This is a genomic window from Hyphobacterium sp. CCMP332 (assembly GCA_014323545.1).
Classification (GTDB): domain Bacteria; phylum Bacteroidota; class Bacteroidia; order Cytophagales; family CCMP332; genus CCMP332.
This window is the reverse complement of sequence record CP058647.1, coordinates 440,001-555,343: the sequence shown is the minus strand read 5'-3', so window position 1 is coordinate 555,343 and position 115,343 is coordinate 440,001. Positions and strand designations below refer to the sequence as shown.

The following is a 115,343-nucleotide window of genomic DNA, read 5'->3' as shown; positions in this document are numbered from 1 at the left end:
TGAATTGGTAAGAACTGTATTTTACAGAGCTAAGCAATTTTATTTGTGTAGAAAAGGATTGTATGCCTGTAAGGTTCTGTACAAGGTGACTCGACTCTATAACATTGACCCCGTTAAAATTCTGATATTCAGCGCTGATTCTAAGTTTTGAATCCGTATCCACTGCTTTCTCAGCCCAAACCGCGTGAACCCTGTTATTCGTTTTGTCAAAATAGATGAAGCCGCGGAGTTTGTTAGCTTCATTTTTCAGCTTTGGAGAAAACTGTATCACTAACAATTCAGAATTAGCTAACTGTACAGTATCGGTTGATCTAAATAAATAACGTTTCTGAGTTTCTCCGGAAAGCGGATTTGGATAATACACCGATCCGATGCGCCAGAAATTATTATAAATTGAAATCTCATATAAATAATTTGCCCCTGTAAACTCAAATGAATTTTGAATTCCAATACTCTTTCTTGAAATGGTTTTTTCCTCGAAATTGTATTTGTTTTTGTATTCAATGAGATCATGTGAACTATTATAAATCAAATAATGGTCATTCGGGTAATGATTTAATCTTTGTCCAAATAATCCCAAATAACTATTAAAATTCCTTTTAAACCTTTTAATATCATTGCTTTTTAGAATTTCATAACTATTTCGCTCAAATTGAAGGAGTTTGAATTCCCGATCGTATTTTTTGGAATTTGATGCTAAATAGTTTTTGATAATACCCAGAACACTTTCATCAGATTTCCTCAAGGGTAAGAAAACAGTATAAGCAATCAGACGAATGTTCAAATCAATCGAATCAGAAAAGACCTTGTATTCTAATTCCTTGTGAAAAGGTGCATTAAAAGTCAGTTTTGAAATTTGTGATGTTGAACTTATCTGAAACATGCCCAAACCATCGGATAATAAACTTAGACTGTCATCAACAATTATTTCACAAAATGGAACCGGATCTCCATATATTCCGTCCTGAATATTTCCTGAAATGTAAAATTGTCCTGACAAATGGCTAACTGCACCTATAAGCAAAAGCAAGGTGAAAATTATTCTCATTTTGGGCAATCTATTTAATTAATAGTTTTTGGAGTTCCAGAAGTGCATTTTGATTTACGGGAGCGTAAATGGCATTGTTGATACTTCGTTTTTCTTTGTCCGTAAGGTGCCAACTTAAAGCTGCTCTTTTCCAGGTTATATCGGGTTTTGGTTCTTTGGGAAAATAATAAACCCTGGGGTCATATTCAAAATCTATTACACTTACAGGATTATCGATCCACTGTTCGGCGTATTCAATATAATTATCATTCTTTATTTCTTGAATAGATCCCCAAATGGTATAAATAGAAGAAATTGGATTTAAAAATTTGGAAACGATACTTGGCGTTGATTTTTCTTCTGCTTGCTTATTTCGTTCTGTATCGCGGATTCTAATAAATATAATACCCGATGTATTTTCTTTAATCCATTTTCGGAACACAAAAAGAAAACGAACAGCATCGGAAGTGCCAAAATTATCAGAAATCCCCGAGTCCATTATTTCTGTTACAGGATTACTGGGCAAATCAATATTTGGAGTGATATAAGGAAAAGTGGCATTCATCCTTAAGGCGGTTAGCATAGGTAAATTTTCCGCACCGTGATTTTCAAAAAACCGCATGAACTCAACACCTTTCATCAATGGAGTCTTAGTGCCCATAAACTCAGGTGCAGCTCTGTTCATATAAGAAAGCGGTTGTGGAGAAATATATAATTTTCGTCCATCGTTTATCATAGCAGGAGACATTATGACCATAGGGATTTCAGCACTGAGCTCGGGATATTTATAATCCATTAATTTTTTATCCAGTACGTAATCTGTGTTTTGATTCAATTTATCTTCCAATGCATAACCTCTGTCTTTATAATAGTACATACCCTCAAATTCAGTTTTCTGAACTCTTAAAAATAAATCACTCACAACCATGCTAAATATGATGGGATTCAGGTTATCCAAGGAGATTTTGTCAACGAAACCATTAGACCAATAAGACTTTGAAATATCGTTATGTTGTGCCCTGTAATAAAGCTCTCTGAAATAGCTCGCTCCTATCATTCCACCAGAGGCACCAGTAATCAATTGTGTATGTTGCATTAATTTACCTTGAGTGACACTATCTGCATATTGAAGTGTTCTTAAGGTCCATACAGCAGCCCTTTGACCACCTCCGCTTGTAGCGATAAAAATCATTTTTGGTTTTTCAGGGCCTATAAATTTATTTTTCCAGTTTTCAAGTATCTTAATTGTATACAGACTATCCTGTGTATAGATGGAGTCAGTATTATATTTCTTAATGTTATCCAAATTGTATTCTACAGGTGGAATCTCATAATTAAGACCCAATGCAAAGTTTTGCTTTTGAAAAAATCCGTATTGAACAGTGTAGTTGAGAATCAGAAAAAGTATCACTAAAAAAGTGAGAGCCCAGGATCTTAGCCAATAGGTAAATGCTCCAATAAACATAATAATAATGGTGCCTAACAAAAGTGCAGATGAAGCCGCGGGAATTTGAAAAATTGGATAATCCTTAAAAAGTCCAATGACCATAAACAGGATAAATGAGATTATCTCAAAAAGAACAGCATTTAAATGATTTTGATCAAAAATATGGACTAGTGCTTCTCTGTCAAATCGCTTTGTTGGTTTAACGTTTACAAATTTGAAAGGTATTCTGATATAGGAATTAATTTTAACAACATTTCCTTTTCTGACCGCATTCAGTCTTTTTAGAATATTTTGGCGTGATAATGGTGTTTTTTTAAGATTTCTATCAACTTCATTGACAAAGTTTTTAATGTAGTCCTTGTTTGTAATTCCGAAATATAAAATGATAAGATAAAGTGTGAAAAAGTAACCGAAATAGAAACCTAAAACTTTTATTAGTATATCTATCCAGTAAACATTTTGCTCCTTTTGAAAAAAAATAACGGAAATAGTAAATGTGATGAGATAGGCTATCGGGATTATTGAATTGTTAATACAAAAGTGTGTGAATGGCCTTCTGATAAAGCCTAAAAAGTTAAAACGATAGCTATCAAGTATATAATTGGCGATGTTAAAGGCCATTGTAAAACCTGCCAGTGATAAACCTAAAAGCGCAAAACTGACAAATCCAGTATCGCCATTGTACTCAGGGTCCAGAAAAAGCGTAGGTATACCAAGACCACTTCCTATTCCCTCAACAGTTACGGCGAAAATTATTAGCCAGAAAAGAAGGAGAATTTGATTCTTTCTCAAATTCAATATAAGGAGCTGTAATGGAAAGAAATAAAATATCTTATTCCAGTTCTTAGTATTTTTCAAACTTCGCGATCTCAATTTTGCTTATAAGATAAGATTCTTTATTCAATTATTAATTCAATAATGGAAAGATATAAAATAGTACAGATTGTTTGTTTTACTAATTTTGCGCTCCATTAAAGATTTATGAAAAATATTAGAAATTTTTGCATCATCGCCCATATTGATCACGGTAAATCTACTTTGGCCGATAGATTATTAGAAAAAACCAATACCATTACGGAAAGGGAAATGCAGGCCCAGGTTCTTGATGATATGGATCTTGAGAAGGAGAGGGGAATAACCATTAAAAGCCATGCAATTCAAATGGAATATGAGCAGGATGATACAAATTACATTCTAAACCTAATTGACACACCAGGGCATGTGGATTTTTCGTATGAAGTTTCGAGAGCAATAGCTGCTTGTGAGGGCGCTCTTCTTGTAGTAGATGCAGCTCAGGGAATTGAAGCCCAAACCATTTCAAATTTATATCTGGCCATTGACCACAATCTTGAAATAATTCCTGTTCTTAATAAAATTGACCTTCCCGGAGCTATGCCTGATGAAGTGTCCGATCAAATCATCGAACTAATTGGATGTGATAAAGAGGATATTATTCATGCAAGTGCAAAAGAAGGAATCGGAATTCAGGATATCCTACATGCTATTATCAAAAGGATTCCCGCTCCTTCAGGCGATCCTGATGCACCTCTTCAGGCATTAATTTTTGATTCGGTTTTTAATTCATACAGGGGAATAGAGGTTTTCTTTAGAGTTAAAAATGGAACCATCAAAAAGGGGGACAAGGTAAAATTCGTCAATACAGGTAAAAAATATGAAGCGGATGAAATCGGCACCTTAAAACTTAAGCATTTCCCTGTTAAAGAAGTAGGCACTGGAGACGTTGGTTACCTAATAAGCGGTATCAAACAGGCCAAAGAAGTTAAAGTAGGGGATACTATAACACATCTTGATCGGCCCTGCAGCAGTGCAATAAAGGGTTTTGAAGATGTGAAACCAATGGTATTTGCGGGTATCTACCCAGTAGATACAACTGAATTTGAAGAACTTCGATCCTGTATGGAAAAGCTTCAGTTAAATGATGCATCTCTTGTTTGGGAACCGGAAACTTCAATGGCATTGGGTTTTGGATTTCGATGTGGTTTTCTTGGAATGCTGCATATGGAAATAGTACAGGAAAGGCTCGAGCGCGAATTTGATATGACGGTAATTACCACGGTGCCTTCAGTACGATATATGGTTACTAAATCCGATGGAAGTCAAATTGCGGTTTCTGCGCCTTCAGAAATGCCTGATCCCACAAATATATCCTTTGTTGAAGAGCCTTTTATTCGGGCACAGATTATAAGTAAATCTGAGTATGTAGGGAATATTATGTCTTTGTGTATTGACAAAAGAGGTGAATTGAAGAATCAGGTCTACCTAAGTTCTGACCGGGTAGAACTTACATTTAAATTACCTCTTGCTGAAATAGTCTTTGACTTTTTTGATAAACTCAAAACAATTTCAAGAGGATATGCCTCGCTTGATTATGAACTAACGGGTTATGACAAATCCAATTTGAGTAAACTGGATATTTTGTTAAATGGTGATAAAGTAGATGCACTTTCTGCTATCGTTCATAGAGATAAAGCTTATGAATGGGGGAAGAGGTTATGTGAAAAACTGAAAGAACTGCTTCCAAGGCAACAATTCGAAATAGCCATTCAGGCAGCTATAGGAACTAAAATAATCGCCAGAGAATCTGTTAGGGCATTAAGGAAAAATGTTACTGCAAAGTGTTATGGCGGTGATATTACCCGAAAAAGAAAATTACTTGAAAAACAGAAGGCAGGTAAGAAACGAATGAGACAGGTAGGCAATGTTGAAATACCACAGGAAGCTTTTATGGCTGTCTTGAAAATGGACAATTAATTCAAATTTTAGCTCCTTTAAGATATTTTTGAGTAATTGCTATTTAATAGAATTTTAGAATTAGTTAAATGAATTTATTAGACGGAAAACAAACTTCACTCAATATTCAAAAGGAACTGGCAGATAAAGTATCCCAACTTAAAAATCAGGATAAAAGAGCACCCCATTTAGCTGCAATTTTGGTAGGAGAAGATGGCGCCAGTAAAACATATGTAGGAGCTAAAGTAAAAGCTTGTGAGAGAATTGGCTATGAGTCCACATTAATAACATTGCCAAATACCATCACAGAACAAGAGCTTCTGAGAAAGATCGAGGAAATAAATTATGATTCGGAAATAGACGGACTCATCGTTCAGTTACCGCTTCCCGGACATATTTCTGAGAAACGTGTAATAGAAACAGTAAAGCCTGAAAAAGATGTGGACGGTTTCCATCCAATTAACGTTGGCAGAATGATCAAGAATTTGCCATCATTTATATCAGCAACACCTTTTGGAATACTAAAACTTTTAGAAACTTATGGTATTGAAACCGAAGGCAAGCATTGTGTGGTGGTTGGGCGAAGTCAAATTGTTGGTTCGCCTATGTCAAATCTTATGAGCCGCAATGGCAATCCGGGAAATTGTACCGTCACATTGTGTCATAGCCGAACTAAAAATTTAGAACAATACACCAAACAAGCTGACATTCTAATCGCAGCCATTGGCCGTCCTGAAACCATAACCTTTGAAATGGTAAAAGAAGGCGCAATTGTTATAGATGTGGGAACTACCAGGGTTCCGGATAACACGAAAAAATCTGGATTTAAATTAAAAGGAGATGTGAAATTTGACGAGGTTTCTCCAAAATGTAGTTATATAACGCCAGTACCCGGTGGAGTAGGGCCAATGACAATTGCAGGACTGATGTTGAATACTTATTCTGCTGCCACGGGAGAATATTACTGATTTCTATTTTCAGATATCAAAAAAAATCAAACCGAATGTCTATAATCAAATACCCCATAATGGAATCGTTTTATACCATTCAGGGAGAAGGAGACTTTTCAGGTGCTCCAGCTTACTTTATCCGTTTTGGGGGTTGCGATGTAGGATGCGTTTGGTGCGATGTAAAAGAATCATGGCCATTGGAGGGGCACCCTGAAAAAACTGCGGAGGAATTGATCAATGAAGTTGAATTATCGGGAGCAAAAATGGCTGTAATTACAGGCGGGGAACCTTTAATGTATGATCTGGGTGATTTATGTGAAACTTTAAGAGCACACAAAATTAGAAGGCATATTGAAACCTCCGGTGCTTATAAGCTTACCGGGGAATGGGAATGGATTTGTTTTTCTCCAAAAAAGTTTCTTAAACCAAAAGAAGAAATATGCCTGCAAGCTGATGAATTAAAAATCATTGTTTTTAACAAAAGTGATTTCAAATGGGCCGAAGAATATGCATCAAAGGTTAATTCAGATTGCAAGCTTTATCTTCAACCGGAATTTTCCAGAGAAAAAGAAATGTTACCATTAATAATTAACTATGTAAAAGAAAATCCAAAATGGAACATTTCCTTACAGATTCATAAAATCATGAATATCCCCTGATATGAGATTTTTAATAGTTTTTCTTTTTTTTTCACTGAGTATAAAGGCCCAGGATAAAGATGCTCTTCATACGAGTTCTGCAAAAGCCGAAAGGTATTATCTAAAAGCTCAATCTGAAGCTTCACGCAGAAACTACAAGCTGGCTCAGCAATTGCTGGATGAAGCGATAAAAAAAGACGATCAGTTTGTGGAAGCTTATTTCCTTAAAGGTATTATATACAACTCCTATGGTGAAAGGGAAACGGCATTTAAAATGTACGAAAAAGTAATTGCCTTAGAACCCGATGATCGAAAATTTCGAAAAGCACATTTTTTTGTTGGAATGGAAGAATTCGAAAATGGGAATTATGAAAATGCTAAAAATGCCTTTCAAAAATATTTATTTCTTATTCCTGGAGACAAAAGGTCAAAAGCTATTGCAGAGGAAAAAATAAAAAATTGCGATTATGCCATGGATCCGGCGCATCGCTCGGATAAAATAAAACCTCAAAGACTGGATGAAATACTCAATAAATTTCAATATCAATATTTTCCTGTATTAACAGCCGATCAGGAATATATTTTTTTTACTGCCAGAGATGATATCAGTACAGAAGACATATTCGTCAGTCGTTTTTACGATGGCAATTGGGTAAATCCACAGAGTATCTCTCCTGTTATTAATACGCCTGCTTACAATGAAGGAACATGTACAGTTTCAGGGGATGGAAGAATGATTGTTTTTACATCATGCAACTCACCGGGAGGAAGAGGTAGATGTGATTTATATATAGCTTTCAGAAATGGAAATAAATGGACCAAGCCAAATAATATGGGCCCCAATGTAAATTCAAAATACTGGGATTCACAACCATCATTATCAGCTGATGGTAGGCATCTTTATTTTTCTTCGGACAGGCCCGGTGGTAAAGGTCGCATGGATATTTGGGTTTCTTCCAGAGATCATTTAGGCCGATGGAGCCCCGCTAGAAATGTAGGGGCGCCAATTAATACCCGAGGAGAAGAATTTTCTCCCGTTTTACATCCTAGCAATAAAGCGCTCTATTACGCAACAAATGGGTACGACGGTTTTGGTGGACTTGATTTATTCTATTCATTAAAAGAAGATGGCAAATGGTCTAAACCTGAAAATTTAGGGGCTCCAATTAATACATGGAAAGATGAAGTGGCATTTTTTGTTGCAGCTGATGGCAAAACGGCTTATTATTCGACCAATGAAAAAGATGAAAAAGGTGCAAGAAGCTTTTTATATAAACTAGACCTGCCACCCCGCTTGCAATTAAAAAACAAAAGTTACTCCTTGAAAGGTACGGTTTACGATAAGGAGACTAAGAAAAAATTGCGTGCACAAATTGATTTAATTGATTTGGAAACAGATGAAACCGAACAAAGCGTAAGTTCTGATCCTAGTAATGGCGAATACTTGATTGTTTTAACGGAAGGTGCAGAGTATGGGCTTTTTGTAAGTCGTGAAGGTTATTTGTTTGAGAGTTTAAATTTTAATTTAAAAGATTCGGATGCTTCTGGTAAACTAAATATTGACATTGCTTTAACGCCCATAAATGTCAATGCCAGCACCATTATGAACAATATATTTTTTGACTTTGGAAAAGCCAGCCTTCGTTCATCCTCAATTCCTGAATTGGAAAAGCTAATTGATTTTCTTAAAATAAATGAAAACGTAAGAATTGAAATTGGAGGACATACAGATAATATTGGAAGCATTGAGGATAATCAAAAACTATCTGAAGATAGAGCAAAAGCCGTAAGAGATTTTTTGGTCGGACACAAGGTGCCTCTTGATCGCTTAAGTTTTAAGGGTTATGGAGAATCTAAACCTGTAGAAGATAATAATTCGGAAGAAAACAGACAAAGAAACCGAAGAATTGAATTCACTGTTATAACAAAGTAGAACTTTGATTGTAGAATTTCGTAAATTTGATAGACGGAATTGAATTTGAAATGAGTAACTCAATTAAGATATTATTCACTTTTTTATTCGTATTACAAGGTATATGCTCATATTCCCAAAAAGAGATAAAAACCTTAAAAACTCTCTCCAAGAATGGCCACATCGTCCAGGCTTTGGCTTTTAATTCTGATAATACAATTCTCGCTTCAGGAGGAACAGATGCCAATATAATATTGTGGGATCTTAAGACATTTCGTGAAATGAGAACATTAAAAGGTCATATAGCTCCTGTAGAGGCGCTAGAATTTGATTTTGAAACCGGTTGGCTGTATTCAACCGGAAGAGATAATCGACTCATTGCCTGGAATATCCAAAAAGGTAAAATCGAATTTGATGTAAAAGCCCATGAAATGGAAGTTTGGGATCTGCGAATCGATTATTTCAGAGGGAATGTAATCACCGCATCAGCTGATAAAACAATCAGTATTTGGGATAAAAGTACGGGAGAATTACAAAGAACAATTTATGGTCATAGTCAGGACATGACGGCCATTAGTATTTCTAGTGATTGGAATTATCTCTTTTCTACGAGTAAAGATTTGACCTTAAAAACCTGGGATTTGAATAATGGCCAGGAATTGAAATCCCTGACTATGGATAGAACCTGGGTAAATGATCTAAGTCGTAGTCCAATGAATAATGTCTATGCAAGCGGCGGACATGATAAGGTCATTAGAGTATGGAACGACAATGTTTATTCACCATTGATAGAAATAAGTGGCCAAAAAGGGCATATCACAAGTCTCGATATAAGCGGTAATGGAAAATTATTGGCATCTGGCAGTTATGATAAAACGGTCAATATATACGACGTCGAATCGGGTAATTTGCTTGCTAATACAGAAAAACATAAGGCTGCAATTAATGATTTAATATTTTCATGGGATGGAATTTATCTTGCAACCGCGGAACTAGGATCTAACATTAGATTATTCGAAATGCAACAGCTAAATGCGGGCAAATATGTTTTGGAGATTCCCGATAGAAATGGAAATCGACAGATAGCTGCTAGAAGCTCATCAAACCCAAGTTCAAATAACACTAAAAGTTCGACAAAAACTTCAAATTCTAGTTTTAGTGAAAATATTGATTTCAATCCTTTAGAAACTGGCAAGAATCATTTGTTGCTTATAGCAATTAACGATTATAAACACTGGCCAAGATTAAACAATGCCTTAAATGATGCCTCTGATGTTAAAGATATTTTAACTGAAAAGTATCAATTCCGCGATGAAAATGTTTATATGGTCGCAGAAGAAGAGGCAACATTGGAAAATATTCACAATGCATTTCAGGATTTACGTACCAAGGTGGGTGAAAAAGACAACCTATTAATATTTTATTCCGGTCATGGATTTTATGATAAAGACCTGGACGAAGGATATTGGATTCCTGTTGATGCCGAATCCGGGAAAACCACTGATTATCTACCAAATTCAAATCTTTTAAAATACATAAAAGCGCTGGATTCGAAACATATATTTCTGGTTGCAGACGCTTGTTTCAGCGGTTCCTTGTTTTCGCCTAGTACTCGTGGATATGTAGAAAATGTAGAAAAATATAAATCGAGATGGGCCTTGACATCCGGTCGCCTTGAATTTGTATCTGATGGAAATTACGGCAAAAGGAATAGTCCATTTACATCGTACTTTTTAAAGTATTTGGAGTCTAATGACAAGGAGCAAGTCCCTGTTTCTGAATTAATTCAGTATGTTAAAGTAGCAGTATCAAACAATTCGGATCAAACTCCGATAGGTAGTCCATTAAAAAATGTAGGAGATGAAGGTGGTGAATTCATATTTAGGAAAAATTAAAATATTACTGGTATTAGCCTTATTTATTGGTTATAGCTCAATTATGGCTCAGTCATATTCTGTTGTTACTACCAAGGGTTCAATCCTTTATGGAAGTGAAAAACAAGAATTGAGCAGAGGAGCAAAAGTTGATTTGAATGAATCACTGACTTTTAAAGATCCACAAGCTATGGCCGTATTGATTAGCTCAAAAGGTGAACGCTTCATTCTTAAAAGTCAAAGCAGTGCTGAAAGAGACTCTGAGTTGATGGCCACAATTAAGGATGTTCTGGTTCCAATGAAAAGGATGTCTGCATTGACTACCAGAGGCTCTGAAGATCATAAGATCATAGATTTGGAGGCGATGATTGGTGATAAAAATTTTGTTTTTATAGGGGAAGAAATGATTCTAACACTGGATCCTGCCTATTATCCAATGGATGATCAACGTTATTTTATATTTTCATATTTTCTGGGAAAAGAAGCGGTTAATAAAAAAGTATATTTTGAGGATAATCTGCTGATATTTAGACCGGATCAGCTTTTTAATTTCAATGGAGAGCCGGTTGACCATTCTCAAATTGCCGAGGCTAAACTTTTTTATAGAGATGAAATTAAAAAAGACACCCGATTGATTTCTTCATTCAAACCAATAGTACTATCTGAAGAAAGGTTAAAGGGAGAATGTGATATTTTGATATCCTTTTATAAAGATGCAGAAATGGATAAAGAGTCAATAAAGCTTGAAATTAATGATTATCTCAATTCATTTTACGGCAAAACATCCAGAGAAGCAGTAGCACATTGGATAGATAAAAGCTTTCAATTCTAATACATGAGCCGCAAAATTTTATTGTGGCTTGTTTCGGCAATACATGCTATTTTTCTCATTGTTGTAAGTTACTACTGGCATAAACAGCCATTTTTGTATGACGAAGAGCTTACTTTACTGCGGATAAGTTCATATTTCAAACGTTTAGTACTTCATATCGATGATAAACCGGATATGTCTAAATACCTTTTTATTGACATTTCGTGGGAAAAAATGCTGGTCGATAAATATGATGAATACGGGTTTCCTATTGGAAAAGAAGCGGTCACATCAAGACCTGTTCTATTAGATTTTTTCCGGAGAGTTGCAAAATTCAATGATGGTCCTAAATTTATTGTTTGCGATATCTTTTTCGATGTGCCTACTGAATATGATAGGGATCTGGAAAAAGAAATAAATAAGTTTGATAATATTTTATGCGTTTCGCTTTACGATAGTCAATACGATACAGCATATTACCCTGTTTTAGATGTGCCAACAGCTACAACATCGTTTGAAACTTCCGAAGGTGTATTTCTTAAAACAAAACTTGTATTTGCCGATACAATTAAGACACTCCCTGTACAATTGTATGAATATACTGAAGGCAAAAAACTAAGGGCTGATGATCATTTTAATTGGTCTACATTTAAAATTAATCTTAATTCTTTTGTTGTAGATCATGGTGTCAGGAATTATGACCTTTTTGAATCAGAAATCACAAGAAAAGTTTACTTGTCGGAATTACTCTTATTGGATGATGAAAGTATTGAAAAAATAGTTAAGGATAAACTAATTTTTATAGGGGATTACGAGGATAATGATTTAGTTGAAACGATTTACGGTGATCTTCCCGGGCCAATTATATTGGTAAATATTTATAACTCAATAATTAATAAAGCCAATCAAATCAATGCCTTATTTATTGTATACCTGCTATTAGGCTATTTTTTTGTGTCCTATATCTGTTTTAGCAATGATAGTATTTTTGATATTCTTACCGATAAACTATCGAGTAAATACAAGATTAATGCTGATTTATTAAGTTTTGGAGGGTATTTACTTTATTTCTTTTTAATGAGTTTTATTTCCTATCTCATTTTTGATTTTATCTTGACTATTTTACTATTTTCTCTTTATATGGAGATTTTTGAGAGGCTTAAAACCATGTTTGAGAAATATGTACTGGTTCATTTTTTCAAATTGAACTCGTAAAAAGCATTTGTTACAGAGTCGCCGCTTTCTATTTCATCAATTTTAATTGCGGCATAAACGGCTCTTTCACTTGAATGAAAAATAATTATATCATCTTCCTGGATATTTATCATTTGATCAAGTTTCTGACCTGATTCGTATGCCTCTATTAATTTGGACAAGGTTGCATTGGGATAATCAAAGCCATTAAACCGAACAAATTTGCCATTGGTATTACTTCTCCAGATTCTGGTGAGGTTTACCGTTGTGTCGGCCAATTCATAAATATCTACTGTATTTGTATCGAGAAGTGCTGTATCCGTAAATACTGCAACTCTGTTTATCAAATCAAATCCATCTGGATTTTGAGTAAGTTTCGGATAAATTCTATGACCTGTAGTTTCTGTGAGAGGAACTTCTAATGAATCATAAATTATCAGAGCCGATCGAAATTGCGTGGTTGATTTTCCATCACTGGTATATACTTTGAATTCAAAATCATATTCTCTGGACTGATCCAAAGGTCTCGGAAAGCCAAAATTGTATTCAAAAAAACTACCTGAAATTGCGCTATCGAAAACAATGCTACGATTAACTTCATTTTCTTCTCTTACAGCTATCGTAAATCTGCTTAAATTATCTGTAGAGCTTTGAGAGCGCGTAAAGAATATTACCGGTTCATCAATAGGATAAACTTTAAAAATATCCTGAGGAACAACATCAAGTATCAAAAAATCATTGTCGTCGTTACAGGATAGGGGTATAAGAAGAATGCCAATTGCAAAAAGCAAATTGGCATTCATTTTAAAAAATTGCTTAATCAATGTTAATTCTGTTTTAACTTATAAGCTTTAGCTTTAACATTAATTGTTATTTTCCTACCCAGGAACATTCTTTGAATTTCCTCATTTACCTGATAAGGAATTATAAATTCCAGGTCAGGATACTTTTCCTGAGCGTCGTAAAGCGCCCTGCTCAAAGGAGCATTTTGAATAGGAAGGAAACTTCTTCCATTAAAAGTAAGAAATGTTGTTCTGGTTAGATTATTAAACCTTGGTTCATGGTATCTTCTTGTTCCCCAAACATATTGGGTATAACTTATTGTACCATCAATTTCTCCAATGTATTCAAAATCATTCCAGAATAATCTCAGATCCACAGAAGCATTCAAAGGTGAACCTTGAATACTTTTTTTAATAAATACACCTCTACCACACGATGATATTACAATCACAAGTGCGATCAGCAGCATACTGTATTTTTGATTTTTCAAAAAATTATGCATATCAGATTCTGTTTTTTCAATTAGTTAGAAAAGAAGTAACTCAATGTTACACGCACTTGATTATCAAGATTGTAAGTTCTGGAACTTAATGATTCAAAAAGCGGCACGGTGGCACCTCCGTTAAATGCAGTAATATCACCAGGACGCACAAAAAATTCATTGCTTACGAAAGTTCCTGTACCATCGTCCTGTTCTTGAACTACTTTATATCTTTTGAAAGCATAACCCTTTCCTATTATTCCGTACTCAAGACCCAATGCCAAAGGCAAATCTGCGATAAAAAACTGCATTCCAACGAATCCGCCTGCTCCGTAAAGCAATGAGGTACCTTTCACATCATTTAAGATTGTGTTACCATCATTCCTTTCCTGAGAGTTAATTGATCGCTGAATATGCGTTCCCAATAGCGCTTCGACTCCTACATAGATGTCAATTAGGTTGGTTGGGTTAAAGTGCTTCTCAACACCCGGCTTAATTGCATAATCCCTTTCGGAATTCTTAGACTCTATCCGAACAATATCTGTCGGTTGAGGTGCAGTTCCCGTAGCAAAGAATAAGTCTCCTTTCTCAACTGATTTGTCTTTTGCAGCAACCAATCCGATTCTGTAGACAACGTCATTGGAATTATAATACTTGAAATTGACAAGTGAGAAATTTGGAACTTCCAATTCATCAGAAGGATTTTCATCACCTGCTATATCATCAAGAATACTTTGAGCATCAAAAACATCTACGGCCAAAAATATACCCATGTCACCGGCTAAAGGTCTTGTACCTGTAGAGTAATTTGAAGGATTGCTCTGACGTTGTGATAGTTGAGCAAATGTCATTTCAGACAAAAACACAACTGATACCAAAACAAGTAGTAATTTTTTCATACTGAATAAGGTTTATTTAAATGAAAGCTTAAAAATTAACTTCTACTAAAGTAGTATTTTCTTATTTCAAAGCAAATGAAAATCAAAGATTATACAATTATATATATGTTTTAGCTTAAGCAAAGTGTACGCTTTTATTTTTTCTGTTCTTAAATGAACAGTTTATATCCTCAAAATACGTTTAAATGACTCCCAATTAGCCTTTCCTTGTTTTGTATGGTCTTTGTTATAAGGAAGTGAAACAAACTATAGAATCATGAATCTTAAACGCACTTTAACATCAATTACCTTTTTATTAGTATTTACAATTGCCTATGCTCAGGGGCCACCACCAATAACTCAACCTCAGGCCAGTCCACGTGCTGAGATTAGTCAAACGATTGGAATAACTACCGTCAGCATTGATTACGGACGTCCTGCTGTAAAGGAAAGGGAAATACTAGGCAAGCTTGTTCCATTTGATCAAATATGGAGAGCAGGTGCAAATGAAAACACGAGAATATCATTTGACAAACCTGTCGTTCTGGGAGAAAAGACTATACCTGCCGGTACATACGGCTTACATATGATTCCTTCCCAAGAAGATTGGACTGTCATTATAAGTAAGGATCATGAGTCATGGGGAAGTTATTTTTATTCGGAAGACAATGACGTCACACGCTTAAAGGCAAATATGACGAAGACAGATTATTCACAGGAAAGATTAGCCTATGGTTTTGATAATATTTCAAGCAACGGAGCAGATGTTTTTTTGCATTGGTCCACTTTTAAAGTCTCGTTTCCGATAAAGATTAATACCAATGATCTTATTATCAAACATATTGAAGATGAGTACTTAAAGAATATTGCCGGATTTTTTTGGCAGGGATTTAACAATGCTGCTAATTATGCCATTGTTAACAACATTGCTTTGGATAAAGGACTAGCCTGGGCAGATCAATCAATTTCTATCAACAAGAACTTTGCAAATATGAGCACCAAAAGTTTGATTTTAAGAATGCAAGGAAAAGCCAAAGAAGCTGATGAATTTATTGAGAAAGCTATGCCAATGGCTGATGAAAACGCAATGAATACCTACGGTTATGGTCTGCTTTATAATCTTAAAGATGTGGATGCAGCAATAAAAGTATTTCAAAAGAATGTAAAGGACTATCCAGAATCATGGAATGTATATGATAGTCTTGCAGAGGCTTATCAAACCAAAGGAAATAAGAAAGAAGCGATTAAATATTATAAGAAGGCATTGTCGATGGCACCCGAGCAGCAAAGGAATCGGATTAAATCAACAATTGACTCACTCAGCAGCTAAAGCTAAATTTACAGCCCTCTTCGGAGGGCTTTTTATTGTATTGCGTTGACAAGCTTGCCCTGCTCCATAAAATTACTAGAATATAATAACCCGGCATTTCGCAATGCATCGGCGCTGTATTCAAAAGATATTTTATTTTCAGATGATTTATAGAAATTAATCATAGACCCTCTTTTGCAGGCATTCGGTGCTTCACTTACGATTAATACTGATTGATTTTGATATTGTTTAACAACTTTTGCCAACTGATAGGATTTTTGATTTGGAATATAAATCAATTGACAATCAAGTAAATGATCTGCGTCTTCAAAAAAATAATAAGCGATATTTGAGCCATTGGCATGTTCAGGTTTAATATTGCTCATAGAAATCTTATTGTAAATATTCCTTTCACCTAAAATTCCAATTTTGAATTCATGTCTCTTTGAATCCTTTGGCCATTCAATATTCTTAATGAAATTTTTTAAATAAAGAAATTTAAGCCTTTGCTCTTCTCCGGGATTGTAATTTGCCGATTTGAAACCCACAAATAGCAATAACACTAAAAGGAGATAAAATAACCTCATATGACGATAGTAATGGAATTAATAATAATCTAAGTTCAATGTTAAAAAGAAGTAGTGAAAAAGGGTAATGCTTATTAGAATAATTACTATTTAGGTAATAAAATCAATAAAATTCAACTATTTATTTTTGATTAATTTGAATTCCACTCGTCTATTGAGTTTCATTGTTTCTTCGCTTTCATTGCTGGCTATTGGTTGAGTGCCACCATATCCTTTAGTTTCAATTCGGGCGGGATTTATTCCCTTATTTATTAAATATTTTTTGATTGTATTCGCTCTTTTTTCACTTAATATATAGTTTAGATAGGCATTTCCCGAATTATCTGTATGCCCAGCGATTTGAATATTTAGGTCTTCATTTTTATTTAAAATTTGAGCCACATAGTCCAGGTCTCCGTAGGATTGATCCAGGAGTTCGGGCGTTCCTCTTTTAAATAAGACATGTTCAAATTGTATCGATTTGCCTATTTCCAAACTATCGAGGAAAATTTCTTCTTCCAGTTTAATTCCAAAATGGCGATTCTCAAAAATGATAGTTTTTGTCTGAGGTAGAAAATATTGTGATCTTACATTAATTTCCACGGTATCTAACCACTCGCAGCTAATTTCTAAAACACTATCTCTTTCAAGATAAATGCTGTCGCTTTTGATTCGATTTTTGTAAATAACCAAACTTGGAATAGCTTGATTGTTCGATCTGTTTTTGGTGCTAATTATAAGGATGTTATTCGTGCTGTCCAGTAAATGAGTATTTAATGAATCAACGGCATTTATTGTATCGGATAAATTTGCGCTGATGTTTGAATCAATAATTACATTTATTTCTCCAATTGAATCAATCGTTGTGCTTATCTTTTCAACAGGTTTTACTGCTAAGATCAAAGAATCCAATTCCGATTTGTCGAGTTTTAAACCAAAAATATCTGATTGACCATCGCTGGTTCTGGACGATACTACAAGAAATGGAATTTGACTTATACCGGTCTTCCTAAAAGACATTTCCATTCCCATGGTATTTACATTAGCCCCTAAGTTGACCGGTGAAGACCATTTGGTCCATGTACTGTCCAATCGATAAGAAACCCAAATATCCTTACTTCCAAAACCACCTGGATGCCCATTTGAAGAAAAATACAAAGTGCGATCATCATCATCCAGAAAGGGTGTAAATTCTTCATATGGCGTATTAATTGAATTGCCCAGGTTTTTCGGCTCAGTCCATGAATTGTTGTCATTTCTAAATGACACATAAATATCTTCTACACCATAGCTGAAATAACTTTGCATTGATATTAGCATAATATCCCCATGTTTGTTTAAACAAAATGATTGATCGCTGGACTTGTTATTAAAGTATTTTATGCTTTGCCTAATGGGTATGGACCATTTTCCTTCGTTGAATTCTGTGGTGAATATTCCAAAAATGGCTTGGCCTGCATTATTTAAAATAGCTTTTTGGAAATAAATGAGCCCCTTTGAATCGACATGGTAAATCTCATTATCAAATCGATTATTAATGGATAAGGATATTGGGTTATTAGACCAGCTCGTGCCATTCCATTCTGCTAAAAACGCATCTGTATCGCCAGCCTTGTTTCTTTTACTAAAGAACAGCTGTTTGGAAGTACTTTCAACAAAAGGCGAAGAATCGTCAAATTCACTATTGATGCTATCCAAAGCTATTAATGCTGTATTTTCTAATTTCTGAGATAAAACAATATTGTTAGAAAAAGCTGTGAAAAGTATTAATATCAAAATGAGTTTCTTCATTCTCATTCAAAGTTTATAAATAGTTCTTTCAATTTGTACAGTTCCGAGCATAAGTGTATCAAATCGTACATTTTAGTTGTTGTTAATTTTTATAAAATATTTATAAAACACAGATATACAGATAGTTATTAATTTGGTATAAGAATTGTCTTACAGGAAAAAGAATTTATTCAGTATGAAAAAATCATTTTTTTCTCTGGCCTTTCTTTCATTAATATTTTTTACATCGAGTAAAATTACTTATTCACAATCCTTATCCACTTTTTTTCAAATTAATATTTCTGATGAAAGAAACGATATCAGTCAGAAAGAAGAAATAGCGGTTGATGCAATTGAGGAAAATGGAAATCCCGATTCTTTTAAAAAATCCAATGATTCCCAGGCTTTAAGAACTGAAAAATCAGTCACTCAGCCAATATCCTCAAGAATTTCCATTGGTCTGGGCAAAGCATTGTTTGAAAAGTATATTAAATAGCTCATTTCTCTGCCAACCTTTCTTTAAAATGAGTAGTGTCAACATGATTTGAGATTTCATCAATTTTGACTTTAAGATCAATTAGGAATTTTTTGTAGGAATCAGCATCTCTGTTAAATGGTATATGATTTAAGGCTTTGTTTATCTTATAAACTTTATGTGCAATCTGTTTCGTTGAATCATTAAAATATGATTCGCTAAATTTTTGAAATACATAATTGACAGCAATTGAATTTGGATGGATCAGGTCTTCATTGTAAAACCTGTAATCCCGAAGATCATCTAAAACCAATTCATAAGCAGGGAAATATTCAACATTGTCAAATTCGTTTAATATCTCATGGACTGATGCAATTAACATGGCTTTGCTGATGCTATTTTGTTCAAATCCATCTGCTAAATAGCGAACAGGGCTTACTGTAATAATAACTTTAACTTCCGGCTTTATTTTACTCAATTGGCTGTGCATTGAGCGAAATGCCTGCGTAATTTCTTTTACTGTTAGAATTCGCGAATCAAATTCATTTTGAGAAACTTTGTGACAATTAGCCACTATCAAATCTGTTTTTTTATGCGTATAGATCTTTGCTGAGCCCAGTGTTAAAATTAGATAATCAGCAGACTTGATTTTTTGATTTAGAAATTTAAGCCGGTCCTTTAAAAGAGAGGTTAAGCTTGTTCTATCATTAGCTGAAATATCGGAATGAGATAAAAAGCTCATCCATTGGCCATCTCTCTCTATAAATGTATTCTCAAAATCTAATTCTGTATAATTAAGAGCTCTGAAAATTGAAATTGGATTGTAAAATGTACCGTAGGGATTATTGACAATGTCGAATTGTAATTCAGACATCCGCTCAGTTATATTTGTCGAAAAGCAAGATCCGACAGAGATTATTTTGGAATTATAATCAATGTCCCATTTTGATTTAGGATACTTTAATTCGGTACGAAACTGCATAAAAAAAGGCGCTAATGCGCCTTTAAATATCAATAATTATCTTGAGAAATTAATCTTCCGCAATAACCGAGATTTTTAGATTATGCTTAATTTCTTTATGCAAATCAATGACAGCAGTATAGTCGCCTACAAATTTAATGTCTTCATTGAATTGAATTTTCTTTCTGTCTATATCTATGCCTTTTTCTTTTAAGGCATCTGCTACCTGCAAGGTAGTGATAGCACCAAATATTTTACCTTTCTCTCCAACTTTGGCCTTCAATGTAACTACATCATCACCAATTTTATCTGATAAAGCTTCTGCTTCTTTTCTAACCTTTTCGATTTTATGAGCCGCTTGCTTTAGATTTTCTTCAAGGACTTTTTTATTCGATTCACTTGCTATGATCGCTTTACCTTGAGGGATAAGAAAGTTTCTTCCATATCCTGGTTTTACATCGATAAGGTCATTTTTATAACCTAATCCCTGAATATCTTCTTTTAAAATAATTTCCATTGCCTATTATTTTAATGAATCTCCTACATAAGGTAATAAAGCAAGTTGTCTTGCTCTTTTTATCGCAGTAGATAATTTTCTTTGATACTTAAGGCTTGTGCCTGTGATTCTCCTAGGTGTAACTTTTCCCTGCTCATTCACAAATTTCAAGAGGAAATTTGGGTCCTTGTAATCAATATATCGAATATTGTTTTTTTTGAACCAGCAGAACTTTTTTCGTTTTCTTTCCTGGTTAATAGGTTCATTGACAAGTGTCATAGTATTTCTGCTTTTTTCTGATCAAGATTTTTTTGCTTCTCTCTTCTTCTTTCGTTGTACTTAATACCGTCTATATCAAGTTTAACAGTAAGAAATCTCATTATTGCTTCATCCCGGCTAAACTCAACTTCCAAAGATTCAATCATAGAACCTTCGCATTCGAATTCTACCAATTGGTAAAAACCAGTTGATTTATGCTGAATTGGGTAAGCTAATTTTCTTAGTCCCCAGTTCTCTTCGTGAATGACTTTGGCCTTATTTTCTTTCAAAAAGGCAAGATATCTTTCCACTGTTTCTTTCATTTGTTGTTCTGAAAGAACAGGAGTCATTATAAATATTGTTTCAAATCTCGTTACGGCCATAAAATGCTGCTCAAATTTTTGGGAGTGCAAATGTAGAAATTAATTGTTTACAATCAAAAGAAACTATTAAGAACATATTGTTATTATTGATCTTTATTCTAATTCTATAAACGGGTATCAAAGATGACGCAAAAAGAAGAAATTGCCAAGAATATTCAATCAATTAAAAAAGAGAATAGAGCGTATAAATTTACCCTTGTTGCTGTTAGTAAAACAAAGCCAAATGAATTTGTTATGGAAGCATATAATTCAGGGCAAAGGGATTTTGGTGAAAATAAGGTTCAGGAATTGCTTCCTAAATTCGAGGAATTGCCCAAAGACATCCTTTGGCATTTCATCGGACATTTGCAGAGAAATAAAGTCAAATTAATAATACCTTTTGTTCATTTGATACACTCCGTAGATTCTTTGAGACTGATGAAGGAAATCAACAAACAAGCACTTAAGGAAGACAAAATAATTGATTGTTTACTACAATTGTTTATTGCAAAAGAAGAAACAAAATACGGACTCGATGAGGATGAGCTGAAAGGTATTTTAGATGATCATTTAGAAAAATTTAAAAATGTCAATGTCAAAGGCTTAATGGGCATGGCTACTTTTACTGAAGATCAATCAATCATAGATTCTGAGTTTAGATATTTAAAAGAGAAATTTGATGCAATTAAGAAAGATTATACTCTTCCTAATTTAAACATGGATATCCTATCAATGGGAATGAGCCATGACTACCAGATTGCATTAAAAAATGGCAGCAATATGTTAAGAATTGGAAGCACAATATTTGGAGCAAGAAATTGATGAAAACAAAATATATAGCAGTAACAGGAGCCATATTTTGTGCTTTAGCAGTTGTGTTTGGTGCTTTCGGTGCACATGCATTAAATAATCTCTTGACGAGTAACGGAAAACTTGAAACTTATAAAACTGCAGTTATTTATCACATTTTTCATGCGGTGTCAATTTTGATTTTATCTGTTCTAAATACTTCAATTAAAATTGAGAACATCAAATTGATTTATTGGTGCTTTGTCGCAGGCTTACTACTATTTTCAGGCTCTCTCTATGCACTTGCTATAAGCGGAATATCTAAAATTGGAATCATTACACCTTTTGGTGGTGTATTGTTTATTCTTGCGTGGTTATTACTAACTTATCAATTATTGAAGAAATGAAGAGTGCTTTATTGGCTATAGGAATTATTTTTTTCCTGTCTTGTAATGAAGGGCAGACTAATAAAGAAGGAATTATTGAAAAAAGTAAAATGACAAATATTCTTGTAGATATTCATATCGCCGAGGCCAAAGTGAATCAGGCAAAACTACCCATGGATTCAGCTCTGAGCTATTACAAATATCTGGAATCCAATATTTATGAGAAGTATGAGATTGATTCCGCACAGTTTAATTCAAGTATGCATTACTATGCTGAAAATATTAAAGAGCTTGATAAAATATATGAGACGGTCCTTGACAGTTTAAATTTAAGATCAGCGGAAAAGGACAAACATGAAAATAACTAAAACCGAAATTTTTTTCTGTACCAAATCGGTTCTCCGATTTTATTTCTGACTATTGCAATAACCAATATACTCAGTATTGCAATTGCAAAACCGGCATAAACGTCCTTAAAATAATGTTGACTTAAATAAATCCTGGAATAGCCTCCCAAAAATGCCAATACAAGCATTAAAAACTTCAGAAACTTATTTTTGACTATCAGTGCTAAAAAAAAGAAAATTAACATGGCGGAAGTTGAATGTCCTGATGGAAAGCTTCTGGCCATGTGTACATCAACGCCTTCAACTAAATGGACCAATTCAGAACCCAATTCTGACAATGGTCTTTTAGCATCCGCAAAAATCAAGCGCTTTCCCGACTGAACAAAGAGGGTAGAAACACCCGCAGAAAAAGCAAAGTCAAGCGCATAACCATACCTAATGAATAATAAAAGTATAAAAATGACCGCATAAAAAATTCCATCTCCAAGATAGGTGGCATACCTAAAAAATTGGTCAATAAACACACCCAGATCTCCATTTAAAATAAGAAAAATCTCCTTATTACTTTTTATGAACATAAGCAATGCTCCAAGGACAAAAAAAGCTATCATGCTGATAAATAATATGTTCTGGCTTTTGAAATCGAGATTAAAAGATTGTTTATCCATGTTCATGACATGCAAATATCAAAATTTGTATAGATATACTAAGGGATTGTTAATTTCACGCTATGGATTTGATTAAGCTTGGAAACTCGGATTTAGATATAAATCCAATTGCTTTCGGAGCATGGGCTATAGGTGGAGCCGCCTGGGGTGGCAATGATGAAAAGGATTCTTTTGATGCAATTTGTGCTGCCATCGATAATGAACTTGTGACCATTGATACTGCACCAATTTACGGCTATGGAAAAAGCGAAGAAATTATTGGTAAAGTAATTAAAAACAGAGGGAGACGGGATCACTTAAGAATACTAACCAAATTTGGGATCAATTGGAATATCAAAAAGGGCAAATTTTATTTTACCGGATCTCACAATGGTCAGGATCTGGATGTTTACTTGTATTCAGGCAAAGACGGTGTCATCGAAGAATGTGAGGCAAGTTTAAAAAGATTGCAAACAGATTATATTGATCTTTATCAAGTCCATAGGCCCGATCCAACTACCGATATTTCCGAGACAATGGAAGCTATGGAATTACTAAAAACTCAAGGTAAAATACGGGAAGGGGCTGTTAGTAATTATAATTTGGAGCAGCTTAAGAAAGCCGTCAATCATTTTCCTGTACTTTCAAATCAGCTTTCATACAGTATGCTTGAAAGAGACATCGAAAAAGATATGGTTCCATTTTGCATGGAACAGAATATTGGAATTCTTGCTTACAGTCCTTTGCAAAGAGGAATATTAACCGGTAAATACAGAGGAAAAATAAACTGGGATGAAGACGATCATCGAAAGGATACTAAGTGGTTTCAGCCTGAAAACCGTGAAAAAATTAATGCATTTCTCGGTAAAGTTCAGCCGATTGCAAACGATCATGGAATGTCTTTAAGTCAGCTAGTTATTAATTGGACCATTAAGCAGAAAGGTATTACATGCACCTTGTTGGGAGGAAGAAATTCTGCACAGGTTGAACAAAACATTAAATCACTTGACTTTAATTTAAGTGAAGCAGAAATTCAAATCATTGATCAGGAACTATCACAATTAAAACTGACAGATTAATAATAGTCAGGAGATTCCGAAGGATCATCATCTTCATCATCAAAATCATCTCCATCACTGTTTTTCTTTTTTTTCAGTCTTACACTTATACTATCATCATCTTCATTGTCCTCCTCCTCACCTTTCTCAGAATCTTCAAAATCAGAATCAGCGATGTTCAGTGCAAATTCCTCTTTTAAATTTCCATCCTTATCGTAATCATCATCGTCCTCGATAATTTTGTTGGCCTGTGAGATAGTCATTCTAATGAGATAGTAAATTTCTTCCGTTTCAAATGGCAATGCGCTAACCTTGTTGCCCTCTTTATTGACAAACGATACTAGATTATCAGCATAACCATAAGGATATTTTTGTTTTAGTCTGACCAATACATCCTCAGGAAGTTTGTCGTAATCTTTTACAATTCTTTTTTTGTCCATTTTAACATTATGGATTTCAATGTTGAAAAAACAAAATAAAATCTATATAAATCAAGCCTCTGAAATTAAATTTTAGATTTTTTTGTCAAAAATAAGATAGAATCAGCTTCATTAATCGATTTTGAATTTCAAAATGAAATAAATTAAAGAAATGAATATTATTTGTCACTCATTTCTATTTTTGGAAGTATGGACATCAATTTTAATAAAAACGAAGACTCATTGAAACTTTTGATTCACGATTTGAAACAAAAGCGCAAAAAAGTTCATCTGGGTGGTGGTGAAAAGAAAATTGAAAAGCAACACCAAAAAGGTAAACTTACTGCCAGGGAAAGAATAGATTATTTGATTGATGATAAAAGTGAGTTTCTTGAAATAGGTGAATTCGCCGGTGAGGGGATGTATGAAGAACATGGGGGTTGCCCAAGTGGAGGTGTTATAACGGGAATCGGTTACATTCAAGGAAAACAAAGTGTAATTGTTGCCAATGATGCTACAGTGAAAGCGGGTGCCTGGTTTCCAATTACTGCTAAAAAGAACCTGAGGGCACAGGAAATTTCCATAGAAAATAATTTACCGATTGTTTACTTAGTGGACAGTGCAGGTGTGTACTTACCAATGCAGGATGAAATATTTCCTGATAAAGAACATTTTGGAAGAATGTTTAGAAATAATGCAATAATGAGCAGCAAGGGTATTGTTCAGATTGCAGCAATTATGGGCTCATGTGTAGCGGGCGGGGCTTATTTACCGATTATGTCCGATGAAGCGATGATTGTTGAAGGTACCGGATCTATATTTCTCGCCGGTTCATATCTGGTAAAAGCTGCAATCGGTGAAGATATTGACAATGAAACACTGGGGGGTGCGAGCACGCATTGTGAAATTTCAGGAGTAACTGATTACAAACACCCTGATGATAAAACTTGCCTCGATTCAATTCGAAATATTTTTGATAAAATTGGAGAATCGGAAAATGCGGGTTTTAGCAGGAAAAAGAGCTCAGAACCTAAGAAAAAAGCAGAAGATATTTACGGTATCATGCCGGCCGACAGGGTAAAACCTTATGATATGATGGACATCATAGAACGCTTAATTGATGATTCAGAATTTGAAGAGTATAAAAAACTATATGGACAATCGATCATTTGTGGTCTGGCGCGAGTTGATGGCTGGGCTGTAGGAATAGTAGCCAATCAGCGAAAAATTGTGAAAAATAAAAAGGGCGAAATGCAGATGGGTGGAGTGATATATTCTGATTCTGCGGATAAAGCTGCTCGATTTATAATGAATTGCAACCAGAAAAAGATTCCACTTGTTTTTTTACAGGATGTTTCAGGATTTATGGTAGGAAGCAGAGCAGAACATGGGGGGATTATTAAAGACGGGGCAAAAATGGTAAGTGCCATGTCCAATTCAGTTGTTCCGAAATTCACTTTTATTTTAGGTAATTCATATGGAGCAGGAAATTATGCCATGTGTGGAAAAGCTTATGACCCCAGATTGATATATGCATGGCCAAGCGCTCAAATGGCAGTTATGAGCGGTGCAAGTGCAGCAAAAACACTGCTTCAAATCAAAGTATCATCCTTAAAAGCCAAAGGCGAAACAATAGACAAGAAAACTGAAGAAAAACTGTTAAAAGATATTCAGGACAAATATTTTGAGCAGCTATCTCCATATTATGCAGCTTCGCGGTTATGGGTGGATGGAATTATAGATCCGCTTGAAACTCGAAAAGTAATATCGATGGGTATAGAAGCTGCAAATCACAAGAAAGTCGAAAAATATAACGTTGGTGTAATTCAAACATGAAAAAAAAGGAGATAAAGGCTTTAATTTCATTGTTGGAGGATGATGACCCGGTTGTTCACACAGAAATAATGAAACAAATTCATCATTTGGGAGAAAGAGCGATCCCTTATCTTGAAGAACAATGGGAAAATACACTTGATATTTCACTTCAAACAAGAATTGAGGATGTTATACACAAATTGCAGTTCGACCAATTGGAAAAAAGACTCATTGATTGGAAGGATAATGAGCAAAATGACCTTTTAAAAGGGATGTGGCTTATAGCGACTTATCAGTACCCTGATCTAAGTTTGGAAAATGTGTCAGCAAAACTAGATCAACTGTATTATGAAGCCTGGAGTAATTTCAAAGAAGACCTCCAACCCATGGATAAGGTACGGATTTTGAATCATGTCATTTTTAACAAATTTAAATTTTCGGCAAATACCAGAAGTTTTCATTCACCGGCCAACTCAATGATTAATCAGGTTTTGGAAAGCAGAAAAGGTAATCCAATCTCTTTGTGTGTAGTATATATGTTATTAGGGCAAAGATTAAAAATGCCACTTTACGGTGTAAACCTTCCCAATCTTTTTATCCTTATCCACAAGGAAGAAGAATTTAGTTTCTATATCAATGTTTTTAATAAAGGATTGATTTTCAGCAAAGATGATATCGATCATTACCTGGATCAGTTAAAAATGGAACCGGTGGATTCATTTTACGAACCCTGTAACAATCTTGCTATTATTCAAAGAGTATTGAGAAATTTAATGGTTAGTTTTAAAAAAACAGGTGATCTCGACAAACTTGAAGAAGTTGAACAATTACTCATGGCTATCACCTAAATGGCAAAATGTGAGAAGCTCTTTTTCAAAAATCCTATAATTGACCTTAATTCCTATAATTTTATTCGGGTTTATCCTAACCCAAGTATTAAAACTGTCTTCTTCTTTGATTTCGATTATTTCACAATCGATTTGCTCCTTGAAAATTAAACCGGGAATTCCCAGCATTTTGTATACACTTTCTTTTGCTGACCAGATCAATGTGAGTGCGGGAATATTTTGGGAAAACTGTTTTTTTTCTTTTGTGGTCAAAAACTTATCCTGAATGCGAATAATCTTTTCGCGAAATAACTCCACATCGATGCCGCAGGAATAATTTGAAAACATAACTGCGGCAATATTTTTATTGTGACTTAGGCTTACATGTAAAGTAGATTCCCGCAAGTATGGTTTGCCTTCCTGATTTTTTAAAATTTCATTAACCTTCTCTTTTTTAATTTGTTTTTTACATTGTGAGGCCAGCCACCTAGCACTTAGCCATTGATTTTTGTATGTGGGATTCGTAATTAATTTTAGTTCACGCAGCTCTTCTTTATGTAGAAATAAATTTGGCGATATATTCGAAGACCTAATGACAGGTGCGATCCCTACCATATTATTGTCATCATTGAGCAGTATTTCAAATTTGTATGACAATTGTGGATCGAACTAATTAAAAATTAACATTAACTTTTGATAAGTTTGGTTAAAGAAAAGCAAATCTAATGAAAGGGATATGAGTTCCGAAAGTTCTTTTATAATATCAATGAGAAAAATCGTTGAGGATTCCCATGATCCAAAAGCTAAGATTTTTGATGTTTTTATTCAAGTAATGATTCTAATTTCGATCATTACATTTTCCTTAGAAACAGTACCTGGTCTTGCAGAAACTTATAGCACTACCTTTTACATACTTGAAATAGTATCCGTTAGCATTTTTACGGCGGAGTATATATTGCGAATTGTAATTGCAAAAAACCGGGTGAAGTTTATTTTTAGCTTTTTTGGTATAGTGGATTTACTTGCGATTCTTCCATTCTATCTGACCCTTGGAATTGACTTAAGAACAATAAGAATACTGAGATTTTTGAGATTGTTCAGAATGTTTGAATTGACCAAGTTTCACACAGCAACTGAAAGGATCACCACAGCTTTAAGATTGGCGAGGGAAGAACTGATCTTGTTTCTGATGTTAAGCGGCACATTGATTTACGTAAGTGCAGTAGGAATATACTATTTTGAGAATGAAGCTCAACCCGATTCTTTTTCATCGATTTTTCACAGTCTTTGGTGGGCAGTAATAACTTTAACAACGGTGGGATATGGAGATGTTTATCCAATTACTCTAGGAGGACGGATGTTTACATTTTTGATATTGATCATTGGTGTGGGAATAATTTCTATACCTGCCGGATTAATAGCGGCAGCACTAAATCAGGCAAGAAGGGTGGAGGAAGAAAAAAAATCCAGTAAGCGTCCTCGATCGATGTGATGGATAAGTTTGATGTAAAAAAAATAGACACGTTAAAAGGTCATAAAGACTCTGTCTTTGCCCTGGATTTTCACAAAGTGGATAATTTGATATTTTCTGCATCCTCAGATGGTATGGTGGTACTTTGGGATATTAGTCAAAAGAATTTTGGAAAGATCATAGCAAGAGTCCCTGCATCAGTTTATGCTATAAAGTATATCAGTAATAAAAATCATCTATTAATAGCTCAAAATTTTGACGGCCTTCATTTAATTGATCTTGAAACAAATAAGGAAAAAACCTCTGTTCAATTATCAAAATCCTATTTATTTGATATACAGTATAACAATCAATATATAATAGTTGCTGAAGGTCAGGGTCGATTATTTTTACTGGAACGAGAAACACTAAAAGTTCTGCATGTTTGGGATGAAACAGATAAAAGTGCGCGGAGCATTTCTCTACTTGATAATATAGCTGCCGTTGGTTACAGCGACAATACAATTCGGCTATTTGATATTGATAAAAGAAAGAAAATTGACGAATGGACGGCCCATGAAAACTCGGTTTTCAAGGTGCTCTTTTCTGAAGATGGAACCCTTATGAGTTCCTCACGCGATGCCCATTTAAAATTTTGGAAAATTGACGGTCAATTAGAAGAAGATATTATTGCCCATATGTACGCAATAAATGATATTTGCCTGAGTCCTGATTTGAATTATTTGGCCACATGCAGTATGGACAAAACAATTAAGATTTGGGATTATAAAAACAAGAAATTACTTAAGGTCATTGATAAAGCAAGACACGCCGGACATGGCACTTCAGTCAATAAACTGCTCTGGACAAATTTTAACAATTATATTGTATCTTGTAGCGATGACAGAAGCCTTAGTATTTGGGAAATAAATAAGTCTATAAAATGAAAATTACGCCCTTAGAAATAAGACAAAAAGAATTTAACAAAAACTTCCGGGGATATGATAAAGATGAGGTGAGTGCCTTCCTTCAGTCGCTGTCATCAGAATGGGAAAAACTTCAGACTGAATATCAAAATACACTTAAAAAACTCGAAGAGTCAGAAAAGGAAGTTCAAAAATTAAAAGAGGTTGAGAGTTCTCTTTTTAAAACCTTAAAAACGGCAGAAGATACCGGAGCCAATATGGTTGAACAAAGTAAGCAGGCTGCCGAATTGCATTTGAAAGAAGCAAAGATGCAGGTTGAATCGATGCTCAACGATGCCAATAACAAAGCCCGAAATATTATTGAAGAGGCAGAAGATCTTGCTGCAAGTACCTTTCAAAATTTGGTCGATGAATTAAAAGATCTGGAGGATAATTTCAAAAGCATAGAAAAGATGAGAGAAGATTTTATGCAAGACATGAAAAATTCTGCCAATGATATTCTCGATAGATTGAAAAAAATGGAATCCAGAACGAATTCCAGTGAGAATCTGGCTGCTAAAATAAAAGAGACTAAAAAAGAATTTAAAGGAAAAAAAGTTGTGAAAGACTTAATTCCCAAAGAGGCAAAACAAGAAAAAGAAGTAAAGGAATCCGAAAATAAGGAAGAAACAACAAAGGACATGGAGGAAGAAAAACTTCAGGAAAATAAGCAGGAAGAAGATCAGAAAAAATCCAAAGGCGGGTCTTTTTTTGATGAAATAAATCAATAATGGCAGAAATTCGTTTAAATGGCATTGAATTTTTTGCCTATCATGGACATCATGATGAAGAAAGAGTAACAGGAAATAAATACAGTGTGGACATGCGTATTATTACAGATTTGAGTAAAGCAGCTGAGTCCGACACCTTAAAAGACACCGTTAATTACGAAGTGATTTACAAAATCATTAAAGATGAGATGGCTAAACCGGCAAGACTGTTGGAACATTTATCCCACCGCATAAATCAGGAAGTTTTACTCGCCTACCCAAAAATAACTCTGGTTGAAACAGCAGTAAGTAAGTTTAATCCACCTTTAGGCGGGATATGTAAAAAAGCTACAGTAATTACAAAAGCAAAAAGTAATTAATTTCCGGATCGGAATACAAATCCGCGTGCCTCAGCATCATCCTGAAAATCAAGAACAAGACCAATTAAATACATTGCATCTTTTTTATCAATGTACACTTCAATCTCATTAATAATGAATTTATCATCTTTTTCTTTCATTTTATCAAATCCCAGAAACTGACGAACACCTGCACATCCGGCACCGTTTACGCCAATTCGCAAACCGTATCCTTCCGGGATATTCTTATTCTGCATTATATTTTTAATTTCGCCGAGCGCCTTTGGGCTTATATCGATATAGGGTTGTGCCATTTATACTGTAAAAGAAATAAAAGCAATTAAGTTTCAAACTAATGTCTAATCCGACTAATTTTGCCAACATATGGAAATAGCAACAGACCTCATAAAGATATTAGTTCCAGCCGGAGCTATTCTTTTTGCAATGTACCTCACAGTCAAAGCTTTTCTTGAAAAAGATTTTGAAAAGAGATTAGCAGAATTAAAATTGAAAAATACGGAGCATGTCCTTCCTGTAAGGTTGCAGGCCTATGAGAGAATAATTCTATTATTGGAAAGGATCAGTCCTCCAAACCTTATCATGCGGGTAAAAAATCAAAAATTTAATGTGGCCCAATTTCAGGAGATTTTAATAGCTTCAATACGCGAAGAGTACAATCACAATCTTTCACAACAGGTTTACATCAGCGATAAAGCGTGGAGCCTCGTAAAGCAATCTAAAGAGGAGACCATTTCTCTAATAAACCGGATAGCTCAAAACCTCGATCCGGAAGAAAAATCTAATGTTTTGGGTAAAAAAATTATTGAAGCCATGGTTGCAGCAAATGTGGATCCTTGTGCCAGGGCTATACTTTATATTAAAAAGGAAATTCAAGAAATATTTTAATTATGTCATTATTTCAAAAACATCAGGAGACTTTAAACAAAGCCATAAAAGCACTTCATGAAAGGACTTTTTTTGCTCAATATCCGGAACATCCATCACCTAAAATATATGGAGAAGAAGCAGATGCCGATGGCAGAAAAAAATTCCAGAAACAATTAAAATCGGACTTTACCGAATTAAATTCCAAGGGTTCAAATTCAAGTGTCGGATCCGAAATCTCGCCATACCTGAATATGGAACTGGGAATAAACTACCCATTTTTTGAGCCGGAAACTTTGATAGAAAAAGGCAAAAATGTATTTGAACTATGGCGCCGGACCAGTCCGGGTGACCGAGCCGGTATTCTAATAGAATCCTTAGAGCGATTTAAGAAAAGATTTTTTGAAGTAGCATATGCTACAATGCATACAACTGGTCAGGGCTATATGATGGCTTTTCAGGCTTCAGGGCCCCATGCTGCCGACAGGGCATTGGAAGCAATTGCTGCCGGCTATGAAGAACTTAACCGTTTTCCCAAAGAAGCAGTTTGGGACAAACCAATGGGTAAATACAATATTAAACTTAAGAAAAGCTGGACAGCTGTTCCCAAAGGACTTGGACTTGTAATTGGTTGTTCTACCTTTCCCACCTGGAATTCAGTTCCCGGGATTTATGCCAGCTTGATTACGGGAAATCCGGTAATAATCAAGCCACATCCCATGTCCATTTTACCAATTGCCATACTTTCAGCCGAGATACAGAATGTGCTTGCTGAAAATGGATTACCAAAGGAAATTTGTCAATTTGCTCCGGACAGTCCTGAAAATCTTATAAGTAAAAAATTAGCTGAAGACGGTAATGTTAAATTAATCGACTATACAGGAGGTAGTGAATTCGGTAATTACCTCGAGTCACTGGAAGGCAAGGTTACCTTTACAGAGAAAACAGGTATTAACAGTATAATCCTTGATTCTGTGGAAGATTTGGACAAAGTCCTTCAAAATATAGCTTTTTCAATTACACTTTATTCAGGTCAGATGTGTACAGCTCCCCAAAACATTTTTATTCCTGAAAGTGGTGTAAAAACAAAAGAAGGACATGTCAGCTTTGATGATGTTGCTAATAAACTAAGTGAAGCTGTAAATTCATTGGTAAATAATCCAAAAGCCGGACCTTTTGTATTGGGCGCTATTCAGAATCCTGCCACAATCGAGCGAATGAAAAACTTAAATTTTGGGAACAATATTCTTGCTGAAAATAAGATTGAAAACCCAATGTTTAAAGAAGCCCGTGTAATGACTCCAAAGTTATCTGTAGTGGATAAAAAAGATAGAGAGCATTTTAAAAAAGAAATATTTGGACCTTATGCAATGTTGATAAAAACGAGTAATACTGAGGAATCCATTGAATTGGCAAGCTCTTTGGCCAAAGAATATGGTGCTATTTCCTGTGGAGCATATAGTATTGACAACGATGTGCAAGAAAAGATCAAAAGTGCAATGGAATTGAGCTATACAAGTGTTTCTTTTAATCTGACAGGAGGTATTTATGTCAATCAAAATGCTGCCTTTTCTGACTTTCATGTAACGGGAGGCAACCCTGCAGGCAATGCTTCGTTTACTAACCCGGAATACGTTATAAAAAGATTTGTGTGGGTAGGAACGCGTATACCAATTTAATTAATGAGATATATTTGTATATATTTAATTTGAAATTAACCTTAACTCTTTGTCTTAATATTCAGCAATCCTGAATTAGGCACACAAACAAAAGATCTTTTTAATGTTAAAAAGAATTACTTCCCTGAATATTCTGCCTCGATGGATTATTATCTGCATTGATGCTGGAATAATTCTTTTCAGTGTAATGTTTGCTTACCTGCTTCGATTCAATTTAAATCTTGATAATATTGAAGTTGATCAGTTTGTTACAGGAGTTTCACTTTTCTTTGTCTGTAACCTGGGGGCTGTTTTATTGAATAAAACCTATTCTGGAATTATTCGATATACGAGTTTAGAGGACGGAACACGAATATTGTTTACAAGCACGTCCGGTTCGGCCATCGTTGGATTGATCAATTACCTCAATTTCTATTTATCAGGCATTGCTTTTATTCCTGTATCAGTATTGATTATTGCCTATTTAAATACAACATTTTTTCTTTTCAGTTATCGAATTGCCGTCAAATTTATTTTCAGCAAGGCAAGTAATTTAAAATACAGCAGAAAATCTGCCGTCATATATGGCGTAGGACAACTCGGTTTAATTACTAAACATATTATAGATAATGACCCAATTTCTGATATGCGGGTTGTGGCCTACCTGGATGATGATGAAAGGAAAGTGGGTAAAAATTTTAATGGCGTGAAAATCTTTCATTCCGAAAGAGATTTACAGTATTTATTAAGAACTCAAAGAATTCATAAACTTGTAATTGCGATACAAGATCTCAGCTTAGAGCGAAAAAATGAAATTGTAGATTTTTGCTTAAGGTATGATATCGAGGTTCAGCACGTACCACCGGCCTACAGGTGGGTAAATGGTGAGCTGAGCTTCAATCAAATCAAGAATGTAAAAATCGAAGACCTGCTTGGCAGAGAGTCAATCAAAATTGAAAATACACTTGTAAAGAATGAATTACAGGGCAAAACAATTTTAATAACAGGAGCGGCCGGGTCTATAGGAAGTGAAATTGTAAGGCAGGTTATACAAAATAATCCCAGGAAAGTGATCTTATTCGATCAGGCTGAAACTCCATTATTTGATATGGAGATGGAAGCAGCTGACTTAAATCCTGCTGTGGAAAAAATTGTAATTCTGGGAGCAGTGAATAACTATAACAGAGTACATGCTACATTTAAAGAACACAAACCAAATGTTGTGTTTCACGCTGCTGCATATAAGCATGTACCAATGCTTGAAGAAAATCCAATCGAAGCTATCCAAACTAATATTTTAGGCACTAAAAATCTGGCTGATCTCGCTGTAAAATTTAATGTATCCAAATTTGTATTGGTATCAACCGACAAAGCGGTAAACCCAACCAACGTCATGGGAGCATCAAAGCGATTGGCTGAAATGTATGTTCAATCCCTGAACTATGCTTTGGAAAGAGGAGATTATTTTGATAATTCGGCATTTAATACACGTTTTATAACAACGCGATTTGGAAACGTGCTTGGATCCAACGGTTCTGTGATACCACTATTTAGAAAACAAATTGCTCAGGGTGGACCGGTCACTGTTACACATCCGGAAATCACAAGATTTTTCATGACCATACCAGAAGCCTGTCAACTGGTATTAGAGGCCGGTGTTATGGGTAAAGGAGGTGAAATCTTTATTTTTGATATGGGTAAAGCCATAAAAATACTTGATCTTGCCAAAAAGATGATTCAATTGTCAGGTTTAAAACTCGGCAAGGATATTGAAGTTGAGTTTAGTGGATTAAGACCAGGTGAAAAACTTTATGAAGAGCTTCTAAGCAATAAAGAAAACACAAAACCAACGCATAATCCTAAAATTTTAATAGCTGAAACAGATAATGCAGATTTCCAAAAGATTAATTCTGAAATTGTAGAATTGCTTGATATCACGGCAATGGATGATGAAATGCTAATCGTAAAGAAAATGAAAAAATTAGTGCCTTCTTTCATTAGCAATCATTCGAAATTTGAGAGACTGGATCCGAAAAAGGATATCCCAATGCGCGTAATACGCAATGCTTAATCAAACATTAAAACGGAAGTGCATTATATCTCCGTCTTCCACAATATAATCTTTTCCTTGTATTGCAATTTTACCGGCTTCCTTACAAGCTTGCTCAGTCTTGTATTGTTGATAGTCTTTGAGCTTAATGACCTCAGCTTTAATAAATCCCTTTTCAAAATCGGTGTGAATAACTCCTGCAGCTTTTGGAGCTTTCCAATTCTTTTTAATGGTCCAGGCTCTTACTTCCTGTTTTCCTGCAGTGAAATAGGTAATCAGGTTCAAAATTGAATAGGCCGCTTTTATTAATTTGTTTAGACCCGACTCCTCCAATTCATATTCTTCAAGTAACATTGTTTTTTCTTCGGGATCGTCAAATTCTGCTATTTGTGATTCTATAGCTGCACATACTTTAATTACCTGAGCATTTTCGCCTTTGACATTATCCTTTAATTCATTGTAGAAATGATTGTTCTCTTTCAATCCTGATTCATCCACATTTGCTACATAAATGACAGGTTTAGTTGTTAAAAGTTGTGCTTCTTCCACAATTTCATTCTCCATATCATTCACCTCGACAACTCGTGCATTCAATCCTTTAGATAGGGCATCTTTTATTTTATTATATACCTCTATTTTTTGCCTGGCCACTTTGTCTCCGGACTTTGCTACTTTCTCTTCTTTGTCTATTCGCTTTTGAATTGTCTCAAGATCTTTGAGTTGTAATTCGGTGTCTATTACTTCTTTATCATTAATAGGGTTTATTCGCCCTTCAACATGAGCGATATTATCATCTTGAAAACAGCGAACAACATGGACAATTGCATCGACCTCTCTAATGTTTGCTAGAAATTTATTTCCCAGTCCTTCACCCTTGCTTGCTCCTTTAACCAATCCGGCAATATCTACAAATTCGATAATTGCGGGAATTACTTTTTCTGGGTCAACTAATTGTTCCAGAATATTAAGTCTTTCATCGGGAACCTTAATAATTCCAATATTCGGTTCAATTGTACAAAAAGGATAGTTTGCAGCTTCTGCTTTTGCATTTGATAAAGCATTGAATAATGTTGATTTTCCCACATTTGGCAAACCTACAATTCCACATCTTAAACCCATTTAATTGTTTTGATTTATATTAAATATTCTGTATTCCTGATAGCCCAAATAAAACTCAATAACCGATACTCTAAGAATTGTATATGTAGGTATGGCAAAGATCATTCCTATTGGGCCCGCTAAAGTAGCTCCAACAAAAACAATTACAAAAATTTCAAGTGGATGGGCTTTAACACTTCTCGAAAATATTATTGGCTGGAAAATTAAATTATCAGCTAACTGAACAATACCAAATGAAATAAGGACTTTTATAATTATTATAATATAATGCTGAAATTCCATTCCAAAGCCCGAAGTTGTTAGAGCTACAATAATGCCAAAGCTAGCGCCCAGAACCGGTCCAAGGTAAGGTATAAGATTGGCCGCTGCAGCAAAAAAAGCTATGGTAAATGCATACTTGATTCCGGCAATTGTAAGCAGGATCGAAACCAAAGTAAAAAATGCTATCATTTGAAATAGTAGACCTATGAGGTAATTTGATAGTAACCTTTCAATCTTGTAAAAAGCCGTAACTGTAAGCTCAAAATAGGCATTAGGAATTAATTTCAAGAAGAGTCCCCTTAAAATTCCCTTTTCATAGAGGAAGAAAAATGTAATAAAAAATATAGCCAGAAGACCAACTAAAAAGGAGCCAATAACTGAAAAAGTATTATTTATTAAAGTGCTGAATTCAGTATTCTGTATATACTCAAAAAAGTATATTTTACTTTTTTCAAGTATGAAACCACGTTTTTCATTGACGATATTATTACTGATTAAAAAATTTTCAATTCCAGTTAAACTTCCGGCCAGATTGGTCAGTATTGTATCAAAATCTAATTTATACAGCTTTGAAATTTCATTGCTTAAAAGTGGCACGAATAGCTCTAAAAGAAGATAAATCACAAATCCTAAAAAGATAAATGAAATGAGTATTGCCCCAACTCTGGGAAATTTAACCTTATAAATTTGTAGTGAAGACAGTCTATCTACCAATGGGCGGAGGATGGTGGCGAGGATAATCGAAACTATAAAATAAGCGAGGATATTGGAAAAGACATATCCGAGACTTACAACTAACAATAAAACTGCCAGAATAAGTAATAGATAGAATAAAATTCTGTATCTGCTAAACATTCACTTTTCCGATTCAAAAGTGAAAAAAAGAAAAAGCCCAATTAAAAACTAATCCCAGTTGAGATCAGTATCTAATTTTGTATCGCTTTTCTCCTTCTGATTTGAACCTTCAATATTACTGTCTTCATCCAATGGAGGTTCATAACCATTTAACAATTCATCGGTTATGTGAGAAACAGATTCGTTCAAAGCATCTCTAAACTTATAGAAATCTTCTTTGTATAAAAAGATCTTGTGCTTTTCATAGAAAAAACCGTCGTCTTTCTGTTTTCTTTTGCTTTCAGTAATTGTTAAATAAAAATCGTTTGAACGTGTAGACTTGACGTCGAAAAAATAAGTTCTCTTACCAGCCCTAACTTTTTTAGAAAAAATCTCGTTCCGCTCGTTGCCGCTATTTTCTTCCACTACCTTTAAATTTTGCGATTGTGTAAAACTAAATACTTTATAATTTCATTCAAAAATAAATTAATGAATGAACAATAATTGATGATATTTGGGCTTTAACATTGAAATGCGGAAAGTTTTAAGAATATCGTTTTTTTATTTTTTAGGTTTCACTACTCTGTTTGCGCAGAATAAATACTCTGAAAAAGGAATTGCTTCCTACTATGCCGATAAGTTTGATGGACGAACTACTGCAAGTGGGGAGGTATTTCGCAACTCCGACTTAACGGCTGCGCATCGAACTTTGGCATTTGGGACAATTGTAAAAGTTACTAATCTTAGCAATGGTAAATCAGTGCTTGTTCGAATTAACGACCGTGGTCCATATGCGCATGGAAGAACAATTGATCTTTCAAAAAAGGCGGCTGCCGAGCTCAATATGTTGGAAAATGGTCTTGCGGAAGTTCAAATAACTGAAGTAATACAGAAAGAGAGCCGGGTTGCTGAAAGTATAATATCGGAGATTCCGGAAGAAAACTCTTATGTTATGAGTATTTGGGGAACCAAGAGAAAAGCACCTCTTTATGGAATTCAACTGGCTTCATTTGAGTCGGAAGAGGCGGCTTTAAAATTTGGAAAAGAAGCTTATGAAAATGGAATAAAATTGCCTTTGATTAAAGTATTTGATCAAGACGGAAAAACATTTTATCGTATCATGGCAGGTGATTTCAACAATATTGATGAGGCCTCACGTTATTTAAGAAAGCTTGAGAAAATGAATTATTCGGGATTTGTAAAAACCTATTGATGCAATTAGATTTTGAAAGAATCAGGACCTATGAAAACATTGAGTTGTTGGCCAGACAGCTAGTTGAAGGATTCATCACCGGATTACACAAATCACCTTATCATGGATTTTCTGTCGAATTTGCAGAACATAGATTATATAATTCCGGTGAAAGCACTCGATTCATAGATTGGCGCGTTTATTCAAGAACAGACAAGTTATATGTTAAAAAGTTTGAAGAGGAAACAAACCTGAGATGTCAAATTTTAATTGACAATTCCAGTTCCATGTACTTTCCTGTGGAAAATCTCGGTAAAATTACCTTTTCTACTACCGCTGCCGCTGCACTTACTATTCTTTTGAACAGACAAAGAGATGCTGTTGGATTAACGTTATTTAGTGATTTTATTGAAGAAGAAACCGATTCTAAGGCCAATAGACGACATCAACATGAAATATTGGTTATGCTTCAGAGGTTGCTAAAACAGGAAAAAAGCAATAAAAAAACCAATATTTCTGAAGTGCTTCACCACACTGCGGAGAAGGCAAAACCCCGATCACTTATTATAATTTTTAGTGATTTTCTTGCAGAATTTGATAATATGAGCGAATTGTTTAATGCTTTAAGTCACCTCCGTTATAAGCAACATGAGGTGATTGTATTTGACGTGTTTGACAAGGAAAAAGAACTTGAACTAGATTACAATAAAGGATTTTACAATTTCACAGATTTGGAAAGTGGTGTCAAATTAAAATTGAACCCGATTGAATTGCGGAAATCTTATATCAACAGAATTACAGAAATCAAGGCTAATTTGAAAGACAATTGCGCCAGAAATAAGATTGATTATTTTGAATGTAATATAAATGAAGATATGTACAAAATTCTCAATTCTTTTTTAATAAAACGGGCAAAAATGATTTGAAGTACAGCCTCTTTCATAAGTATTAAAATAATTGAGTTTATAATTTCATATTAAATTTTAACTTTACCCTCCATAGTTGTTAACTTAGAGTGCTCAGGTATTAACTTTATGAAGATATTTTACAAGATTCTTGTCTCTATTCTCCTCCTGTCTTTTATTTCAGATTTGGGATTTGCTCAGTCCAGTAGAATAAAAAGATCAAGATTGTATGCAGGATACAATTCTTTTGGTATTGTAAAATTAACTGTTGGAGCAGGGACTTCATGGTATTATGGTGACCTATGTGATAATTGCATCAAACCTAAAGCAAACCTGAATCTTGGAGCACATTTAAGATTTACTGAAAGGATTAGTGTCAAGGCTGAGTTAAACTGGTATCAACTTGAGGCTCAGGATCACTATGAGCCACGAAATTTATCATTTAAGTCAAATAATATTGAATTCATTGCAGCCGGTGTTGTCGATTTATATCAACATTCAACCAATTTTTATTCTAGAAAACGCTTCACACCATTTGCATATGGTGGTTTGGGTTTTACTTACTTTAATCCAAAGGCTGAATTGGATGGGGTAACCTATTCCTTGAGACCTTTGCAAACTGAAGGAGTGGCCTATTCACCTGTAACAATAGTTGTTCCTGGCGGCATTGGAGTGAGAATTAAAATTAACCAATTTATTGACCTTTCGGTAGAAGGGGGATACCGCTTGACATTTACGGATTATCTCGACGATGTTAGTACAGTTTACACAGCACAAGATGATCCAATTGCTGCTGCACTTTCCAATCGAAGTTTGGAAATTAAAAATGGGAATGCCGAAATTGGAGATGTAAGAGGAAATCCAGATTCACGGGATGGATACTTTGTAGCCGGTGTTAAGGCTGAAATTACGATTCCTTCAATCAGGTCAGGTGTTAAAGGACAAAGAGATTCGGGAGCTCACATTTCTAAACTCACTAAGAGAAATAGAAAGAGAATGCTCAAAAATCGTCGCTAATTTATTACCTATCAAAAAAGGGCCTGAATAAATAACCCACAATTCGATCAAATCGTGATCCGATGGCCGTATGGTAAATAATTATTTCGTAATCATTTTGAGTTGAAAAAAAGGAACCCTCCATAATGTATGGTTCTTCCTCTATTGAATTGGATTCATAGTGCACCAGGTAATCATAATAACCTTGTTTTAGCATTATATTGCATTCATATTTTTTATATTCAGGATTATAAATGAATTTATTCTTCTCCATAAATTCCCAATTACTCAATTTTCCCACGATGTAAAAATCACCGCCCTTCTTGTCAGAAAAAAATTCAAAATGAGTATTGAAATAATCGGAAGATAGTTGCGGATCACCACGATTATTTTCAATTATATAATTACCGTTTAATTCAAGATAATTAACGTAGGATTTCTCCGCTCTACTTCTCAAAGGGCTTAACAATACCTCTTGATTCTTTATATCCAGCTCTTTTACATTAATATCATCAAATTGAGCGCTGCGAAAAGCAAAATTTCTAAACTCGTTCCATGCAATGAAATTTGTACTTTCATCAAAATATCTAAAATCCAATTGTTCTCTTCCTATGTCAAAATACAATGGAGTTAATTCCATTCTTGCATTATCCCATCTCTGATTTTGTCGTATTGTAGCTTTAATTTCTTTTTGTGGCATCACAATTTCAAATTGATCATAATATACTTCAAAACCCACTTGTTGGTGTGACTCTCTTTTGCCGACCAATTCTGAAACTCTGAAATGGGGAACTATATTTACCAGACTTTCATATACCATAAATCTTTTAGAAATAATTATATCATCCGGCTTATCTGATTGATAAACTTTTAAAAGATAATTACCACTTACCTTAACTTTTGGAACAACAAATCGATAATGAGTGAACTCGACTTTAGTATTAAAGGAGAAATTGTAATCTTCGATTAGGAACTCATTGTACTCGGACATAAATTCTGCACTTGATAAAGATGACTCCGACCAGTCAGCATTACAGTGCAGCACTTTTGCATAATAATATTTTGCCTGATCCCCCAATTCATCAAATTCTAAGATAATTCTATGCCTTTGATTTAAATTGGTTACGGGAGGATTGATAATTGTTTGAGGACTAAGATCATTTCTGTAAAACTGAACTGTATGGATGTTTTTGCCATTAACTCTATCCGGATTGTTGGTCTGAGCAATACAATTGTTAAAAAAAAGAATTGATAATATTATTAGCTTAAATACTTTTCCCATTCATTCATTTTACGCTCCAATTCTTCACTTTCAAATTGATGTTGCTTTAAGAGTTCATTAAATTTATCTTTTTCTTCAATGATTTCCGGCAAAGAAAGTTTCTGTTCAATTTCTGAAATTGCTTTTTCATGTTCTTCAATCGATGTTTCCAGTTTTTTAATATACGCGGAATTATCGTTTTTATTTTCTTTTACTGGTTTCTGTTTATTGGTTTTGGGTTTGGATTTGACACTGGCAGATAACGGTTTCTCCTTTTTTAAACTGTAATTTTGATATTCTTTGTAATCTCCGGGATAAGTTTTAATGACTTTATCTTCGATGTACCAGATCTCATTGGCAACCTCTGAAATAAAGTGTCTATTATGTGAAACAATGATAAATGTGCCTTTATATTTTTTTAATGCATTTATTAGAATTTCTGTCGAATCAAGGTCTAAGTGATTAGTAGGTTCATCCAACAAAAGAAAATTAGCTTCGCCCAGAAGCGTTTTTGCCAAAGCGACTCTGGATTTTTCTCCTCCTGATAAGACTTTAATTTTCTTATAGATATCATCACCGGTAAATAAAAATGCACCCAGCAACGTTCTTATTTCAAGATCTGTTTTTTGAAGCCCTGCCTGCTGCATTTCAGAAATAATGTCATTTTTCAAATTAAGCGCTTCCAACTGATGTTGGGCATAGAATTCCATTTTTACATTATGACCTAATTTTCTTGTTCCCTCAAAACTTTCAGTGCCCATTAATATTCTAAGCAAGGTCGATTTACCTTTCCCATTGGCGCCTATTAGTGCAATTTTTTGACCTCTTGCCACATTTAGATGAGTATTAGCTATAACCAGATTATCTCCATAACTTTTTTCTTTCAAGTTGAGATTGAGAATATCTTTTCCGGGCTGGACTTTTACAGGGAATTCTATGGAAATTTTTTTGGTATCTTCTTCCGGTGCATCTACAATTTCCATTTTTTCCAAAGCTTTCACCCGTGATTGCACTTGTTTGGCTTTAGTTGCTTTAGCTCTAAATCTGTTAATGAATTTTTCGGTATCCTTTATTTTTTTTTGCTGATTTTGAAAGGCGTTCTGTTGTACTTCGGCCCGCTCATTTTTTTGAACCAGATAGCTGTCATAATTGCCCGGATATCGATTTAATTTTTGAAAAGCTACTTCAACTATTATTTCTGCGATGTTATTTATAAAATCCTGATCATGAGAAACTACAATAACACTTCCCGGATATGAGCTTAAATATTCTTCCAGCCATTGAATTGAAGGTAAATCGAGGTGGTTAGTAGGCTCATCAAGCATTAAAAGGTTAGGTTTTTGAAGCAACATTTTTGCCAGTAAAACCCTCATTCGCCAGCCTCCGGAAAAGGTTTCAATTTTTTGATCCATTTCACTATTGCTAAATCCCAACCCAGCTAAAACTTCTTCCACACTTGACTCCATTGAATAGCCGCCCATTGTATTAAAATGGTCCTGCAGTTCATTGAGACGAATTAATAAATCTTCAGAATAATCACTTTCCAGCTTATGAAGTATAGTGTCAATTTCCTTTTGTTGATCTAAGAGTTTTCCAAAGGCATCGAGCACAACATTTTTGATGCTTTTATTTTCGGTTTGAGAAAGTAAGTCCTGATGGAAATAGCCAATACTTGTTTCTTTACTCATTTCAATCGCACCGGATTCACATTGGTATTCACCTTGCAAAATCTTTAAAAGGGTGGATTTACCTGTTCCGTTTTTTCCTATTAAACCGATTTTTTCTCCATCGGAAATATGCAGTGAGGCATCTTTGTAAATAGGACGGCTACCAAAGAAAAATGATATTCCATTAATGGAAATCATAAGAGAGGGGTACTCTTAATTTTAGACATAATTGCTCAACATGACAGGCATAACGAGCATCAACAAATCTTCTTCCTTATCTTTTTCAACTGGAATAAGTAATCCTGCCTTATTGGGTGCTGAAAGATTGAGCTTGATTTGTTTTGAATTCATGTTGTTCAACATTTCTATTAGAAATCTGGCATTAAAACCTATTTCCATATCTTCTCCGCTATACTCACAGGCAAGTCTTTCATTGGCTTCATTTGAAAAATCTAAATCTTCAGCAGATACTTGCAATTCGCTACCGCTCAACTTCAATACCACTTGATTTGTGGTTTTATTGGCGTATATAGAAATTCTTTTTAGTGTGCCTAAAAACTCATTTCTATCAATGATTAGTTCATAGGGATTATCTGCAGGTATAACAGATTCATAATCGGGAAATCTTTCATCGATTAGTCTGCAAATCATTTTAATATCTCCAAAAGTGAAAAAAGCATTAGAAGTATTAAATTCCATGGTGCAATCATTGTTTTCTTGAGGCAGTGATTTGTGCAAGAGATTCATAGCCTTTTTTGGAATTAATATTGATGTATCAGAATCCGAAACTACATCTACCCTTCGATATCGAACCAGCCGATGGCCGTCAGTTGCAACAAATGTTGTATTGCTATCACTGAATTGCAGGTAAATTCCTGTCATTGCAGGACGGAGTTCATCACTTGAAGCCGCAAATATGGTATTTGATATAGCCCTGTGTAGTGCTTCGGTAGAAATTGTTATGCCATGACCATCTGATACATCGGGGATTCTGGGAAAGTCTGTGGCGTTTTCTCCGGCTAACTTATATCGCCCATTATCAGAACTTAATTCAATGCTGTATGAGTCTTCGTCAATCGTAAATGTAATAGGTTGCTCAGCCAGATTTTTTAAAGTATCAATTAAAATTCTTGCAGGAACTGCGATTTGGCCTGATTCTTTCGCTTCCACTTCCATTTCGGTAATTATTGAAGTCTGCAAATCAGAGGCAGTGATGGTTAACTTGCCATCCTGAATATCAAACAGGAAGTTTTCAAGAATTGGAACAATGGCATTACTTGGAATTACGCCACTAATTCTGTTTAAATGATTAAGCAAATTTGAAGAGGAAACGATAAATTTCATATCAAGATCATTTGAGGTGCCCAAATTAATAAAATGTTGGTCTTAAACATAGTATTGTAAGAAGTGCTTTGCAATTAGTTTGCTCTAAATCTACTTGCGGGTATTATCAATTTGTCAAACACATAATTTTGAATCAAAACGTATTTCTTATCTCCTTCAATAGTTGCTATTCCCAGCATCCCATCCGGATCCTTTTCATTGAGATAAATGTCAATCGAATTACTAAATTCACTGACTTTGTCTTGAACCGAAATACTAACATTTGGTGGGTATTGACTTAATGAGTCTATTTTATTAATGAAATCATTGTCCTCAATAAATCTAGTTATGAAAATTCGATTATACGAAGATATATAATTGTTTAGCACAGTTTTATTTACATTTTCAATTCCCAAAATCTTTGCTCTATTGTCTTCGTTTACAATTACAAAGCTTTCCGATGGGTTTGCCGGATAATCAACTTTTATTTGAATAAATGAATTGAGATTGCTTTTGAAAATTTGTGAATTTCGATAGTTCTCTTCTTTGACCACATATCTTGGACTCAAAAATCCCGTGTGATTTGGCATATAAACTACAAATGGATTTTCTGAACCTTCCATAATAAAATAGGTTCCTTTTGCATCGTTGGCATCTCCACCAACATAAAAAACTTTGGTTTTTTTACCATTTTGATAGATTTCCACTTTACTTCCTTTAGTGGCAATGTTTTTAATGACCATTTCACGCTCACCCTTGTGTACAGGCCTTTTAATTCTTTGCCAATAAAGTGTTTTAAGTAATATAGATAATTGGCCTTTATTGACTTTATATTGATTATTTAAGAACCAATCACCATTGTTTCTTTTTTCCAGCAGAGCAGACCATCCAAATTTGGAAGCTATAAATATTTTGTCAACTGATGCAGTATCTTTTATGCTGAAAGCACTTTCATTAATATTAAGTGTGCTTTTACTTTTTTTCTGATCAATCGCATAAAATGCCAGAAGTGCGAGAAATATTAATGTAAGAATTCCAAGAATAAGTTTATTTCTATTCATTCAACTTTTTTTGATTTCCGTATTTTTTAGATCTGATGTAATTTTTAACAACACCAAATAAAATCAATAAAACTACCGGTAGGCCTATATTTATTACTTGCCATTTCAATCTTTCTTTATTGGCTTTTGTAATATTGAGTGGCCGAATAACTACCTGTTTATTCCTGGCTTCAATAATGCCTGAGTCGTCGAGCATATAATCGATGCAATTCAATATCAGGTCTTTGTTGGCAAAAGTATTTTTAGTGAATTTGTCATAACCCAGGGGGTATGCGGTATTGCTTTTGCTGTTTATGTCATTTTCAATGATATCTGCATCGGAAAAAACAACGATCTTTGAAGCCTTATCAATAGTTTTATAATTAAATTTTTCTGCAGTTTTTTCAGTTACCCGACCCTCAAAGGTGGAGCGGTACTTACCTTCCAAGAGATATGCGACTGCTAATTTGCCTTTGTTGAACAATTGAGGATTTGGTGGCATTCTTACATCATTAAAATCAAGTCTTACCGGCGAAGACAATACCCGGGTTTCAGGTGAGGTAAATACCAAGGGTGTTTTTTTAATTCCCGGAGATTTAACCGTGTCAATAGAACTTATAAATTTTGAATAAACACCATTTATATTTCTTGAAATTGGGTGTTTTGCAAAATTATTCAGGATAGGAAAATACCACCATTTCATCATTTTATATTGAGGTCTGTCTCCAACATAACCCACGATTAATGGAATATAGGCACATAATTGATCCTGGATCAGATCAGGATTAAGACGCAATCCCATTTTAAAAAAGATATCATCCAATTTTAAATCATTAGAAATTGCAACGCTCCCTGAATTACCAATGCTATCTATACTTGCTTTCATGGCATCGATTAAAAACAAAGCATTTCCTCCTTTAACCAAATATTGATCAATTTTGAATTTATCAATCTCGTTAAATGCCGAATCGGGAGAGGCCATTATAATGGCATCGAAGGCGTCTAAATTCTCTGTTCCTTCAAAATCACCATTGGTAGCACTTTGTAGTCTGACTCTTCGCACATCGTAATATTCTGAAAGACTTCTTAAGATGTCTTCAGCTTGTATTGGATCCAATTCACCATGACCTTGTAAGAAAGCTATCTTTTTCTTTTTGGGTTTACTTAATTTTTTAATTGTAGAAATAAGCTCGTATTCCAATCCTTCAATACTCTGATTGAGCTGGGCCCGAGTTCCTGCATTATAATTGTATTTCAAAAAATTTACAGGCATTTCCATATTGAGATAATTAATGATGGCTCCCGGGAAAATGATTCTTTCAGTGCGTTCATCACCTTGGTTAACATAAAGTGTTGTGGGGTTTATACCGCGATCGTAAATTTGTTTAAAGATTTCCTGTCGGGATTTGTTATCTGCTTCAGGTGGTGAGGGGTTTCGAAATTCGTATTGAAGATTGTAACCTGCATATACTTTAAACTCATCGAGAATTTCCTTAATTGATTGTTGAAGTCTTTGAAAATCTGCCGGCATTTCTCCTTCCAGAAATATTTCAATATAAACCACATTTTCAAGATCTGACAATAATGTTTTTGTGCTTTCGGCCAAGGAGTACCTTTTTTCCTCAGTAAGATCCAACCTAAAAAAGAATTGTCCAGAAATAATATTTACAAGTATCAGACTTATAAGGATTACTGAAAATGTAAATAAGCTGTTATATCGTATTGACCTTTTCATATTACCACTTTCTGGAATCAAGAATTAATTTTGTACCTGATAGCATGAGTATAATAACGCTTATAAAATACAGCAGATCACGTGAATCAATAAGTCCTTTACTTATTGAGTTATAATGATGCGCTATCCCAAGTTTGGAAATGATCACCGATGCTTTTCCCCAAACGTTGATCTCAGACAATGATTGAAAACCTTCAAAAATTATAAACGATAAAAATACAGCCAAAACAAAGGCAGTAATCTGATTTTGAGTGAGCGAGGAGGCGAATAAACCGATGGAAGTAAAAACGGCACAAAGAAAAATCAATCCGATATAAGAACCTGCAATTCCAGCGGAATCGATATTACCTACCGGGTTTCCCAATTGATAAACCGAATAGTAATAGATCAGGGTTGGGGCAATGGAAAACAATACCAAAGTTAAATTTGCTAAATATTTGGCAATTATTATTTGATAATCGCTAACCGGTTTGGTAAGCAGAAATTCTATGGTGCCGCTTTTTTTCTCCTCCGCAAAAGCTCTCATTGTAATTGCAGGAATCAGGAATAAAAAGACATAGGGCGCAATCAAAAACAGGGAGTCCATATTGCTAAACCCGGTATTCAGAATGCTGCTTTGCGGGAAAACCCATAAAAACAAGCCGGTTATTAAAAGAAAAACTCCTATTACCAGATAAGCAATAAGCGAGCTTAAAAAGCTGTTTATTTCACGCAAATAGATTGCTATCATTTTAGTTTTGCGTTAGTTGGTGAAAAATACTTTCAAGGTTGGACTCCAGAGTTCTAATCTCCAGAATTATCCAATCATTTTGCTTAGACAAATCAAATAAATCACTTCTCGGGTCTGTATTGCTTTTAGATGTGACTTCAAAAACAAATTGTGACACTGCTTTGACCGAGCTTATGGTATTGATTTCCTTAATTTTATCAGTGTCAACGGCTTGCGCAAATTCTATGTGAAAAGTAATTGAGCCTTGAATTTTTTTCTTGAGATTTTCCACTTTGTCATCGGCTACTAATCGACCCCTGTTAATGATGATAGCGCGATTACACACAGCCTCTACCTCCTGCATTATATGGCTCGAAAGTACAACAGTTTTTTCTTTTCCTAAATCACTAATCAGTTTTCGAATATCCACAATTTGATTAGGATCGAGTCCTGAAGTAGGTTCATCCAGAAAAAGCACTTTTGGATCGTGAATCAACGCTTGAGCAAGACCAATTCGCTGGCGATAACCCTTCGACAATTCTTCTATTTTTTTATGTCTTTCTCTTCCAAGGCCTACCATTTCAATTAACTGATCAATTCTGGTTTTCTGGCATGATTTTTTTAAGCCGTGCAATTTTGCCACAAACTTGAGATACTCATAAACATACATGTCAAGGTAAAGCGGATTGTTTTCAGGTAGATAGCCTACAATTTTTTTTACTTCAATTGTGTTTTCCTGTATGTCCAGACCTTCAATATTTACAGAACCATTATTTGGGGGTATAAAGCCTGTCGCTATTTTCATGGTAGTACTTTTACCAGCACCATTTGGTCCCAAAAAACCAACCACTTCACCGCTATCTATGGAAAAGGAGATGTCATCCACTGCTTTTTGCTCACCGTAAGTTTTGGTCAAATGCGATACAATTACTGACATTATCCTTTTGGTTTTAATGGTCTGAGTTCAATATCTACCACGTGGTAATTGGGGTGGGAGTCAATACTTTCATAAATAGTCTTTGCAATATCTTCAGCTCTCATCATGTTATCATTGGCTTTTACCGAATCAATTTCATCAAAAAAATTAGTATTAACCGAACCAGGATAAATGCAAGTCACTTTTATGCCGTGATTTCTTACTTCTTTATAAAGAGAATGAGAAATACCTCGAACTGCATGCTTAGTGCCGCAATAACCGGCCATGGTTTCTACTCCAGTAGTTCCTGCGATGGAGGAAATGTTTACAACATGTCCTTGGCCTCTTTCAATCATTTTGGGTAAAACGGCCCGAGTGCAGTAAAATAGCCCATGAACATTGACATCAAACATTTTTAACCATTTTTCATCGCTCATCTCATGCAAAACTGAAGAATAGCCCAAACCTGCATTGTTAATAAGGATGTCGATGGAGCGACCAAAATTGTTTTGTATTTCTTCAATCATTTTGCTCACCGAAGAAGAATCTGAAACATCAATGGAATAATGTTTGAAATTATTATTATTAAAAGTTGTCTCTGATCTGCTAGCTCCTGCCACCAGGAATCCTTTATTCAAAAACAGTTTACAGGTTTCATAACCTATTCCCTTACTGCTTCCGGTGACTAAAACTAATTTTTGACTATCAGACATTCACTTATACTTAAAATACTATAAATCAGTATTTTATAATTTATTAGGATTAACAAGGGCCAATATTAAAGCCAAACAAAGAGAAAATCAATAATTTATTTGAAGAGCTTTTTCAAAAAAGACTTTTTTGGTTTGAGTTGAAAGCCTGCATCTTTTACCCAATCCACAATGGTGCTTTCTTCAATTTCAGAACTCGTTTTAATTTCTACTTCTCTTTCCAAATCATCAAGGTTAACATTAAAGGAAATAATTTCATCCTTGGTATTCAGTAGCTCGCGAACCTGAGCTTCGCAATTGCTGCATTTAATATTTGATTTGAATTTATACTTTGGCATTGAAAATTATTTTAAATACATAACATTGCACAAATTGAAATATTAAAAAGTTCAGATATTGAGTCTTAATAATTTAAATACAAATATAAGCCTGATTGATTACAATACATTTGGTATTGACGTTTACGCAAAGGAGTTTATTGTAGTAAAGGAAATATCTCAGCTTATTGAGCTTTACCATGAAGGATATTTTCAAAAGAAGCATTTAATACTCGGAGGGGGAAGCAATATTCTTCTTACAGATAATTTTGAAGGGATTGTAATCAAAATCGATTTCAAAGGAAAATTAATTATTAGTGAAGATGAAGATTCTGTCCTGATAGAAATAGGGGCGGGAGAAAATTGGCATGATCTTGTATTACATGCAATTCAAAATCAATGGGCCGGAATTGAAAATTTATCTTTAATTCCAGGAACTGTAGGGGCTGCACCTATGCAAAATATAGGTGCTTATGGTGTTGAAATTAAAAATGTATTTGAATACCTCTTTGCATTTGAAAAGGAGAGCGGCCAGGTGGTGAAATTTGATCTTGAGGCTTGCGACTTTGGATACAGATCCAGTGTATTTAAAACCGTCCACAAGAATAAATACATTATTACAAGGGTTTGTTTAAGGCTTAAGAAAAATCCAAAACTAAATACCAATTATGGCGCAATTGCAGAGACATTAAAAGCCATGGGAATTGATAATCCTGGAATACAGGATATTAGTGATGCTGTGATTAAAATCCGGAGCTCCAAATTACCCGATCCAAATGAAATAGGAAATGCAGGAAGTTTTTTCAAAAATCCGGTGATTTCAATTCAAGAGTTTCAAAAACTTAAAGAAAAACATCCGGAAATACCTTCTTATGCAATTGATCAAAATTCAGTAAAAATTCCCGCTGGCTGGCTAATCGAAAATGCAGGTTGGAAAGGCAAAATATATAAAAACTCAGGGGTTCATGAAAAGCAGGCACTGGTGCTTGTAAATAAAGGAAATGCATCAGGAAATGATGTTCTTGAGCTTTCTCAATTAATTTTGAATGATATTAAAAGCAAATTCGGAATACAACTCGAACGCGAAGTCAATATTATATAATATTTAGTACGATTTTTGAGGTTAGCATTCAATCTATGAAAAAAATTGGGCTTGGCTTATTTTTTATTTTCGTAATTGCCACAAATTCGGCAATATCACAGGAATACCCGGGGTATAGGGACAGTCCTATTGCCATCGCTCAATACAAGTTAAACAATACCTATATTAAGGTTACCTATGGAAAACCTTTCAAAAGAGGCCGCAAAGTTTTTGGCGGTTTTGTCCCATATGGCAGAGTTTGGCGCACAGGAGCAAATGAAGCTACTGAAATTACTTTTACCAAAGACATTTACTTTGGGCCAAAATTCTTAAAAGCAGGGACATACTCACTTTTTACTGTACCCGGTGAAAATTCATGGATTATTATTCTCAACAAAAAACTAGGGCAGTTTGGAGCTTTTGAATACGACAGAAAGCAGGATTTGTTAAGAATTACTGTCCCGATAATAAAATCTGCAGAAAGGGAAGACTTTTTAATAGAATTTAGGCAAGCGGAAAAAGAAAATGTTGTAAATATGATCCTGTGGTGGGATAATATTCAAGTTCACATTCCCTTAAAAATTTTGTAATGAAAGGAAAATCATATTTGCAATCTGCATTTCAGCGTGCATACAAGTCTAAATTTCATTTGTTTTTACTCAATCTTGGAATTTCGCGATTCGTACCTTTCAATAAGCCCCATAGATTTAAAATAATAGAAATAAGTCCAAATTCAGTCAGAATCGAGTTGCCTTATATTAAAAGGAATTTAAATCATATCAAAGGGATTCACGCTTGTGCACTTGCAACACTCAATGAACTTGCCTCAGGTATTCTAATTATTTCAAGACTTGATCCGTCTGAATTTCGGATAATCATGAAAAGCATCCATCTTGACTACGTTTATCAGGCAAAAGCAAAGGTTTATGTGAGCTTTAAATTGAGCGAAGCAGAAATTCAAGAATTAAAAGATAAGGCTAAAATCTCTCCAGTTGATTTTCCCGTTAAACTAATTACCTTCGATCAGAACAATAATGAAATCTGCAGTTCCAATATTGTTTGGCAGTTAAAATCCTGGGAACAGGTCAGAACTAAATCTTAAATCAGACCTCTGATTATTGATCAATTTTTCTAAGATTGATTAAATTGCTATACTTTTTATGAAATGAGAACAATTGATAGACTTCTTGAAGAGTACGGGTCTAGTCATCAAAACCCTACCAATAAATTAATTCACTGGATTTGTGTTCCCGCCATCACATTTAGTTTACTTGGTCTGCTTTGGTCAATTCCGAGTGATTTTATACAAGGATTTTTTCCATCAGCTTTTCAGAAGTATGTAAATTTTGCAAGCCTGTTTATCATTTTTGCCTTGCTTTATTACTTCCGATTATCCATTGCATTGGCCATAGGTATGATAATCATCTCTTATGCTTTACTATGGTCTTGTTATGCGATTGATAAATATCTAGAATTACCACTCTGGCAGTTTTCTATAATTGTATTTGTATTGGCCTGGGTAGGTCAATTTTTTGGACATAATATTGAAGGCAAAAAACCATCCTTTTTAAAAGATGTACAATTTTTACTAATAGGTCCAATTTGGTTATTGCATTTCATATATAAAAAAACCGGAATTCCATATTAAGAATTGAATTGAAAATAAGTTTCTCCTTTTCTTCATTTTTCTATTGTGTTTTTCTTAGTTGTGGTCATATACTCGCCCAGGAGGCTGAATTAATTGTTCCAAAGGGTCATACTACGCCTGTTGTTTTAATTGATTATCACAATAATGAGCGATGGCTGGCGAGTAGTCAGGGAAATAATTCATACACCATTTGGAATTTTGATGCTGAAAAGGAGATACGCCAATCCAATTTCCATAATGACCCAATTTCGGCATTGGCATTTCACCCGGATTTTGCACAATTGCTTAGTGCTGATGGCTCGGGAAGAGTGCTTTCTTATGATATAAGAAAAAACAGAAAACGCTCTGACCGTCAAATTCACAAAGGGAAAGTGAACGGATTGGTTTTTGGCAAAAATGCTGAGACCTTTTATACTTATTCAGACGACAGCACAGTAAAAGAAGTCAATTATGCGTATTTTAAAATTGTTCAGGATATATCATTTGAAGGCAAAATATCAAGCATTGCTGCAATAGATGAGGGAAAGCTATTATTGGTAGCGCTCAAAAACGGTCATTTTATTTCTATAGATGAGAAGGGTAAAAAAACTGCTTTTAAAAATGATCAAAATTGGGTGATCAACGAAATATTGATAGAGGATAAAACACATTTAGGGATTTGTCAGAATGGAGTGATAATAAAAATTGATCTTCTGAATAAATCACTTACATACTTAAAAAAAATTCCTTTCAAGGTAAAGAAAGCGGTTGTTGTTGATTCTATTTTGATAATAGCAGGCAGAGGTCCAACGGATATTACATTCTTAAATGCTGAAACTTTAGACCCTTTAATAGATTCTTATGAATTTCAATTAAGAAAAGACTTAGATCCATATAACCTATCAATTCAAACCATTGAATTTGACCCGGATTCGAATGTTCTCTTTATTCCGGATTACGATTATTCCATAGGAGCGTACAGTTTTGATAAAAAAAGATTTGTTCGAAGATTTCAGGGATTCACTGAAAGGATTAAAGATTTTGATATTGCTCCAAATGCACAGATTCTGAGCCTGGCTAGCAGCAAAAATGGAATTCGATTATATGATTTAAGAGAGATTCAGGAAACACGTGTTTTATCAAATTCCAACCCGGCTTTCAGAGTTGATTTTTCAAATAGTGGTTTAAATATGGCCTTGGTTAAAGCAGATTCACTTGTTATCTACAATACGGTAAATTATGAGCCAAGACTTAAATTTCCACTAACAGGTATTTACCCCAATGGAAATACGTGCTTTGTCAATGACAGGCTGTTACTAAAGAAAGATGAAAACAATGGGATTAGCCTATTTAATATTGAAAATAAAACTAAATCTATTATAAATATTAAGGAAGCCTTTGAAGTAAAGGCAGATGAAAAAGGAAATCTCTTCTGCATTAAAAGTGGCAACAGCAAAATCTATCTTTACGATGCACAATCGCAGAAGAGAATTTCTAAAATTAAAGCTAAAGACATCATTGATTTTGATTTTTTTCAAAATGGAGAAAGGGTATTGCTTATTTCAAATGATGATGGAATCAAAATCAAAGTATTTTCCAATAATGGGAAACTATTAAGCAAATGTGAATTGCCTGAAAATTATAAGGGAGAAAGAATTAAAGTAATTGAATCAGGAAATAAATTTCTGTCATGGAAGATCAGCGTGGATAAAAAAGGGGAAGAGGCAGATTACAGCATCAATTTATGGAGTGTCGATTCACTTCAGATCATGCAAAAACTCGAAGGTCTTCAATCAACAATTACTGAGGTTCAGTACGATGCCAAACGCGATTATGTGATTGCTTCTTCAGAAGATGGTAGTCTGAAAATCTGGTCGCTTAATAAGCTTTATTCAGATCATAAATACTACCCAGCCTCCATATACCCTTTGGAAGGGGAGGAATTAGTTACAATGTTAAACAATGGTGTATATGATGCGAGCAGATCCGCAATGGAAGATATGCATTATGTGCAGGGTTCTGAATACATTTCACTTGATCAAATTAAGGAGAAGTATTACGAACCTAAACTCCTTTCTAAAATATTTGGCTATAACATTCAACCCATACAGCCTCGATCAGCTATAGAGCATTTTGAATTATACCCTGAAATTAGAATACTGCATCCTGCAGTAAATGGTGGAATTCTCGGTGTTGATTTGCAAGAAAGGGGAGGGGGAATAGGAAAAGTTGATGTCTTCATTAATAATAAAAAAGCAAAAGAATTTAGTCCTTCGGAAGATTTGATTGAAAATCAAATTCAATACAAGGTTGAGTCTCATCCCTTTTTAATTCCCAACGAAATAAATGAAATAAGCGTAAAGGTCAGCAATGCTGCCGGTGACCTTAAATCATCACCGGAAAGAATAAAATACATTTGGAACACAAATACCAAGCATGAAACTCAAAAATTTTATGCTCTAATCATCGGGGTTTCAGATTATACCGGAACTAAGCTCGATTTGAATTTCTCATCGAAAGATGCCAAAAGTATTTCTGAAGCAATTCAAAATGGGGCAAGTAATTATTTTGGACAAGCTAATGTCGAAATAGTCGACCTAAATTCAATTAATTCAGAAAGTAATTTACAACCGACCAAGGAAAATACTTTAAAAGCACTCTATGAGATATCAAAAAAAATAAATCCGCAGGATGTATTCTTATTTTATTTTGCAGGACATGGGGCTCAGGGAAAAGAAGATGATAAGAATTACTATTTATTGACCAAGGAGGCGTCTTATCAGGAGAGTAAAAGTTTGAACAATCCTTCATCTTATTCAATTTCAGATAAAGAATTGGGCGAATCTTTGAGCAAAATTTCTTCGCTGAATATGGTGATGATTTTAGATGCCTGCCATTCCGGTGAAATGATCGATAAATTCAATAATCAGATCGGACATTTAAGTACCAAAGAAGAAAAAGCGCTTGAAAAACTCATTTCTGAAACAGGGTTACATATTTTAGCCGGTTCAGAATCTGATAATGTTTCTTATGAGACCAGTTTGTATGGCCAGGGTTTATTGACCTACAGCCTACTTTTTGGTATGAAAGGAGACGCACTCCGAGATGGACAATATCTGGATGTCAATCGTTTATTTCAGTATGCCTCAGCGAAAGTACCCGAATTAGCAAGTAATGTTGGAAGCGTTCAAAAACCTGTAGTGAAAGTACCTGAAAAGGCGGGGAAGGTAGATATTGGAGAATACGGGAATCGTGAAAAGGCTCAAATTAAACTAATTTCTCCCAGACCGATAATATTAAAATCTTCATTTCAGGAAGAACACATGTTTCTGGATTATAGTAAGTTAGGCCTGCAACTCGATGATGAACTCAAATATCAAGTAGACAATAAAGAGAATGATTTTATTTTTATCAACTCGGATAACTTTACTGGAGCTTATAAATTTAATGGTAGGTACAGCTACAATTCAGGAGAAATAAAGATTCAGGTTAAACTTTTTAAAGACACGACCTTATTAGAAATAATTGAAGTTAATGAAATAGACTTCAAAACTGCGATTGAAAAAATTGCATTGAGAGGACTCGGAATTATTGAAAAAGACTTTAGTAAATAGATTAGTTGCAGATAATACAGGTGCCTCCTTCAGCCGACTCACAAGCAGCTTTAGTTGCATAGCAATTTTCGATATCATTTTTTGACCAGGGCGATGATGCCGGGCAATTACACGGGTCGACTTCATCATCTTCATTACAGGCATTAAATATGAAAATTGCCCCAATTACAAGGGCTAGTATCATAAATATTTTTTTCATAAGGTCTTAGGGCTTATGAACAAATTTCACAAGGTTGGCCTTCAGATGCTTCACAATCAAGAGGATCATCATAACAATTTTCGCTTCCCGGTACTGACCATGGTGCATTATCTGGACAATTGCAGGGCCCCGGTTCGTTAGGAGAACAACTGCTAAAAATAATCGAGCTAAACATCGCTAGAAACACTAAAGAAAGTAGCCTTTTAAACATATCTATCTATTTGAATACTATATTAGAAAAAATATTTGTCAAAACCACTAAAAATTTTCTTTAATCGATTCTTTGTATTTCTGCCCCAAGATTTTGCAAACGCCTATCAATATTCTGATAACCCCTATCAATTTGCTCTATATTGAGGATTGTGCTCTTTCCTTTTGCAGATAATGCTGCAATAAGAAGGGATACACCAGCACGAATATCAGGAGAAGTCATTGTAATGCCCCTGAGTTTTATTTTTTTATCAAGACCAATTACAGTAGCACGATGAGGGTCGCATAATATGATTTGAGCACCCATATCAATAAGTTTGTCGACAAAAAACAAACGACTCTCAAACATTTTTTGGTGAATAAGAACTGTACCTTTGGCTTGTGTGGCCACCACCAAAACAATACTTAAAAGGTCAGGCGTAAATCCTGGCCATGGCGCATCAGCCACCGTTAGTATTGATCCATCTATAAATGTTTCAATTTCATAATGATCCTGCTCAGGGATAAAAATGCTATCTTCCTGCTTTTCGAGTTTGATTCCAAGTCGTTTAAAAACATCGGGTATCATTCCCAACTGCTTCCAATTGACATCATTGATTGTAATGGAAGAACTCGTCATGGCAGCCATTCCAATAAAACTACCCACTTCAATCATGTCCGGTAAAAGTCGGTGCTCGGTGCCATTAAGCACTTCCACACCTTCAATTTCAAGTAAATTAGAACCGATACCACTGATTTTTGCTCCCATGCGGTTTAGCATATTACACAACTGCTGAAGATAGGGTTCACAGGCGGCATTATAAATGCTGGTTTTTCCTTTAGCAAATACTGCGGCCATTAATATATTAGCCGTTCCTGTAACAGAAGCTTCATCCAGAAGCATATAGGTACCCTTTAATTTTGAAGCATCAATTTCAAAAAGCTTGTCATCAGCATCGTAATTAAATTTTGCACCTAATTTTTCGAATCCTATAAAGTGCGTGTCCAATCTCCGTCTGCCTATTTTATCACCGCCGGGTTTTGGAATTTTACCTTTTTTAAATCGACCCAGAAGTGGGCCAAGAATCATGATTGAGCCCCGTAAAGAGGCCCCCTGTTTTCTGAATTCCTTGGTATTGAGATAATCTAGATCAATATTTTTGGCTTCAAATAGAAAAGAGCCATTCCCCTTGTTATCAACATTAACACCCAGACTCTTCAATAAATCAATTAACTTATTGACATCGAGAATATTTGGGATATTTTCAATTAAAACGGGTTTTTCAGTAGCAAGAACTGCACAAATAACCTGTAAGGCCTCGTTCTTTGCACCTTGTGGTGTGATGGATCCACTGAGTTTTTTGCCGCCTGTTATTTCAAATGATGGCATATTTAATTCCTTCTTCTTCGTCCCCCCCCACCTTTGCGTCTGTTATTGCTTCGCGCACTTGTATTACTTCTGTTTGGATTGCTGGCCCTGGTTTGAACCTCAAGTAACCGATTTTCCCGAACCTCATCTATATTAAGTTTGATTTGATAGTTCGACATTTGACCCAAATGCTCAATAATAACTTCATCGTCTACATTTTCCTTGTTCCAGGTGATATAAAATGACTTCATTAATCTCGCCAAATAAATCTCAGCCGATTTTCTTTCTTCGGCATCTTTTATCTCAAGTGTTTCATTGATTAAGGACTCAACATTTTTTCCATAATGCCGAAATTTTATTCTCTGGCTAGGATAGCGAAGTCTTTTAGGTTTGGCCTGAACTACTTCGCGTTCCGGTTTTGGAAAGGGACCTTCCACATCCAGTTGATAATCCGACATCATATACAAATGATCCCATACAACCTGGTTGTTATCCGAACTATCGGTCATGTTCGGGTTTATTTGTTTCATTAATTCAACGGCCAATTCGGCTAGTCTTTTCTTCTCATCTTTATCTTTGACCTGATCAATATGAGCAACTATATTTTGAAGATTTCGCCCGTATTCTCTTAAATACAAAGGGCCTCTACTCTCTCTCATTAAATGTTTGGAATTAAAATCTAGGAATGAATTTTAAGCTTAGCAAAGCTAAGTAATAAAGTTTTTTCACCAAAATTATCGAAGTATATCATTGCTTTTCGCTGATTTTGATAAGATTCGACCTTTTTAACCTTTCCAAAGCCAAATTTTGGATGTTCTACTTTCATACCTTCGGCCAGATTTTCAGTATTACTGGGTTCAAAATCATTTGGAACTTTGTAATTGGATACCACTTTTTTGGCCAATGGTCTTAGATTTCGAGCAGCTGTTTTAGGCAGTTCGCCGGGTTTGTTTGTTTTTCTGAATTTTGGTGGAATGTTAAAATCCGGTGGACCCTTTGGAATCGACCTTTCCGTTACTTTTAAGAATCTCGGATCCACTTCATCTAAAAATCTGGATGGTTCGCAGCTATGTAGCGTGCCATACCTGTATCTGCTCAACGCATAAGATAGCGTTAATTTTTTTTCTGCACGGGTTATGGCCACATAAAATAGGCGTCTTTCTTCCTCCAGATCTGCGCGACTGCTTAGCATCATGGCAGATGGAAATAAATCTTCTTCTAATCCAACAATATGAACATGTTTAAATTCCAGACCTTTTGCCGAATGGATTGTCATAAGTGTGACCCTGTCGCTGCTGCCATCGTCATTATCCTGATCAGTCAATAAAGCTATTTGTTGGAGGTATGAACCAAGTGATTTGTCTTCGGTTTCGGGATTGTCCACAAATTCTTTTATACCATTGAGCAATTCCTGGATATTTTCATACCTGGCAATGCCTTCCATGGTTTTGTCTTCATAATATTCTTTCATAAGGCCAGAGCGCTTCACTATAATTTCAGCTGCCTCGTGTGCATCTCGTTTATCCATATCAATGGACATGCTTTCGATCAGCGTAACAAAGTTTGATAATGCTGTAGCAGTCCTTTGAGGGAATATTTTATTTGCCATTTTACAGGCTTCCCAAATACTTGTATTATTTTCATTAGCGGCTACAATCAGTTTTGCAATTGAGGTGTTGCCGATGCCTCGTTTAGGCCAATTTATAATTCTTTTAAAGGCCTCTTCATCATTGTGATTGACAACGAACCTGATATAAGCAATTACATCTTTTATTTCTTTTCTCTGATAAAATGACAAACCTCCATAAATGCGGTATGGAATATTTATTTTTCTCAGAGCCTCCTCCATGCTTCTTGATTGTGCATTCGTTCGATATAAAATGGCGAAATCGCTGTTGTTAAGCTGTTCATTCATTTTATTTTGAAAGATTTGACTCGCAATAATTCTGGCTTCTTCATTGTCTGAAGTAGCTCGAATCAGTTCTATGTAATCACCATCATCATTGCTTGTCCATACTTTTTTAGGTAGTTGGGCTGTATTGTTTTTGATAACAGCATTGGCGGCCTCTACTATTATTTTGGTGGATCGATAGTTTTGTTCGAGCTTGAAAACCTTTAAATCGTCATAATCTTTTTCAAAATTCAGAATATTCGTAATGTCAGCACCCCTAAAAGCATATATGCTTTGGGCATCATCACCGACAACACAAATGTTTTGATATCTTGAGGCAAGTTTTCGGGTAATTAAATATTGCGAATAATTTGTGTCCTGAAACTCATCTACCAATACGTATTTAAAGCGATCCTGATACTTGTTCAGAACATCAATATGATTGTGGAAAAGAACGTGCGTATTGAAAAGAAGATCATCAAAATCCATCGCAGATGACTTAAAACACCGCTCCGCATATGCTTTGTAAATTCTTCCAATTTCTGGTCTTTGCATTTCTGTGTCTTCCGATAAATAAATAGGGTCATCGATGTATTGCTGGGAAGAAATCAACCTTGATTTAGCGGCTGAAATTCTATTTAATACAACATTCGCCTTGTACAACTTGTCGTCAAGGTTAAATTCCTTTACAATACTTTTGATTAGAGATTTTGAATCATCGGTGTCGTAAATAGTGAAGTTACTAGGATATCCCAGTTTTGCTCCTTCAGCTCTGAGTATCCTTGCAAATACAGAATGGAAAGTGCCCATCCAAAGGTTTCTGGCTTCATTGCCCACTTCAGTTTCAATTCGATTGCGCATTTCCCTGGCCGCTTTATTGGTAAAGGTGAGTGCCAGAATATTAAAACTATCCACACCCTGATCCATTAGATGTGCTATCCTAAATGTCAGGACTCTAGTCTTTCCTGAACCGGCTCCGGCGATGATCATCATCGGGCCCTCTTTTTGTAAAACTGCTGCTTTTTGTGCTTCGTTAAGTACGTCTAAATTCAAACCCATTATCTATCTGCAATCGAGACAAATCTATGGAAATTTTATTGCTAGTTTTGTAAAAAAATAGATTTCTGTTGTACATCGTTGGAGATATTTATGTGAGCGATGAAATCGCTGAAGAATGCTTCATTTGTGACCTTGAAAAATGCAAAGGGGCATGTTGTGTTGAAGGAGAATTAGGTGCTCCATTAAAGAAGGAAGAGCTCAGTATTCTTGAAGGTGAGAAAAATAACATAAGACCTTATTTATCAGAAGAAGGAAAAGCTGAATTGGATCGACAAGGTTTATTTGTACTTGATCCCGATGGGGAATATTCGACACCTACAATAGGTGGTAAAGAATGTGCATATGCCATTTATGAAGAGGACGGAAAATTGGCCTGTGGAATTGAAAAGGCATGGAAAGATGGTAAATCGAATTTTCGAAAACCTGTTTCTTGTCATCTATATCCGATCAGGGAAGTCCAGTATCCCAAATTCCTGGCACTCAATTATCACAAATGGGGCATATGTGCTCCGGCATGTGAATTGGGTAAAAAAATGAATCAACCTCTTTATTTTTTTCTAAAAGAAGCACTCATTAGGAGATTTGGAGAGGCTTGGTTTGAGGATTTAAAAAGTCAGATAAAAGAAAGAGAAAATAAAAAATAAAAGACCGCCCATTTAATGCGGAGATAGTTACATTTTTTTGGTGCTAGACTGTCTCAGGCAGGGTATGCTCCCTTCCATGATTTACCTCTTTCAAATAATCCATCAGAGGAGCAAAATAATTTAGCATTGCTTTGGCATTGATGTCTTCTCCGGTGGTTTGTTTTAATAAATCTCTCCAGTCTCTGGTGGCGCCTGGGGATAAAACTTCATGAAGGAAATTTCCTACTTCCGTATTTCCATAGTAATTCGTAGCTCTTGGATCTTGCTTGAGGATGTTTTCAGCTATGTGATTATGGAACTGGAACAGAAGTACATAAGACAATGCATAATCATAATATTGAGCGGCGTCGTTGTTTATATGCGTTTTTGAGGCTGCATCGCAATAGTCCTCGCCTCTTTCATTTGGAGCTGTAATCCCCTGAAAGGTATTCACATATTCCCACCATCTTTCATTAAATTCGGTTTCCGGAATGCTGTCCACATATAAATCGTGTTCAAAATGAGTCATTGTTCCCGCCGAAAAAGGTATAAATACAATATAATTAAGGGCCTCTTTTAATAGTGTTTTTGTTTCATCCGTTTCTACACCTTCCGGAACCAGATCCAGATTTTCTAAAAAAGGCTTTTGCATAGCTGCCAGACCTAACATACTTCCTATGGCTTCGTGATAAGCGCGATTGGCGCCTTCTCTAAGTAAAATCGGGACGTTCGGATTACTGTATTCCATGTAGTAATAGATATGCCCCAATTCGTGATGCGTGGTTTCATACCATTCAGCGTTGGGTTCTACAGACATCAGTGATCTCACATCATTTTTCAAATCCATATGCCAGGCCGAAGCGTGGTTGTTCTTTTTGTGATTAGCGTCAGCAGCCAGAGGGTAGAGGTCTGATAATTCGTAAAAACTCTGAGGTAGTGAATCAAAACCCATGCTCACATAAAATCTTTCTGATTGTTCTACCAACCATTGTGAACCTTTCTCTTCCAGTATTCCATCCAGATCAATGCCATCCACTTCTACTTCTGCAGACCAATCCTGTCCCCAACGGTTTGGTAGCCAGTGTGCAGGCAACATTACCGGCACATCCCTTCCAAATTTATCTGCAAGCTCATATCGCATATAAGTATGTAATTCCCTGTATAGTGGCCAAACATCACTTATAAGCTGCTTATTCATTTGCATCATTTCTTTAACTGTCATTCCATAATCTGAAACCTGATAAGTGAAATAATCATCATAACCCAGAGCCTGTACTGTCTGATTTCGGAGATTTCTCAATTCTTTCAGACCTATTTTTAACTCTTTGCCAACTTCCTTTGAACATTCCCATGCTTTCAAACGCTTTTCTACAGAATTTTCGGTTTTAAGAATATTATCAATTTCATTGGTGCTCAGGGAACGCCCGTCAATCTGAAAGTCAAAACCAAATAGTTTTTCATTTTGGGCGTTTTCTGCCGCAATTCGTTTTTTAACTAAATCTGAAACAGTTGCTGGGTTATTGGCTGCCATGTACAGTATTGACTCAAATTGTTTGACTTGTAGTGGCTCGAGTTGATCTTGAATTTCCAGGTATTTTCTCGCTTTTTCAATATTCTCTTTTTTACCTGTGAATTCTGCAAGTGCTTCATCGGCAGCATTTACAGCTTTTTGTATTTCAGTATCGCCTTCGATGATCATCGTATTCGCTTTCCACTGTGCTTCACTTGAAGCATAATAAAGATCAACAAACTCGGCAGTATAGGCATCGAGGAAGGCCTGGGCTTCTTCTTTTACATTATTTTGTTCTTCTTTCTGAAATTCACATGAAAAAAGAAATACTGCAATAAAAATTATGACTAGGTTTCTCATTGAGGGATATTTAGTGTTAGCCGATTCGCCGGATGTAGGTGTTTTTACTGTAATCAGGAAAATCAAATGACCATATTTTCTGCAATTATTCCAAAACCGCGTGCCATTTGGTTTTCCCCAATAGATGTAATTTTCACTTTTTGAATTTCATTGATAAGAAGCGGATCAAATTCTGTTTCAAATCTTATATAATTATCAGTGAAACCCGAAATTTTTCCATCTTCAATATCTGCTTCGTAAAGTACTTCGGAAATATAATTTATATGTCTTTCGTAAAAAGCTCTTTTCTTTTTTTGTGAAAGGTTTCGAAGCATTTTTGAACGTCGCTGTCTATCCTTAACTGGTATTACCCCATCCATTTTGATTGCATCCGTATTGTCACGTTCTGAAAATGTAAAGACATGAAGGTAAGATACATCCAGTTCATTCAAAAAATGATAGGTCTTCAAAAACTCTTCTTCGTTTTCTCCAGGGAAACCGGTAATTACATCAACCCCAATTCCGGCATGCGGCATAAGTTCTCTTATTTTGCTCACGCGTTGTCTGTAGAGATCGGTTTTATACCGTCTGCGCATTTTTTCTAAAATCGCATCTGAACCTGACTGCAAAGGGATATGAAAATGAGGCATGAATTTATCCGAATCGGCAACAAACTCAATTATTTCATTACTCAACAAATTGGGTTCGATTGATGAAATCCTGAATCTGTCAATTCCATCAACTTTATCCAGTTCTTGTATTAATTCAATAAATCGTTCTTTTCGTTTTCCATTCTGAATTCCAAAATCACCTATATTGACTCCTGTGAGTACAATTTCTCTGGTTTCTCCTTCCGCTATATTTTCAGCTGCATTTACAATATTTTCAATGCTGTCACTTCTGCTTTTACCTCTTGCCAATGGAATGGTGCAAAAGGCGCATTTATAATTACAGCCATCCTGTACTTTGAGAAATGTTCTGGTTCTGTCATGAATGGAGTAGGAGTGGTTGAATTTTTTAGCCTCTTTTATATCACTAGCAAAAACTTTTGTTGCTTCACTTTTTTCAAATTCTCCCAATAAATCAAAAAGTTGAAATTTTTCAGATGCCCCCAAAACGGCATCTACACCGGGAATGTCAGCAATTTCCTGCGGTTTAAGCTGAGCATAACACCCAATTATTGCAATAAATGGATTGTTGGAATGATTTAAAGCTTCCCGAACAACTTTCCGGCATTTTTTATCCGCATTATCTGTGACTGAACAAGTATTAATAATATAAACATCGGCAGCATTATGAAAAGCAACTTTTTCATAACCTTTTTCTTCAAACATTGAAGAAATGGTAGAGGTTTCTGAGAAATTCAACTTGCAGCCTAATGTGTAAAAAGCAACCTTTTTCATTGGGCCGGCAAAATTAAAAATAAAATACGAATGGGGTAAATTGGCTTATTTGTTCAATTGGAATAATTAAAATTAATAAAATGTTGAAATGTGGATAAAAAAATACCCTAATAGAGAAGAATAATTGTAAAACAATGTATTTTTGGTTTAAAAATTACCCATAGCACAAAAAAAAGATTAAAAAATGTCACAATTTAGGATCACAGCACTACAATTAGCCCAAAACAGACCGGAAAAACTTGTGGAAACTCCATCGGACAGAGCTTCGGAATATTTCGCGATGGAAGTTTTCGATCTGGAAAAAATGAAAATTAAACTGTCTTCGGATGTTTTTGACAAAGTTGAACAGGCCATCAACAAAGGCACAAAAATCGACAAAGATACAGCCGATGTGGTTGCTTCAGCTGCAAGAAACTGGGCGGTAGGAAAAGCCGCTACTCATTATACTCATTGGTTTCAACCCCTGACCGGCGCTACGGCTGAGAAACACGATTCATTTTTTGATTCAGGCGATAAAATTGAAAAATTCAAGGGATCAGCGCTTGTTCAACAAGAACCCGATGCCTCATCTTTTCCGAGTGGAGGCATTAGAAGTACTTTTGAGGCCAGGGGATATACGGCATGGGATCCGAGCTCTCCAATGTTCATTATGAATCACACCCTTTGCATCCCAACCGTATTCGTTTCTTATACCGGAGAAGCCCTGGATTATAAAGCCCCACTGCTGAAAGCCGTTGAAGCCATTGATAAGGCCGCCACAGAAACCTGTAAGATATTTGACCGAAATGTTTCACGTGTTACGGCATCTTTGGGTGTCGAACAGGAATATTTTGTAATTGATAAGGCTTTATATGCCGCACGTCCTGATCTTGTAATGGCCGGAAGAACAGTTTTTGGCCATAATCCCGCCAGAGGCCAGCAATTGGATGATCATTATTTTGGATCCATTCCTCCTCGTATTCACCGGTTTATGCGACATTTTGAAATAGAAGCATTGAAACTGGGAATACCTGTAAGTACCCGTCATAATGAAGTAGCGCCAAGTCAGTTTGAAGTAGCACCCAGATTTGAAGAGATTAACAAAGCTACAGATCACAATCAGCTATTAATGGATGTGATGAACAAAGTTGCTGAAAAGCATGACCTAAAAGTATTATTTCATGAAAAACCATTTGCCGGATTAAATGGAAATGGAAAACACAATAACTGGTCTTTAATTACCAATTCCGGTGTCAATTTATTTCAACCCAGCAGCAGTGCAAGAGAAAACCTGCAATTCTTGGTATTCTTTGTCTGTACGCTAAAAGCTGTAGACCAATACGCCGACCTCTTAAGAGCGAGTATCGCATCGGCGGGAAATGATTTCAGGCTTGGGGCTAACGAAGCACCTCCGGCAATAATTTCTGCCTTTATTGGAGAGCAGCTTACAGCCGTATTGGATGAGCTTGAGGACAATGGCAATGTAAAAATTGAAAAAGGAGACAATCTTTACATGAAATTGGGAATTGATAAAATTCCTGAAATTATTTTGGATAATACAGATAGGAACAGAACATCGCCTTTTGCATTTACCGGAAACAAATTTGAATTCAGAGCCGTTGGATCCGATGCCAATGTAGCACAGCCCATGACAGCTCTTAACCTCGTCGTTGCCGAACAGCTAAGTCAGTTTAACGAAGATTACAAAAAAGCAACTGAAAAAGGCAAGGAAAAAAGATTAGCTATAGTAGAAATACTCAGGAAATATATAAAAGACTCTAAGAAACGCCGATTTGAAGGTGATGGATATTCTGAAGAATGGGTAAAAGAAGCGGCTAAAAGAGGTCTTGAAAATATAAAAGACACCCCTAGAGCTTTGGATGCTTATGTGTCTGAAAAGATCGTCAAGCTTTATAAAAAGCACGGTGTCTGTCATGAAAAAGAGTTGGAAGCAAGGCATGAAATCATGCTTGAAAACTATATCATGAAGGTTCAGATTGAAAGCCGTGTAATGGCTGACCTCGCTATGAACCATGTCATACCTACAGCCGTAAATTATCAGAACATCTTAATTCAAAATGCCAATGGCTTAAAAGGTTTGGGGATAGATAATAAGGATGCCTTGGAAACAATTAAGGAAATTTCAGGATATATCAATAGCATCCAGACTTACTGTAAGGAAATGACAGAAGCAAGGAAAAAACTGAATAAACTTGTAGATTCAAGAAAGAGAGCCATAGGCTATTGTGATGAAGTAAAAGGCAAATACTTTGAAAAGATTAGATATGCAGTTGATAAACTTGAATTGCTAGTAAACGATGAAGATTGGCCCCTGGTTAAGTATCGTGAAATGTTATTCATTCGATAAAATGCTAGCCCTGAGAAATCAGGGCTTTTTTTTACCCATGAGAATCTAAACTTCACTATCGAAATATTAAAGTACACCATAGGGATTCTCAAAAAAAACCATAATTAAGTGGAATTTTGAAAGCTTGATTTAATCATAATTCCATGACGCAGTCCTATTCTCTAAATGCGTTTTCTGCTCCAAATATTCGTATTTTCAGGCCGGAGATGAACAATACTTATTATCCACAGACACATCCAATTTTGAGAATCCTGAAGATTCCGTCAATTTTCACGATTGGTATAATAATTAAAATTACCATTGACGTCATTTTAAACCTGAAGTTTAGAAACTACCCACTTTTTGAAAACGGTTTGGTGTACCTGGGAGCAGGATTTATTGCCTGGTTGATTTATCAAAGTCTTAAAACCATAAATGACCAATTGAATTATTCATTTCCCTGGGACAGAAACCCTGTTCGTCGGTTTTTTATCCAGGCTCTTGTGGATGTCACACTATCAATAGTATTAATTGCACTTTTTCGGGTGATGATTGCATATTTTAATTGGGAAAACACTTATGTCAATGTTATAGAAGAATTTGTAAATCTGATTGTAGTGGGTGTATTTACCTTGCTTTTTGTAGTAGGAGATTTAAGTTATTTTTTAGTTAATCGCTGGAGGGTTTCCCTTGCTGAGTTAGAGTCATTTAAGAAAGAGAACCTGGCTTTTGAGTTTGGTATGTTAAAGACTCAGATTAATCCGCATTTTTTATTTAATAGTTTAAATACACTTTCCGGACTTGTTCATACCAATGCCGACATGGCTAGCGAATTTATCAGGCAGCTATCCAGGCTTTACAGAAACTTACTTAAGGAAAAAGAAAATATTCATTCTCTTGAAAAAGAATTGGAATTGCTTAATTCCTATACTTATCTGGTAGGACTTCGGTTTTCAAATAACCTTCATATTAGTATCAACATCGTAGAGAAATACAAATCCTTAAACATAGCCCCACTGAGTTTGCAGATGCTTATTGAAAATGCCATTAAACACAATGTAATATCGGCTAAAAAACCACTCTATATTGAAATTAAAAGTATAGACGACAATAAAATTGAAGTTATGAATAATCTCCAGCCAAAACTGGAAAAAGAAGAGTCGACTGAAATAGGATTAAAAAATATTCAAAAACGTTATGAGTTTTTAACCGATAGGAAAGTTGAAATCCAAAGCGCTGAGGATAAATTTAAAGTTATAATTCCCTTAATATGAAAGTCTTAATCGTTGAAGATGAACCGGTAGCACAAATTGAACTGGAACGTCTTTTAAAAAATATTGAACCTGACATTGAGATCATCGATAAAATTGATTCTGTGGAAGACGGTATTGAGTGGTTCTCATCAAATACCTCACCGGATCTTGTGTTTCTCGATATACAATTATCTGATGGACTTTCTTTTGAAATTTTCAGGAAGGTAAAAATAACATCACCGGTGATTTTCACTACAGCCTTTAATGAGTATGCCCTTGAGGCTTTCAAGTTGAACAGTATAGATTACCTTTTAAAACCAATAGAGCCTAAAGACCTTCAGGCAGCGCTTGAGAAATACAAGGGAATAAAAGCGCAGTTTTCATCCAATGAACTTGATGAAAGCATTAAAAAAGTAAGGGAAATGCTCAATTATTCGGGCAAGGAGTTTAAAAAACGCTTTGTTTCTAAAGTAGGTGATCAATACATAAAAATTGACTCAAGTGATGTCGCCTATTTCAAAGCTGATAATAACATTGTTTACCTCATCGATAAACATGGGAAAAAGCACATCATTGAATACACTTTAGAGGAATTAACAGAAATGCTTGATCCAAAAGAGTTTTTTAGATTAAACAGGACCTATGTTTCAAATATTGAGAGCATCGCCAAGGTCCATAAATATTTCAACAGCCGTTTAAAAGTTGATTTAAATCCGGATTCAGGGGATAAAGTGCTGGTAAGTCGAGTGAAAGTAAGTGATTTTCTAAAGTGGATGGACAATTAATGAATTTTTCATTTAATACCATATTGTTATTGTTTTCAGTATTATTTTCTCTATTCTCATGTAGAGAAGTGACGATTCGTGTTACCGAAATACCTCCTAATACACCACCTGGCTCAAGACTTTATGTAATGGGCAATTTCAATTATTGGGATCCCGGAGATCCCAGCTATCAATTAAAAATGGATGAAGACAGCAATTATTATATAAGTATTCCCAGAGGATTTGGAACCATAGAATACAAAATCAGTAGGGGAGAGTTATCATCCATTGAAACGGATATTTGTGGCTACCACATGAACAATAGGGTAATTAAGGAAAACGAGAAATCTGTTAATGCCGAAATCAAAAGTTGGAAGGACGTTGAGCCTCTAATGTGCGGGCATATCACCTTCAAATTAGAAGTTCCGGAAAATACCCCACAAGATGAGCCATTGACTCTGGCGGGGAATTACAATTTGTGGAACCCGGGGGATAGTTCGAGCTATTTTAAAAAAGACAGCGGAACCGGTGAGTATATACTTACGATTCCCAAACCCAAAAACACAAAACTGTTAAGTGTAAAGGTTACCAGAGGAGATTTGAGCAAATCCGAAGCAGATGTTTATGGAAATGAAGCTCCCATTCGAAATATCGCATATTCTCCCGGCGATACAATAAAATTGAAAGTTGATAGCTGGGAAGACATGGTCAAGCCAGTGAATAACAACGTTACCATTGTTATAAATTCAGTTCCGGAAAACACACCTCCTTATGCAGACATATATATTGCCGGTGATTTTAATGGTTGGTATCCCAGAGATAAGAACTTCCTCATGAAAAATTTCAAAGGCAAATACTTCTTTAGTTTACCGAGAAAGGGAGATAAAATTGAATTTAAATTTACTCGGGGTTCCTGGAAAACTGAAGAAGTAGATAAAAACGGGGGCACCAAAAACAATTACGTCCATGAATTTTCTGACATCGATACTATTCGATTTAATGTTGTTGGCTGGAAGGACCTTTATAACACTAAGCGTTCAAAATACATCACTTTTGAAGTGGTAAAATTTCCTGTAAATACTCCAATCGGTGATGATATATACATCACAGGAAGTTTCAATAATTGGAATCCTGGTGAATTTCAATACCGTTTAAAACCCAATTCAAATGGAAATTTATCTGTAAGTATTCCAAGAAAATCAAGAACGGTAGAGTACAAATTTACCAGGGGGAAATGGGAGACAGAAGAAGTGGATTTATACGGAAGAAAAATAAAGAATCGATTTTTTAAATTCGACGGAGAAGAACTTGTTGAAGTGCGGATTGAGAATTGGCTTGACCTGTATCGAAAAAATTACAAAGCAATAAGAGTGGTTATTGATAAATATCCGGAAAATACTCCTGCGGGTGCCGACATTTATTTTGCTTCAAATCTTAATGACTGGGATCCCCGTGCTTCCAGATTTAGATTAAAAATGAGTCCTGATGGAAAGTACTATATTGATTTGCCTGTTTATAAGGGGACGGCATATTTTAAATTTACGCGCGGCAACTGGCAAACAGTAGAGGCCAATTCAAAAGGTGATGATATTGAGAACAGAGCCCTTGATTTTTCCGGTCGTGCCGAACAGCATTTTAAAATAGAATCCTGGCTCGATCTGCCGGTTCAATAAAGCGTCATTAAAATTTTCAATATTTAAAATTGTAATATCTTTATTTTCAATAATACTTGAATATGGAGAAATACGATCTCATCGTAATTGGAGGAGGGCCTTCGGGTTTTGCAGCCGCAATGCGAGGTGTAGACTTTAACAAAAAAGTCCTTTTAATTGAGAAAGACAGGATAGGAGGTGCCGGAATATACAATGGTGCTCTTACTTCAAAAACATTTTGGGAGCTCTCAAGGCAGGCTTTGGCCTATCATGAAAATCTTAAAACCTTTAATGTAACAGCTCCGGATGTTCCATTCAAAAGAATAAAAGCCAGCGTGGATCGTGCTGCTAAAGAGCGAAATAATATTCTTGAAGAACAAATAGCCTGGCTCAGAAATTTAAACAATTCAGCTTTTACCAGTATTAAAGGAACTGCAAGTCTGCAGACAAAAAATGAGGTATCCATTTTAACCGAAAATGAAGAATTTGTTGTTTGGGGTGAAAACATTGTATTGGCTACAGGTTCAAGGCCTCGTTATATAAAGGACATACCAATAGATGAAAAAATTATTGTAACAAGTGATGGTATTAATTCATTCGAAAACTACCCGAAAAGCCTATTAATTGTAGGGGCCGGAGTGATAGGTTGCGAATTCGCAACAATCTTTAGCAATTTTGGCGAAACCGAAGTTCACATCATAGCAAGAGATAAAAGAATTCTACCTTTTGAAGACTCGGATATTACAAGCATTATAGAAGAAAATCTTGAGAAAAAAGGAGTTATTATTCACAGAAATACCGATCTCAACTCCATGAAAATAGTGGATGGGGAGGTAGAATACGAAACCATTTCTCGCATCAACGGTAAGATCAACAAATTCAGAGTGGAGAAAGCTCTTATTTCGATTGGAAGAGTTCCGAATATTGAGGGATTGGGCTTGGGGCGTGTAGGAATCAAAATGAGTGATCGGGGACACATCATTGATGGAGACACGCAAACAAGTATAAAAAATATCTATGCCGTCGGTGATTTAACCGCGGACATTGCGCTTGTAAATGTTGGAGAGTTGGAAGGCCGATATGCAGTTGAAAAAATATACGGGAAGCCCAAAAAGAGCATGATGTATGATAATATTTCTACAATAATGTTTTTAAATCCTGAAACTGCAGGGGTGGGAATGAATGAACAAATGGCTCAAAAACAGGGGATAAATTATAAGGTAGTGAGTTTGGGTTTTGAATGCATTGCGAGGGCCATAGCAATGAGAAACACCCAGGGATTTTTTAAAATCCTGGTAACTGATGATGATGAGATGAAAATATTGGGCATGCGCGCACTTGGAGAACATGCATCTAGTGCTATTCAAGCTGTTGCTTTGCTTATTGCTACAGGAAAAGGCATAGAAGAACTGGCCGAACTAATTCACCCGCATCCATCAATTATTGAAGGTATTCAGGAATGTGTCAGAATGTTTTTAGGAAATAGCATTATCAAACCGGGAGTCATGCATCATAAAATCTCTTGTAAAAGATACTGTGAGGGTCATTATTCCGATTGGAAAGTCCTGGCTTAATATTCGGCGATTGAATTAAATAAAAACCCACATATCGCTTTGGGATAGAAATAGGTACTTTTCTGTGGCATTGTAAATCCAGAATGACAAACATCAAGAATTTCATGCATTTTAATATCGTTGGTGATTAATGCTATTTGCGCTTCCCCTTTCTGAACTTTTGACAAACAGGTTGAAAAATTTCGTTCAAACTCCAAATGCGTATCCGTGCGCTGGTCCTTTCCCTTAATTTCCAGTACTTTTTCAATAAAGAAATAGTGTAATACGGTCAAATCCAGATTCTTAATTACATCAGGAAATTTCCAGCTAATGGTTTTTTCCAATCCTTCTTTGAGTCTGATTTTATAGGTCGCATTATTGAAAATCAGACCAAAGGCAAACTTCTTACCTGCAATAATCTGGTTCACATCATAAGGATCTTCCAGTTCTCTAATGGTAAAATAGTTTTCAAGTTTTCTAAGAATGTCATTTTCATCAATAGTCGGAAGGTTTTTAACTAATCTGTGGGTAGGTAATATTCTTAAATGATCAGAACTGGAATTAGTTAAATATATCAAGTGATAATTGTATGGTTCATTTCCTTTTGAATCAGGATATTGATTCTCCATTTTTTTCCGATAGACAAGTGAACTTTCATAGCGATGGTGGCCATCGGCGAGTATAATTTGTCTTCCTTTTATGGTTTTTTGAAAATGTTCAATTATTTCCTGATCGTGAATAACGCTTAAAACATCTCTTACTCCCTGATAATCTTCTGTTTCATAAAGAGGGGCTTTCATACTTTCATCCATAAATTTTTCAAGGATAAAATCATCATCTTTATAAAGACCGTGTGTTGGGCTAACATTGAGCTGTGTTTTTTCAAGGAGTTGAATCCGGTCGTTGACAGCTTCCGGAATGGTATTTTCATGTCGCAGAATTCTATTTTCATGCCAATAATGTGCTTTGATATTGCAAACAAAGCCCTTGCGGCAAAATTCCTCTTCACTCCCCGGGAAAGAAAAATATTGATAATATACATAAATAGCAGGAATAGGGTCCTTTAATAAAATGCCCTTTTCTTTCCATTCCTTAAAGGTATCATAGGCAGTTTGAAAAGGATCATCTCCCTTGGGTACTGAAAGATGAATGCTGTTTAAAGGATTCTGATATAGTTTTTCCCTTTGTTTTTGTGAAACAACATCAAAAAGCGGGGAAGTGAGTTCATCGATTTTTTCAGATAACTCCTTATTGTATCTCCAAGCCTTGATAGGCTGTATTTCAGGCATTTAAATTTAGTTTAATCTGTTTTTCCAGGTTTTTCCCTGCGCAGTACCGGCGATTTTACCTACGCCTGTTTTTTGCGGTCTTTTTTCGTCAAATATGGTTTGTGTTAATGCAGCTGCAATTTTATGACATTTAGAATTGTTGGAATACACTTTTTGCTCATTGGGTTTAAAATATTTATTCACAAAATTAGTATCAAAATGTCCGGATAAAAAGGCTTCGTGGTCCATGACGAATTTTCCAAAAGAAAGAGTGGTACTCAAGCCGGTGATTTTATATTCATCAATTGCCCTTCGCATTTTATCAATGGCTTCAGCGCGATCGTGGCCATAACTCACTAATTTCGCAATCATTGGATCATAAAATATTGGAATGGCCTGACCTTCTCTAAATCCATCGTCCAGACGAACCCCATTCCCCTGAGGGCGAATATAGGTTTCCAATGTTCCGGTATCAGGTAAAAAATTATTTTCCGGGTCTTCAGCATATACTCTTACTTCAACAGAATGGCCGTACATTTTTACCTCATCCTGTGAAAAACTCAATTTTTCTCCTTCTGCAATTTTGATCTGTTCCTTTACGAGATCAAGCCTGGTGATCATTTCTGTAACCGGATGTTCAACCTGGAGTCTTGTGTTCATTTCAAGGAAATAAAAATTCAAATCTGCATCCATTACAAATTCTACAGTTCCAGCATTATAATAATTGCAGGCCTTGGCCACATTTTTAGCCGCTTCACCCATTTTAGCACGTATTTCAGGTGTCAGTACTGCTGATGGTGCTTCTTCTACCACTTTTTGATGTCTTCTTTGTATTGAGCACTCCCTCTCAAATAAATGCACCACGTTTCCGTGTTTATCTCCCATTATTTGAAATTCTATATGACGAGGCTTGCTAACATATTTTTCGATAAAAACGGAACCGTCGCCAAATGCAGATTTGGCTTCGCTAATAGCTCTTTGCATCTGTTCATCCAGATCGGCTTCTTTTTCGACAATTCTCATTCCTTTTCCACCTCCGCCGGCACTTGCTTTAATCAAAATTGGAAAGCCAATATCTTTAGCGATCTTTTTTGCCTCATTTACATCAGAAATCGCCCCCTTTGAACCTGGGATGAGTGGGATATCATATTTAGCGACAGCTTCTTTTGCTGCTAATTTACTTCCCATTATTTCAATGGAATGGGCAGAAGGGCCTATGAATATCATTCCCGCATCTTCAATAGCGATTGCAAATTTTGCATTCTCAGAAAGAAAGCCATAACCGGGATGAATGGCATCAACATTTCGGCTTTTAGCGGCATTAATAATTTTATCTATATTGAGATATGACTCGCTTGAAGGAGAGGCCCCGATGTGAACTGCCTCGTCGGCGTGAAAAACATGTAGAGATTCCCGGTCGACATCGCTGTAAACGGCAACGGTTTTTATTCCCATCTCTTTCGCTGTTCTAATCACTCTGAGCGCGATTTCACCCCTGTTTGCAATTAATATCTTTTTAATCTTTGTCATATAAAGTGAAAAATAAATAAGATTTACTATTTCTGAAGCTTAAAATTAAATATATTTCAGAATGCGCTAATTTGAGAATCTTAGTTTTCATCTTAGCTTTGCAGCCTAGAGAAGACGAAATTAAATTTTTTATCGTGGATTTATTTGAAAAATTACAACAAGACAGAGGGCCCCTTGGAAAGTACTCCAATTTTGCTCATGGTTATTTTGCATTCCCTAAACTAGAAGGAGAAATAGCTCCTCGAATGGTATTTAGAGGAAAAGAAGTATTGACATGGAGTTTGAATAATTATTTGGGCCTTGCCAATCACCCTGAAATTAGAAAAGCAGACTCTCAAGCAAGTGAGGACTGGGGTTTGGCTTATCCGATGGGTGCAAGAATGATGTCGGGTAATTCTACAATTCACGAACAGTTGGAATCTGAATTGGCAAGTTTTGTCGGCAAAGAAGATTCAATTCTATTGAATTACGGTTATCAGGGAATCATGTCTATAATTGACGCATTACTTGACAGACGCGATGTGGTGGTTTATGACAGTGAAGCACATGCCTGTATTATCGATGGATTGAGAATGCATCCGGGCAAACGATTTGTATATGCACATAATGATATTGAAGCTTGCGAAAAGCAATTGAAAAGAGCAGAGCGAATAGCCTCAGAATCAGGTGGTGGTATATTGGTCATCACCGAAGGTGTTTTTGGGATGTCCGGAAATCAGGGAAAACTTAAAGAGATAGTTGATTTAAAGAAAAAATACGATTTCCGCTTATTGGTGGATGATGCTCACGGATTTGGAACGCTTGGAAAAACCGGTGCCGGTGCAGGTGAACATCAGGGCTGTCAGGATGGAATTGACATCTATTTTTCAACTTTTGCAAAATCCATGGCAAGCATAGGTGCATTTGCTGCCAGCAATGAAAATGTTATTGATTATTTAAGATACAATACCAGATCACAGATTTTCGCAAAATCCTTGCCAATGCCTATCGTGATTGGAAATTTGAAAAGACTTGAATTGCTTAAATCAAAACCCGAACTAAAGGAAAACCTTTGGAAGGTTGTAAATGCACTACAAACAGGACTAAAAGAAAGAGGATTTAATATTGGCCAAACGAATTCTCCGGTAACTCCTGTCATATTAAGTGGAGGCCCTCAGGAAGCCGCTCAACTGACAATGGATTTAAGGGAGAACTTCAATATCTTTTGTTCTATAGTAATATATCCGGTGGTACCAAAGGATGTGATCATGTTGAGATTGATACCAACCGCTGTTCATTCCATTTCAGATGTTGATGAAACAATTGCTGCCTTTGAGAAAATAGCGGTTAAATTGAAAGAAGGAGACTACAAAGAGGTCAATCATCAACTAGAAAAGAGCTAAATATTGATAAAAATTAATATTTTGCTGTGTTTTGTTTGAACGCTATCATTAAATTTCTATTTTTAGCGAGGATTAAGTTTATCACGATAATTAAAATAAAGTAAAATGAAAAGATTTGATCAAATAAGAGATTTAGTTATGTCACTTGAGGCTGACTTCCAAAAGTTCTATGATAAAGAAAACCAGGCCGCAGGTACCCGAGTAAGAAAGGGTATGCAAGAACTTAAGAACCTAGCGCAGGAAATCAGAAAGGAAGTACAGGATATCAAAAACAGTAAGTAAATTATCTTTCGTTTGGATATAAAATAGAGGAGTCAAGAAATTGGCTCCTTTATTTTTTTAATACCATTTTTATTTCTTTCTGTAAGTTTTCTGAAGCTTCAAATAATGGTGGCCTGCAATAGCCTTCACAAATACCCATTGATTTAAGGACTTGCTTGATTCCCACCGGATTTGATTCTTTATAGAGTAAAGGATTGATCCTGTTTAAAATTCTGTAATTAGGCCGTTCCGACTTAAAATCTCCCTCCAGGGCTTTTCTTACCAAATCTCCGAATTCCATCGGGAATGCATTAGATATAACAGATATTACCCCAGCAGCTCCAAGACTGATCATAGGCACTGTAAGCATATCATCACCGGATATTAATAAAAAGGAATCTTCTTTGTTCAATGCGATCTCTGTAATCTGATCCATATTTCCTGAGGCCTCTTTAATTCCGATTATATTATTGTGCTTTGATAATTCAAGCGTTGTGCCGGCGTTTAAATTGCCGCCTGTTCTCCCGGGAACATTGTACAATATTACTGGAACCGGAGATACATCAGCTATCATGGTATAATGGCGTATTAGCGCAGATTGAGATGGCTTATTGTAATAAGGGCTTACGGATAAAATGGCTTCAACACCGGACAGGTCAGTTGAATTAATTTGACTTATCACTTCATTGGTATTGTTCCCACCAATTCCATAAACTATTGGAAGCTTGTCGTCATTATTATCTTTTACAAATTTTAATATCTCTTGCTTTTCTTTAAGACTCAAAGTCGGCGACTCACCTGTTGTGCCCTGAACTACAAGATATTCAACACCCTTACTTACAAAATCCAGTAATCCTTGTAAGGCGGAGTAATCGATACTCAAATTTTTATCGAAAGGAGTAACAAGTGCTACACCGGTACCTTTTAAGACCATTTATTTTAATTTTTTAGAGTATTCAAAAATATGAACAGCCAGTTCAGATAAATTTTTATCGTTTCCTTTTTGTACCATCAGATCGACATGTTCCGGCTTATGCACTCCCGCGTTTCCTATTCTCAAAAGAGCCGGTGATTTTTTTAACATATATTCCAAAACAATATCCATTTCATCCGATATGCTAATTAGATAATCATATTTTGTTTCAATTAGTTTTTTAAAGTGACTGTTTTCAATTTCGCCATTCCATTTGAGTTCTTTTTTGCTAAAACTAAAGAAAGGGAAATTGTATTTTGAATTAACAATATTGATCTGATAACAAAGCACCTCGACCATTTTGCCTTCATTGATATAATTTCTTACCATCTTCTCAATCCCTTCATTGTATTTGGGATTGTCGTTTTTGATAATTATTCCAATTTTTTTTGCCTGGGAATAGGCTTTACTTTCTCTTTTAAGATAGGAGAAATGCTTGTTCCATTTTAATTTCCATTTTAAAAATCTTTCTCCGATCATTTCTCTTCTATCATTTTAAGATATTCTTCTTCATTTATAATTTTTATACCCAGATCTTCGGCTTTCTTGAGCTTGGCCGGCCCCATATTCTCACCTGCCAATATAAAATCGGTTTGCGAAGAAATGCTGCTGACTAATTTTCCACCATTAATTTTTACCGATTTTTTAATTCCGTCTCTTGAAAAATTTTCAAAAACGCCTGAAACTACAATTTTTGCGCCATTCAATGCATTACTACCTGTATTATCCTCTTTAATTTCAAAATTTAAACCTGCATTTTTTAATCGCTTTACGAGGTCCAAATGCATTTTATCATTGAAATAGGCCCTAAGCGATTCTGCAATCCTTGTTCCAATATCCTGTACTTCAATTAATTCTTCGGTGCTGGCATTTGATAACTTTTCTATATTTTGAAAATGATTGGATAGATTTTCAGCTACCGTTTGACCTACAAATCGAATTCCCAAACCGAAAAGTACACGTTCGAACGGTTGTTTTTTTGATGCCTCAATACCATTGATAAGGTTTCGAGCTGATTTTTCCAAAAGCCTTCTTTTAATGACTTCACCTTTTTTTTCTGAATATGCTTCAAATTCAAGATTTTCTAAGTCTTCATATTTAAGATAATACAAATCAGCAATGTCCTTTATTAATTCCTTATCGAGCAATCCTGTTATTGTTTCCGAACCCAAGGAATCAATATCCATGGCATTCTTTGATACAAAATGTTCGATTCTGCCTCTTTTTTGAGGAGGACAATAGATATCGTTCGGACAATAATGCTGGGCCTCACCTTCGTTTCTTACAAGCGCTGTACCGCATTCCGGGCATTTGCTGATGTAATTTATTTTTTTAGCTGTTTTTGATCGTTTGCTCTTATCAACACCCGTGATTTTTGGGATTATTTCGCCGCCTTTTTCAACATGAACAAAGTCGCCTTCATGAAGATCAAGTCTTTTAATTTCGTTGGCATTGTGCAATGAGGCTCTTTTTACCGTTGTGCCTGCCAGCAAAACAGGATATAAATTTGCCACAGGCGTAATGGCTCCGGTTCTTCCCACCTGATAGGTCACTTTTAATAATTCTGTAATCGAAGATTCTGCTTTGTATTTATAAGCTATGGCCCACCTTGGGCTTTTTGCGGTTGTTCCGAGTTTATTTTGAAGCTTGATTGAGTTTACTTTTATTACAATCCCATCGGTCTCAACCGGCAATTCAAAACGCTTGTGTTCCCATTCGTTTATATAGTTACGTATGGCTTCAATGCCATTGCATAGTCTATAGCTGTCAGAAACATTAAAACCCCATTTTTCGAGATTTTTAATGCCATCTTCATGTTTTTCTATATTTAGATCTTCTCCTAGTAAATAGTATAAATAGCATTGCAGGTTTCTTGAAGCTACAATTGTTGAATCCTGCATTTTTAATGTACCCGATGCCGTATTTCTTGGATTGGCATATAAATCTTCACCCTGATCCTCACGTGATTTATTCAATTTTTCAAATTCCGACTTGGTAAAAAACACTTCTCCACGAACTTCAAATTTTTTGGGAAAATCGCTAATTTGAATCTTTAAAGGTAAAGATTTGATGGTTTTGACATTGGCCGTGATTTCGTCACCCTGAACGCCATCCCCGCGCGTAATGGCACGTGTTAATATTCCATTCTCGTATATAACACTAATCGCAACTCCGTCAAATTTTAATTCACAGAAATAATCGACCTGTTCGAGGCCCAGGTCCTTTTTTACTCTTTTATCAAATTCTTCAAGCTCTTCAAATGTATAAGTATTGGCAAGTGAGAGCATCGGGTATTCATGTTTAACAACCGCAAATTTTTTGGTTATATCACCGCCGACACGGCTGGTAGGAGAATGCGGAAGTTTGTATTGAGGAAATTCTATTTCAAGATTGTTGAGCTCATTAAGCAATTGATCAAATTCATAATCAGATATTTCTGATTTATCGTAGATGTAATATTGCTCGTTGTAGTAATTGACTTTATCGCTTAATTCTTCTATCCGGCGTTTGGCGTGTTCAGGATTCATTGACTTGAATTAAAGTACGAATATCAAGCTTAAAGCTGATTAATAAAAGTACTTTTCGTTGCTGAAAAAAAGAAAAGCACCGCTTTCGACGGTGCTTAAAAAAATAAATTGCAATAAATCCTTAGCTGATAATTACATTTCGAATTTCAACAACTTTGTTAGTGATCATTTCCAATTGTTCCTTATTCAAAACAGGCTCAACCATCATACCGGCATCTGCATTCACATCCTCACTTTCGGGGACCTGAGCTTTGTTTTCTTTTATTCCTGAATAAACATCATTTAATTCAGCGAGTCTTGATTCCATTTGATCTATGGCTTCATTATCTTCAAAATTGCTCATGATATCAAGAAGCAATGCCAATGTCTCTTCTTGCTCATCTATTTCTGTGATGATTGGGTTAAGAATTTGAAACCTGAATTCATCAGGAAGGTCATTGGGATAATTTTTAACAATCGATGTAGAAATATGCAATCCTTCGATAAAACTACCCGCCAGAATCAAGGCAGTCATATCTAATTTGTCATTTTCAATAAGAATATCGTCGGTTAGATAAATATTTTCAGTAACGACTTTAATAAGGGAATCTTTGTTTGGAAGGCTTTGCTCAAATTTTGCAATTTTTTCCTGTCCAAATGCTCCGGAAACACCCAGTTGATCGGATACTACTTTAACTGCGTTTACATACTGAATAATATCTTCCTGCACATAATAAGCACATGAATAACCCAAGTCAGCTACATAAATTCCGAGATTCAATGCTTTTTTCTGATTGGTGGTCATGTATTTATCCACATCCTCATATGGGTTTAATATTTCTCTATTATAAGCCGCTCCGGTACTGTTTATAAACTGTGAAATCTCCAATGGAGATGGCAACTTTTTAATTGCCGCTTTAAATTCTTCTTTGAATTCGGGATCTACCTGATCCACAACTACATCTTCAAGGTCCTTTTCTTTTTCTTGGCTCGAATCTCCCGATCCACATGAAATCATGTAAAAAGACAATAAAACGGAAAATGAGACACGGATTAATTTTTTCATACCAGAACGATTTATGGAGCTAAAAATAAGAAAATTTTGACTTTGACAAATATACCTTTATATACTTGAATCAATCAATTATTAAACAACATTTTCTTTCGAAACCTTACTTCATCTTCATTTAACTCAGGAATTTGACTGATTTCGAGTGTATTTTTTGTGGCTTCAGGGGTCATTAAAGATATTTTTTTAAGGATATCATCGCGAATTACTACAAAATCCAAACTATAATTGTCTGGATAATACTCGGCGAAAAAGGCCAATTTACGCATATCAAAGGCAAAACTGTCGATTGCGATTATTTCATCGTCAACATTTAGCCCAGCTTTATGAGCCGGTGTTCCCGAAATAATCCTATTAATTTTATAATGCTCGTCTTCATTTTTAACCCTGAATCCCCATTCTGAATTTGAGGATGTTTCAAATTTAACCTCATAACCAAATGGTCGCATAATACTGTCTAAAGGTGGTATTTGAGTGTCATAAATGTATTTTTTGAAGAACCCCGAATAATCCTTGTCGCATAAATCATTAATCTCTTTAATGAATTCTTTCATAGTAAAGCCTCTGGAATTGGATATATGGTATTTTTCATATAGTCTTTTCATCAATTCATCAAGACTATATTCTGCATTGCTTTCCCGAACAATTAACATTTCCAGCATCGCTGCCATTAAAAATCCACGGCCATAATAGGAGACTGTGGCGTTATAATCATTTTCATCATCTCTGTAAAATTTTATCCATGCATCCAGACTCGATTCCGCAATACTCTGAATTTTTGCTCCCGGTCTTAGATATTCTCTTTCCCATGAATTTGCAATTCGTCTGAAGAATGAATTTTCTTCACTTTCTCCAATTCTGATAAGGGTTTTTGTACCGTAATATGAAGTGAAGCCCTCCATTACCCATAAAAGATCGGTATAGTTTTCTTTTTCATAGTCAAATGGCCCCAACTCCAATGGCCGCAGGCGTTTAACATTCCATAAATGGAAATACTCATGCGCCACTAAACCTAAAAATTGTCTGTAAGAGGATTCTTTGGCCAGATTGAATCTGTCAATAATTAAAGTAGTGCTGTTTTTGTGTTCCAGGCCGCCTCCATCGTATTTTCGGGCAATAACAATAAATAGATATTCCTTATTGGGATTATCATTAAATATTTCAGTCTGCGCCTCTACAATTTTGCTTATGTCCTCTTTTAGTATTTCCGGATCGTAAAAAGTGGTAGAATTTATTGCCATCCGGTGTTTTACCCCTTTGGCCTCAAAAGCAAATTCATTGTGTTTTCCCAATAAAACGGGACAATCAAACAACTGGTCGTAATTGATTGACTTATAAATGTTTTCCTTTTCATCAATAAGAGGCAGAGTTGTTGAAATATTCCATGATTTCGGCAGGATAAATTGAACGTCCGCATTTTTATCCAAAACATTATCAGGATAAATGTACAAAGCTGTGCCATTAATCAATCCTAAATCCCCATTGAGAAAAGTAGTGCGAACGCTTAGTTCATGGGCATAGACCGAATAGTTAAAAACAATGATTTTTTGTCCATCGTTATGTACGACCCATGTGTTTTTGTCTTTTTTGTAGGAATGAAGTTTTTCGCCTTTTCTATTGCTGGCAGAATAACTATTTACATGTTTGGCGAATTCTCTTATCAAATAAGATCCGGGTGTCCATGTGGCCATTTTTAAAACCACAGTATCAGGAGCATTTTTGTAGTCTAACTCAAGGCTGACCCGGTAAGTGTTTTTATGAGGCTCTCTTAAATCTACCGTATAGCTAATTTTCTGAGCCTTTAAATCAAAAAGGCAAAGACAATATACAATTAGGAGTAAATGAAATTTACCCATTTAGAATTAATTATTTAGGAATAAAGAAAAGACCTGATTTAGATCTTTTCCTTGATTTTTACACCGACGGCTTCAAATGCCAGTTTGATTTCGGGTTCGGTAATGGCATCGATTTCATCTTGAGTCTTTCCGGCATCTTCAGCATAATGCTTTAATATATCAACTTCAACCGTATCTAATTTTGCTACACCTTCCATAACTACTGAATTTCCTGCTGAATTAAGAGGAACAAAAAAACCGTAATCCTTGAAAGTGACCCTTATCGGATCTTCCATACCTTCAACTTTTACTTTCATCCAGCACCCTTTTTTTTGACAGGCTTCCTCAATTGTACCTTCTAATTTAGCTGTAGCCATCCCGCTTTCATCGACCATCACCATCATTTCTTCAGCAGTCATAACATTTTCCGTATCTATGGTATCTCCATATGAAGCCCATCCATCATTAGCTGATATTTCCGAAGACTCAACCTCTGCCGTTTCTGATTCGTTTGTCTTTGTATCGCAAGCCAAAACTGCTATTGCCAATAAAGCGATTAAAGTATATTTCATGGTTTTAAATTTTTGTGCAAATATAATTAATTCCGATTGACAGCGCGTAGAATTCTGTCATTCATTGCAATGCCAATCCCTTGATTTGGAAAAGTTTCTGTGAGAATGATTTCATAGCGACTTTGATCCATTTCTCGCATAGCAGAGTAGAGTTTTTGTGCCGCAATCTCAATTTTTCCTTCTGGGCTGAGTACAATTTGATTTTCAAAAGGAAAATCTTCCGAGAAGGAATTGAATCGGATCAATCCAATTTGAGAATTATCCCTTGAGGAATTAAAGTTCTTTTGAAAGCGAAAGTCTTTTTTTGGAGCATAATGTTTGTCGAGCATTCCCGGTGCATTGGGTTTTGATGATGATGTCCTAATCTCCAAATTTGAGTCAAATTCCTTTAATTCTTCTATGGCAACTCCACCGGCACGCAATACAATAAGATGATTCCCTTTTACTTCCACAATGGTAGACTCAAGTCCGATTTTGGCCGGGCCGCCATCCAGGATCATTGCAATTTGCCCACCGAGTTGATCATTTACATGTTTTGCTGTTGTGGGACTTATGTAACCAAATGGATTGGCGCTGGGCGCCGCCAGGGGCATATTCAACTTTGAAATTAATGAAAGCAATAAATCATGACCGGGAATTCTCAAGGCAACAGTTTCCAGACCTGCCGTAATGATTGGGTCAATAGTCTCATTTTTTGGCAAAACCATGGAAAGGGGGCCGGGCCAGAATTTTTCGGCTAGTTTTTCGGCAAGCGGAGGAAATTCGTTTACAATCAGCGCTTTAATCATGGATAAGTTAGAAGCATGTAGGATCAGTGGGTCATAAGCTGGTCGGTTTTTGACACTGAAAATATTCTGAATGGCAGATTTATTATTGTAGCATGCTGCCAGGCCGTATACTGTTTCAGTAGGTACCGCAACCAAATCACCTTGTTTAAGAAAGGTTTTGGCTTTTTTAAGGTCAGTGCTAATAAGTGTTTCCAAAGTATATTTAAAGTTTAAAATTATTTAGATTTATGAATAAATCATTGGCCTTTTTATGAAGTATCTGAGTTTTGTTATTTCCCTTATTATTAGTGTTGGTTTAGTTTACCTGTCAAATACCCAATTTGGCAGTACACCTCCAATGGGAAAATTATTCAATCCACATTCAGGATTTTGGCAAAATGCCGAAGCAGTTGGAATAACCTTTACATTAGAAAAGGATATAAAATCTGTTTCAGAGGAAGTTAAAATTGTATTCGATGATAATATGGTGCCACATATTTTCGCATACAACGATCGCGACCTATATTTCGCTCAAGGCTATGTTACCGCAAAATTACGACTATGGCAAATGGAATTTCAAGCACTTTACGCTGCCGGCAGATTATCCGAAATCGTAGGGGAAAGAGCCTTAGACCTCGATCGCTTTCAAAGAAAAATAGGCATGAACTGGTCGGCAAAACGAACATTGCAATACATAGAACGCGATGATAAAATGTTTGCTGTTTTAAACGCCTATACCGACGGCATTAATTACTATTTGGACAATTTGAGTCCACGAAACAAACCCCTGGAATATAAAATCCTTGACTATGAACCTGAAAAATGGTCTAATATTAAAACGGTATTGTTGCTTAACTATATGTCTTGGGATCTTTCTGGATATAATACTGACCTGCGTTTGACCAATGTTCTCAAAAAGTACGGTTCTGATGTAGTAAAAAAACTTTACATCTCTGATGAACCTTACATGGATCCGATAATTCCACCAGGTACAAAACCCGACTTTGAACCGCTGGTAATTCCAAATGTTCCTGAAGATGCAGAAAAGGCCCTAGTAGAAAATTCAGGATCATCTTATTTATCCTATTTAGAACCGGATAAAGACAATGGAAGCAATAATTGGGCAATTTCCGGTTCGCGATCGGCAACGAATAAACCCATTTTGTCAAATGATCCACATTTAAGTCTAACGCTTCCCTCTATCTGGATGCAGATGCATTTGGTTACACCCGAAATGAATACATATGGTGTCTGTTTACAAGGCGCTCCGGGAGTGATTATCGGGTTTAATAAAGATATCGCCTGGGGATTTACCAATGTAGATTCTGATGTTCTGGATTGGTACAAAATAAAATTTAAGGACTCCACACTTTCGGAGTATTATCACGAAGGTAGATGGAAAAATACGAGCAAAAGAAATTCTACTATTAAAGTCAGAGGTGCTGATGATTATTTTCAGGAAGTTGTACATACACACCATGGTCCGGTTGTATTTAATCCCGGTGAAAAGTCATTAAGGCCAACGCTTCCTAGTGGCTGTGCCATGCGATGGATGGCCCATGAACCAAGCAATGAGATAAAAACATTCTATTTGCTCAATCGCGCTAAAAACTATGAGGATTATACCTCAGCATTAAAATACTGGAGCTGCCCCGCACAGAATTTCATATATGCCGATAAACTAAACAATATAGCCATCTGGCCAAATGGGCGTTTTCCGCTAAAATGGGAAGGACAGGGGAAATACATACTCGATGGTTCCAATCCACTTCACGACTGGCAGGGCTGGGTGCCTCAGGAGCACAATCCGCATGTAAAAAATCCTGAAAGAGGCTTTGTTAGTTCCGCGAATCAAGACGTTACTGATAGCCTTTATCCCTATTATCTGAATTGGGAATTTACCACTTTTGAAAGAGGGGCGAGGATCAATGATTTACTTGAAAATCTTGAAAATGCACGCGCTGATGATTTAAGGACCATACAGAATGATAATTTTAATCTTCAGGCCGAAATAGCAGTTCCTCATTTTCTGAAAATTCTCGAATCAAAAAAGAACAAGTCAGAACTAGAGAAAAAGTCAATATCTATATTGAAGAACTGGGATTATAAAATGGATGCAGAATCCATTGCCGCGTCAATTTATGATGCATTATGGGAATTCTATGACAAAGCACTATGGGATGATGAATTCAATGAAAAAGAGCCAGTAATGCTGAGACCCGATAATACCAGGTCTTTGCTATTATTAAAGGATTCCATGGAAGCCATATGGTTTGATGATATAAACAGTCCTGAGAAAGAGAGCAGGGCAGATATTGTTCATGAAAGTTTTGCCAGTTCCATAAAATATCTCGAACGGAAATTTGGAGATGAAATAAAAACCTGGCAGTGGGGAACGGTAAAAGGAACTTTTGTTGGCCATCTGGCACGAATACCGGGAATGGGAACGGATGAATTATGGATTGGCGGTGGCCATAACATGGTCAATGCCACCAAAAAGACCAAGGGCCCAAGCTGGAGAATGGTTGTAGAACTTGGAGATGAACCCAATGGATTTGGAATTTATCCCGGAGGGCAATCGGGAAATCCCGGAAGTCCTTTTTATGCCAATATGGTTGAAGATTGGGCAAGTGGAGAGCTATGGCCATTAAATTATATTCAAAGTGCCGATGATTTAGGTGAAAATGAAATTGGCAGAATCATATTTACATCATCAAAATGAAGCAAATAGCAAGTTTATTAGTCTTATCGGTAGTTTTGGGATACATGTTTCCCTGGTGGATCATTGGCCTTGTTGCTTTTGCATGTGCTTATGCTTTTGAAAGCAATGCCTTGAAATCATTTCTTATATCTTTTCTGACGGTATTTTTATACTGGGGGGGGCTTGCTTTTTATATCGATATGCAGAATGACAGTATTCTTTCAAATCGCATGTCAAATATGATTTTGAGTTCTGACGGTTCCTTTCTTATGATTCTGATTACGGCTTTGATTGGTGGTTTGGTTGCCGGTCTTTTCGGCTTGAGTGGAACTTTGCTAAAGAAGGCAAGAGGTTAAAAATTCAATTGGAAATTTCAGAACGCGAAATTTTTAATCACTAATTTTCTTAAATCAAAAAGCTTCATTTTATCGCTTAAGTAGCAAGCGAGGACAAGTGTGAGAGAAAATTTTCTAAAAGTGAATACAATTAAATGGGCAGAACTTTTAATCGGGCTCCGGTTTTAGTAGAAATCCATTTTCCAATATAAAAAGCAATAAAAGCTGCTGTTACTCCAATCAATCCACCCACAATCACATCTCCCGGATAATGGACTCCTAAGTAAACTCTTGAATAGGCGATCAGTGCTGCCCAGGGAAGGAATAACCATACCCATTTGGAACAGTTTCTACCCATCAAAATTAGCAATACAGCAATACCGAAGTGATTCGATGCATGCGAACTTGTGAAACCATACAATCCACCGCAACCACCAGGAGTTCTTACCATTTCACCAATTTCGGGATCCTTACAGGGCCGGTGTCTTTCTACGGTTGGTTTGAGAAAACCACTTGAAGTCTGGTCGGCTATTAATATGGTAAGCCCAATCATAATTGCGGGGAGCCAGATATGCTTTTTGTAGGAATAAATCAGAAATGCTATGATTATGGCATAAAGAATATACCAGGAGCCCTTATCGCTCATGAATTTCATAAAAGCATCCCAAAAAGGACTATTATGACTATTTATAAAGAAAAACAGCTGCTTATCCCATTCTATGAGTATTTCAAGCATATCAGTAGGAGAGTAGCTCTTTAATTTTCTTTTTCAGCTTATCAACTGATGGCAAATAGGTGCTTTCCAATGTGCTGTTAAGCGGAATCGCAGGGGTATTCTCAGCACCAATAACCATCACAGGAGCATCCAGATATTCAAAGCAATTCTCCTGAATTAATCCGGCAATATTTCTGGCAAAAGAGTTAAAAACAGGCTCTTCCGTAAGCACTATACATTTATTGTTTCTTATGACACTTTCAAATATTGCCTTCTCATCAACAGGATTTAGTGTTCTTAAATCCACGATCTCGATTTGTCCGGGAAAATCCTTTCTGGCATTCAAAGCCCAGTGAACGCCCATTCCATAGGTAATTATACTCAGAGATTCTCCGGAACTTACCTTCTCATCGTCGGCCGGCAAGGTATTCGCTTGTCCAAATGGTAAAATATAGTCTTCAGCCGGTTCAATGGTTTTAGCAGCATCAGTACCTTTTACCTTTGACCAGTACAATCCTTTGTGCTCAAACATCACGACAGGATTAGGATCGTAGTAGGCGGCTTTCAAAAGACCTTTAAGATCTGCGCCATTGCTCGGGTAGGCTACTTTAATGCCCCTAATATTGGAAATAATCGTCTCTACTGAAGAAGAATGATAAGGCCCTCCGGAACCATAGGCTCCAATCGGTACTCTTAAAATCATGTCTGCCGTGTATTTCCCATTAGTCAGATAGTGCGCTCTGCTCAGTTCGGTAAATAGCTGATTTATTCCCGGGAAAATATAATCAGCAAACTGGACTTCCACAATGGGTTTTAATCCAACTGCAGCCATTCCTACTGTAGAACCAACTATGAATGCTTCCTGAATGGGAGTGTTGAAAACGCGTTCATCACCAAATTTTTGAGCCAATGTTGCTGCTTCTCTGAAAACACCACCCAGTCTCGCTCCAACATCCTGGCCGTAAAGCATACATTCTTTATGCTTATTCATTAACTCCTCAACAGCGTGAAGAGCAGCATCTACCATTACTTCAGGAACCGCTCCGATTGGTCTTCTTATACCATTTTCCTTTGTGACTTTTGTAGGCGCAATTGTATGCTTAAAAAGATCTTCAGGTTTAGGATCTTCAGCTTTTTTGGCTTTCTGGAAATCTGTATCTACCTTTTTGGCCGCTTTCTTTTCAATATCTTTTAATTCCTTTTCTGTAAATCCATTTTCGAGCATTTGCTTTTTGAATAGAGGATAGGGATCTCTTTTTTGATGTTCCTTCAGATCGTCGCGATACCATTCCATTCTTACTCCCGAGGTGTGATGATTCAGAAGTGGAACACGTGCATGCACAAGAAATGGTCGTTGCTCTTTGCGCATGGTGGAGATCACTTTTCCTATTTCCTCATAACAAGTCATAAAATCGGATCCGTTGAGATCGACTGATTCTATTCCATGAAAGCCTTTAATATATTCTGTCGCGTCCTGTGCTCTGGTTTCTTTGGCGTTGGCTGAAATATCCCATTCGTTATCCTGAATCAAATAAAGTATTGGCAGTTTTCTCAACGCGGCCATTTGAAATGCTTCAGAAACTTCTCCTTCGGTAATAGAGGCATCACCTAAACTGCAAACCACGATTGCTTCTTTTTCAGCTTTGGACTTGTTCAGCTTCATTTGATTTTTGTAGAGCTGGCCCATGGCTGCACCTGTGGCTGGAATGGCCTGCATACCGGTAGCACTAGATTGATGAGGTATTTTTACCTTGTCCTTGTCTTTCAAACTGGGATGAGAATAATAGGTTCTCCCACCTGAAAATGGATCGTCTCTTTTAGCCATCAATTGAAGCATCAGCTCGTATGGCTTCATTCCAATTCCTAAAAGAAAGGATTCATCGCGATAATAAGGGTAAGCGTAATCTTCGGGATTTAAATGAAGGGCTGTAGCCAGTTGTACCGCTTCATGTCCTCTTGAAGTGGCATGTACATATTTGGAAACGAATTTAAAATTTGCTTCATATATGTTGGTCATTGCGACAGCCTGAGCAAATAATTCAAATGCTTTTTTTAGCGTGGTTTTATTGATTTTTTCTTTACTCAGCGTTTTTGGCATGCGCTTATCGTATTTTTTAAGGCTTTACAAATTAACTAAAAGGGATACCCAATACCAATATTCCAGAGCGTCTTATTTGGGTTAAACGGATCAATATCCGCAATGCTGTTAAGAGAAAAGCGTTGATTGAGTTTTCTTCCGGGATCGAACACTTTAAATCCCGCATCGAGACGGAGTATCAGGAAGGAAAAATCAAATCTAATTCCATAGCCCGAACCAATTCCAATTTCTTTATAAAAACGATTTAACTCGAATTGGCCACCTGGAAGTGTAGGAACAGGATTTAAACGCCAAACATTTCCGGCATCAATGAAAAAGGCACCTTCAATAAACGAAATAAGGTCAAATCGCCATTCTGCACTGGCTTCGAGTAAAATCTCACCGGGTTGTTCAAAACTGTAATTTATGCTTCCATCGGAATTGATTAATGCATAGGAACCGGGGCCAAGTCTTCGTGGTCGCCATGCTCTCATGCTGTTATTTCCTCCGATAAAGAAATACTTTTCATACGGCAATACTTCGTTTATTCCATAGGGATAGGCGATACCGGTTTTAAACTTAACAGCAATGGTGTTTTCCCTATTTGTAGGGAAGTATTTTCTAAAATCGAAACTGGTTTTTGAATACCTGAAATACTGTAGACCAAGAATTGTATCATTGGATTCCAAAAATGAATTGCTCAGTAAATTCCAAACTGTTCCGCCCGACTCCAGATAGATATTAAAATATTTCGACTGCCGAGATTTGAACAAACTGAAGTCATTGTAAGTGTATTCGGCATTTATACTGGTGTTTATAGATTGACCAAAGGAATAAATCAGATTGTTTCCCCGATCAAATAGATCGTTTAAATAAGTGCTGAAAGCAGGATCGAGAATTTGTGTGTATAAAAGTGAGTTGTCAAGCAATTGAAGGTTTATTACAGAATTGTTTGATGGAGAAATAGAATAGCGCAAATTGGAATTGATATTCGTTCTGGCATATTCCGGTCGACGAATATATCCGATTCCCAAATTCAATCGTGTTTTGGGATTAAAATCCGTAAATCGAAATCTCAGCCTGGAAGGAAGTGCCAAGCTAGGAAAGGTGACGGCCATATTAGCGCCTAATTCAGAACTTCTATAGACCTGATTTTCCTGACTAAAGCTTGTTTGCGCCTCTATGCCCCCTCTCAGTCCAATATCCAATATTTCAGCACCATTAAACACATTTCTGTTTCTAAAATTTACCGTTCCAAAAGGACCCGGAAGCCACTGTGTCACTGCAACGCCTGATTCTACAGATGTTGAATATTTTGGCAGTGGACTAGTATAGATATTCGCCGTAAATCCGTTTTTAGTACTGTCGTATCGAATATTGGCAAAACGATACATGTTTAAATTGCTCAGGTTCCTTTGACTCTTAACTGTAAAATCATAATTGTAAAATGTTCCGGGTCGAATTTTAATCTTTCTTGTAAGTAGTTTCTTTTTAACCTTTTCCCTGTATTGCAGAAAGCGGATATCATCGGCTATTAAAGTATCCCTTTTCATCTGAGGAGGGTTATAATTGGACTCTGCAATGAACTGTACTCTTTCTACTTTAAATCGTTTAAATCCATTGTCGGGATTGGGATTTATTATCCGAAATTTAAGATCTACCTCAAAATCCGAGAATGTGTCATTGACTTGTACAAATACGTATTGTTTTCGAAAAGCAAAAAATCCATGGTTTTTATAAAAGGTTTCCAGACTTGTAATCTCTTTGTTAATTTTTTCTTCATTGTAAATCATTCCAACTTTCAAATTTGAATTGAATTCCTCAGAAAGCGGGTTGACTAAGGAATTGATTAGGGAGTCATCACTCAGATATTCTATATTTCTCACCTTGACCGGTTTTCCCTCTTTAATGAGATACTCAGAATTTACAATTTGCTTATTTTCAAAGGTGTCAATATTCAGGTTTACTTCATTGTAAAAATAACCGTGTTTTAAGAGGTATAAACTCAATTGTTTTCGGGTTTCCTCGGCGAGCTGATAGTCAAAAATGGTAGGTGGCTCACCTACTTCCCGCTTTAGAAAAGGCCCTTCTTTTTGGTAATCGTCTATCTTTTTAATTTGTTTTTCAAACTTGCGACTGAGTTTTAGGGAGTCTTCAGGATTCTTAGCCAATTTTTTTTCATACTTTCTTCTGGTTTGTTCCCTTCGCTTTCCCGCTTTCTTTTCAAAAGTTTTATCACCGTATAAATTATAGATGTAGAGATAAGGCATTATAGGAAGCTCGAGAATTTTTCGATTTGTTTTTTGTCTCAGGAGCTCCTCTAATTCATAATAACTAAAATTCTTATTTCCTTTAATGCTTTGTTTGTACAGAAAATACTCATAGTCTTTTAAACCTTTTTGAGTGCTCAAACAGGAGGACAGCAAAATTGCCAGGGCGGCAATTAAAACATATTTATATTTAAGAATTCTGATTATCAAGCAAATGGATTATAAAAATGACCTCAAAAAGATTCAATCTTTAAAAAATAAGAAATTTCGAAAGGAATTTAAGCAGTTTATCGTAGAAGGTGATAAAATCATAAATGAAGCGATAGATTCGGATTTTAAAATTGAAGCCATTTGGTTAAATCAGGATGCCGACTACAAAATAAGCGAAAAAGCCAAGCAAAAAGGAATAGATGTCAAATTAGTCGGGCAGAAATGGCTGGAAAGAGCCGGTACTTTGATGTCTAATAAATTTGGGATTGCCCTGCTCCAAATTCCGGAAGAAAAGAAAATTGAATATAATAGAGGATGGGTTTTAGCGCTTGACTCTATAAATGATCCGGGTAATTTCGGAACCATTATCCGATCAGCTGAATGGTTTGGTATCAATACAATCATCTGCAGTCATAATTCAGTGGAATTGTATAATCCCAAAGTGATCATGGCCAGTAAAGGGTCTTTTTTGCGTTTAAATATTCTGTTCAAAGATCTCAAAGAGGTACTCAGTGGTTATCAAGGAATGGTTTTGGCAGCAGACATGGAAGGTCAAAATATCCACGAAATGAAATTAGAAACCAAAAATGGTATAATTCTAATGGGAAGCGAATCACATGGCATTTCAGGAGAACTGGAAAAACATATAAATCATAAAATACATATTCCGGGAAACGGGCAGGCAGAGAGTTTGAACCTGGCCATTGCCACTTCAATCATATTGGATAATCTGAACAGATTGGAATTAATTTAAAGCACCTTCTTGGTCGAGTCGGAGGCATCCTGAATCATTTTCTCAGCCAACTCTTTGCCAAGATAATTATCTATTATTCCGTGAGCAAGATACAAAAGAGGAGTAAGCACTACGGCTACGGTAAACTTATAGATGTAATTAATAATCCCGACCGAAACGACCTGTGTCACCGACCATTCGCCAAAAATGTAAAACGCGATTGTAAGTACAACAAAACTATCAATCAGTTGGGAAACCAAAGTAGAACCTGTAGCCCTCACCCATATCTTCTTACTTCCTGTAAATCGTCTTAAGAAATGAAAAACGTATACATCCAAAAACTGACTAATTAGAAAGGCAAAAATTGAACCCAGAATTATTCCGAGGCCCTGAAGAAAGATTTTTGAAAAAGCATAATTAATATCAAAGGGTGTTCCGTCCGGCATTTTACCATTTATTTCCATCCAAAAATCTGCGGGGGGGAGGGAAGTAACAAAATAGATAGCAACAAAAATATAGGCAATAAGAAAGGCCGTGAGCGTACTTAGACGCTTTACGCCGTCGCGTCCAAAATATTCATTTATAATATCTGTAGTGATAAATACAACAGGCCAGATGACAACACCCGCAGTGAGGTTAAAATCCAGTACAAAACCAAGAATATCCATTTGTGCCGGAGCCAGGCCCACAAAGGCCTCTGCAGAAAATATTTTAACGCCAATAAGCTCTGCAAGAATAGCATTGGTCAGGAATATACTTGCCAATACAATGAAAAGTGTAGTTTTCTTAGATTCAGAAAAGCTGTTCGAAGGGCTTATTTGCTTATTTTCCTCCACAGTTTAGGGTTTGGTTACAGCTATAGTTTGTCCTTCGATTGCCAAAATAGTTTTCTCAAACTCCTCTTTCGCCTCTTCCAGTAATAAGTCCGGATCTTTGTAGCGCGTAGAAAAGTGCCCAATCATTAATTTACCAACTTCTGCTAAATTGGCCATTTTACCGGCCTCTTTTGCAGTTGTATGAAAAGTATGTTCTGCTCTATTAATTAATTCATGAAGAAATGTTGCTTCATGATATAACAAATCTACATTTTTTATTTCATTTAAAATGCTTTTATCAAAACGAGTATCAGAACAATAGGCATAAGAAAGTGCTTCACCTTTGTGATAAGTATAATCACGATGAAAAAACTTCACAGTTCCATCTTTTTTTAAAATATCTTGACCTTGTTTCATGCTTCTTATATTTTCGGCACTTATTTCAGGATTCAGTTTTTCTTTTATGATATTCAATTGACTTTGTTTTTCATCAAATCGAAATCCGAAACAGGCAATTCTGTGATTTAGTGGGAAGCTATAAATATTTAAGGTTTTTGTACTAAGTATTAATTCTTTTTTGCCTTCAGACAAAGGTTGAAAATTAATATAATAGTTTAAAACGGAATTGGAATATTTAAGTTGCAGACGAATTAATTCGGCTAAACCCGGAGGGCCGTATATGTTTAATTCTTTTTTCCTTCCCTGTAAATGCATGCTGGAAAGCAAACCTATCAATCCAAAGAAATGATCTCCGTGTAAATGACTGATAAGGATATGATTAATTTTATGGCTTTTTATTTTTAATTCCTGCAATTTAAACTGGGTGCCCTCGCCACAATCTATTAGTATCAATTCATTATCGTGATGCATAATTTGAGCCGAAGGATACCTTCCGTGCGCGGCCATTGCTGAACTTGATCCTAAAACTGTTATTTTAATCAAATCGTTTAAGGAATTTTTTGGGCGCTACTCTTCGCCCAAATCATTTTCAACTTCATGTAGAAATACTCTGTCAATGGCTTCTTCATTGGTTGGAATTAGTTCAATGACGCGATGCAATTGTGTAATTTCCAGTAATTTTTGGACTTGTTCGGAAACATTGCTCAGAATTAGTATTCCATTTTGTTCCTTACATACACGGTTGGCAGTTAAAATTGCGCTCAATCCGGATGAATCTGCGTATTTAACTTCCTGAAGGTCAATAATGATATTTCTTATCCCCTCCGATTTAAATATAATCATGTGGGATTTCACTTCCGGTGATACAACAGCATCTAGCCTGTCTTCTTCTATTTTGAAAATAGTGTATTTCTCGCCTTTTGTTATGTTGTATTTCATACTGGTTTATTAAATCATTACGATTTTACGAATAAAAATCATTAGCCGAAAGTTTTCTCTATATTTCTTTTGATTCTTAGCAATGGGTTTTCATCAAGATCTGGTTCAAAATTCTCTCCTGTGAGTTTTTCAAACAGTTCAATATATCGGTCAGAAATCATTTTAAGGACATCCTCTGTCATCGCCGGAATGATTTGCCCTTCCTTCCCCTGAAAGTTATTTTCCATTAGCCATTCACGTACAAATTCTTTAGAGAGCTGTTTTTGTTTTTGGCCTTTTTTTTGACTTTCGGAATAATTATCAGCATAAAAATAGCGCGAGCTATCAGGAGTGTGGATTTCATCAATCAGGTATATTTGATCTTCGTAAATGCCAAATTCATATTTTGTATCTACCAAAATCAGGCCTTGTTTGGAAGCTAATTCTGTGCCTCTTTCAAAGAGCTTTCTGGTGATATCTTCAAGTTTTTGATAAGTATTTTCATCAATAATGTTTCGCCTGATGATATCCTCTCGTGAAATGTCTTCATCATGGCCTTCTTCAGCTTTGGTTGCCGGCGTAATGATTGGCTTATCAAATTTATCGTTTTCTTTCATTCCCTTAGGGAAAGGAACGCCACAAATATGTGTTTTCCCGGATTTGTATTCCCTCCAGGCATGCCCGGATAAATAGCCCCGAATTACCATTTCTATGGGTATGGGATTGCATTTTTTACCGATGCTAACATTTGGATCTGGATTGGATTCCAGCCAATTGGGAATAATATCTCTGCTTGCCTCCAGATTTCTTTTGGCTATCTGATTTAAAATCTGACCTTTAAAAGGGATTGCTTTAGGAAGAATTACATCAAAGGCTGAAATGCGATCCGTGACAACTATTGCCATTTTCTGATCAAAAAAATAAACATCTCTTACCTTTCCTCTGTAAAAGCCTGTCTGATTTTTAAATTGAAAATTGGTTTCTTTAATGGCCTGCATTTATTTGACGGTTTTTTCACTCGTCAATTTATTTCTTTTATACGACTCTTCCTTGATTAGATTGCCATTTTCATCAAAGTATTGCCATAATCCGTTTTTCATACCAAGAATGTATTGCCCCTTGACGGCCTTCTTGCCATCGTCATGAAATGCGATATACTCTCCGTGTATTTTCCCTCTTCTGTTTAAGTATTTTTCCTTTACCTCCCCATTGGCATGATATACGGTGGCTTCACCATTCGCATTACCGTGAACAAAGGTCTCGACTTTCTTAGTTGCACCGTGATCATAATAGCTGATAACCTCGCCGTATAGTTTTCCCTTTTTGTAGGGTTCTTTTTTAACAAGAATGGCCTGTTCATTGAAATATTGCCAGGTCCCAGAATTGATTTTATCCTTTACTTGTTTTTTGTATTTGATGGTTCCGTCATTCCAGTAGCCAGTGATTTTCACATCAGCTTCGTCGTTTTTATAAACTGCCAATTCCATATTTGAACCATCATCATAATATTTATAGCACTTGCCAATTTTAGAACCATCCTTGTAATTTAACTGGTATTTTAAATTGCCGTTTCTATACCAACCTTTTGCCTGGCCGTTCATTAAGCCATTGGAATAATGACTTTCTAATAGCTTTTGTCCTGATTCAGCATAAGTTGTAAATACGCCGTTCTTTTCTCCGTCATCGTGAACTCCTTCGGTTTCGAGTTTACCTGATGGAAAATAGGTCTTGAAATTACCAGAAAGCACCCCTTTGTTATAGGTCTGTTCCACCATTAGGACGCCATTTGGATAATAAAGCTTAGCCGGTCCATGCTGATGGGTGTTTTCATAAAAAATTTCACTTCTCAGATTTCCATTGCTGTAATATTCATTGATAAGGCCTTCGGGCTTACCGTCTTTGAATTTGCCAATAATTCGCACATTGCCATTTTCATAATATCCGGAAATTTCATCCTGAAGTTTATCTTCTTTGAAATATGCTTTCTGAAGAATACGACCGTCCATATCATAAATCTCCAGGGGCCCTTCTTTCTTGCCATCTTTATATGTAGCGATTATTTTTGTATTTCCGTTGGGGTAAAACTCCAGGAAGGTCGTATCCTTTAAACCATCGCGGAAAAAGCCTTTTGCAGCAAGATCTCCATCTTCATAATACCTCTTATATTCACCGTGAAGAGTGTTCATGTCTTCGAGTTTAACATAATACTCTTCCTTTAATACCCTTTTCGCCTCATCATAGTATTCTCTTTTTTGCATTTGCGCAAAAGACAATTGAGAGGAAAGCGCAATAAAAATTGCGGTGAAAAATAATGGAAAGCTGTTTTGAAACTTCATTGGAATTGAAACGAAATTGGAAGACAAAATTGCCTTCCAATATTTCAGTCTACATTAATTCGAGTACCAAAGCAGAAGCACCTCCGCCTCCGTTGCAAATTCCAGCGGCCCCAATCTTTCCACCGTGCTGTTGTAAAACACCTATCAGGGTGATCAAAATTCTGCTTCCGGAATTTCCCAAAGGATGACCAAGAGAAACGGCACCTCCGTGGACATTTACTTTTGCCGGATTAAGTTTCATTTCCTGATTATTGGCAATGGCCACAACTGAAAATGCCTCATTGATTTCATAAAAGTCTATATCAGAAAATTTTAAACCTGCTTTATCTATTGCCTTTGGAAGCGCTTTGGAAGGCGCAGTAGTGAACCATTCGGGCGCTTGAGCCGCATCGGCAAATGATCTGATTTTAGCGATGGGTTTAATTCCTAATTCTTTGGCTTTGTCAGCACTCATCAAAATGATTGCTGAAGCCCCGTCATTTAATGTTGATGCGTTGGCTGCGGTTACTGTGCCTTCCTTTTGAAATACAGGTCTGAGTTTTTGTACCTTATCCATTATAATGTTTTTGTACTCCTCATCTTCCTCAAATACGATTGGATCACCTTTTCTTTGTGGAACTTCAACGGGAATAACTTCATTCTTAAACCAGCCGTTTTCCCAGGCCAATGCCGATCTTTTATATGACTCAATGGCATATTTGTCCTGATCATCCCGGCTAATATTGCATTCTTTAGCACAAAGTTCTGCTGCATTCCCCATGTGATAAGAATTGTATACATCGGTTAGGCCATCGTAAAGGAGCCCGTCGGTCAGTTTCAAATCACCGAGTTTTTGCCCATTTCTTCCGTTGAGTAAATAATGTGGAACCGCAGACATATTTTCCATACCACCTGCTACGACCACATCATTATCGCCGCACATAATGGATTGAGCGCCAAGCATAACTGCTTTCATTCCTGATGCACAAACCTTATTAATCGTTGTGCAGGGAACCTGATCTGAAATTCCGGCGTACATGGATGCCTGACGAGCCGGTGCTTGACCAAGGCCGGCCTGTAATACATTCCCCATGAATACTTCATTTACTTCTTTGGAATCGAGTCCTGCCTTTTCTAGAGCGGCTTTAATGGAAACTGCACCCAGGCGAGTAGCTGGAATACTTGATAAAGTTCCTCCAAAACTACCAATGGGCGTTCTTACTGCAGATACTATAACTACTTCTTTCATAATTCTTTTTTTATGGATTACCAATCCGGTTTATCCTTGTTCACAGGTTTTTGTGGTTTGCGCTTTATCTGTTGCAAATATTGCAATTCTTTATTTCTCATGGCCTGAAGAATCATTTCTGCCATTTCTTTTGATATTTCTTTTTCCTCAAAATTGGGTTCTCCCGGCTGAGCTTGATTTTTCATCTCCTCGGGATTTTGCTCTTCTCCTTCTTTGGGCTCAGGTTTCTGCTCATCTTCTTTGTCCTTTTGACCCTGTTCCTTTTGTTCCTCTTTATTTTCTTGCTCTTCTTTCTTTTTGTCCTCTTCAGATTTTTGCTCCTGCTCCTTTTGCTCCTGCTCTTTATTTTGCTGCTGGTTTTTTTGATCTTTCTGATCCTGATTTTGGTCCTGATCTTTTTGATCCTGATTTTGGTCCTGATCTTGCTTTTTATCCTGATCCTGATTCTCTTGGTTTTGCTCTTCCTCCAATTTTTTCTTTACGAGCTCATAATTATACCTGGCATCTTCATTACTGGGATTGGCCATTAATGATTTTTTGAAAAAGTCGAGCGATTTTTGGAGATTTTTGCCTCTACTTTCAAATACCCCCAATTGCTGATTGGCAATGGATTTTATTTCCTTGTCTTTTGAGTTTGATATATCAGAATAAATGGTTTTAGCTTTATCTATTTCATCCATTTGATAAAGGGAATGAGCCAAATTCAATTTGGCAGCATCATTCTGATAATTTAAAGAATCAATCAGATAGCTGTATTTTTCAACTGCTAAATGATAATTCTCATCATTGTAGGCAAATTCAGCTTCTCTCTTTACTTTGTTGAATTCACTGATGTTATCGGTGTAATTGTTATTACCCGAAATTAAAATCAATATGGTCAAAATCAAGCTCATATTCTGAATGTCCTTGATGTAAACAATAGGTCTACACAAATTAGCATCAATGCAATAAAAAGGAAATAGTAATATTTATTGGCCGAAGCATCGATGTTTCTTGTATCGCGAAGTTCGCCTTCGATGACGCTGATATCGTTAATCATTTTTTCCACTTCATTGACTTCATCGTTGAGAACGAAATAGTTGCCATTTGTTTCTGCTGCTAATTTTTTAAGTGACTCTTCATTCAATTTACTGACGACTATATTGCCATTACGGTCAGTTTTAAATGAATTGGCATATGGAATTTTTCCACCGTCCAAAGTACCAACGCCCAGAGTAAATACTTTAATTCCATTTTCACTAATTTTTTCTGAAATTTCATCGATATCTCCTTCAAAATCCTCACCGTCGGAAATAACCATAATAACTTTGGCCTGTTTACTTGTGGTGGTATTGTTTGGATCCAAATGTTTATCAAGGGCCAAATGTAATGGCGCTTCGAGGTTGGTGCCTGCATTTGGAACCAATTCTGAATTTAATGTTTCAATAAATAAACTCAGGGCATTTTGATCATAGGTAAGCGGACATTGCACAAAGGCTTCAGAGGAAAATATGATTAAGCCAATTCTATCGGACTTAAACGCATTTAAGATATTTTTTAATTCAAATTTTATTTTTTCCAATCGACTTGGAGGTATGTCATTGCTATTCATTGAAAGCGAGAGATCGACAGCAATATAAATATCCTTACCCACAGCCTTGATTTCTTTTTTTACTTCCCCAAAAGATGGGCCGAGAAGTGCTATAATTATCAAAACAAAGTAGGCCGTTCTCAAAAACAACTTTTTAAGTAAATTGAATGTGTTCGTATTAAAACGACTCGCTTTTTTCGAGGTGTTAATTATATACAATATATAGAACAGCGCGAAAGCAGCGATTGATATTATCTCAAACCATCCTAATGTTTTATAAAATGTCATATCAACAAATTCTGTTGCTTTCTATATTGAATTTTTGAGCTTAAATACCTTCCAAGGGTGTTTAATGAATACACGGTCGCGAAAATAAAAAAGCCTGGAAAGAAGACCAACCACCAGGAAGATAAGTGATTTTTGGCTAGGGCCAACATTCTTCCCCATGTTTGAACATCCGGTGGCATTCCCAAACCTAAAAACGATAAAGAGGATTCTATAAGTATAATCGAACCGGCAAAAAAAGTTAGATACACGCTAATTGGAGCAATAATATTGGGTAAAATATGAATAAATATCAATCTGCTGTTTTTAAAGCCCAAAGCCTTTCCTGCTTCGATATAGTTTTTATTTTTTTCTGAGAGTGTTTCTGCCCTTACAATTTTACTGATGCCCGGCCAGCTTATGAGGGCGATAAGAATTATGACTCTTTCCAAAGAAGGACTAAAACCAGCGAAAATGGCAATGAGAAGTAAAATTTTAGGAATAGAATCAAATATTTCCAAAATGCGCCATATCAACAGATCCAATGGCAGGTTTTTTTTAGAATTAAAAAACTTATAAGGAATAGACTTGAGAAGGAAGTACAAGATGAAACAGAGCAGCAACCAGATAATAAATGATAGGGATATTAAGCCCGATCCGGAGGAATGAAAAATCAAAGTAAGGATTAAGCTGAATATGAGAATTAGAATTGGGAAACGCACTTTTAATCCGTGATCGCCAAAATAACCTGTTATCAATCCGATCAGAATTCCAAACATTGCCGAAAGTAATAGGGAATAAAAAACAATTTTAAGAGAAACATTCGCACCGGCAATCAAACCTGCGGCAACATCTCTGCCTAAATGATCCGTTCCCAATAAATGTTTAAAATTTCCACTTTTTCGATTTTCCTTGACACCGGGAGCTTTGGAACCGGTATTTTGCATGTCCATGCTTGAAAAAGAGAAAGGAATTGGGGGCCATAAGACTGCTTCGAATTTTTGCGATTTGTAGTTTCGAAGAGATTCCTTTTCAAATATTGGAAAATAAGATTTACCATCCTCGCTGTAATAAAGAGGTTTTTCGGAGGAAATCAATTCGGAAAAAAGACCCAATACAATCCATATAACAAGAAATATGATTGAGATAATAATGCCTATGTTAAACTTTCTCATTTTAGAATTGGACTCTTGGGTCAAGTTTTGAATAAATATAATCTGCAAGAATCCAATTGAGCCATGTTAAGACAGTGGCCATTAAGGTTATCGCATATATAATTTGATAATCCTTTGTAAAGAATGCCTGAAATGCCATTCTGCCCATTCCGGGAATGTTAAATATACTTTCAATGATTACTGAACCACTAATTAAGCCGGGAATTAAATCTGTTGAAACCGCTACCACCGGAATAAGGGCGATCCTAAAAACATGCTTTCGCAAAATGTATTTTCTGCTAAACCCTCGAGACAAGAGCGCTTTGAAATAAGATTTCTTTGTCTCTTCTTTCATTTTTTGTTGGAAAATACTTGCGATATAAATCACAGAACCCAATGAAAGACAAATTACGGGCAAGACTAAAGACCATGATAAATTCAATATGGCATATATAATACCATGATTCGTGTTCCAAACCCATCCATTGGTTGGAAATAAATAAAAATTCTGAGAATTGGCAAGAAGCCATAATAATAGAATAGCTAACCAAAATGAAGGAATGGCATAAAAAACCTGTCCGATCACATTGAAAGATTTACCAATTATGCTGTTATGCTTGAGGACCTGATAAAAACCCAAATATAAGCCTGCAGAATAGACGAATATCAATACGATTATATTGATTATGACTGTTCTTAAAATGGGCAATTTTATAACATCCCAAACATTGGATTTATAAAAGTTGGAGTAGCCTAAATTTCCTAGTATAAAATTGGACAAATATCTGTGAAAACGATTTTTTGAACCGTTCCATTTGAAATGAGGATAGTAAAAATACTTATCGCCTTTTTTGTTTATTGAAATGTAAAAAAAGGCCTCATTTAATCCGCTTTTCTCTTTGTATTGTTCGACTTGCTCCTCGGAATAGACTCTTTTAGTATCATCTTCCAGTAAATAAGGAGGTATTTCACCCGCATAGTGTCCTAGAATCATTGTTAAAAGCAAGACAATCCCAAGGACGGGTAGAATCATTAATAGTCTTTTCAGAAAATAAGAATTCATCTTTTAAAGGTGAATGCAGGTAACCAGGGCCGGAGTGCGTCGGCGCTTAAAGTGAAATTATTATACCTGTTATTTATAATTACATTCGAAATCGGTGAATAAAGAAATACATAGCTAAATTCATTATATATCAATTCCTGCAGCAAATGGATCATTTGTCTTTTTGTCTCAGGATTAGATTCAATTTCTATTTTTCCAATAAGTGAATCAATTTCAGGACTATTCATTCTGGGATAGTTTCTTTGTCCAATAGATGAACTGTGAAATAATGCGCGGTGATTATCAAACATGGGACTCACACTTGTTCCCAACCTTGCCAGAGTGTATTTGCCATCCCTTATTCTGGAAATGAATTCGGAAAATTCCAATGGGATCAAATTTACCTTCAATCCAATTTTTGACGCCTTGTTTTTAAAATATATACCAAAGTCCTCTGAATTTTTATTGCCTGACTGAATGAGAAAATCAAGTGAGATTTCCTGATTATTCTTATACCAGGAACTGTTCCTTTTCACCCAACCCGCTTTTTCAAGTAGTAAAGATGCCCCTTCAGGATCAAACTCCATCGCTTGTAAATTAGAATTGTACAGTCTTTTATTATTTGGTGATACCGGGCTGGAAATAGAAACAGCCTGATCCATGAGAATATCTTGGATGAATGAATTAGGGTCGGATAAAATGGCCATGGCCTTTCTGGCAGACACATTTTGAAAAAGTGAATTTGAGCTATTTACAGATAAATAAACAAATGCATTTACATTAAATTTTATCAATCTTGAATTGTCCATTATATTCTGATTGTCAAGGACTGACTTAAGCGATTCGTGATTCAGACCAAACAATACATCCAGATTGGAATTATTGAATTCCATAATGGCCGAAAGGGGTTCGAGGTAAATTTTGAAATTTATATTGTCGGGATTGGATTTAAAAAAATAGGATTGATCTGAATATTTCTGTCCCCACCAGTTTTTCTTTTTTGTAAGAGTGATGTTATTGTTAATGTTATAATCACTTATTTTATAAGCACCGGTACCGGAAATTTCAGCCTCAGGATCTAATATTTTAATATTAATTACGTCTTCACCAAGTTTTAATAAAGCTGAATCTATTTTATCATCTGGATTATAATTTTTCAAGTTCTGAATACTGTAAGCATCCAGTACATTGTCCTGATCAAAAATATACTTTGGTAAGATCTCAAAATCTCCACTATTGAAATAGGCGTTATTTGCTTCTGAGTTTATGTACATATAAAATTCCAATTCGTTTAGTGCAATTATAGAGTCAATAAAATCATAATAATTAACAAGGTATGGGAGCTCGCTATGGGGATTGAAAATTATTTTAAAACTTGTAATAACATCTTCAGAATTGACTGAAGTGCCATTACCCCATTTAGCTTCGGGTTTTAGTGAATAATGAATTGCCGTTTTATCATTTACTGATTTTACTTCCGGTAATTTTTCGGCGAGGATCGGTACATAATCATTAAAACTATCATTTATAGAAAGCAGGGGTTGGAAAAGATGTCTGCAAATAAAAATATCCGTAGAGCTGCTGTAATAAAGCGGATTTATAGTTTGAGGGTTGGTTGAAATATTCATGCTTATTGAAAATTCATTTTCATTCTCTTCTACTTTTGGAGAATTGCACGAAGAGAAAAGGCATAGAGCGAGTGTGAAAAAGACTAATAAATAGACATGAATTCTTTTCATTCTGTCAAAGATAGAGAAATGGATTTTTCGATTGATATTTTTTTTAGTGTGCCATAGAAATTTGATAATTCTATTTCATGTTTTAATTAAAATAATCATACATTTGCATCCTGATTTTGGAGAGGGCATTAATTTTCTTCTCACAATTAGTTTGGAGAGGTGGGTGAGTGGCTGAAACCAGCAGTTTGCTAAACTGCCGTACCCTATTCGGGTACCGGGGGTTCGAATCCCCCTCTCTCCGCAAAGCAAAGGTTCTTACAAGAAGGACTTGAAAATATTGAAATGGTTCCATAGCTCAACTGGATACCTGCCTGCCGGCAGGCAGGGAGCAACTGAGATTATACAAATGTATTTTGTATACATATTGCAAAGTGAAGAAGAAGGTCGATTCTATGTTGGAATGACAGGAGATGTAGAAAGGAGATTAAAGGAACACAATAGATGGAAATCAAAATCGACAAAAGGTTATAGACCTTGGAAATTGATGAAAGTAGAAGAGTTCGACAAAAGGTCGGATGCCCGAATTCGTGAAAAGTATTTAAAAGGTGGTTCTGGAAAAGAACTCATAAAATATTGGTTCCATAGCTCAACTGGATAGAGCAACTGCCTTCTAAGCAGTAGGTTCCAGGTTCGAGTCCTGGTGGAATCACAAAAATTCTCGGGGCGTAGCGCCTGCCTGCGTTACACTTCGGCAGACAAGCAGCCCGGTTTACCGGGCGAAGCTATTAAAAGGCAGATAAAGTCGATCAATTAGATATAATATTAATTGATTGAGTTATTACAATTTCTCGGGGCGTAGCGCAGCCCGGTTAGCGCACCTGGTTTGGGACCAGGGGGTCGCAGGTTCGAATCCTGCCGCCCCGACAAGAGACAAAACCCCTGACGGAAACGTCAGGGGTTTTCTTGTTTTATGGCGTCAGCACTTTAGTGCTGAATGCCAATAAAACAAGAAAACATTCTGCGCAGCAGAAGGGGTTTTCGTCTCGGAATTTTCCGGGTGAGCAGGAAAGGCGAATGGAATGAGCCAATCCTTGTTGCTGAATGCCAATAAAACAAGAAAACATTCTGCGCAGCAGAAGGGGTTTTCGTCTCGGAATTTTCCGGGTGAGCAGGAAAGGCGAATGGAATGAGCCAATCCTTGTTGCTGAATGCCAATAAAACAAGAAAACATTCTGCGCAGCAGAAGGGGTTTTCGTCTCGGAATTTTCCGGGTGAGCAGGAAAGGCGATTAAAAAGAACCAAATCTTAAATGCGTACGGAGAGCCAAAGAATACATACGCTCCTTTTAGTGGCTAATTATTAGATTGAGCGCGCAGGGCCGCAATTAATTCTTCCCTAGACATTGATTCTATACCTTTTATACTTCGCAAATGAGCCAATTCCATAATATTTTCATATGACAATTGTTCAAAATGGTTTTCTCCAATCTTCTGCTTTTCCAGATTAGAGGCCAGTACTATTTTTTCAGCACATTCTTTGCTCAGACCCTGTCTTCTTAATGCTTTATAGTCGGCCCCATGTTGTATTAATGGATCTTTCATGATTTTTTAATTATGCGTTCAATTTTAGCTAAGAGCTAAGCAATTCACTGCTATTTTCAAAATATAATTATAATTTATTGTAGAAATAATACTCAAAAAATAAAATTGATTGTAGAAGTAATTCTACAAACTTTTATTTTTTAAAGCTCTCTAACTTATATAGACAAGGCATGTATTTTGAACTTTAATAGATAAGTCAAAAAAAATTAAGATTATGAATGCTAAGAATATATTAATACCGATAGATTTTTCCGATGAAGCAATGCATGGACTGGCAAGCGGATTAAAAATAGCCAGAGACATTGATGCAAAAATTACTTTGTTTCACGCTCTTCCCAAAGCCGAGGCTGATAATTTCAGTCCAAGTGCAGATATTCAATTGCGACAGGAAGAAGCCAAAGAAAATGACCATTACATGGCAGAATTAATTGCCAGGAAAAAATCTGATTTGGATAAAATCATCCGAAAATATGGAAATGAACAAAACCAAATTACAGGAGTCATTAGAATTGGTGATTTTGAAGATACATTGAAAGATTATTTAAATGATCACAAAGCAGACCTGATTGTAATGGGTACGAGCGGTGAAACATCATTCTGGGAATGGTTTTCCGGAAACCATGCCGCTGTGACCATGAGGATTGCTGATGTCCCTGTTTTGATTGTAAAAGAAGAGACATGGATTAAGAAAAATGGTCATTTGATGCTCTTAACAGATATGAAAGCATATAAGGAAGAAAACGTCACTTCCATACGTGATTTCGCCGAGTTAATGAATATGAAAGTACATCTAACACATATTTTACAAAACAAAGATGCAACTGTTGAGAATATTCAAGGTTTACTGGAAGATTTTGCAAAAGATTATGAGTTTAAAAATTATACAATTGAAATCATCTCCAAGGGCGATTTAAGTCAAATGGTCAAATCTTATGTGCAGAAACACGATATGGATATAATTGCCAGTATTTCTGAAGGAAATTCAGGATTGATCCGATTATTTTTTGGAAGTAACACTGAAAAAATGATTAACGAGTTGGATTTACCTTATTTGGCGGTAAGTGAATAATTATAAAATCAACCTTAAGAAAAGCAGAACTTCGGTTCTGCTTTTTTTATGTTTATTTTGATATCCATTTAGAAAGAATCAAATAATGATTTACGGAAATAATTCATTCAGGTGTACTTTATTCTTCCTGACATTTAACTTGTTCATATCAATAAGCCATTCTGTAAATGCTCAGGAAAAAATAAGATGGAATGACAGCATCAATTTGTCCTGGAAAGATTTTAAAGCAAGAGCTGTAAAAAGCAGTCCGATGGCTGCTGAAACTTACACAAGAACAGAATTTGGAATGTCATTCCAGGAGGGTGAATTTAGCTGGAAAGTTGATTGCTATTTTTCTCCTCAAAATTCCTGGGTGAAAGCTGAATTAAAGTCTGATGATTTATTAAGTCATGAGCAATTACATTTCGCAATTGCGGAATTAAATGCAAGAAAGATTCGCAAAAAAATGGCTGAATTGGAATTAAACAGTATGAAAGACAGTAAAAAATTACAAAAAACCTTTGAAGAAGGATTAAAAGAATTGGCTGAAACTCAAAAGCTATATGATAAAGAAACGGATCATGGTTTGAACGATATTCCGCAAAAAGATTGGGAGCAAAAAGTTATGTCCACTCTGGAAAAATATAAATCTTTTAGCAGTTCCAAATACAACTTTGACAAATGAATTTTGACTGGTCCCTGGGTGAAAGAAATTTAATTTTCAAGTTTGATGCCGGCACTTCCCGTGGCATTATAAAAAATAAATATTCTGCTTTTCTAAAACTACATAATGAAAAATCCAATGCCGTTGGGCTGGGTGAGGCGGGACCATTGAAAGGATTGAGTGAGGAATTTGACGAGGATTTAAAATCGCTAATTCATTTCAAACTTAAAGAACTAAACGGCGATGCTCAGTTAATAGAAGAATTTATACAACGGGATTACCAGGTTTTTTCATCCATAAAATTTGCAATAGAAAGCGCATTTTATGATGTGCGTTTAGAAAGTCCTTTTCAGATTTACAAGACCGGTTTTTTTAATGGTCAACAACATATTCCAATAAATGGCCTCATTTGGATGGGTGAATATGAATTTATGAAAGAGCAAATTGCTCAAAAGCTCAACGATGGATTTGAATGTATCAAAATAAAAATTGGTGCCCTGGACATAGATCGTGAGATGAGTTTGATTCATGATTTGAGAAAAAAATTCAGAAAAGATAAAATTGAAATACGCGTGGATGCCAATGGTGCTTTTCAATACGATGAAGCTAGGGAAATAATGAATGAGTTGTACAAACTGGATATCCATTCTATAGAACAGCCCATTGCTGTTAAAAATTTTGAAGATATGTCTCGGTTAGCCAGGGATTCAAAATTAGCCATTGCGTTAGACGAGGAGCTTATTGGTGTTAGGGAACCAAATGATAAACTGGCTTTGCTAAAATTAATTAGGCCACAATTTATTGTACTTAAACCCAGCTTACATGGGGGACTCTATGAGACTTCACAATGGATAGATTTTGCAGAATCACAAGGCATAGGCTGGTGGATTACTTCTGCATTGGAATCAAATATAGGATTGAATGCTATTTCTCAATTTGTATCTCAATACAAACCGGACTTATATCAGGGCTTAGGCACAGGTAAGCTATTTGAGAATAATATCAAATCTCCATTAACAATTTCTACAGGGAAAATATCCTATAACAATTCCCTGGATTGGGATTTAAAAGACTTGGAATTTAAGCCGCTTTAAGAGAACTCAGTTTAGATTTTTCAAATTTACTTTGCGCATAGCGCTTGGTCACCTTCAGATTTTTTGATTGTTCATCCGATGGACCTTCGTACATGGCATCGATCATTATTGCTTCACATATTGATCTTAAACCCCTTGCTCCTAATTTATACTCCTGTGCTTTTTTGACTATATATTTTAAAGCTTCTTCATCAAATGATAATTCAATTCCTTCCATCTTAAACAATTTCTTGTATTGTTTGGTAATGGCATTTTTAGGTTCCTTAAGTATTTGAATTAATGCTTTGTCATCGAGAGGGTTAAGGAAAGTAACTACGGGTAATCTTCCGATTAATTCAGGAATCAAACCAAATGACCTAAGATCCTGAGAGGTTACGTATTGAAGTAAATTATTTTCGTCAACCCTTGAATCACTATCTTTTTTAGCATTTCCTGCAAATCCAAGTGGCCTGGTATTTAGCCTTTTGGCAATATCTCTATCGATTCCGTCGAAAGCTCCGCCACATATAAACAGGATATTTTCTGTATTTACAGAAATCATTTTTTGATCGGGGTGTTTTCTTCCTCCTTGCGGTGGTACATTGACCGTTGTTCCTTCGAGCAATTTCAGAAGTGCTTGCTGCACTCCTTCGCCACTAACATCTCTTGTAATACTTGGGTTGTCTCCCTTTCTTGCAATCTTATCTATTTCATCGATATATACAATACCTCTTTGGGCTGATTCAAGATCGTAATTGGCCGCTTGCAACAAACGGGTTAAGATGCTTTCAACGTCTTCCCCTACATAACCGGCCTCGGTTAATACAGTGGCATCGGCAATGCAAAATGGAACCTGAAGCATTCTTGCAAGGGTCCTGGCTAAATAAGTTTTTCCCGTGCCGGTTTCGCCAACCATTATAATATTTGATTTCTCAATATTTATATCATCGTCTATTTCTTTTCCCTGCAACAGTCGCTTATAGTGATTATAAACGGCAACGGACATTACTTTTTTAGCCTCATCCTGACCAATTACAAATTGGTCTATGAATTCTTTAATTTCTTTAGGCTTGTTCAGTTTTAATTTAGGCGTTTGAACAGAATCCTGATTTTTAGTCTCCTCTTCAAGAATAACATTCGCTTGTTCGATACACTTATCGCAAATATGGGCATGTATACCCGATATCATCAGACGAACATCTTTCTTACTTCTTCCACAAAATGAACAATTTACCTGAGCCATAATTAATTTTTTCTTTCTAGTACTTCATCAATTAAACCATATTTCAAAGCTTCAGGTGCCCTCATCCAATAATCTCTGTCTGAATCTTTTTCTATTTGTTTGATATCCTTTCCGGAATGATCAGCCAGAATTTGATACAATTCTGTTTTTATTTTCTTTATCTCGTTTGCGGTGATTTGAATATCCGAAGCCTGGCCTCCAATACCACCCATGGGTTGATGAATCATTACTCTGGAGTGCGGAAGCGCAGTTCTTTTGCCGCTAGCACCTGAACATAGAAGAATGGCGCCCATTGAAGCAGCCATACCTGTACAAATTGTTGCCACATCGGGCCTTACGTATTGCATGGTATCGTACATACCCAGTCCGGCATAAACAGAACCTCCCGGGCTATTGATGTACATTAAAATGTCTTTTTGCGAATCTGTGGACTCCAGAAATAATAATTGAGCAGTAACAATATTAGCTACGTAATCATCAATAGGTACACCGAGAAAAATAATTCGATCCATCATTAGTCTTGAAAACACGTCCATCGCCACAGCGTTCATTCTTCTCTCTTCGATGATATTTGGCGTGAGGTTTTCTATGGTGTGTATATATTGATCAGTTGCCATACCATTTAAGTTTAAATGTTTGACAGCATAATCTCTGAAATCCTGTTTAATATTCATTTATATGCAATTATTTAGATATTTATTCAAAAAAAAAGCCCTTAATTTTAAGGACTTTTCAAGACTTTAGAAAACTTATTTTAAGACTATTTTCTCAAATTCTTCCCAAGTAACTTTTTTATCCTTTACTGTAATGAGGTTTCTGGTCCATTCCATGACCTTTTGGTCCAATAGTCGTCGGTGAATATTCATGTAATTCTGACCCTTATTTTCTTTAAGGTAATTTTGAACAAATTGTTCTAAAAATTCTCCCATTTGGTTAGGATCAAAGCCACCTCCAAACTGATTTATAACCATATTCCTGGTTTCTTCGAGGATGTCTTCGTGTTTGATCTCAATTTTTTGCTCCTGTTGGATTTTACTGATGATCAAATTCCATTTTAATTCTTTGACATAGAGGTCGAATTCCTTTTCGATTTGCTCTTCAGTTACTTTTCCGTCATTACTCACTAATAACCAACGCTTCAGAAATTCTTTGGGAAGTTCCATTTTGGTTTTGTCCACCAAATAATCCTGTATTTCCCGCTGAAGAAAACCTTCGGATTCGCGATCGTTATTTTTGGCAATGATTTTTTCTACCTCATTTTTAAATTCACTTTCGTCTTTAGCTTTATCAGGACCAATTGCACGGTCGTAAAGATCTTTGTTAAGTTCAGGTAATTTTAACGTTTCAATTTTTTCTATGGTAAAGTGAAACTTCCCCTTCATTTTTTTGGTCTCAATAAGTGCTTTTCCTGTAATTCTGGAAAGCTCATCTGGCTCTTTATCAAATGCTTTTACAAGATTGATTTCAACTGTATCACCTACTTTTTTACCAATAAATGACTTTTTTTCTTTTGCCGAACTAATGAGTGACAAATCAATTTCCGATTGTTTTTCAAGTTCCGCCTCTTTGTTTTCAAGTTTACCGGTGAGAACACTATCATCAGCAACTTCTTTCATTTCATTTCTTTCGGCACTTTGTTTACGAATGTTTAAAATCGTCTTATCCAGCGTTTTTTGATCCGGTTTTATTTCGTACTTGGTAAATTTTGATTTTTCCGAAAGGGGAATTTCAAAATTGGGTACAAGCCCAACTTCGTATTTAAATTCGAAATCCTTTTGTTCAGCCCAGTCTATTCCTTCCAGGCTATCCTTAGCAGGAAGAGGATCACCAATAAGTTTCAGATCTTTTTCCTTGATATAAGACTCCACTGATTCGGAAACCATTTTGTTGATTTCATCAATTTTAATGCTTTTGCCGTACATTTTATTGATCAGTCCGGGAGGTACTTTTCCCGGTCTAAAACCTTTAAGGCTGGCGGTTTTGCCGTATTCTTTTAGTTTTTGTTCAATCTTTTCCTTGTAGTCTTTTTCATCGAATTTAATTTCGATGTGACCGTGGTTAGATTCCTTTTTGTTAAGTGTAATTTCCAATTTTCTAAGTTTTAAATAAAAAAAGCCCCGAAACGCCTTAAGAATCAGGGCTTGATGTGCGGATGGAGGGACTCGAACCCCCATGCCTCGCGGCGCTAGATCCTAAGTCTAGTGCGTCTACCAATTTCGCCACATCCGCATCTAACAATCAGATGATTTTAATTGATATTTTACCTTGCATTCAAACAGCACTAGACATCTAGTGCGCCTGCCTGTCGGCAGGCAGGTCTACCAATTTCGCCACATCCGCAATTGTTTATGACTTAATACCAATAAATAAACCGAACTTACCCGGTTTTTACAAAGAGGCTGCAAAAGTAATATAAAAATTGAAATCTCGAATATTTTTAACATTATTTTGTTACATAAATGTAAGCTAAATCAAATGAAATTTATTCATTCAAATTCTTATTTTTGGTTTTATGCTTGTAGCGGAAAATGAAGTAGAAAAGAAAGAAATTCTGAGGAGGTACAGGCGTCTTTTGAGAAAGGCCAAGCCCATGCTCAAAGATGGAGATGCGAAGATTATTAAAAAGGCCTTTAATCTTTCCCTGGATGCGCATAAGGATATGCGAAGAAAATCCGGAGAGCCTTATATATACCACCCTTTGGCCGTTGCAGAGATTTGTATTGATGAAATAGGTCTTGGCACCACTTCCATTGTATCAGCATTACTCCACGATGTAGTTGAAGATACAGATTATGAATTGCACGACATCGAAAGAATGTTTGGCCAGAAAGTGGCAAAAATCATCGATGGCCTGACCAAAATATCCGGCAGCTTTGAATACGGCACATCTCAACAGGCTGAAAATTTTAGAAAAATGCTCCTTACATTATCAGAAGATGTAAGGGTAATCTTGATCAAAATTGCCGACCGACTGCATAACATGCGAACACTGGATAGTATGATGCGGGAAAAGCAGTTGAAAATTTCAGCAGAGACCATTTACCTCTATGCACCATTAGCGCATCGTCTTGGGCTGTATTCCATTAAATCAGAACTGGAGGATCTTTATTTAAAATACAATGACAGCGATTCCTATTGGGGAATCACCAGAAAAATTGCTTTAACCAAAGATGTTCGAAGTAAATTTATTAGGGATTTTATAAAACCTATCAAAGCAGTTCTCAACAAAGAAAACATTGAATTCGAAATTAAAGGCCGGCCCAAATCTATACATTCCATTTACAATAAAATGAAAAAGCAGAACATACCTTTTGAGGAAGTGTATGATCTGTTTGCTGTAAGAATAATTATTGACGTGCCTGAAGATAAGGAAAAGGCCGCTTGCTGGCATGTTTACTCTTTGGTAACTGATTTCTACAAACCCAATCCAGATCGCTTAAGAGATTGGATCAGCACCTCCAAAGCCAATGGTTATGAATCCTTGCATACCACGGTAATGAGCAATACCGGGCAATGGGTTGAAGTGCAAATAAGATCACGAAGAATGGATGAAATTGCAGAAATGGGATACGCTGCACATTGGAAATACAAAAGCGGAGATTCTAAAAAATCTGCACCTGCACTGGACGGTTGGTTGAACAGGGTTCGAGATTTATTAGAACAGAATGAAACTTCGGCTTTGGAATTTCTTGATGATTTCAGATCAAATTTATTTAATGAGGAGGTATTTGTTTTTACACCTCAGGGTGATTTAAAAACACTGGCAGCCGGTGCCACTGCTTTGGACTTTGCATTTGAAATACACACACAAATTGGAGCCAATTGCATAGGAGCAAAAGTGAATCATAAACTAGTTCCACTTAGCTATAAATTGAGCAATGGCGATCAGGTTGAAATTCTGACCAGCCAAAAACAAAAGCCCTCGGAAGATTGGTTGAATTTTGTGGTAACCTCCAAAGCCAAAGCCAAAATCAAAAGTGTCTTAAAAGAAGGTAAGAAGGAAATAATAGAGATAGGACGCGATCTGTTTTTCAAAAAAATGAAACAGTTAGGGATAGAACCCAGCCCTGATATAATGGTTAAAATGCGTTCCTATTTTAGCCTGAGAGGTGATAAGGAGATTTACTATCGCTTTGGAAATGGGAATCTTGAACTCAAGGATCTCAAAAGTTTCAAGAAATTTCTCGATAAGCAAAAGTCCAGCGCGCTAAAAAGATTCAGAGATGCGCTTGGCTTCAAAAAAGAAGTTAAAAAAATTCGTAATGACAATTCAGATTACCTCTTGATAGGAGAGGACATGGATAAGGTAGATTACGTATTAGCGAAATGTTGTAACCCCATTCCGGGCGATGATGTTTT

106 protein-coding genes and 4 tRNA genes (2 of these 110 cut by a window edge) are annotated in these 115,343 nt (G+C 35.8%); 49 read left to right on the top strand and 61 right to left on the bottom strand.

Annotated elements, in window-relative coordinates:
• Together HZR84_02375 and HZR84_02370 are read right to left on the bottom strand one after the other, a co-directional pair.
• Positions 1-1,048: the start of a hypothetical protein gene (locus HZR84_02375; GenBank protein ID QNL20835.1), read on the bottom strand. It extends 1,325 nt beyond the left edge of the window; 1,048 of the gene's 2,373 nt are visible here — the first part of the coding sequence; it begins with the start codon at positions 1,046-1,048; its stop codon lies beyond the left edge, outside the window.
• 10 nt (positions 1,049-1,058) lie between these two features.
• A complete protein-coding gene (locus HZR84_02370; protein ID QNL20834.1) occupies positions 1,059-3,266 on the bottom strand; it encodes a patatin-like phospholipase family protein in 2,208 nt (735 codons plus the stop codon).
• A 189-nt stretch (positions 3,267-3,455) separates the two neighbouring features.
• Here HZR84_02370 and lepA point away from each other — a divergent pair, with 189 nt between their 5' ends.
• The 7 genes from lepA to HZR84_02335 all read left to right on the top strand — a co-directional run bounded on the left by lepA (position 3,456) and on the right by HZR84_02335 (position 12,625).
• Positions 3,456-5,246, top strand: coding sequence for an elongation factor 4 (lepA, locus tag HZR84_02365; GenBank protein ID QNL20833.1), 1,791 nt, complete (start codon positions 3,456-3,458; stop codon positions 5,244-5,246).
• A 68-nt stretch (positions 5,247-5,314) separates the two neighbouring features.
• Positions 5,315-6,193, top strand: coding sequence for a bifunctional 5,10-methylene-tetrahydrofolate dehydrogenase/5,10-methylene-tetrahydrofolate cyclohydrolase (locus tag HZR84_02360; GenBank protein ID QNL20832.1), 879 nt, complete (start codon positions 5,315-5,317; stop codon positions 6,191-6,193).
• A 59-nt stretch (positions 6,194-6,252) separates the two neighbouring features.
• Positions 6,253-6,834, top strand: coding sequence for a 7-carboxy-7-deazaguanine synthase QueE (locus HZR84_02355; protein ID QNL23163.1), 582 nt, complete (start codon positions 6,253-6,255; stop codon positions 6,832-6,834).
• Between the two features lies 1 nt (position 6,835).
• A complete protein-coding gene (locus HZR84_02350) occupies positions 6,836-8,746 on the top strand; it encodes a PD40 domain-containing protein (GenBank protein QNL20831.1) in 1,911 nt (636 codons plus the stop codon).
• A gap of 50 nt (positions 8,747-8,796) precedes the next feature.
• On the top strand, positions 8,797-10,620 hold the full coding sequence (locus HZR84_02345; protein QNL20830.1) for a caspase family protein: 1,824 nt from the start codon (positions 8,797-8,799) through the stop codon (positions 10,618-10,620).
• A 43-nt stretch (positions 10,621-10,663) separates the two neighbouring features.
• On the top strand, positions 10,664-11,431 hold the full coding sequence (locus HZR84_02340; GenBank protein QNL20829.1) for a hypothetical protein: 768 nt from the start codon (positions 10,664-10,666) through the stop codon (positions 11,429-11,431).
• A gap of 3 nt (positions 11,432-11,434) precedes the next feature.
• On the top strand, positions 11,435-12,625 hold the full coding sequence (locus HZR84_02335) for a CHASE2 domain-containing protein (GenBank protein ID QNL20828.1): 1,191 nt from the start codon (positions 11,435-11,437) through the stop codon (positions 12,623-12,625).
• Here HZR84_02335 and HZR84_02330 read toward each other — a convergent pair.
• The 3 genes from HZR84_02330 to HZR84_02320 are packed head-to-tail and all read right to left on the bottom strand — an operon-like array spanning position 12,601 to position 14,767.
• Positions 12,601-13,407: a hypothetical protein gene (locus HZR84_02330; GenBank protein ID QNL20827.1), complete on the bottom strand. Its 807-nt coding sequence runs from the start codon at positions 13,405-13,407 to the stop codon at positions 12,601-12,603. The two genes, HZR84_02335 and HZR84_02330, sit on opposite strands and share 25 nt — an antisense overlap.
• A gap of 23 nt (positions 13,408-13,430) precedes the next feature.
• The gene (locus HZR84_02325) at positions 13,431-13,889 is read right to left on the bottom strand and encodes a hypothetical protein (GenBank protein QNL20826.1); all 459 of its coding nucleotides are present in this window, start codon (positions 13,887-13,889) and stop codon (positions 13,431-13,433) included.
• A 20-nt stretch (positions 13,890-13,909) separates the two neighbouring features.
• A complete protein-coding gene (locus HZR84_02320; protein ID QNL20825.1) occupies positions 13,910-14,767 on the bottom strand; it encodes a hypothetical protein in 858 nt (285 codons plus the stop codon).
• Positions 14,768-15,023: 256 nt separating this feature from the next.
• On the opposite strand from HZR84_02320, the gene HZR84_02315 reads away from it, so the two are divergent.
• Positions 15,024-16,076 (top strand): DUF2911 domain-containing protein, encoded by a 1,053-nt coding sequence (locus HZR84_02315; protein ID QNL20824.1) that lies wholly within the window; start codon positions 15,024-15,026, stop codon positions 16,074-16,076.
• A gap of 32 nt (positions 16,077-16,108) precedes the next feature.
• Here the strand turns inward: HZR84_02315 and HZR84_02310 are convergent, their stop codons facing one another.
• Positions 16,109-16,642, bottom strand: a complete 534-nt coding sequence (locus HZR84_02310; GenBank protein QNL20823.1) for a YfiR family protein — start codon at positions 16,640-16,642, stop codon at positions 16,109-16,111.
• Positions 16,643-16,759: 117 nt separating this feature from the next.
• Entirely contained in the window at positions 16,760-18,412 is a 1,653-nt protein-coding gene (locus tag HZR84_02305; protein ID QNL20822.1) for an OmpA family protein, read from the bottom strand.
• Between the two features lie 175 nt (positions 18,413-18,587).
• Here HZR84_02305 and HZR84_02300 point away from each other — a divergent pair, with 175 nt between their 5' ends.
• Positions 18,588-18,887, top strand: coding sequence for a hypothetical protein (locus tag HZR84_02300; protein ID QNL20821.1), 300 nt, complete (start codon positions 18,588-18,590; stop codon positions 18,885-18,887).
• 1 nt (position 18,888) lies between these two features.
• Here the strand turns inward: HZR84_02300 and HZR84_02295 are convergent, their stop codons facing one another.
• The 4 genes from HZR84_02295 to HZR84_02280 are packed head-to-tail and all read right to left on the bottom strand — an operon-like array spanning position 18,889 to position 20,964.
• Positions 18,889-19,848, bottom strand: a complete 960-nt coding sequence (locus tag HZR84_02295) for a GSCFA domain-containing protein (protein QNL20820.1) — start codon at positions 19,846-19,848, stop codon at positions 18,889-18,891.
• A 49-nt stretch (positions 19,849-19,897) separates the two neighbouring features.
• Positions 19,898-20,344 carry a 50S ribosomal protein L9 gene (locus HZR84_02290; GenBank protein ID QNL20819.1) on the bottom strand — a complete coding sequence of 149 codons (447 nt, stop codon included), beginning with the start codon at positions 20,342-20,344 and terminating at the stop codon, positions 19,898-19,900.
• A gap of 6 nt (positions 20,345-20,350) precedes the next feature.
• The gene (locus HZR84_02285) at positions 20,351-20,602 is read right to left on the bottom strand and encodes a 30S ribosomal protein S18 (GenBank protein QNL20818.1); all 252 of its coding nucleotides are present in this window, start codon (positions 20,600-20,602) and stop codon (positions 20,351-20,353) included.
• Entirely contained in the window at positions 20,599-20,964 is a 366-nt protein-coding gene (locus tag HZR84_02280; GenBank protein ID QNL20817.1) for a 30S ribosomal protein S6, read from the bottom strand. The genes HZR84_02285 and HZR84_02280 overlap by 4 nt, the downstream gene beginning before the upstream one ends.
• Before the next feature lie 123 nt (positions 20,965-21,087).
• Between HZR84_02280 and HZR84_02275 the strand changes: the two genes are divergently transcribed.
• From HZR84_02275 to HZR84_02265, 3 genes are read left to right on the top strand one after another with little or no spacing between them, the layout of a single operon-like run.
• The gene (locus HZR84_02275) at positions 21,088-21,765 is read left to right on the top strand and encodes a YggS family pyridoxal phosphate-dependent enzyme (GenBank protein QNL20816.1); all 678 of its coding nucleotides are present in this window, start codon (positions 21,088-21,090) and stop codon (positions 21,763-21,765) included.
• Positions 21,765-22,139, top strand: coding sequence for a DUF423 domain-containing protein (locus HZR84_02270; protein ID QNL20815.1), 375 nt, complete (start codon positions 21,765-21,767; stop codon positions 22,137-22,139). Before HZR84_02275 ends, HZR84_02270 begins: the two co-directional genes overlap by 1 nt.
• Positions 22,136-22,486: a DUF4296 domain-containing protein gene (locus tag HZR84_02265; protein ID QNL20814.1), complete on the top strand. Its 351-nt coding sequence runs from the start codon at positions 22,136-22,138 to the stop codon at positions 22,484-22,486. The genes HZR84_02270 and HZR84_02265 overlap by 4 nt, the downstream gene beginning before the upstream one ends.
• Here HZR84_02265 and HZR84_02260 read toward each other — a convergent pair.
• Positions 22,483-23,139 (bottom strand): phosphatase PAP2 family protein, encoded by a 657-nt coding sequence (locus HZR84_02260; GenBank protein QNL20813.1) that lies wholly within the window; start codon positions 23,137-23,139, stop codon positions 22,483-22,485. The two genes, HZR84_02265 and HZR84_02260, sit on opposite strands and share 4 nt — an antisense overlap.
• Positions 23,140-23,195: 56 nt before the next feature.
• Here HZR84_02260 and HZR84_02255 point away from each other — a divergent pair, with 56 nt between their 5' ends.
• Positions 23,196-24,191 (top strand): aldo/keto reductase, encoded by a 996-nt coding sequence (locus tag HZR84_02255; protein QNL20812.1) that lies wholly within the window; start codon positions 23,196-23,198, stop codon positions 24,189-24,191.
• On the opposite strand, the gene HZR84_02250 is transcribed toward HZR84_02255, so the two are convergent.
• Positions 24,188-24,610, bottom strand: a complete 423-nt coding sequence (locus HZR84_02250; GenBank protein QNL20811.1) for a hypothetical protein — start codon at positions 24,608-24,610, stop codon at positions 24,188-24,190. The genes HZR84_02255 and HZR84_02250 overlap by 4 nt on opposite strands.
• A 189-nt stretch (positions 24,611-24,799) precedes the next feature.
• Here HZR84_02250 and HZR84_02245 point away from each other — a divergent pair, with 189 nt between their 5' ends.
• Both HZR84_02245 and HZR84_02240 read left to right on the top strand, forming a co-directional pair.
• Entirely contained in the window at positions 24,800-26,425 is a 1,626-nt protein-coding gene (locus HZR84_02245; protein ID QNL23162.1) for an acyl-CoA carboxylase subunit beta, read from the top strand.
• Positions 26,422-27,252, top strand: a complete 831-nt coding sequence (locus HZR84_02240) for a hypothetical protein (protein ID QNL20810.1) — start codon at positions 26,422-26,424, stop codon at positions 27,250-27,252. The genes HZR84_02245 and HZR84_02240 overlap by 4 nt, the downstream gene beginning before the upstream one ends.
• Here the strand turns inward: HZR84_02240 and HZR84_02235 are convergent.
• Entirely contained in the window at positions 27,232-27,888 is a 657-nt protein-coding gene (locus tag HZR84_02235) for a 4'-phosphopantetheinyl transferase superfamily protein (GenBank protein ID QNL20809.1), read from the bottom strand. The genes HZR84_02240 and HZR84_02235 overlap by 21 nt on opposite strands.
• A 79-nt stretch (positions 27,889-27,967) precedes the next feature.
• Here HZR84_02235 and HZR84_02230 point away from each other — a divergent pair, with 79 nt between their 5' ends.
• From HZR84_02230 to folB, 4 genes are read left to right on the top strand one after another with little or no spacing between them, the layout of a single operon-like run.
• On the top strand, positions 27,968-28,723 hold the full coding sequence (locus HZR84_02230; protein QNL20808.1) for an ion transporter: 756 nt from the start codon (positions 27,968-27,970) through the stop codon (positions 28,721-28,723).
• The gene (locus HZR84_02225; protein QNL20807.1) at positions 28,723-29,628 is read left to right on the top strand and encodes a WD40 repeat domain-containing protein; all 906 of its coding nucleotides are present in this window, start codon (positions 28,723-28,725) and stop codon (positions 29,626-29,628) included. The genes HZR84_02230 and HZR84_02225 overlap by 1 nt, the downstream gene beginning before the upstream one ends.
• Positions 29,625-30,377, top strand: a complete 753-nt coding sequence (locus tag HZR84_02220) for a DivIVA domain-containing protein (GenBank protein ID QNL20806.1) — start codon at positions 29,625-29,627, stop codon at positions 30,375-30,377. Before HZR84_02225 ends, HZR84_02220 begins: the two co-directional genes overlap by 4 nt.
• Positions 30,377-30,736, top strand: a complete 360-nt coding sequence (folB, locus tag HZR84_02215) for a dihydroneopterin aldolase (GenBank protein QNL20805.1) — start codon at positions 30,377-30,379, stop codon at positions 30,734-30,736. Before HZR84_02220 ends, folB begins: the two co-directional genes overlap by 1 nt.
• On the opposite strand, the gene HZR84_02210 is transcribed toward folB, so the two are convergent.
• Positions 30,733-31,029 carry an iron-sulfur cluster assembly accessory protein gene (locus HZR84_02210; GenBank protein QNL20804.1) on the bottom strand — a complete coding sequence of 99 codons (297 nt, stop codon included), beginning with the start codon at positions 31,027-31,029 and terminating at the stop codon, positions 30,733-30,735. The two genes, folB and HZR84_02210, sit on opposite strands and share 4 nt — an antisense overlap.
• Positions 31,030-31,099: 70 nt before the next feature.
• Between HZR84_02210 and HZR84_02205 the strand changes: the two genes are divergently transcribed.
• The 3 genes from HZR84_02205 to HZR84_02195 all read left to right on the top strand — a co-directional run bounded on the left by HZR84_02205 (position 31,100) and on the right by HZR84_02195 (position 35,329).
• Positions 31,100-31,621, top strand: a complete 522-nt coding sequence (locus HZR84_02205; protein ID QNL20803.1) for a hypothetical protein — start codon at positions 31,100-31,102, stop codon at positions 31,619-31,621.
• A gap of 2 nt (positions 31,622-31,623) precedes the next feature.
• Positions 31,624-33,279: a phenylacetic acid degradation protein PaaN gene (gene paaN, locus HZR84_02200; protein QNL20802.1), complete on the top strand. Its 1,656-nt coding sequence runs from the start codon at positions 31,624-31,626 to the stop codon at positions 33,277-33,279.
• A gap of 103 nt (positions 33,280-33,382) precedes the next feature.
• Positions 33,383-35,329, top strand: coding sequence for a polysaccharide biosynthesis protein (locus tag HZR84_02195; protein ID QNL20801.1), 1,947 nt, complete (start codon positions 33,383-33,385; stop codon positions 35,327-35,329).
• Here HZR84_02195 and ychF read toward each other — a convergent pair whose 3' ends face one another.
• The 3 genes from ychF to HZR84_02180 are packed head-to-tail and all read right to left on the bottom strand — an operon-like array spanning position 35,330 to position 37,948.
• Positions 35,330-36,427, bottom strand: coding sequence for a redox-regulated ATPase YchF (gene ychF / locus HZR84_02190; protein ID QNL20800.1), 1,098 nt, complete (start codon positions 36,425-36,427; stop codon positions 35,330-35,332).
• On the bottom strand, positions 36,428-37,543 hold the full coding sequence (locus HZR84_02185) for an AI-2E family transporter (GenBank protein QNL20799.1): 1,116 nt from the start codon (positions 37,541-37,543) through the stop codon (positions 36,428-36,430).
• Positions 37,544-37,591: 48 nt separating this feature from the next.
• On the bottom strand, positions 37,592-37,948 hold the full coding sequence (locus HZR84_02180; protein ID QNL20798.1) for a DUF3276 family protein: 357 nt from the start codon (positions 37,946-37,948) through the stop codon (positions 37,592-37,594).
• Between the two features lie 88 nt (positions 37,949-38,036).
• On the opposite strand from HZR84_02180, the gene HZR84_02175 reads away from it, so the two are divergent.
• The 3 genes from HZR84_02175 (at position 38,037) to HZR84_02165 (ending at position 40,636) form a co-directional block, all read left to right on the top strand.
• Positions 38,037-38,735: a septal ring lytic transglycosylase RlpA family protein gene (locus HZR84_02175; GenBank protein QNL20797.1), complete on the top strand. Its 699-nt coding sequence runs from the start codon at positions 38,037-38,039 to the stop codon at positions 38,733-38,735.
• A complete protein-coding gene (locus tag HZR84_02170; protein QNL20796.1) occupies positions 38,735-39,640 on the top strand; it encodes a DUF58 domain-containing protein in 906 nt (301 codons plus the stop codon). Before HZR84_02175 ends, HZR84_02170 begins: the two co-directional genes overlap by 1 nt.
• 108 nt (positions 39,641-39,748) lie before the next feature.
• The gene (locus HZR84_02165; GenBank protein ID QNL20795.1) at positions 39,749-40,636 is read left to right on the top strand and encodes an outer membrane beta-barrel protein; all 888 of its coding nucleotides are present in this window, start codon (positions 39,749-39,751) and stop codon (positions 40,634-40,636) included.
• 4 nt (positions 40,637-40,640) lie between these two features.
• Here HZR84_02165 and HZR84_02160 read toward each other — a convergent pair whose 3' ends face one another.
• The 9 genes from HZR84_02160 to HZR84_02120 form a co-directional block, all read right to left on the bottom strand.
• Positions 40,641-41,897, bottom strand: coding sequence for a DUF5103 domain-containing protein (locus tag HZR84_02160; protein QNL20794.1), 1,257 nt, complete (start codon positions 41,895-41,897; stop codon positions 40,641-40,643).
• On the bottom strand, positions 41,876-43,741 hold the full coding sequence (locus tag HZR84_02155; protein ID QNL20793.1) for an ABC-F family ATP-binding cassette domain-containing protein: 1,866 nt from the start codon (positions 43,739-43,741) through the stop codon (positions 41,876-41,878). The genes HZR84_02160 and HZR84_02155 overlap by 22 nt, the downstream gene beginning before the upstream one ends.
• Positions 43,742-43,762: 21 nt before the next feature.
• The gene (gene dnaN / locus HZR84_02150) at positions 43,763-44,887 is read right to left on the bottom strand and encodes a DNA polymerase III subunit beta (protein QNL20792.1); all 1,125 of its coding nucleotides are present in this window, start codon (positions 44,885-44,887) and stop codon (positions 43,763-43,765) included.
• A gap of 74 nt (positions 44,888-44,961) precedes the next feature.
• Positions 44,962-45,927: a hypothetical protein gene (locus tag HZR84_02145; GenBank protein ID QNL20791.1), complete on the bottom strand. Its 966-nt coding sequence runs from the start codon at positions 45,925-45,927 to the stop codon at positions 44,962-44,964.
• The gene (gene gldG / locus HZR84_02140) at positions 45,920-47,641 is read right to left on the bottom strand and encodes a gliding motility-associated ABC transporter substrate-binding protein GldG (protein ID QNL20790.1); all 1,722 of its coding nucleotides are present in this window, start codon (positions 47,639-47,641) and stop codon (positions 45,920-45,922) included. Before gldG ends, HZR84_02145 begins: the two co-directional genes overlap by 8 nt.
• Before the next feature lies 1 nt (position 47,642).
• A complete protein-coding gene (gene gldF / locus HZR84_02135; protein ID QNL20789.1) occupies positions 47,643-48,371 on the bottom strand; it encodes a gliding motility-associated ABC transporter permease subunit GldF in 729 nt (242 codons plus the stop codon).
• A 1-nt stretch (position 48,372) separates the two neighbouring features.
• Positions 48,373-49,287: a gliding motility-associated ABC transporter ATP-binding subunit GldA gene (gene gldA / locus HZR84_02130; GenBank protein QNL20788.1), complete on the bottom strand. Its 915-nt coding sequence runs from the start codon at positions 49,285-49,287 to the stop codon at positions 48,373-48,375.
• A complete protein-coding gene (locus HZR84_02125; protein ID QNL20787.1) occupies positions 49,287-49,979 on the bottom strand; it encodes an SDR family oxidoreductase in 693 nt (230 codons plus the stop codon). The genes gldA and HZR84_02125 overlap by 1 nt, the downstream gene beginning before the upstream one ends.
• Before the next feature lie 95 nt (positions 49,980-50,074).
• The gene (locus HZR84_02120) at positions 50,075-50,314 is read right to left on the bottom strand and encodes a heavy-metal-associated domain-containing protein (protein ID QNL20786.1); all 240 of its coding nucleotides are present in this window, start codon (positions 50,312-50,314) and stop codon (positions 50,075-50,077) included.
• Between the two features lie 58 nt (positions 50,315-50,372).
• On the opposite strand from HZR84_02120, the gene murB reads away from it, so the two are divergent.
• The 5 genes from murB (at position 50,373) to HZR84_02095 (ending at position 56,615) form a co-directional block, all read left to right on the top strand.
• Positions 50,373-51,395: a UDP-N-acetylmuramate dehydrogenase gene (gene murB, locus HZR84_02115; protein ID QNL20785.1), complete on the top strand. Its 1,023-nt coding sequence runs from the start codon at positions 50,373-50,375 to the stop codon at positions 51,393-51,395.
• A gap of 35 nt (positions 51,396-51,430) precedes the next feature.
• On the top strand, positions 51,431-51,964 hold the full coding sequence (locus HZR84_02110) for a DUF2911 domain-containing protein (protein ID QNL20784.1): 534 nt from the start codon (positions 51,431-51,433) through the stop codon (positions 51,962-51,964).
• Positions 51,964-52,476 (top strand): DUF4442 domain-containing protein, encoded by a 513-nt coding sequence (locus HZR84_02105; protein ID QNL20783.1) that lies wholly within the window; start codon positions 51,964-51,966, stop codon positions 52,474-52,476. The genes HZR84_02110 and HZR84_02105 overlap by 1 nt, the downstream gene beginning before the upstream one ends.
• 63 nt (positions 52,477-52,539) lie before the next feature.
• On the top strand, positions 52,540-53,022 hold the full coding sequence (locus HZR84_02100; GenBank protein QNL20782.1) for a DUF962 domain-containing protein: 483 nt from the start codon (positions 52,540-52,542) through the stop codon (positions 53,020-53,022).
• 8 nt (positions 53,023-53,030) lie between these two features.
• Positions 53,031-56,615: a caspase family protein gene (locus HZR84_02095; protein ID QNL20781.1), complete on the top strand. Its 3,585-nt coding sequence runs from the start codon at positions 53,031-53,033 to the stop codon at positions 56,613-56,615.
• A 212-nt stretch (positions 56,616-56,827) separates the two neighbouring features.
• Here the strand turns inward: HZR84_02095 and HZR84_02090 are convergent, their stop codons facing one another.
• Genes HZR84_02090 through HZR84_02075 form a run of 4 tightly spaced genes read right to left on the bottom strand, consistent with a single transcriptional unit; the run spans position 56,828 to position 61,322 of the window.
• Complete coding sequence (locus HZR84_02090) at positions 56,828-57,025, bottom strand: hypothetical protein (GenBank protein QNL20780.1); 198 nt, start codon at positions 57,023-57,025, stop codon at positions 56,828-56,830.
• A gap of 60 nt (positions 57,026-57,085) precedes the next feature.
• Positions 57,086-58,393 carry a UDP-N-acetylglucosamine 1-carboxyvinyltransferase gene (murA, locus tag HZR84_02085; GenBank protein ID QNL20779.1) on the bottom strand — a complete coding sequence of 436 codons (1,308 nt, stop codon included), beginning with the start codon at positions 58,391-58,393 and terminating at the stop codon, positions 57,086-57,088.
• A gap of 2 nt (positions 58,394-58,395) precedes the next feature.
• A complete protein-coding gene (locus HZR84_02080; protein ID QNL20778.1) occupies positions 58,396-59,031 on the bottom strand; it encodes a DUF4290 domain-containing protein in 636 nt (211 codons plus the stop codon).
• A gap of 20 nt (positions 59,032-59,051) precedes the next feature.
• A complete protein-coding gene (locus HZR84_02075; GenBank protein ID QNL20777.1) occupies positions 59,052-61,322 on the bottom strand; it encodes a UvrD-helicase domain-containing protein in 2,271 nt (756 codons plus the stop codon).
• Between the two features lie 68 nt (positions 61,323-61,390).
• On the opposite strand from HZR84_02075, the gene HZR84_02070 reads away from it, so the two are divergent.
• Entirely contained in the window at positions 61,391-61,966 is a 576-nt protein-coding gene (locus HZR84_02070) for a DUF3109 family protein (GenBank protein QNL20776.1), read from the top strand.
• Positions 61,967-62,009: 43 nt separating this feature from the next.
• Here HZR84_02070 and HZR84_02065 read toward each other — a convergent pair whose 3' ends face one another.
• The gene (locus HZR84_02065; GenBank protein QNL20775.1) at positions 62,010-63,815 is read right to left on the bottom strand and encodes a M2 family metallopeptidase; all 1,806 of its coding nucleotides are present in this window, start codon (positions 63,813-63,815) and stop codon (positions 62,010-62,012) included.
• Positions 63,816-63,877: 62 nt separating this feature from the next.
• Entirely contained in the window at positions 63,878-65,197 is a 1,320-nt protein-coding gene (mtaB, locus tag HZR84_02060) for a tRNA (N(6)-L-threonylcarbamoyladenosine(37)-C(2))-methylthiotransferase MtaB (GenBank protein ID QNL20774.1), read from the bottom strand.
• Positions 65,198-65,381: 184 nt separating this feature from the next.
• Between mtaB and HZR84_02055 the strand changes: the two genes are divergently transcribed.
• From HZR84_02055 to HZR84_02035, 5 genes are all read left to right on the top strand, one after another.
• Complete coding sequence (locus HZR84_02055) at positions 65,382-67,544, top strand: glutamine synthetase III (protein QNL20773.1); 2,163 nt, start codon at positions 65,382-65,384, stop codon at positions 67,542-67,544.
• A 143-nt stretch (positions 67,545-67,687) separates the two neighbouring features.
• The gene (locus tag HZR84_02050) at positions 67,688-68,797 is read left to right on the top strand and encodes a histidine kinase (GenBank protein ID QNL20772.1); all 1,110 of its coding nucleotides are present in this window, start codon (positions 67,688-67,690) and stop codon (positions 68,795-68,797) included.
• The gene (locus HZR84_02045; GenBank protein ID QNL20771.1) at positions 68,794-69,561 is read left to right on the top strand and encodes a response regulator transcription factor; all 768 of its coding nucleotides are present in this window, start codon (positions 68,794-68,796) and stop codon (positions 69,559-69,561) included. Before HZR84_02050 ends, HZR84_02045 begins: the two co-directional genes overlap by 4 nt.
• Entirely contained in the window at positions 69,561-71,213 is a 1,653-nt protein-coding gene (locus HZR84_02040) for a hypothetical protein (GenBank protein ID QNL20770.1), read from the top strand. The genes HZR84_02045 and HZR84_02040 overlap by 1 nt, the downstream gene beginning before the upstream one ends.
• A gap of 62 nt (positions 71,214-71,275) precedes the next feature.
• Positions 71,276-72,766 (top strand): NAD(P)/FAD-dependent oxidoreductase, encoded by a 1,491-nt coding sequence (locus tag HZR84_02035; protein ID QNL20769.1) that lies wholly within the window; start codon positions 71,276-71,278, stop codon positions 72,764-72,766.
• Here the strand turns inward: HZR84_02035 and HZR84_02030 are convergent.
• Together HZR84_02030 and accC are read right to left on the bottom strand one after the other, a co-directional pair.
• The gene (locus tag HZR84_02030) at positions 72,763-74,034 is read right to left on the bottom strand and encodes a DUF1015 domain-containing protein (GenBank protein QNL20768.1); all 1,272 of its coding nucleotides are present in this window, start codon (positions 74,032-74,034) and stop codon (positions 72,763-72,765) included. The genes HZR84_02035 and HZR84_02030 overlap by 4 nt on opposite strands.
• 6 nt (positions 74,035-74,040) lie before the next feature.
• Positions 74,041-75,543, bottom strand: a complete 1,503-nt coding sequence (gene accC, locus HZR84_02025; GenBank protein ID QNL20767.1) for an acetyl-CoA carboxylase biotin carboxylase subunit — start codon at positions 75,541-75,543, stop codon at positions 74,041-74,043.
• Between the two features lie 134 nt (positions 75,544-75,677).
• Between accC and HZR84_02020 the strand changes: the two genes are divergently transcribed.
• Together HZR84_02020 and HZR84_02015 are read left to right on the top strand one after the other, a co-directional pair.
• Positions 75,678-76,925, top strand: a complete 1,248-nt coding sequence (locus HZR84_02020; protein ID QNL20766.1) for an aminotransferase class I/II-fold pyridoxal phosphate-dependent enzyme — start codon at positions 75,678-75,680, stop codon at positions 76,923-76,925.
• Between the two features lie 105 nt (positions 76,926-77,030).
• Entirely contained in the window at positions 77,031-77,207 is a 177-nt protein-coding gene (locus HZR84_02015; protein QNL20765.1) for a histone H1, read from the top strand.
• Between the two features lie 49 nt (positions 77,208-77,256).
• Here the strand turns inward: HZR84_02015 and HZR84_02010 are convergent, their stop codons facing one another.
• The 7 genes from HZR84_02010 to HZR84_01980 form a co-directional block, all read right to left on the bottom strand.
• A complete protein-coding gene (locus tag HZR84_02010; protein QNL20764.1) occupies positions 77,257-78,120 on the bottom strand; it encodes a 4-hydroxy-tetrahydrodipicolinate synthase in 864 nt (287 codons plus the stop codon).
• Positions 78,121-78,639 carry a hypothetical protein gene (locus HZR84_02005; protein ID QNL20763.1) on the bottom strand — a complete coding sequence of 173 codons (519 nt, stop codon included), beginning with the start codon at positions 78,637-78,639 and terminating at the stop codon, positions 78,121-78,123.
• Positions 78,636-80,687 carry an NAD-dependent DNA ligase LigA gene (ligA, locus tag HZR84_02000; protein ID QNL20762.1) on the bottom strand — a complete coding sequence of 684 codons (2,052 nt, stop codon included), beginning with the start codon at positions 80,685-80,687 and terminating at the stop codon, positions 78,636-78,638. The genes HZR84_02005 and ligA overlap by 4 nt, the downstream gene beginning before the upstream one ends.
• 121 nt (positions 80,688-80,808) lie before the next feature.
• Positions 80,809-81,732: a hypothetical protein gene (locus tag HZR84_01995; protein ID QNL20761.1), complete on the bottom strand. Its 924-nt coding sequence runs from the start codon at positions 81,730-81,732 to the stop codon at positions 80,809-80,811.
• Positions 81,733-81,806: 74 nt separating this feature from the next.
• Positions 81,807-83,591, bottom strand: a complete 1,785-nt coding sequence (locus HZR84_01990) for a M61 family metallopeptidase (protein QNL20760.1) — start codon at positions 83,589-83,591, stop codon at positions 81,807-81,809.
• 38 nt (positions 83,592-83,629) lie between these two features.
• Entirely contained in the window at positions 83,630-84,142 is a 513-nt protein-coding gene (locus HZR84_01985; GenBank protein ID QNL20759.1) for a DUF4920 domain-containing protein, read from the bottom strand.
• Between the two features lie 26 nt (positions 84,143-84,168).
• Positions 84,169-85,113 (bottom strand): threonylcarbamoyl-AMP synthase, encoded by a 945-nt coding sequence (locus tag HZR84_01980; protein ID QNL23161.1) that lies wholly within the window; start codon positions 85,111-85,113, stop codon positions 84,169-84,171.
• 67 nt (positions 85,114-85,180) lie between these two features.
• Here HZR84_01980 and HZR84_01975 point away from each other — a divergent pair, with 67 nt between their 5' ends.
• Both HZR84_01975 and HZR84_01970 read left to right on the top strand, forming a co-directional pair.
• Positions 85,181-87,631, top strand: coding sequence for a penicillin acylase family protein (locus tag HZR84_01975; protein ID QNL20758.1), 2,451 nt, complete (start codon positions 85,181-85,183; stop codon positions 87,629-87,631).
• On the top strand, positions 87,628-87,966 hold the full coding sequence (locus tag HZR84_01970; GenBank protein QNL20757.1) for a hypothetical protein: 339 nt from the start codon (positions 87,628-87,630) through the stop codon (positions 87,964-87,966). The genes HZR84_01975 and HZR84_01970 overlap by 4 nt, the downstream gene beginning before the upstream one ends.
• A gap of 130 nt (positions 87,967-88,096) precedes the next feature.
• Here HZR84_01970 and HZR84_01965 read toward each other — a convergent pair whose 3' ends face one another.
• Genes HZR84_01965 through HZR84_01955 form a run of 3 tightly spaced genes read right to left on the bottom strand, consistent with a single transcriptional unit; the run spans position 88,097 to position 93,148 of the window.
• Positions 88,097-88,681, bottom strand: coding sequence for a phosphatase PAP2 family protein (locus HZR84_01965; protein QNL20756.1), 585 nt, complete (start codon positions 88,679-88,681; stop codon positions 88,097-88,099).
• Between the two features lies 1 nt (position 88,682).
• Positions 88,683-90,758, bottom strand: coding sequence for a tungsten formylmethanofuran dehydrogenase (locus HZR84_01960; protein ID QNL20755.1), 2,076 nt, complete (start codon positions 90,756-90,758; stop codon positions 88,683-88,685).
• A 35-nt stretch (positions 90,759-90,793) separates the two neighbouring features.
• Positions 90,794-93,148 carry a BamA/TamA family outer membrane protein gene (locus HZR84_01955; protein QNL20754.1) on the bottom strand — a complete coding sequence of 785 codons (2,355 nt, stop codon included), beginning with the start codon at positions 93,146-93,148 and terminating at the stop codon, positions 90,794-90,796.
• Here HZR84_01955 and HZR84_01950 point away from each other — a divergent pair.
• Entirely contained in the window at positions 93,141-93,971 is an 831-nt protein-coding gene (locus tag HZR84_01950; protein QNL20753.1) for an RNA methyltransferase, read from the top strand. The genes HZR84_01955 and HZR84_01950 overlap by 8 nt on opposite strands.
• On the opposite strand, the gene HZR84_01945 is transcribed toward HZR84_01950, so the two are convergent.
• From HZR84_01945 to HZR84_01895, 11 genes are read right to left on the bottom strand one after another with little or no spacing between them, the layout of a single operon-like run.
• Complete coding sequence (locus HZR84_01945) at positions 93,968-94,768, bottom strand: queuosine precursor transporter (GenBank protein ID QNL23160.1); 801 nt, start codon at positions 94,766-94,768, stop codon at positions 93,968-93,970. The genes HZR84_01950 and HZR84_01945 overlap by 4 nt on opposite strands.
• A 21-nt stretch (positions 94,769-94,789) precedes the next feature.
• A complete protein-coding gene (locus HZR84_01940; GenBank protein QNL20752.1) occupies positions 94,790-95,707 on the bottom strand; it encodes a ribonuclease Z in 918 nt (305 codons plus the stop codon).
• 24 nt (positions 95,708-95,731) lie between these two features.
• A complete protein-coding gene (locus tag HZR84_01935) occupies positions 95,732-96,103 on the bottom strand; it encodes an STAS domain-containing protein (GenBank protein ID QNL20751.1) in 372 nt (123 codons plus the stop codon).
• 41 nt (positions 96,104-96,144) lie between these two features.
• Positions 96,145-97,080, bottom strand: coding sequence for a phosphoribosylaminoimidazolesuccinocarboxamide synthase (locus tag HZR84_01930; GenBank protein ID QNL20750.1), 936 nt, complete (start codon positions 97,078-97,080; stop codon positions 96,145-96,147).
• Positions 97,081-98,418, bottom strand: coding sequence for a toxin-antitoxin system YwqK family antitoxin (locus HZR84_01925; GenBank protein ID QNL20749.1), 1,338 nt, complete (start codon positions 98,416-98,418; stop codon positions 97,081-97,083).
• A 49-nt stretch (positions 98,419-98,467) separates the two neighbouring features.
• Positions 98,468-99,646 carry an acetyl-CoA C-acyltransferase gene (locus tag HZR84_01920; GenBank protein ID QNL20748.1) on the bottom strand — a complete coding sequence of 393 codons (1,179 nt, stop codon included), beginning with the start codon at positions 99,644-99,646 and terminating at the stop codon, positions 98,468-98,470.
• 17 nt (positions 99,647-99,663) lie between these two features.
• Complete coding sequence (locus HZR84_01915; protein QNL20747.1) at positions 99,664-100,539, bottom strand: hypothetical protein; 876 nt, start codon at positions 100,537-100,539, stop codon at positions 99,664-99,666.
• Positions 100,536-101,504 (bottom strand): VWA domain-containing protein, encoded by a 969-nt coding sequence (locus tag HZR84_01910; protein QNL20746.1) that lies wholly within the window; start codon positions 101,502-101,504, stop codon positions 100,536-100,538. The genes HZR84_01915 and HZR84_01910 overlap by 4 nt, the downstream gene beginning before the upstream one ends.
• On the bottom strand, positions 101,501-102,655 hold the full coding sequence (locus tag HZR84_01905) for an ABC transporter permease (protein QNL20745.1): 1,155 nt from the start codon (positions 102,653-102,655) through the stop codon (positions 101,501-101,503). Before HZR84_01905 ends, HZR84_01910 begins: the two co-directional genes overlap by 4 nt.
• 1 nt (position 102,656) lies before the next feature.
• Positions 102,657-103,667: an ABC transporter permease gene (locus HZR84_01900; protein ID QNL20744.1), complete on the bottom strand. Its 1,011-nt coding sequence runs from the start codon at positions 103,665-103,667 to the stop codon at positions 102,657-102,659.
• Positions 103,668-103,693: 26 nt separating this feature from the next.
• Positions 103,694-105,415, bottom strand: a complete 1,722-nt coding sequence (locus HZR84_01895) for an ABC transporter substrate-binding protein (protein ID QNL20743.1) — start codon at positions 105,413-105,415, stop codon at positions 103,694-103,696.
• Between the two features lie 153 nt (positions 105,416-105,568).
• Between HZR84_01895 and HZR84_01890 the strand changes: the two genes are divergently transcribed.
• From HZR84_01890 to HZR84_01875, 4 genes are all read left to right on the top strand, one after another.
• Positions 105,569-105,656, top strand: a tRNA-Ser gene (locus HZR84_01890).
• Between the two features lie 105 nt (positions 105,657-105,761).
• Complete coding sequence (locus HZR84_01885; GenBank protein QNL20742.1) at positions 105,762-106,013, top strand: GIY-YIG nuclease family protein; 252 nt, start codon at positions 105,762-105,764, stop codon at positions 106,011-106,013.
• A tRNA-Arg gene (locus HZR84_01880) sits at positions 105,991-106,064 on the top strand. The genes HZR84_01885 and HZR84_01880 overlap by 23 nt, the downstream gene beginning before the upstream one ends.
• 140 nt (positions 106,065-106,204) lie before the next feature.
• Positions 106,205-106,279, top strand: a tRNA-Pro gene (locus tag HZR84_01875).
• 428 nt (positions 106,280-106,707) lie between these two features.
• Here the strand turns inward: HZR84_01875 and HZR84_01870 are convergent.
• On the bottom strand, positions 106,708-106,956 hold the full coding sequence (locus HZR84_01870) for a hypothetical protein (protein ID QNL20741.1): 249 nt from the start codon (positions 106,954-106,956) through the stop codon (positions 106,708-106,710).
• 214 nt (positions 106,957-107,170) lie between these two features.
• Between HZR84_01870 and HZR84_01865 the strand changes: the two genes are divergently transcribed.
• The 3 genes from HZR84_01865 (at position 107,171) to HZR84_01855 (ending at position 109,762) form a co-directional block, all read left to right on the top strand.
• Entirely contained in the window at positions 107,171-108,025 is an 855-nt protein-coding gene (locus tag HZR84_01865) for a universal stress protein (protein QNL20740.1), read from the top strand.
• Positions 108,026-108,164: 139 nt separating this feature from the next.
• Positions 108,165-108,689 (top strand): DUF922 domain-containing protein, encoded by a 525-nt coding sequence (locus HZR84_01860; protein QNL20739.1) that lies wholly within the window; start codon positions 108,165-108,167, stop codon positions 108,687-108,689.
• Positions 108,686-109,762, top strand: a complete 1,077-nt coding sequence (locus HZR84_01855; protein QNL20738.1) for an o-succinylbenzoate synthase — start codon at positions 108,686-108,688, stop codon at positions 109,760-109,762. The genes HZR84_01860 and HZR84_01855 overlap by 4 nt, the downstream gene beginning before the upstream one ends.
• Here HZR84_01855 and clpX read toward each other — a convergent pair.
• The 4 genes from clpX to HZR84_01835 all read right to left on the bottom strand — a co-directional run bounded on the left by clpX (position 109,749) and on the right by HZR84_01835 (position 113,213).
• Positions 109,749-110,984, bottom strand: coding sequence for an ATP-dependent Clp protease ATP-binding subunit ClpX (clpX, locus tag HZR84_01850; protein QNL20737.1), 1,236 nt, complete (start codon positions 110,982-110,984; stop codon positions 109,749-109,751). The two genes, HZR84_01855 and clpX, sit on opposite strands and share 14 nt — an antisense overlap.
• A gap of 2 nt (positions 110,985-110,986) precedes the next feature.
• Positions 110,987-111,658 carry an ATP-dependent Clp protease proteolytic subunit gene (locus HZR84_01845; GenBank protein QNL20736.1) on the bottom strand — a complete coding sequence of 224 codons (672 nt, stop codon included), beginning with the start codon at positions 111,656-111,658 and terminating at the stop codon, positions 110,987-110,989.
• Between the two features lie 75 nt (positions 111,659-111,733).
• Complete coding sequence (tig, locus tag HZR84_01840) at positions 111,734-113,074, bottom strand: trigger factor (protein ID QNL20735.1); 1,341 nt, start codon at positions 113,072-113,074, stop codon at positions 111,734-111,736.
• Between the two features lie 57 nt (positions 113,075-113,131).
• A tRNA-Leu gene (locus HZR84_01835) sits at positions 113,132-113,213 on the bottom strand.
• Between the two features lie 283 nt (positions 113,214-113,496).
• On the opposite strand from HZR84_01835, the gene HZR84_01830 reads away from it, so the two are divergent.
• Positions 113,497-115,343: the 5' portion of a bifunctional (p)ppGpp synthetase/guanosine-3',5'-bis(diphosphate) 3'-pyrophosphohydrolase gene (locus HZR84_01830; GenBank protein ID QNL20734.1), read on the top strand. Its footprint extends 361 nt past the window's final position; only the first 1,847 of its 2,208 coding nucleotides appear in the window; its start codon is at positions 113,497-113,499; the stop codon falls past the right edge of the window.

What these genes read in the sequence shown, in the direction of transcription:
- HZR84_02260 (QNL20813.1), bottom strand. Translation starts at nt 23,139, where the DNA reads ATGAACATGGATAAACAATCTTTTAATCTCGATTTCAAAAGCCAGAAC.
- HZR84_02270 (QNL20815.1), top strand. Translation starts at nt 21,765, where the DNA reads ATGAAAACAAAATATATAGCAGTAACAGGAGCCATATTTTGTGCTTTA.
- HZR84_02325 (QNL20826.1), bottom strand. Translation starts at nt 13,889, where the DNA reads ATGCATAATTTTTTGAAAAATCAAAAATACAGTATGCTGCTGATCGCA.
- HZR84_02100 (QNL20782.1), top strand. Translation starts at nt 52,540, where the DNA reads ATGAGAACAATTGATAGACTTCTTGAAGAGTACGGGTCTAGTCATCAA.
- HZR84_02125 (QNL20787.1), bottom strand. Translation starts at nt 49,979, where the DNA reads ATGTCTGATAGTCAAAAATTAGTTTTAGTCACCGGAAGCAGTAAGGGA.
- HZR84_02290 (QNL20819.1), bottom strand. Translation starts at nt 20,344, where the DNA reads ATGGAAATTATTTTAAAAGAAGATATTCAGGGATTAGGTTATAAAAAT.
- HZR84_02110 (QNL20784.1), top strand. Translation starts at nt 51,431, where the DNA reads ATGAAAAAAATTGGGCTTGGCTTATTTTTTATTTTCGTAATTGCCACA.
- HZR84_01920 (QNL20748.1), bottom strand. Translation starts at nt 99,646, where the DNA reads ATGAAAGAAGTAGTTATAGTATCTGCAGTAAGAACGCCCATTGGTAGT.
- HZR84_02165 (QNL20795.1), top strand. Translation starts at nt 39,749, where the DNA reads ATGAAGATATTTTACAAGATTCTTGTCTCTATTCTCCTCCTGTCTTTT.
- HZR84_01900 (QNL20744.1), bottom strand. Translation starts at nt 103,667, where the DNA reads ATGATTCTACCCGTCCTTGGGATTGTCTTGCTTTTAACAATGATTCTA.
- HZR84_02080 (QNL20778.1), bottom strand. Translation starts at nt 59,031, where the DNA reads ATGAGAGAGAGTAGAGGCCCTTTGTATTTAAGAGAATACGGGCGAAAT.
- HZR84_01935 (QNL20751.1), bottom strand. Translation starts at nt 96,103, where the DNA reads ATGAAATACAACATAACAAAAGGCGAGAAATACACTATTTTCAAAATA.
- HZR84_02305 (QNL20822.1), bottom strand. Translation starts at nt 18,412, where the DNA reads ATGAAGAAACTCATTTTGATATTAATACTTTTCACAGCTTTTTCTAAC.
- HZR84_02230 (QNL20808.1), top strand. Translation starts at nt 27,968, where the DNA reads ATGAGTTCCGAAAGTTCTTTTATAATATCAATGAGAAAAATCGTTGAG.
- HZR84_02330 (QNL20827.1), bottom strand. Translation starts at nt 13,407, where the DNA reads ATGAATGCCAATTTGCTTTTTGCAATTGGCATTCTTCTTATACCCCTA.
- HZR84_02035 (QNL20769.1), top strand. Translation starts at nt 71,276, where the DNA reads ATGGAGAAATACGATCTCATCGTAATTGGAGGAGGGCCTTCGGGTTTT.
- HZR84_01865 (QNL20740.1), top strand. Translation starts at nt 107,171, where the DNA reads ATGAATGCTAAGAATATATTAATACCGATAGATTTTTCCGATGAAGCA.
- HZR84_02225 (QNL20807.1), top strand. Translation starts at nt 28,723, where the DNA reads ATGGATAAGTTTGATGTAAAAAAAATAGACACGTTAAAAGGTCATAAA.
- paaN (QNL20802.1), top strand. Translation starts at nt 31,624, where the DNA reads ATGTCATTATTTCAAAAACATCAGGAGACTTTAAACAAAGCCATAAAA.
- HZR84_01905 (QNL20745.1), bottom strand. Translation starts at nt 102,655, where the DNA reads ATGAGAAAGTTTAACATAGGCATTATTATCTCAATCATATTTCTTGTT.
- HZR84_02335 (QNL20828.1), top strand. Translation starts at nt 11,435, where the DNA reads ATGAGCCGCAAAATTTTATTGTGGCTTGTTTCGGCAATACATGCTATT.
- HZR84_02280 (QNL20817.1), bottom strand. Translation starts at nt 20,964, where the DNA reads ATGGCCGTAACGAGATTTGAAACAATATTTATAATGACTCCTGTTCTT.
- HZR84_02040 (QNL20770.1), top strand. Translation starts at nt 69,561, where the DNA reads ATGAATTTTTCATTTAATACCATATTGTTATTGTTTTCAGTATTATTT.
- HZR84_02055 (QNL20773.1), top strand. Translation starts at nt 65,382, where the DNA reads ATGTCACAATTTAGGATCACAGCACTACAATTAGCCCAAAACAGACCG.
- HZR84_02160 (QNL20794.1), bottom strand. Translation starts at nt 41,897, where the DNA reads ATGGGAAAAGTATTTAAGCTAATAATATTATCAATTCTTTTTTTTAAC.
- HZR84_01870 (QNL20741.1), bottom strand. Translation starts at nt 106,956, where the DNA reads ATGAAAGATCCATTAATACAACATGGGGCCGACTATAAAGCATTAAGA.
- HZR84_02340 (QNL20829.1), top strand. Translation starts at nt 10,664, where the DNA reads ATGGCTCAGTCATATTCTGTTGTTACTACCAAGGGTTCAATCCTTTAT.
- HZR84_02195 (QNL20801.1), top strand. Translation starts at nt 33,383, where the DNA reads ATGTTAAAAAGAATTACTTCCCTGAATATTCTGCCTCGATGGATTATT.
- HZR84_02015 (QNL20765.1), top strand. Translation starts at nt 77,031, where the DNA reads ATGAAAAGATTTGATCAAATAAGAGATTTAGTTATGTCACTTGAGGCT.
- HZR84_01960 (QNL20755.1), bottom strand. Translation starts at nt 90,758, where the DNA reads ATGCCAAAAACGCTGAGTAAAGAAAAAATCAATAAAACCACGCTAAAA.
- HZR84_01915 (QNL20747.1), bottom strand. Translation starts at nt 100,539, where the DNA reads ATGAGCTTGATTTTGACCATATTGATTTTAATTTCGGGTAATAACAAT.
- HZR84_02285 (QNL20818.1), bottom strand. Translation starts at nt 20,602, where the DNA reads ATGACACTTGTCAATGAACCTATTAACCAGGAAAGAAAACGAAAAAAG.
- HZR84_02155 (QNL20793.1), bottom strand. Translation starts at nt 43,741, where the DNA reads ATGATTTCCATTAATGGAATATCATTTTTCTTTGGTAGCCGTCCTATT.
- HZR84_01925 (QNL20749.1), bottom strand. Translation starts at nt 98,418, where the DNA reads ATGAAGTTTCAAAACAGCTTTCCATTATTTTTCACCGCAATTTTTATT.
- folB (QNL20805.1), top strand. Translation starts at nt 30,377, where the DNA reads ATGGCAGAAATTCGTTTAAATGGCATTGAATTTTTTGCCTATCATGGA.
- HZR84_02240 (QNL20810.1), top strand. Translation starts at nt 26,422, where the DNA reads ATGAAAAAAAAGGAGATAAAGGCTTTAATTTCATTGTTGGAGGATGAT.
- HZR84_01885 (QNL20742.1), top strand. Translation starts at nt 105,762, where the DNA reads ATGTATTTTGTATACATATTGCAAAGTGAAGAAGAAGGTCGATTCTAT.
- HZR84_02185 (QNL20799.1), bottom strand. Translation starts at nt 37,543, where the DNA reads ATGTTTAGCAGATACAGAATTTTATTCTATCTATTACTTATTCTGGCA.
- dnaN (QNL20792.1), bottom strand. Translation starts at nt 44,887, where the DNA reads ATGAAATTTATCGTTTCCTCTTCAAATTTGCTTAATCATTTAAACAGA.
- HZR84_02210 (QNL20804.1), bottom strand. Translation starts at nt 31,029, where the DNA reads ATGGCACAACCCTATATCGATATAAGCCCAAAGGCGCTCGGCGAAATT.
- HZR84_02205 (QNL20803.1), top strand. Translation starts at nt 31,100, where the DNA reads ATGGAAATAGCAACAGACCTCATAAAGATATTAGTTCCAGCCGGAGCT.
- clpX (QNL20737.1), bottom strand. Translation starts at nt 110,984, where the DNA reads ATGGCTCAGGTAAATTGTTCATTTTGTGGAAGAAGTAAGAAAGATGTT.
- lepA (QNL20833.1), top strand. Translation starts at nt 3,456, where the DNA reads ATGAAAAATATTAGAAATTTTTGCATCATCGCCCATATTGATCACGGT.
- HZR84_01965 (QNL20756.1), bottom strand. Translation starts at nt 88,681, where the DNA reads ATGCTTGAAATACTCATAGAATGGGATAAGCAGCTGTTTTTCTTTATA.
- gldF (QNL20789.1), bottom strand. Translation starts at nt 48,371, where the DNA reads ATGATAGCAATCTATTTGCGTGAAATAAACAGCTTTTTAAGCTCGCTT.
- HZR84_02310 (QNL20823.1), bottom strand. Translation starts at nt 16,642, where the DNA reads ATGAGGTTATTTTATCTCCTTTTAGTGTTATTGCTATTTGTGGGTTTC.
- HZR84_02255 (QNL20812.1), top strand. Translation starts at nt 23,196, where the DNA reads ATGGATTTGATTAAGCTTGGAAACTCGGATTTAGATATAAATCCAATT.
- HZR84_01995 (QNL20761.1), bottom strand. Translation starts at nt 81,732, where the DNA reads ATGAAAAAATTAATCCGTGTCTCATTTTCCGTTTTATTGTCTTTTTAC.
- HZR84_02315 (QNL20824.1), top strand. Translation starts at nt 15,024, where the DNA reads ATGAATCTTAAACGCACTTTAACATCAATTACCTTTTTATTAGTATTT.
- HZR84_02360 (QNL20832.1), top strand. Translation starts at nt 5,315, where the DNA reads ATGAATTTATTAGACGGAAAACAAACTTCACTCAATATTCAAAAGGAA.
- HZR84_02220 (QNL20806.1), top strand. Translation starts at nt 29,625, where the DNA reads ATGAAAATTACGCCCTTAGAAATAAGACAAAAAGAATTTAACAAAAAC.
- accC (QNL20767.1), bottom strand. Translation starts at nt 75,543, where the DNA reads ATGACAAAGATTAAAAAGATATTAATTGCAAACAGGGGTGAAATCGCG.
- gldG (QNL20790.1), bottom strand. Translation starts at nt 47,641, where the DNA reads ATGAAAAGGTCAATACGATATAACAGCTTATTTACATTTTCAGTAATC.
- HZR84_02350 (QNL20831.1), top strand. Translation starts at nt 6,836, where the DNA reads ATGAGATTTTTAATAGTTTTTCTTTTTTTTTCACTGAGTATAAAGGCC.
- HZR84_02050 (QNL20772.1), top strand. Translation starts at nt 67,688, where the DNA reads ATGACGCAGTCCTATTCTCTAAATGCGTTTTCTGCTCCAAATATTCGT.
- HZR84_01910 (QNL20746.1), bottom strand. Translation starts at nt 101,504, where the DNA reads ATGACATTTTATAAAACATTAGGATGGTTTGAGATAATATCAATCGCT.
- HZR84_02065 (QNL20775.1), bottom strand. Translation starts at nt 63,815, where the DNA reads ATGAGAAACCTAGTCATAATTTTTATTGCAGTATTTCTTTTTTCATGT.
- HZR84_02120 (QNL20786.1), bottom strand. Translation starts at nt 50,314, where the DNA reads ATGCCAAAGTATAAATTCAAATCAAATATTAAATGCAGCAATTGCGAA.
- HZR84_01970 (QNL20757.1), top strand. Translation starts at nt 87,628, where the DNA reads ATGAAGCAAATAGCAAGTTTATTAGTCTTATCGGTAGTTTTGGGATAC.
- HZR84_02355 (QNL23163.1), top strand. Translation starts at nt 6,253, where the DNA reads ATGGAATCGTTTTATACCATTCAGGGAGAAGGAGACTTTTCAGGTGCT.
- HZR84_02245 (QNL23162.1), top strand. Translation starts at nt 24,800, where the DNA reads ATGGACATCAATTTTAATAAAAACGAAGACTCATTGAAACTTTTGATT.
- HZR84_01845 (QNL20736.1), bottom strand. Translation starts at nt 111,658, where the DNA reads ATGAATATTAAACAGGATTTCAGAGATTATGCTGTCAAACATTTAAAC.
- HZR84_01985 (QNL20759.1), bottom strand. Translation starts at nt 84,142, where the DNA reads ATGAAATATACTTTAATCGCTTTATTGGCAATAGCAGTTTTGGCTTGC.
- mtaB (QNL20774.1), bottom strand. Translation starts at nt 65,197, where the DNA reads ATGAAAAAGGTTGCTTTTTACACATTAGGCTGCAAGTTGAATTTCTCA.
- HZR84_02090 (QNL20780.1), bottom strand. Translation starts at nt 57,025, where the DNA reads ATGTTTAAAAGGCTACTTTCTTTAGTGTTTCTAGCGATGTTTAGCTCG.
- HZR84_02170 (QNL20796.1), top strand. Translation starts at nt 38,735, where the DNA reads ATGCAATTAGATTTTGAAAGAATCAGGACCTATGAAAACATTGAGTTG.
- HZR84_01990 (QNL20760.1), bottom strand. Translation starts at nt 83,591, where the DNA reads ATGGGTAAATTTCATTTACTCCTAATTGTATATTGTCTTTGCCTTTTT.
- HZR84_01975 (QNL20758.1), top strand. Translation starts at nt 85,181, where the DNA reads ATGAAGTATCTGAGTTTTGTTATTTCCCTTATTATTAGTGTTGGTTTA.
- HZR84_02275 (QNL20816.1), top strand. Translation starts at nt 21,088, where the DNA reads ATGACGCAAAAAGAAGAAATTGCCAAGAATATTCAATCAATTAAAAAA.
- HZR84_02300 (QNL20821.1), top strand. Translation starts at nt 18,588, where the DNA reads ATGAAAAAATCATTTTTTTCTCTGGCCTTTCTTTCATTAATATTTTTT.
- HZR84_02320 (QNL20825.1), bottom strand. Translation starts at nt 14,767, where the DNA reads ATGAAAAAATTACTACTTGTTTTGGTATCAGTTGTGTTTTTGTCTGAA.
- HZR84_02250 (QNL20811.1), bottom strand. Translation starts at nt 24,610, where the DNA reads ATGGACAAAAAAAGAATTGTAAAAGATTACGACAAACTTCCTGAGGAT.
- HZR84_02295 (QNL20820.1), bottom strand. Translation starts at nt 19,848, where the DNA reads ATGCAGTTTCGTACCGAATTAAAGTATCCTAAATCAAAATGGGACATT.
- HZR84_02265 (QNL20814.1), top strand. Translation starts at nt 22,136, where the DNA reads ATGAAGAGTGCTTTATTGGCTATAGGAATTATTTTTTTCCTGTCTTGT.
- HZR84_02005 (QNL20763.1), bottom strand. Translation starts at nt 78,639, where the DNA reads ATGATCGGAGAAAGATTTTTAAAATGGAAATTAAAATGGAACAAGCAT.
- HZR84_02045 (QNL20771.1), top strand. Translation starts at nt 68,794, where the DNA reads ATGAAAGTCTTAATCGTTGAAGATGAACCGGTAGCACAAATTGAACTG.
- ychF (QNL20800.1), bottom strand. Translation starts at nt 36,427, where the DNA reads ATGGGTTTAAGATGTGGAATTGTAGGTTTGCCAAATGTGGGAAAATCA.
- HZR84_02030 (QNL20768.1), bottom strand. Translation starts at nt 74,034, where the DNA reads ATGCCTGAAATACAGCCTATCAAGGCTTGGAGATACAATAAGGAGTTA.
- HZR84_02145 (QNL20791.1), bottom strand. Translation starts at nt 45,927, where the DNA reads ATGAATAGAAATAAACTTATTCTTGGAATTCTTACATTAATATTTCTC.
- ligA (QNL20762.1), bottom strand. Translation starts at nt 80,687, where the DNA reads ATGAATCCTGAACACGCCAAACGCCGGATAGAAGAATTAAGCGATAAA.
- HZR84_02345 (QNL20830.1), top strand. Translation starts at nt 8,797, where the DNA reads ATGAGTAACTCAATTAAGATATTATTCACTTTTTTATTCGTATTACAA.
- HZR84_01855 (QNL20738.1), top strand. Translation starts at nt 108,686, where the DNA reads ATGAATTTTGACTGGTCCCTGGGTGAAAGAAATTTAATTTTCAAGTTT.
- HZR84_02010 (QNL20764.1), bottom strand. Translation starts at nt 78,120, where the DNA reads ATGGTCTTAAAAGGTACCGGTGTAGCACTTGTTACTCCTTTCGATAAA.
- gldA (QNL20788.1), bottom strand. Translation starts at nt 49,287, where the DNA reads ATGTCAGTAATTGTATCGCATTTGACCAAAACTTACGGTGAGCAAAAA.
- HZR84_02105 (QNL20783.1), top strand. Translation starts at nt 51,964, where the DNA reads ATGAAAGGAAAATCATATTTGCAATCTGCATTTCAGCGTGCATACAAG.
- murA (QNL20779.1), bottom strand. Translation starts at nt 58,393, where the DNA reads ATGCCATCATTTGAAATAACAGGCGGCAAAAAACTCAGTGGATCCATC.
- HZR84_02075 (QNL20777.1), bottom strand. Translation starts at nt 61,322, where the DNA reads ATGGGTTTGAATTTAGACGTACTTAACGAAGCACAAAAAGCAGCAGTT.
- HZR84_01930 (QNL20750.1), bottom strand. Translation starts at nt 97,080, where the DNA reads ATGCAGGCCATTAAAGAAACCAATTTTCAATTTAAAAATCAGACAGGC.
- HZR84_01895 (QNL20743.1), bottom strand. Translation starts at nt 105,415, where the DNA reads ATGAAAAGAATTCATGTCTATTTATTAGTCTTTTTCACACTCGCTCTA.